At 59.1% G+C, this 115,343-nt stretch carries 107 protein-coding genes and 1 pseudogene (2 of these 108 cut by a window edge); 47 read left to right on the top strand and 61 right to left on the bottom strand.

Going from position 1 to position 115,343, the window contains the following annotated elements; genetic code table 11:
• Positions 1–3,602 carry the 5' portion of a hypothetical protein gene (locus NUH87_RS00795; protein WP_338524269.1) on the bottom strand. Its footprint begins 553 nt before the window's first position, so 3,602 of the gene's 4,155 nt are visible here — the first part of the coding sequence; the start codon lies at positions 3,600–3,602; its stop codon lies beyond the left edge, outside the window.
• A 709-nt stretch (positions 3,603–4,311) separates the two neighbouring features.
• Between NUH87_RS00795 and NUH87_RS00790 the strand changes: the two genes are divergently transcribed.
• From NUH87_RS00790 to NUH87_RS00770, 5 genes are all read left to right on the top strand, one after another.
• Positions 4,312–4,719 (top strand): hypothetical protein, encoded by a 408-nt coding sequence (locus NUH87_RS00790; protein WP_338524268.1) that lies wholly within the window; start codon positions 4,312–4,314, stop codon positions 4,717–4,719.
• 522 nt (positions 4,720–5,241) lie between these two features.
• Complete coding sequence (locus NUH87_RS00785; protein ID WP_338524267.1) at positions 5,242–5,526, top strand: hypothetical protein; 285 nt, start codon at positions 5,242–5,244, stop codon at positions 5,524–5,526.
• A gap of 496 nt (positions 5,527–6,022) precedes the next feature.
• Positions 6,023–6,427, top strand: a complete 405-nt coding sequence (locus tag NUH87_RS00780; RefSeq protein WP_338524266.1) for a hypothetical protein — start codon at positions 6,023–6,025, stop codon at positions 6,425–6,427.
• A gap of 478 nt (positions 6,428–6,905) precedes the next feature.
• The gene (locus NUH87_RS00775) at positions 6,906–7,535 is read left to right on the top strand and encodes a hypothetical protein (protein ID WP_338524265.1); all 630 of its coding nucleotides are present in this window, start codon (positions 6,906–6,908) and stop codon (positions 7,533–7,535) included.
• Between the two features lie 89 nt (positions 7,536–7,624).
• Entirely contained in the window at positions 7,625–7,954 is a 330-nt protein-coding gene (locus NUH87_RS00770; RefSeq protein ID WP_338524264.1) for a hypothetical protein, read from the top strand.
• Positions 7,955–8,098: 144 nt separating this feature from the next.
• On the opposite strand, the gene NUH87_RS00765 is transcribed toward NUH87_RS00770, so the two are convergent.
• Positions 8,099–10,327 carry an RCC1 domain-containing protein gene (locus NUH87_RS00765; RefSeq protein ID WP_338524263.1) on the bottom strand — a complete coding sequence of 743 codons (2,229 nt, stop codon included), beginning with the start codon at positions 10,325–10,327 and terminating at the stop codon, positions 8,099–8,101.
• A gap of 936 nt (positions 10,328–11,263) precedes the next feature.
• On the opposite strand from NUH87_RS00765, the gene NUH87_RS00760 reads away from it, so the two are divergent.
• The 4 genes from NUH87_RS00760 to NUH87_RS00745 all read left to right on the top strand — a co-directional run bounded on the left by NUH87_RS00760 (position 11,264) and on the right by NUH87_RS00745 (position 13,068).
• Positions 11,264–11,611, top strand: coding sequence for a DUF6124 family protein (locus NUH87_RS00760; RefSeq protein WP_338524262.1), 348 nt, complete (start codon positions 11,264–11,266; stop codon positions 11,609–11,611).
• Positions 11,612–11,797: 186 nt separating this feature from the next.
• Positions 11,798–12,004 carry a hypothetical protein gene (locus tag NUH87_RS00755; protein ID WP_338524261.1) on the top strand — a complete coding sequence of 69 codons (207 nt, stop codon included), beginning with the start codon at positions 11,798–11,800 and terminating at the stop codon, positions 12,002–12,004.
• A gap of 121 nt (positions 12,005–12,125) precedes the next feature.
• Positions 12,126–12,311 (top strand): hypothetical protein, encoded by a 186-nt coding sequence (locus tag NUH87_RS00750; protein ID WP_338524260.1) that lies wholly within the window; start codon positions 12,126–12,128, stop codon positions 12,309–12,311.
• A 490-nt stretch (positions 12,312–12,801) separates the two neighbouring features.
• Positions 12,802–13,068 (top strand): hypothetical protein, encoded by a 267-nt coding sequence (locus tag NUH87_RS00745; protein WP_338524259.1) that lies wholly within the window; start codon positions 12,802–12,804, stop codon positions 13,066–13,068.
• A gap of 73 nt (positions 13,069–13,141) precedes the next feature.
• Here NUH87_RS00745 and NUH87_RS00740 read toward each other — a convergent pair whose 3' ends face one another.
• From NUH87_RS00740 to NUH87_RS00725, 4 genes are all read right to left on the bottom strand, one after another.
• Positions 13,142–13,438: a hypothetical protein gene (locus tag NUH87_RS00740; protein ID WP_338524258.1), complete on the bottom strand. Its 297-nt coding sequence runs from the start codon at positions 13,436–13,438 to the stop codon at positions 13,142–13,144.
• A 143-nt stretch (positions 13,439–13,581) separates the two neighbouring features.
• Positions 13,582–13,800 carry a hypothetical protein gene (locus NUH87_RS00735; RefSeq protein ID WP_338524257.1) on the bottom strand — a complete coding sequence of 73 codons (219 nt, stop codon included), beginning with the start codon at positions 13,798–13,800 and terminating at the stop codon, positions 13,582–13,584.
• 7 nt (positions 13,801–13,807) lie between these two features.
• The gene (locus NUH87_RS00730; protein WP_338524256.1) at positions 13,808–14,227 is read right to left on the bottom strand and encodes a DUF6896 domain-containing protein; all 420 of its coding nucleotides are present in this window, start codon (positions 14,225–14,227) and stop codon (positions 13,808–13,810) included.
• A gap of 242 nt (positions 14,228–14,469) precedes the next feature.
• Positions 14,470–14,628: a hypothetical protein gene (locus NUH87_RS00725; protein WP_338524255.1), complete on the bottom strand. Its 159-nt coding sequence runs from the start codon at positions 14,626–14,628 to the stop codon at positions 14,470–14,472.
• Between the two features lie 216 nt (positions 14,629–14,844).
• On the opposite strand from NUH87_RS00725, the gene NUH87_RS00720 reads away from it, so the two are divergent.
• Positions 14,845–18,381, top strand: a complete 3,537-nt coding sequence (locus NUH87_RS00720; RefSeq protein WP_338524254.1) for an NACHT domain-containing protein — start codon at positions 14,845–14,847, stop codon at positions 18,379–18,381.
• Between the two features lie 131 nt (positions 18,382–18,512).
• Here NUH87_RS00720 and umuC read toward each other — a convergent pair whose 3' ends face one another.
• On the bottom strand, positions 18,513–19,793 hold the full coding sequence (gene umuC / locus NUH87_RS00715) for a translesion error-prone DNA polymerase V subunit UmuC (protein WP_338527040.1): 1,281 nt from the start codon (positions 19,791–19,793) through the stop codon (positions 18,513–18,515).
• A complete protein-coding gene (locus NUH87_RS00710) occupies positions 19,789–20,217 on the bottom strand; it encodes a translesion error-prone DNA polymerase V autoproteolytic subunit (protein WP_338524253.1) in 429 nt (142 codons plus the stop codon). The genes umuC and NUH87_RS00710 overlap by 5 nt, the downstream gene beginning before the upstream one ends.
• Positions 20,218–20,320: 103 nt before the next feature.
• Here NUH87_RS00710 and NUH87_RS00705 point away from each other — a divergent pair, with 103 nt between their 5' ends.
• The 3 genes from NUH87_RS00705 (at position 20,321) to NUH87_RS00695 (ending at position 23,031) form a co-directional block, all read left to right on the top strand.
• Entirely contained in the window at positions 20,321–21,013 is a 693-nt protein-coding gene (locus tag NUH87_RS00705; RefSeq protein ID WP_338524252.1) for an SOS response-associated peptidase family protein, read from the top strand.
• Between the two features lie 1,020 nt (positions 21,014–22,033).
• Positions 22,034–22,501 (top strand): hypothetical protein, encoded by a 468-nt coding sequence (locus tag NUH87_RS00700; protein ID WP_338524251.1) that lies wholly within the window; start codon positions 22,034–22,036, stop codon positions 22,499–22,501.
• A 50-nt stretch (positions 22,502–22,551) separates the two neighbouring features.
• The gene (locus NUH87_RS00695; RefSeq protein WP_338524250.1) at positions 22,552–23,031 is read left to right on the top strand and encodes a hypothetical protein; all 480 of its coding nucleotides are present in this window, start codon (positions 22,552–22,554) and stop codon (positions 23,029–23,031) included.
• Positions 23,032–23,143: 112 nt separating this feature from the next.
• Here the strand turns inward: NUH87_RS00695 and NUH87_RS00690 are convergent, their stop codons facing one another.
• From NUH87_RS00690 to NUH87_RS00680, 3 genes are all read right to left on the bottom strand, one after another.
• Positions 23,144–23,629: a hypothetical protein gene (locus NUH87_RS00690; RefSeq protein WP_338524249.1), complete on the bottom strand. Its 486-nt coding sequence runs from the start codon at positions 23,627–23,629 to the stop codon at positions 23,144–23,146.
• Between the two features lie 319 nt (positions 23,630–23,948).
• A complete protein-coding gene (locus NUH87_RS00685) occupies positions 23,949–24,635 on the bottom strand; it encodes a hypothetical protein (RefSeq protein ID WP_338524248.1) in 687 nt (228 codons plus the stop codon).
• Positions 24,636–25,042: 407 nt separating this feature from the next.
• A complete protein-coding gene (locus NUH87_RS00680) occupies positions 25,043–25,399 on the bottom strand; it encodes a hypothetical protein (RefSeq protein WP_338524247.1) in 357 nt (118 codons plus the stop codon).
• Between the two features lie 278 nt (positions 25,400–25,677).
• On the opposite strand from NUH87_RS00680, the gene NUH87_RS00675 reads away from it, so the two are divergent.
• Both NUH87_RS00675 and NUH87_RS00670 read left to right on the top strand, forming a co-directional pair.
• Complete coding sequence (locus tag NUH87_RS00675; protein WP_338524246.1) at positions 25,678–25,974, top strand: DUF3144 domain-containing protein; 297 nt, start codon at positions 25,678–25,680, stop codon at positions 25,972–25,974.
• Between the two features lie 220 nt (positions 25,975–26,194).
• On the top strand, positions 26,195–26,599 hold the full coding sequence (locus NUH87_RS00670) for a DUF3592 domain-containing protein (RefSeq protein WP_338524245.1): 405 nt from the start codon (positions 26,195–26,197) through the stop codon (positions 26,597–26,599).
• 484 nt (positions 26,600–27,083) lie between these two features.
• Here the strand turns inward: NUH87_RS00670 and NUH87_RS00665 are convergent, their stop codons facing one another.
• From NUH87_RS00665 to NUH87_RS00630, 8 genes are all read right to left on the bottom strand, one after another.
• A complete protein-coding gene (locus NUH87_RS00665; RefSeq protein WP_338527038.1) occupies positions 27,084–27,776 on the bottom strand; it encodes a DNA/RNA non-specific endonuclease in 693 nt (230 codons plus the stop codon).
• A 293-nt stretch (positions 27,777–28,069) separates the two neighbouring features.
• Positions 28,070–28,963, bottom strand: coding sequence for a hypothetical protein (locus tag NUH87_RS00660; RefSeq protein WP_338524244.1), 894 nt, complete (start codon positions 28,961–28,963; stop codon positions 28,070–28,072).
• 255 nt (positions 28,964–29,218) lie between these two features.
• Entirely contained in the window at positions 29,219–29,626 is a 408-nt protein-coding gene (locus tag NUH87_RS00655; protein ID WP_338524243.1) for a single-stranded DNA-binding protein, read from the bottom strand.
• A 2-nt stretch (positions 29,627–29,628) separates the two neighbouring features.
• Positions 29,629–30,201 (bottom strand): DUF3158 family protein, encoded by a 573-nt coding sequence (locus NUH87_RS00650; RefSeq protein WP_338524242.1) that lies wholly within the window; start codon positions 30,199–30,201, stop codon positions 29,629–29,631.
• A gap of 4 nt (positions 30,202–30,205) precedes the next feature.
• Entirely contained in the window at positions 30,206–31,018 is an 813-nt protein-coding gene (locus NUH87_RS00645) for a PFL_4669 family integrating conjugative element protein (RefSeq protein ID WP_338524241.1), read from the bottom strand.
• 309 nt (positions 31,019–31,327) lie between these two features.
• Positions 31,328–31,879, bottom strand: a complete 552-nt coding sequence (locus tag NUH87_RS00640; protein WP_338524240.1) for a DUF2857 domain-containing protein — start codon at positions 31,877–31,879, stop codon at positions 31,328–31,330.
• Between the two features lie 25 nt (positions 31,880–31,904).
• Positions 31,905–33,602 carry a ParB family protein gene (locus NUH87_RS00635; protein WP_338524239.1) on the bottom strand — a complete coding sequence of 566 codons (1,698 nt, stop codon included), beginning with the start codon at positions 33,600–33,602 and terminating at the stop codon, positions 31,905–31,907.
• The gene (locus NUH87_RS00630) at positions 33,583–33,837 is read right to left on the bottom strand and encodes a hypothetical protein (protein ID WP_338524238.1); all 255 of its coding nucleotides are present in this window, start codon (positions 33,835–33,837) and stop codon (positions 33,583–33,585) included. Before NUH87_RS00630 ends, NUH87_RS00635 begins: the two co-directional genes overlap by 20 nt.
• A gap of 521 nt (positions 33,838–34,358) precedes the next feature.
• On the opposite strand from NUH87_RS00630, the gene NUH87_RS00625 reads away from it, so the two are divergent.
• Positions 34,359–34,844, top strand: coding sequence for an adenosine-specific kinase (locus tag NUH87_RS00625; RefSeq protein ID WP_338524237.1), 486 nt, complete (start codon positions 34,359–34,361; stop codon positions 34,842–34,844).
• A gap of 37 nt (positions 34,845–34,881) precedes the next feature.
• Positions 34,882–35,913 carry a hypothetical protein gene (locus tag NUH87_RS00620; protein ID WP_338524235.1) on the top strand — a complete coding sequence of 344 codons (1,032 nt, stop codon included), beginning with the start codon at positions 34,882–34,884 and terminating at the stop codon, positions 35,911–35,913.
• 55 nt (positions 35,914–35,968) lie between these two features.
• Here the strand turns inward: NUH87_RS00620 and NUH87_RS00615 are convergent, their stop codons facing one another.
• Together NUH87_RS00615 and NUH87_RS00610 are read right to left on the bottom strand one after the other, a co-directional pair.
• On the bottom strand, positions 35,969–37,153 hold the full coding sequence (locus NUH87_RS00615; protein WP_338524234.1) for a lysozyme inhibitor LprI family protein: 1,185 nt from the start codon (positions 37,151–37,153) through the stop codon (positions 35,969–35,971).
• Between the two features lie 109 nt (positions 37,154–37,262).
• On the bottom strand, positions 37,263–37,712 hold the full coding sequence (locus NUH87_RS00610; protein ID WP_338524233.1) for a GFA family protein: 450 nt from the start codon (positions 37,710–37,712) through the stop codon (positions 37,263–37,265).
• A 195-nt stretch (positions 37,713–37,907) separates the two neighbouring features.
• Here NUH87_RS00610 and NUH87_RS00605 point away from each other — a divergent pair, with 195 nt between their 5' ends.
• The 5 genes from NUH87_RS00605 to NUH87_RS00585 all read left to right on the top strand — a co-directional run bounded on the left by NUH87_RS00605 (position 37,908) and on the right by NUH87_RS00585 (position 43,144).
• Complete coding sequence (locus NUH87_RS00605) at positions 37,908–38,801, top strand: LysR family transcriptional regulator (protein ID WP_338524231.1); 894 nt, start codon at positions 37,908–37,910, stop codon at positions 38,799–38,801.
• A 74-nt stretch (positions 38,802–38,875) separates the two neighbouring features.
• The gene (locus NUH87_RS00600) at positions 38,876–39,616 is read left to right on the top strand and encodes a Mut7-C RNAse domain-containing protein (RefSeq protein ID WP_338524229.1); all 741 of its coding nucleotides are present in this window, start codon (positions 38,876–38,878) and stop codon (positions 39,614–39,616) included.
• A gap of 596 nt (positions 39,617–40,212) precedes the next feature.
• The gene (locus tag NUH87_RS00595; protein ID WP_338527036.1) at positions 40,213–41,199 is read left to right on the top strand and encodes an NAD(P)H-quinone oxidoreductase; all 987 of its coding nucleotides are present in this window, start codon (positions 40,213–40,215) and stop codon (positions 41,197–41,199) included.
• Between the two features lie 100 nt (positions 41,200–41,299).
• On the top strand, positions 41,300–42,364 hold the full coding sequence (locus NUH87_RS00590) for a phosphotransferase family protein (RefSeq protein WP_338524228.1): 1,065 nt from the start codon (positions 41,300–41,302) through the stop codon (positions 42,362–42,364).
• A 27-nt stretch (positions 42,365–42,391) separates the two neighbouring features.
• Positions 42,392–43,144, top strand: coding sequence for an SDR family oxidoreductase (locus tag NUH87_RS00585; RefSeq protein ID WP_338524227.1), 753 nt, complete (start codon positions 42,392–42,394; stop codon positions 43,142–43,144).
• Positions 43,145–43,402: 258 nt separating this feature from the next.
• Here NUH87_RS00585 and NUH87_RS00580 read toward each other — a convergent pair whose 3' ends face one another.
• The 3 genes from NUH87_RS00580 to NUH87_RS00570 all read right to left on the bottom strand — a co-directional run bounded on the left by NUH87_RS00580 (position 43,403) and on the right by NUH87_RS00570 (position 47,245).
• Entirely contained in the window at positions 43,403–44,839 is a 1,437-nt protein-coding gene (locus tag NUH87_RS00580) for a coniferyl aldehyde dehydrogenase (protein WP_338524226.1), read from the bottom strand.
• On the bottom strand, positions 44,836–46,092 hold the full coding sequence (locus NUH87_RS00575) for an NADH:flavin oxidoreductase/NADH oxidase family protein (RefSeq protein ID WP_338524225.1): 1,257 nt from the start codon (positions 46,090–46,092) through the stop codon (positions 44,836–44,838). The genes NUH87_RS00580 and NUH87_RS00575 overlap by 4 nt, the downstream gene beginning before the upstream one ends.
• 73 nt (positions 46,093–46,165) lie before the next feature.
• Positions 46,166–47,245: a saccharopine dehydrogenase family protein gene (locus NUH87_RS00570; RefSeq protein ID WP_338524223.1), complete on the bottom strand. Its 1,080-nt coding sequence runs from the start codon at positions 47,243–47,245 to the stop codon at positions 46,166–46,168.
• Between the two features lie 194 nt (positions 47,246–47,439).
• Here NUH87_RS00570 and NUH87_RS00565 point away from each other — a divergent pair, with 194 nt between their 5' ends.
• A complete protein-coding gene (locus NUH87_RS00565) occupies positions 47,440–48,243 on the top strand; it encodes a type 1 glutamine amidotransferase domain-containing protein (protein ID WP_338524222.1) in 804 nt (267 codons plus the stop codon).
• A gap of 115 nt (positions 48,244–48,358) precedes the next feature.
• Positions 48,359–49,285 (top strand): acetoacetate decarboxylase (ADC), encoded by a 927-nt coding sequence (locus NUH87_RS00560; protein ID WP_338527033.1) that lies wholly within the window; start codon positions 48,359–48,361, stop codon positions 49,283–49,285.
• 15 nt (positions 49,286–49,300) lie between these two features.
• Here the strand turns inward: NUH87_RS00560 and NUH87_RS00555 are convergent, their stop codons facing one another.
• Positions 49,301–49,780 (bottom strand): MerR family transcriptional regulator, encoded by a 480-nt coding sequence (locus tag NUH87_RS00555; protein ID WP_338527031.1) that lies wholly within the window; start codon positions 49,778–49,780, stop codon positions 49,301–49,303.
• Positions 49,781–50,019: 239 nt separating this feature from the next.
• Between NUH87_RS00555 and NUH87_RS00550 the strand changes: the two genes are divergently transcribed.
• Complete coding sequence (locus NUH87_RS00550; protein ID WP_338524220.1) at positions 50,020–50,850, top strand: alpha/beta hydrolase; 831 nt, start codon at positions 50,020–50,022, stop codon at positions 50,848–50,850.
• 170 nt (positions 50,851–51,020) lie between these two features.
• Here the strand turns inward: NUH87_RS00550 and NUH87_RS00545 are convergent, their stop codons facing one another.
• Both NUH87_RS00545 and NUH87_RS00540 read right to left on the bottom strand, forming a co-directional pair.
• A complete protein-coding gene (locus NUH87_RS00545; protein WP_338524218.1) occupies positions 51,021–51,770 on the bottom strand; it encodes a substrate-binding periplasmic protein in 750 nt (249 codons plus the stop codon).
• Between the two features lie 72 nt (positions 51,771–51,842).
• A complete protein-coding gene (locus tag NUH87_RS00540) occupies positions 51,843–52,133 on the bottom strand; it encodes a hypothetical protein (protein WP_040068806.1) in 291 nt (96 codons plus the stop codon).
• Between the two features lie 250 nt (positions 52,134–52,383).
• On the opposite strand from NUH87_RS00540, the gene ahr reads away from it, so the two are divergent.
• Both ahr and NUH87_RS00530 read left to right on the top strand, forming a co-directional pair.
• Positions 52,384–53,415, top strand: coding sequence for an NADPH-dependent aldehyde reductase Ahr (gene ahr, locus NUH87_RS00535; protein ID WP_338524217.1), 1,032 nt, complete (start codon positions 52,384–52,386; stop codon positions 53,413–53,415).
• Between the two features lie 179 nt (positions 53,416–53,594).
• Positions 53,595–54,290, top strand: a complete 696-nt coding sequence (locus NUH87_RS00530; RefSeq protein ID WP_338524215.1) for a tRNA (adenine(22)-N(1))-methyltransferase — start codon at positions 53,595–53,597, stop codon at positions 54,288–54,290.
• A 15-nt stretch (positions 54,291–54,305) separates the two neighbouring features.
• Here the strand turns inward: NUH87_RS00530 and NUH87_RS00525 are convergent, their stop codons facing one another.
• Positions 54,306–54,869, bottom strand: coding sequence for a carboxymuconolactone decarboxylase family protein (locus NUH87_RS00525; RefSeq protein ID WP_338524214.1), 564 nt, complete (start codon positions 54,867–54,869; stop codon positions 54,306–54,308).
• A 12-nt stretch (positions 54,870–54,881) separates the two neighbouring features.
• Positions 54,882–56,210 (bottom strand): aspartate aminotransferase family protein, encoded by a 1,329-nt coding sequence (locus NUH87_RS00520; protein ID WP_338524213.1) that lies wholly within the window; start codon positions 56,208–56,210, stop codon positions 54,882–54,884.
• Between the two features lie 347 nt (positions 56,211–56,557).
• On the opposite strand from NUH87_RS00520, the gene glnH reads away from it, so the two are divergent.
• The 9 genes from glnH (at position 56,558) to NUH87_RS00475 (ending at position 65,083) form a co-directional block, all read left to right on the top strand.
• Positions 56,558–57,301, top strand: a complete 744-nt coding sequence (gene glnH, locus NUH87_RS00515) for a glutamine ABC transporter substrate-binding protein GlnH (RefSeq protein ID WP_338524212.1) — start codon at positions 56,558–56,560, stop codon at positions 57,299–57,301.
• 33 nt (positions 57,302–57,334) lie between these two features.
• Positions 57,335–57,991: a glutamine ABC transporter permease GlnP gene (glnP, locus tag NUH87_RS00510; RefSeq protein WP_338524211.1), complete on the top strand. Its 657-nt coding sequence runs from the start codon at positions 57,335–57,337 to the stop codon at positions 57,989–57,991.
• Positions 57,988–58,710, top strand: coding sequence for a glutamine ABC transporter ATP-binding protein GlnQ (gene glnQ / locus NUH87_RS00505; protein WP_338524209.1), 723 nt, complete (start codon positions 57,988–57,990; stop codon positions 58,708–58,710). The genes glnP and glnQ overlap by 4 nt, the downstream gene beginning before the upstream one ends.
• Before the next feature lie 10 nt (positions 58,711–58,720).
• On the top strand, positions 58,721–59,764 hold the full coding sequence (locus NUH87_RS00500) for a C45 family peptidase (RefSeq protein ID WP_338524208.1): 1,044 nt from the start codon (positions 58,721–58,723) through the stop codon (positions 59,762–59,764).
• Positions 59,765–59,777: 13 nt separating this feature from the next.
• Complete coding sequence (locus NUH87_RS00495; protein ID WP_338524207.1) at positions 59,778–60,683, top strand: MurR/RpiR family transcriptional regulator; 906 nt, start codon at positions 59,778–59,780, stop codon at positions 60,681–60,683.
• A 167-nt stretch (positions 60,684–60,850) separates the two neighbouring features.
• Complete coding sequence (locus NUH87_RS00490; protein ID WP_338524206.1) at positions 60,851–61,066, top strand: 4-oxalocrotonate tautomerase family protein; 216 nt, start codon at positions 60,851–60,853, stop codon at positions 61,064–61,066.
• Positions 61,063–61,707, top strand: a complete 645-nt coding sequence (locus NUH87_RS00485) for a DsbA family oxidoreductase (protein WP_338524205.1) — start codon at positions 61,063–61,065, stop codon at positions 61,705–61,707. The genes NUH87_RS00490 and NUH87_RS00485 overlap by 4 nt, the downstream gene beginning before the upstream one ends.
• A gap of 44 nt (positions 61,708–61,751) precedes the next feature.
• Positions 61,752–62,462, top strand: a complete 711-nt coding sequence (locus NUH87_RS00480; protein ID WP_338524204.1) for an SDR family NAD(P)-dependent oxidoreductase — start codon at positions 61,752–61,754, stop codon at positions 62,460–62,462.
• A gap of 248 nt (positions 62,463–62,710) precedes the next feature.
• Positions 62,711–65,083 carry a bifunctional diguanylate cyclase/phosphodiesterase gene (locus tag NUH87_RS00475; protein ID WP_338524202.1) on the top strand — a complete coding sequence of 791 codons (2,373 nt, stop codon included), beginning with the start codon at positions 62,711–62,713 and terminating at the stop codon, positions 65,081–65,083.
• A gap of 4 nt (positions 65,084–65,087) precedes the next feature.
• Here the strand turns inward: NUH87_RS00475 and NUH87_RS00470 are convergent, their stop codons facing one another.
• From NUH87_RS00470 to NUH87_RS00455, 4 genes are all read right to left on the bottom strand, one after another.
• Positions 65,088–65,525, bottom strand: a complete 438-nt coding sequence (locus NUH87_RS00470; RefSeq protein WP_084615079.1) for a phosphate ABC transporter substrate-binding protein — start codon at positions 65,523–65,525, stop codon at positions 65,088–65,090.
• Positions 65,526–65,536: 11 nt separating this feature from the next.
• On the bottom strand, positions 65,537–66,775 hold the full coding sequence (locus tag NUH87_RS00465; RefSeq protein ID WP_338524200.1) for a hypothetical protein: 1,239 nt from the start codon (positions 66,773–66,775) through the stop codon (positions 65,537–65,539).
• Positions 66,776–66,779: 4 nt separating this feature from the next.
• A complete protein-coding gene (locus NUH87_RS00460) occupies positions 66,780–68,645 on the bottom strand; it encodes an ATP-binding protein (protein ID WP_338524199.1) in 1,866 nt (621 codons plus the stop codon).
• Between the two features lie 240 nt (positions 68,646–68,885).
• A complete protein-coding gene (locus NUH87_RS00455) occupies positions 68,886–69,404 on the bottom strand; it encodes an SgcJ/EcaC family oxidoreductase (protein WP_040068834.1) in 519 nt (172 codons plus the stop codon).
• A 176-nt stretch (positions 69,405–69,580) separates the two neighbouring features.
• Between NUH87_RS00455 and NUH87_RS00450 the strand changes: the two genes are divergently transcribed.
• The 4 genes and pseudogenes from NUH87_RS00450 (at position 69,581) to NUH87_RS00435 (ending at position 74,199) form a co-directional block, all read left to right on the top strand.
• On the top strand, positions 69,581–70,765 hold the full coding sequence (locus NUH87_RS00450; protein ID WP_338524197.1) for a sensor histidine kinase: 1,185 nt from the start codon (positions 69,581–69,583) through the stop codon (positions 70,763–70,765).
• Entirely contained in the window at positions 70,762–71,415 is a 654-nt protein-coding gene (locus NUH87_RS00445; RefSeq protein ID WP_338524196.1) for a response regulator transcription factor, read from the top strand. The genes NUH87_RS00450 and NUH87_RS00445 overlap by 4 nt, the downstream gene beginning before the upstream one ends.
• On the top strand, positions 71,412–73,739 hold the full coding sequence (locus NUH87_RS00440; protein ID WP_338524195.1) for an ATP-binding protein: 2,328 nt from the start codon (positions 71,412–71,414) through the stop codon (positions 73,737–73,739). The genes NUH87_RS00445 and NUH87_RS00440 overlap by 4 nt, the downstream gene beginning before the upstream one ends.
• Positions 73,736–74,199: pseudogene (locus NUH87_RS00435) on the top strand (response regulator). Before NUH87_RS00440 ends, NUH87_RS00435 begins: the two are co-directional and overlap by 4 nt.
• Before the next feature lie 28 nt (positions 74,200–74,227).
• Here the strand turns inward: NUH87_RS00435 and NUH87_RS00430 are convergent.
• The 6 genes from NUH87_RS00430 to NUH87_RS00405 all read right to left on the bottom strand — a co-directional run bounded on the left by NUH87_RS00430 (position 74,228) and on the right by NUH87_RS00405 (position 83,302).
• Entirely contained in the window at positions 74,228–76,636 is a 2,409-nt protein-coding gene (locus NUH87_RS00430; protein WP_338524193.1) for an efflux RND transporter permease subunit, read from the bottom strand.
• A gap of 52 nt (positions 76,637–76,688) precedes the next feature.
• Positions 76,689–77,792 (bottom strand): WD40/YVTN/BNR-like repeat-containing protein, encoded by a 1,104-nt coding sequence (locus NUH87_RS00425; protein ID WP_338524192.1) that lies wholly within the window; start codon positions 77,790–77,792, stop codon positions 76,689–76,691.
• Positions 77,793–77,860: 68 nt separating this feature from the next.
• Positions 77,861–79,222 carry a DUF1329 domain-containing protein gene (locus NUH87_RS00420; RefSeq protein ID WP_338524191.1) on the bottom strand — a complete coding sequence of 454 codons (1,362 nt, stop codon included), beginning with the start codon at positions 79,220–79,222 and terminating at the stop codon, positions 77,861–77,863.
• An 18-nt stretch (positions 79,223–79,240) separates the two neighbouring features.
• Positions 79,241–80,890 carry a DUF1302 domain-containing protein gene (locus NUH87_RS00415; RefSeq protein ID WP_338524190.1) on the bottom strand — a complete coding sequence of 550 codons (1,650 nt, stop codon included), beginning with the start codon at positions 80,888–80,890 and terminating at the stop codon, positions 79,241–79,243.
• Between the two features lie 101 nt (positions 80,891–80,991).
• A complete protein-coding gene (locus NUH87_RS00410; protein WP_338524189.1) occupies positions 80,992–81,759 on the bottom strand; it encodes a coniferyl-alcohol dehydrogenase in 768 nt (255 codons plus the stop codon).
• A gap of 67 nt (positions 81,760–81,826) precedes the next feature.
• Positions 81,827–83,302, bottom strand: a complete 1,476-nt coding sequence (locus tag NUH87_RS00405) for a benzaldehyde dehydrogenase (RefSeq protein WP_338527028.1) — start codon at positions 83,300–83,302, stop codon at positions 81,827–81,829.
• 292 nt (positions 83,303–83,594) lie between these two features.
• On the opposite strand from NUH87_RS00405, the gene NUH87_RS00400 reads away from it, so the two are divergent.
• Both NUH87_RS00400 and NUH87_RS00395 read left to right on the top strand, forming a co-directional pair.
• Complete coding sequence (locus NUH87_RS00400; RefSeq protein WP_338524188.1) at positions 83,595–85,367, top strand: sigma 54-interacting transcriptional regulator; 1,773 nt, start codon at positions 83,595–83,597, stop codon at positions 85,365–85,367.
• A 176-nt stretch (positions 85,368–85,543) separates the two neighbouring features.
• Positions 85,544–86,155 carry a TetR/AcrR family transcriptional regulator gene (locus tag NUH87_RS00395; RefSeq protein ID WP_338524186.1) on the top strand — a complete coding sequence of 204 codons (612 nt, stop codon included), beginning with the start codon at positions 85,544–85,546 and terminating at the stop codon, positions 86,153–86,155.
• Between the two features lie 69 nt (positions 86,156–86,224).
• Here NUH87_RS00395 and NUH87_RS00390 read toward each other — a convergent pair whose 3' ends face one another.
• From NUH87_RS00390 to NUH87_RS00380, 3 genes are all read right to left on the bottom strand, one after another.
• The gene (locus NUH87_RS00390) at positions 86,225–87,328 is read right to left on the bottom strand and encodes a polyamine ABC transporter substrate-binding protein (RefSeq protein WP_338524185.1); all 1,104 of its coding nucleotides are present in this window, start codon (positions 87,326–87,328) and stop codon (positions 86,225–86,227) included.
• Positions 87,329–87,367: 39 nt separating this feature from the next.
• On the bottom strand, positions 87,368–88,705 hold the full coding sequence (locus NUH87_RS00385) for an alginate export family protein (protein WP_338524184.1): 1,338 nt from the start codon (positions 88,703–88,705) through the stop codon (positions 87,368–87,370).
• A 120-nt stretch (positions 88,706–88,825) separates the two neighbouring features.
• Positions 88,826–90,088, bottom strand: coding sequence for a serine hydrolase (locus NUH87_RS00380; protein ID WP_338524183.1), 1,263 nt, complete (start codon positions 90,086–90,088; stop codon positions 88,826–88,828).
• A 243-nt stretch (positions 90,089–90,331) separates the two neighbouring features.
• Between NUH87_RS00380 and NUH87_RS00375 the strand changes: the two genes are divergently transcribed.
• The gene (locus NUH87_RS00375; RefSeq protein ID WP_338524181.1) at positions 90,332–91,378 is read left to right on the top strand and encodes an aromatic ring-hydroxylating dioxygenase subunit alpha; all 1,047 of its coding nucleotides are present in this window, start codon (positions 90,332–90,334) and stop codon (positions 91,376–91,378) included.
• Positions 91,375–92,325 carry a PDR/VanB family oxidoreductase gene (locus NUH87_RS00370; RefSeq protein WP_338524179.1) on the top strand — a complete coding sequence of 317 codons (951 nt, stop codon included), beginning with the start codon at positions 91,375–91,377 and terminating at the stop codon, positions 92,323–92,325. Before NUH87_RS00375 ends, NUH87_RS00370 begins: the two co-directional genes overlap by 4 nt.
• A gap of 3 nt (positions 92,326–92,328) precedes the next feature.
• Here NUH87_RS00370 and NUH87_RS00365 read toward each other — a convergent pair whose 3' ends face one another.
• The 11 genes from NUH87_RS00365 to NUH87_RS00315 form a co-directional block, all read right to left on the bottom strand.
• Positions 92,329–93,159 (bottom strand): phosphodiesterase, encoded by an 831-nt coding sequence (locus NUH87_RS00365; protein WP_338527026.1) that lies wholly within the window; start codon positions 93,157–93,159, stop codon positions 92,329–92,331.
• A 25-nt stretch (positions 93,160–93,184) separates the two neighbouring features.
• Complete coding sequence (locus tag NUH87_RS00360) at positions 93,185–94,216, bottom strand: ABC transporter ATP-binding protein (RefSeq protein WP_338524177.1); 1,032 nt, start codon at positions 94,214–94,216, stop codon at positions 93,185–93,187.
• Complete coding sequence (locus tag NUH87_RS00355) at positions 94,213–95,007, bottom strand: ABC transporter permease (protein ID WP_338524175.1); 795 nt, start codon at positions 95,005–95,007, stop codon at positions 94,213–94,215. Before NUH87_RS00355 ends, NUH87_RS00360 begins: the two co-directional genes overlap by 4 nt.
• The gene (locus tag NUH87_RS00350) at positions 95,004–95,870 is read right to left on the bottom strand and encodes an ABC transporter permease (RefSeq protein WP_338524173.1); all 867 of its coding nucleotides are present in this window, start codon (positions 95,868–95,870) and stop codon (positions 95,004–95,006) included. The genes NUH87_RS00355 and NUH87_RS00350 overlap by 4 nt, the downstream gene beginning before the upstream one ends.
• Before the next feature lie 3 nt (positions 95,871–95,873).
• The gene (locus NUH87_RS00345; RefSeq protein WP_338524171.1) at positions 95,874–96,878 is read right to left on the bottom strand and encodes an ABC transporter substrate-binding protein; all 1,005 of its coding nucleotides are present in this window, start codon (positions 96,876–96,878) and stop codon (positions 95,874–95,876) included.
• Positions 96,862–97,881 carry a LacI family DNA-binding transcriptional regulator gene (locus NUH87_RS00340; RefSeq protein ID WP_338524169.1) on the bottom strand — a complete coding sequence of 340 codons (1,020 nt, stop codon included), beginning with the start codon at positions 97,879–97,881 and terminating at the stop codon, positions 96,862–96,864. The genes NUH87_RS00345 and NUH87_RS00340 overlap by 17 nt, the downstream gene beginning before the upstream one ends.
• 75 nt (positions 97,882–97,956) lie before the next feature.
• Positions 97,957–98,676 carry a GntR family transcriptional regulator gene (locus tag NUH87_RS00335; protein WP_338524167.1) on the bottom strand — a complete coding sequence of 240 codons (720 nt, stop codon included), beginning with the start codon at positions 98,674–98,676 and terminating at the stop codon, positions 97,957–97,959.
• Between the two features lie 67 nt (positions 98,677–98,743).
• The gene (locus tag NUH87_RS00330; protein ID WP_338524166.1) at positions 98,744–100,024 is read right to left on the bottom strand and encodes a thiolase family protein; all 1,281 of its coding nucleotides are present in this window, start codon (positions 100,022–100,024) and stop codon (positions 98,744–98,746) included.
• Entirely contained in the window at positions 100,021–101,904 is a 1,884-nt protein-coding gene (locus tag NUH87_RS00325) for a feruloyl-CoA synthase (protein WP_338524164.1), read from the bottom strand. Before NUH87_RS00325 ends, NUH87_RS00330 begins: the two co-directional genes overlap by 4 nt.
• 13 nt (positions 101,905–101,917) lie before the next feature.
• Positions 101,918–103,366 carry an aldehyde dehydrogenase gene (locus NUH87_RS00320; RefSeq protein ID WP_338524163.1) on the bottom strand — a complete coding sequence of 483 codons (1,449 nt, stop codon included), beginning with the start codon at positions 103,364–103,366 and terminating at the stop codon, positions 101,918–101,920.
• Positions 103,367–103,473: 107 nt separating this feature from the next.
• Positions 103,474–104,304, bottom strand: coding sequence for a p-hydroxycinnamoyl CoA hydratase/lyase (locus NUH87_RS00315; RefSeq protein WP_338524161.1), 831 nt, complete (start codon positions 104,302–104,304; stop codon positions 103,474–103,476).
• A gap of 213 nt (positions 104,305–104,517) precedes the next feature.
• On the opposite strand from NUH87_RS00315, the gene NUH87_RS00310 reads away from it, so the two are divergent.
• Positions 104,518–105,006: a MarR family winged helix-turn-helix transcriptional regulator gene (locus tag NUH87_RS00310; RefSeq protein ID WP_338524159.1), complete on the top strand. Its 489-nt coding sequence runs from the start codon at positions 104,518–104,520 to the stop codon at positions 105,004–105,006.
• 131 nt (positions 105,007–105,137) lie between these two features.
• On the opposite strand, the gene pcaC is transcribed toward NUH87_RS00310, so the two are convergent.
• From pcaC to NUH87_RS00275, 7 genes are all read right to left on the bottom strand, one after another.
• Positions 105,138–105,524 carry a 4-carboxymuconolactone decarboxylase gene (pcaC, locus tag NUH87_RS00305; RefSeq protein ID WP_040068858.1) on the bottom strand — a complete coding sequence of 129 codons (387 nt, stop codon included), beginning with the start codon at positions 105,522–105,524 and terminating at the stop codon, positions 105,138–105,140.
• Between the two features lie 14 nt (positions 105,525–105,538).
• On the bottom strand, positions 105,539–106,900 hold the full coding sequence (locus tag NUH87_RS00300; protein WP_338524158.1) for a 3-carboxy-cis,cis-muconate cycloisomerase: 1,362 nt from the start codon (positions 106,898–106,900) through the stop codon (positions 105,539–105,541).
• 39 nt (positions 106,901–106,939) lie between these two features.
• Positions 106,940–108,271, bottom strand: a complete 1,332-nt coding sequence (locus NUH87_RS00295) for an MFS transporter (protein ID WP_338524157.1) — start codon at positions 108,269–108,271, stop codon at positions 106,940–106,942.
• A gap of 89 nt (positions 108,272–108,360) precedes the next feature.
• Positions 108,361–108,963 carry a protocatechuate 3,4-dioxygenase subunit alpha gene (pcaG, locus tag NUH87_RS00290; RefSeq protein ID WP_338524155.1) on the bottom strand — a complete coding sequence of 201 codons (603 nt, stop codon included), beginning with the start codon at positions 108,961–108,963 and terminating at the stop codon, positions 108,361–108,363.
• A 12-nt stretch (positions 108,964–108,975) separates the two neighbouring features.
• The gene (pcaH, locus tag NUH87_RS00285) at positions 108,976–109,695 is read right to left on the bottom strand and encodes a protocatechuate 3,4-dioxygenase subunit beta (RefSeq protein ID WP_338524154.1); all 720 of its coding nucleotides are present in this window, start codon (positions 109,693–109,695) and stop codon (positions 108,976–108,978) included.
• 118 nt (positions 109,696–109,813) lie between these two features.
• Positions 109,814–110,743 (bottom strand): pca operon transcription factor PcaQ, encoded by a 930-nt coding sequence (gene pcaQ, locus NUH87_RS00280; RefSeq protein ID WP_338524152.1) that lies wholly within the window; start codon positions 110,741–110,743, stop codon positions 109,814–109,816.
• A 32-nt stretch (positions 110,744–110,775) separates the two neighbouring features.
• Positions 110,776–111,645 (bottom strand): helix-turn-helix domain-containing protein, encoded by an 870-nt coding sequence (locus NUH87_RS00275; protein WP_338524151.1) that lies wholly within the window; start codon positions 111,643–111,645, stop codon positions 110,776–110,778.
• 154 nt (positions 111,646–111,799) lie between these two features.
• Between NUH87_RS00275 and pobA the strand changes: the two genes are divergently transcribed.
• A complete protein-coding gene (gene pobA / locus NUH87_RS00270; protein ID WP_338524150.1) occupies positions 111,800–112,984 on the top strand; it encodes a 4-hydroxybenzoate 3-monooxygenase in 1,185 nt (394 codons plus the stop codon).
• 16 nt (positions 112,985–113,000) lie between these two features.
• Here pobA and NUH87_RS00265 read toward each other — a convergent pair whose 3' ends face one another.
• Positions 113,001–114,011, bottom strand: coding sequence for an AraC family transcriptional regulator (locus tag NUH87_RS00265; protein WP_338524149.1), 1,011 nt, complete (start codon positions 114,009–114,011; stop codon positions 113,001–113,003).
• 357 nt (positions 114,012–114,368) lie between these two features.
• Between NUH87_RS00265 and antA the strand changes: the two genes are divergently transcribed.
• Positions 114,369–115,343, top strand: partial view of an anthranilate 1,2-dioxygenase large subunit gene (antA, locus tag NUH87_RS00260; RefSeq protein ID WP_338524148.1) — the 5' portion only. Its footprint extends 429 nt past the window's final position; the window shows 975 of its 1,404 coding nt (coding positions 1–975); it begins with the start codon at positions 114,369–114,371; the stop codon falls past the right edge of the window.

Here is a 115,343-nt window from a genome sequence, read left to right as displayed (position 1 = left end):
TTTTCATCGTAAGGTATGCCGTCATATTGCCAAAAATCACGAGCCTGATCGAGTTCGTCGCCAGTCAATATTTTCTGGGCGACACTCAACTCTTCCATCACCAGAGATTTGAGATCTTCGGCATTGGAGGGAGGCCCGTCTGTCAGCAACTCTCCAAGGCTTTTTGGTGATACGGGGGAAAATTCTTTTTCACTTCTTGCCTGTCTCTGCTCAGCTGCCATGTGGCGTATAAAATTGCTGTAACTGTCATCAGGGCTCGCGATCAGGGCACTGAAAGCTTCGCTGGCATCCGCACTTGTGTCATTTGCTATTCGCTTGATCAGTGCGCATAGGAAGTCGGTCGCGTCATATGGGTTATGACTGCCCCAGCTTGTGCCCTCCAAGACCGCGAACGGCCAGGCTGTACGAAACTGCTCAATCACCCATTTTGCCTGTTCAATGCTCACCGGGATCCTCGATCCTCGATTCTTGATCTCGAAACGGTCTCTCAGGTGCCAGATGAATTCAGGATTATTGATGCCAATTCCTGACAGTGTTGGCTTCACAGTATCGAATCTGGTCAATACATCGACTGCTAGCCAGGTTAGGAGTTGATCCTGGTCACGGAAGGGGGTCTTCTCGCGATGCTCTGCAATCGACACCAGAGAAGTTAGGCTGCCCGCTCGACCTAGGCAGTCAATCAGATCGCTCTCAATGGAATCAGGCATGTTTTTGATGGACATAAGCCAGTGATGCGAGAGTCGGACGCTGGTGGTGTGCCAGTCCCCTTCATTCAGAAAGTTGTGCAACCCAGAAATGTGCTCGACGCCAGCTCTGAGTGACGGCTCAAGCCAGAGTTTTGCGAACGCCTCGCTGCCTCGCTCATCAGGTATCACCGAGTGCATAAGTTTTTCACGCAGAACTGACACCTCATCGCCTAATGACATGATGCTTTCACTAAGACAAAGCAAAAGTCCAACTCTGCGTGTGTCAAAAGCCAAGTCATCTACTGGAAGATTGGAGCGCTGTCTTTCCCGAAGACCCGCCATGATCGAGTAACCAAAAATATGAGGGTCGTCATCGGCAAAACTTTTCGCTACATCTGACGGTGTGGGAAGATCAGGGCGATGGAGTACTGCCTCAAAGCCCACGAGTGCGTCGTCAGCTAACTGATCTCCCAGCCACTCTCTCAACGCGTCCAGTCCTTTCCCGGATTCGAGTGAAAAATATTCGAGCCCCAAATAAATCTTGGCTGGAGTGGTGATTTGGTCGAGGTCTCCGCCACGTAAGGAAGCTTGTTCTTTTGCTAAGTGCTGGCGAACTTGTTCGCGAATTCGGAGTGTTTGCTCTTTTTCAAGCGCCACCGTTCGCTCGTTTTCGAGTTGCCAGCTCTGTTTTACTGGATTTTCGAGTTGATGAATAAACGACTGAAGCTCCTGATCGTCACGTTGGAACCCTAAGCCCGTGGCGCGCAGTGCCGCGCACATCCCCATCTGCAGGAATCCAAGCCTCATAAGATCGCACCAATCCCTACGAAGTGATACGTCTTCGTTATCCCAGTCTTCCATCCGCTCCAACAGCCATAGAATGTCTTCGGACTTTAGCCCTGCCATGCAATTGGCCAGTTCGAATGAGGTCGCCCAGATTGAGTTTTGTGGACGGTCGACATAGAGCACGTGTAACTGAATCGCGCGTCGAAGCGAATTGTTTGAGTCAAGGCGATTTTTGAGAGCTTTTGCGTCCTCTCCCTGCATTCCGTACAGGTGATGCACCGCCCCTAGCCACTTCCACATGAGCGGCAGTGAAGCAGAATCGAGGGCGCTTTCGTCGATTGAGCGTAGAATTAATAGGGCAATGAGCTGGGCCAGATCACTAGATCCTCGGTGGTCCAAGTCTTTTACCATCGCCGCAAAATCGGTGAATAGATGAAGCAAATTATGAACGCGATCTATATGCAACGATTTTCCCAATCGCCGGTAGTGAGGCAGCGAGATTGTTCTACTTGGCGGGCGTTTAGGTACAGAACATCGAGTCAGGCCCATACTAGTTAGAAGGGTGGTAATGAGCACCTCATCTGAAACGTCGCATCCAATCTCTCCCACTATATCGCGCGCAAGACGAGCGCTATCCTCGGTGCATTGGTCAACCAAGTTTACTACTGCCCTCTGCCACCAAGATTTGTCTCTGTGAGGCATTAGTGCGGCTGAGGCTTCGGCACGCTCGCTGTAAAAATGTTTTGTAGAAAAGACAATCGATTCAAGCGTATCTGCAAGGTCACCCGCCATTGGCGTTCCTTTCAAGCCCTCGAGTAGCAGAAAGCGCAGGTGCGTGTTGTTATCGGTAGAAACAATAAAAATTTTAATTTTGCTTTTTAGCTTAGGATTCATCAGGCCCACAGCTACGCGGCTTTCCCAGTCTTGCGCTCGAAAAAAAGGGTCGTCATTCGCTAAGTTTTGTAGTGCGTCGAACATGCATTCTGCTTGTTCGGCTGTAATTCTATTGGCGTCTCCGTAGCGAAGGACACCGAAGGGATCTGCCGTGATTACCGCATTCGCCATCGATGCGCTGTGGAATGCGATCCATGCATGTAGGCCACGTAAGCTAGAGGGGACGCTTCCGCTACCGTTTAGCTGCTTCAACAATCGTCGCTGTGCTCGGCTAGTTTTCGCTTCCTGAGCTAGCCAGCGAGCGCCTAGAAATTCAGCTATTACACGGTGAATCGGTGTAGCCCGGCCAATATCAATGGTCTGAAACAGTTTGGAGGAGAGTATCTCCTTCCCTACTCCAGCTCCAGGTAGAGCAGCTAGGTCGGCTAGGCGAATGTCACCGTCTGCAAGTTGTAGTGGTCCCGCCAGGCTCACTGCATCCGCACCAGAAAGTATCATCCCGGCTGCAATTGCCCCGGCTGCCGAAAGTGCTTGCTCTTCAGTAATAGCGCCAAGACCGAGATCTTGCCTATCTGAGTCGTGCTCAGGCCAAATCAATCTACAAACGCGATCAAATAGAGCTGCACGTGTTTGAGGCAACTCAGTATCCGACTCTGCTACTCGACCTATCAGTCCAAGCGTTAATGGATTCGAATACAGATCGGCGACGCCATTAGCTTCTAGGTGGCGGAGCACGTGCTGAGCATCAACCTTCGTATGACGATGGCACAAAAATGCTTCCGCTTCCTGACGGGAAAGTGCCTCAAGAATTAGCACTTTAGGATCAATGTTATATATCTGGCGCATGTTGCTTTCGTTGCGGGATTGCCATTCCCGGGCTCTACAGGAGAGTATGAAGTCTGGAGATCCAGCGTCCTCAAGCTTTGAGAGAATCAGATCCACCGCGTCCCCTTCGCGACGTGCCATTGCCTCGTCGAGCCCGTCAATCAGCAAAGGCTTACCGTCGACGACGAATGATTGCGGACGGGCGTGATGCATGAAGCGAATCGCAGAAATTGGCTTGATATCTAGTCGACGCCCAACCTCCCGAATTAGCTCGCTCTTGCCCATTCCCGGCTCACCGAGTATGACTTTTGGGCCCTGCATGGCGATTAGCTCTAGCTCATCGATTTTTTGTGCCTGCTCGTCTTCATTCATGACACGAAGATGTCGAGGAAAATAGCTCACGCGTTCCATGCTGCCCAAACTCCCAGCTTTCTGGTGTATTTATCAATAGTGTAAAAAGTCGCCGAGTACGCCAATTGAGCAACACCGCGAATGCCTAGCCTTACCTTTGGCTAGCATTCTGCGTCAGAGGCTCCCAAACAGGCAACGCATGTAAGCGCCTACCTTACACACCTTACGTGGTTACAGCGGCGTCCTTTTGCGGTAGCAGCACTGTAATCTCGCTTTCCGATCTTGCACCGCTGCGCCGTTTCGGCTGCATCGGCGCAACAGGTCAATGAGCAGGCACGGCCTCGCCATTCAGCATGTCTCGGTGGAACGCCGCAACCGCTCGCTTGCGTATGCTTCGCCCCGCAAAGCCCGCCCCATCTGCGAGAAACGTTCCTACTCTGACCGTGGAACCAGATTTGTAGTCCCCTGCCCCGTTCTGTACCTGTGTCAACGACCGGAAATGGCTTGTACCAGTTCGCGTTTTGACAGCCTCCTGCAGCGTTATTCATTGTGTCGGGGCGTACCGCTGACGTTGTCAGTACCATGCCCATGTAGCTTGGATCCGGGAAGCTACGATGCGCCGTTGCGCATGATCCACTCCCCAGGTCGCAACGCTTCCGGTAGCGCGACCGATCGACCTCTGTCGATGGAAGCACTGCTGTTGATCACTGTTTCACCCCATACGGGCCTTGCCCGTAGGGGCCGGCCCTCCCTGAAATCTGGAGGTCTGATGAAAATGGAAATGACCATATACGATGCGTTGCTCGCGACTGAAGTCTCAGAAGAAATCGCTACTGCAATCTTGGACGCACTGGATATAAAAAAGAGTTCGGTCCTTGCTTTCGAGCCTGGCCGAATGTTGGTGACTCGCGGTGTTCGTAAGCTTGAGAAAGAAGTGCAACTGAACACGCTTCCGTACCTGATGCGGCACTGGGTCTGTGACTGGGGCGAGCTGGAAGAGGAAGACAAGCTGGCCAACTTTCAAGCACTACGAAACGGCACTCGATTGTTCTCGACCTACCGCATTGATGCTGGGGACGAGACAAAGCTCTGCATCTGCACTGCGGCGGATAGGAGCTACACCCTCCTGCTACTGCCCATTGAGTACGGAATCGTATTCCCTGCCAAGCCTGACTGAGGTTCATAAACCGTCTACTCACTTCGCAGGTGAGTAGACGACTCCCCCAGCTGCATGTTGTGGAACCGACGTGCTTGGCATCAATGGACGCCCTCGCCGCTTATGCGTGAACGTCAGAACCCAGGGCGAGGAGCTACGCAGCATCCGCGCACTTGCGTATGCCTTGCCCGACACAGACTGACCAGCCAATCAGCAAGGTTCCTACGCCAATCGTGGAGCCAGATTTGTAGTCCTCCTCCCCCGCTCCGCACCTACGCCAACAACCTGAAAAAGCTTGTAGCAGTTGGGTTTTTGACAGCCCCCTGCAGCGTTATTCATTGTGTTGAGGTGTACCGCTGACCCTGTCAGCCACATGCCCATGCAGCCTGGATCCGGGAAGCTACGATGCGCCATTGCGCATTGATCCACTCCCAGGTCGCAACGCTTCCGGTACCGCGAGCGTTCGACCTCTGTCGCTGGAAGCACTGCTGCTCACTGTGTCTCCCCATACGGGCCTTGCCCTTCCCTCAACCTGGAGGTCCGATGAAGCTGGAAACGGCTTTGTACAAAGCGTTGGTCGCGGCCAATGTCTCTGAAGAAAACGCTACCGCCGTCATTGATGCGCTGGAGAAAAAAATGAGTTCAAACCCTGGTCCCGAAGCCAATGCCTCGGGAGGCCAAACCGAACTGCAAGCGGAGATCGCACTGCTTCGCACTGAAATGAGAGCCCTGTTCTACAGGCTTGAACTACGGATCGCCCAGTTGGCAATCGTCATGGGCACCGTCATCATCGTCGCACTTCTGATCGGCTTTAAGTCGCTGCACTAACCCCGTCAGCTTGCCCCTCCCACGTGGGGAATCCTTCCCCGTCGGGCGAAGTGTTCTCCGCGTTCCGTTTCATTGCACATCGCGAGGAACTACGCAGCCACCCTACGCTTGCGCATGCGCCGTTCGGCAAAGCCTGACCCGTCGATTGGCACGGTTCCTACACCGACACTGGAACCCGATTTGTAGTCCCCTTTCCCCGCACTGTAGCTACGCCAACGACCTGAAAAAGCTTGTAGCAGTTGGGGTTTTGACAGCCCCCTGCGGCGTTATTCATTGTATCGGGGCGTACCGCTGACGTTGTCAGCACCATGCCAATGTAGCTTGGATCCGGGAAGCTACGATGCGCCATTGCGCATTGATCCACTCCCAGGTCGCAACGCTTCCGGTAGCGCGACCGATCGACTGCTGTCGATGGAAGCTCTGCTGCTGTTCACAGTTTTCCCCCATACGGGCCTCGCCCGTATGGGCTGGGCCCTCCCTTAATTTTGGAGGTTCCATGAAAGTGGAAATGGCTTTATACAAAGCGTTGGTTGCGTCCAACGTCCCGGAGCAACACGCTACTGCTGTCATTGATGCGATGGAGAAAGAAATGACCTCAGTCCTGGCTACCAAAGCTGATTTGACGGCGCTTCGTACTGAACTGAAGGCCGATTTGTCGGCACTTCGTACTGAGCTGAAAGCAGACATAACGACGGTTCACACAGAACTGAAAGCGGGTATCACGACGCTTCGTGCTGAGCTGAAGAGCGAAATCTCTGAGGTCCGCAACACGCTGACAACTGACGGCGAGAAGCGCCTCAAAGAGCTTGCGAATCTGGAGAACAAACTCACCCTACGTATGATTCTCTTGCTGAGCGCCTTTGGCAGCCTACTGTTTGGTGCCTTGAAGTACCTGAACTAACACCGTCAGTTGTACCCACCCACGCGGGGAATCCTTCCCCGCCGGGCGAAGTGTTCTCCGCGTTCCGCTTCATGAACCAGGAGAGTCACCATGCCCAATATCTACTGCAAAGAGCCTCAACGGCTCACCTACTACCGCGTCAGTGCAGAAGCTGACACGTTGATCGAACACCGGCTCCCTGCGATGTCCGCTGCTGATCGGCCTTCACTTCATGGGCGTGGTGCTTGTCGGCCACGCCCACCCAACACCCTCAGTCATGCCACTGATCTGTCGTCAGGCCGGCAAGACGGATACCCCACTCTGCGGCTCCGGCTACGGCTACGGACAGGCCACACGTGCTCGCGCGGCTGATCGTCGTCACGTGGCTCAATTGATGTTGGGTGCCCTCCGCGGCGCCTGAGCACTGTTTCAACCTCACATCCATCCATAGGGACTCTTGCCCTATGGGGCGAGATCTATCCCGCCCCAGGAGAGCATCATGGAAAAACCTCTGAATGTGTTGCGTCTACCGTTTCCGTTCATTCGGAATCCCTACACCCCCGATTCGTTCCTGCGTCTGGACGCGTTCCAGCGTCAGTTCACGATCAAATGCACCGGCGTGATGAGCTTGCCGGAAGAAGAGCCGCGGTTTGGTTACCACCAGATCTCCTGCGCGTACGAGGTGGGGCATTGCGGCCTGATTGAGGACGCCATTGCGCTCTGTATCTCACGGTTCGACGAACTGCATGCGTATCCGAAACTGAGTGCGGCGGCTTCGTTCGACCCACGCACGGTTGAGGTCTATTACACCCGGTCTGAGGCCCGCACACGAGGTTCTTTGGTCTGTGACAGCAATGACGCCCAACAGGTGCTCTCGGGGGTTATTGGTCCCTCTGAGATCGTTTGGCGGCGTCCTTGTCGTACCGCTGAAGAAGTGTGTGCGCTTGAGGAGCGGATCGAGGCATTGCTCGAACAAGCCAAGGAGCGCATGCGCTCGGACTCTTACGACTCGGCGAGGTTTGCCCGTCAAAAAGCCAGGGAACTGAGAGGCTTTTTGATCTCACCCAGGTGGCGAGCGTTTGCCTTGATGGCGCTCAACAACACAGGCGTCACCTGCTGCACTCACTGATCTTCAAGGCTTGATCAAGCCTCAACAACCGTCACCGGGAAATCACCTCCCGGTCGGGGCAGGTGGTTTCTCTGAACTGGAGAAATCTCATGTCCCCACAACCGAACCAAGATCGCGCCAATGCGATGAAGTACTCACTGTCCGTCACGCCGCTGGCCTGGGACAAAGCGGTGCAGAGCAATCAGCACCGGTGTGGTTCAACCTATGAGAGTCGGCTGCTCGATCTGTTGCACGCCGTGAGCAAAGCACATAGCCGGCAGCCTGATGCTCGTCAGGTTCATTTCGGGCTCTACCAGCGGCTGCATACAGGACGGCGTACGAAACAGTCCTCGCTGGAGCTGACACTCAACCTGGTGGAAACGGAAACAGAAGTGCCGTATCTGCTCCTTTCACTCAAGGACGAACGGGTTGATTCATGACCTGGACTCGCCCCACAGCAGCACCTCACTCAAGCCCGACGCTGTCGGGCTTTTTTATGTTTGCGACAAACGCCCATGACGACGATGAGGTGTTACATATTTTCATGAAACCCAGCCGAAGGAGGTAAAAAAGGGCTCCAGGAATTACTGGGGGTTTGCTGCGATCGTGGCGCTCCGTATCGAGAGCATCGCCTTCTTGCCTTCGGGGCTGAGGAAGGGCGCAACCTTGGCCCATGGAATGGCAATGTCCTCGTCACAGGCTCGGATGACATGCGGGAAATCCGTCGTGAAGATCAGGCCACCGGCATAGGGACGCACTTGGTAAAAACCGGACTTGCGATAGTCGTTCACGCTTTCGGCGCATTCGTCGCCGCCTTTATTACGTGTCGCCGCAGCCAGAATGAGATCGTTGAGTTTGTCAGGGGGCTGGTGCGTGCAATCGAGGTAAGCGCACTTTTCGTCTGTGCCCATCGTGGCGACCCACTGCCAGGGTTGAACCTCTCGGCCGCTTTTCAGATTCCACGTCCGGAAAATAAGGCCGTCAGACCCATGCGCTCCCCCACAGTCGATAGTGTAGCTTTCTTGCAACACGATCCATGCTCCGGCACGCCATTCGATCTTGATCTCATCGCTATACTCACCAGCAAGCTGCGTATGCGATGGGCAGTTGAACGCATCGATCAGTTTTTCAGAGAGCCCTGCACGCATTTTTCGGTTGAAAGCGATCGCGCCATTTGTGCTCTCCATCAGCTCGACACTTGAAATCTTGCCATTCATTACGGAAATCTTGCGTGCATACCCCTTCGGAGAGTCAACCTTGACCGGCAGCTTTGCGATGCGTGGCGCATTGAATACTGTTCGTGCAGGGTTAGCTTCGCTGCTGCCGCAGTCCGCGCCTGGATCGCCGGAAGTTTCGACACGCACCAGACGAATCGGTAGCTTGCGCTGACCGGTGACATCCGACCATTGCCCAGTCAGTGTATTGCCCTCGACTTTATCGAGTGACCACTTGACTGAAAGATCAGTGTCGGCGTCGACATCGTTTTCGGCCCAGATCGCGCCAGCGGAATCCGGCGTCGGTGTTAGGGAAATAGAAATGCCGTGTTTGAGATAGTAGTACGCCGCATCCCCGCCTGGGCGTTGCAGGCATACCATGATCTCTTGGGTGCCGATCGTCCCTTGCCAGACACCCAGCCGCGCCTCCAGCCCTGATAGTCCGAAAGCTGGATTATCCGTGTCGAAGCCAGCATTGGACGGGCATTGCGGCTTATCGTGGACAATCACGCAGGGACGCGAGCACTGCAGCAAGCCATCGACACTTGCGCACGTGCGCGAGCCGGTCGCGGCAAAGCTCACACCATGCTCAATCGCCACAGTCGGCGTCGTCACATCCTTGCCGCCGGAAGCGATGCCGAGCTGCCCGCCGGCGTTTTGCCCCCAGCAAAGGAGCGCACCGCTCATCGTCGCACAAGTTGCGTCGCCTTTCGCGATGACAGAATCAACGCCATCGTGGATGACTTCAACCGGATGCTCGACGCGGCACCTGATACTCATATCGTCGTAGCGTGCACAGCGTTGCTCGCCCCCGTTAGTCATGACACTTTGTTGTGCTGATCGTATAGGCGGCATATCCGGAATGCTTACACCCACTTGGCCGCGGCTGTTGTCGCCCCAGCAGCGCAAGGCGCCGGCCGCTATTGCGCAAACGTGACTAGAGCCCGCCGAGACCGCACTAACGCCACGCTCTATGACTCGTATAGGCGGCAGCGATTGCAAAATGCCTCCCTGCAACGCATAAGAAGGCACTTGCCCCCAACACACAAGCGCACCACTGGCTACCGCACATGCGAAGCCCTCGCCTGCGGCGACCGAGCTGGCCCCGCTGTCGATGATGGTTTCCGGCGCTGGATGCGCATTCAGATATTCGTCTGAGTCGGTTTGGCCGCCCATGCCGATACATTGCACGGAGGAATGGACAATCGCGCAGATACGATCACTCCCCGCAGCAACATCGCTAACCTCTCGATCAATGAGCGTGATTGGCTTGTGTGTGTCTCCGTACCGAGGCGGAATGTCACCCCAACATTGCAATGCGTCGCCCACAATCGCGCAGGTGTAGAAGCTACCGGTGACCACCTTGTGTGCATCACGAGCGATCACTCGCACCGGACGCGGTGAGCCATTGCTGGCAGTGTCATCAATTCCGATCTGACCAAAGTTATTACTTTCGCCGAGACACTCGACGGCCCCACCTGCATTCAGCGAACAGCGGTGATAAGCCCCGAAGTCGAATTGACGTATATCGTCTTGTGCCTGCGCACGCGTGATCGCAAAAGCCAAAAAAATGAACGTGAATAATGCAATCGCGCGCATATGAGCAATCCCTGCAAAAGTGGAAAACGATTGAAAAGCAGGTCCCTTTAACCATGATGGCAAAGTGGTTGCAACCTAGATTCGATGCCTATCAACGTCCCTATCCGACGACGGTTCCTATTCATTGCTCGTCCGGAGCAGTAGGACAAACAAACCGATCAGTTGCATCCCTACCACGACCATTACCACGCTCTTCGCTCCGATGCCGAGGCCTGCCACCCTGTCGATAAAAAGCAGCAAGAGCGCTACGCACACAGGAAGCATGCAAAGGACGTACAACACCCTGATCAGCTTTCGATGACGTCGTACCCATGTAGACGGCCCGTCTTCTTGAGCTACAGAGTCCAGAGGACCCAGGAATTCCAGAAGAACGATGAATAGATCGATCATTATGTGTTCTAGCGCAATGGTTTCGGCAGGAGGTATATGGCTTCAATTGAAACGCGCCTCTGTAACGGCTGCATTTGAATTTTCTGCATCCCCCTCATTACTACCAACGCCCAAATTGACTCGAAAGCAGCCATCCATTAACGGCCCTTTTCAACCAGCAGGATCGAACACAGGGTCAGTGGCGTTCGCGACCTCGCATAGAAGCCGGCAATTTCAGTGGCCAGCGAGAGTTCTCTCTTTCCCTTGAGTGAAATTTCCTAGAAAATCCTGACCGCTTGCGCCTGCCCACGCCGGTGGCTATCTTCGAGCTGTCACTGCGCATCAGTGGCAGGGTTTGGTAGCCCTCGGTGTAACTAGGCGCAAAGCGCCACCTTGAGCAAGGCGCTTTTTTTCGGCCTCAGCTTTATGGTGGTCGTGCGCAGGGCGTCCGCGGACGCGCCGGGTTCCTAGTGCACCGGTCTACCAACCTGCGTACGGCCGCCACCCTTAAATCGTTTGGTAGCGATGGTGACGGCTCCAATACATGCACTTGGAGTACCTCGTACTATGTTCAAGCCTACCCCCAACCCGCCCGCAACCTCCAACGTTGAAAGCATAGACCCTCGTATTGCCGACCGGGCTTTGTCTCACTACAACCTCGGTCCGGACGCTGGTTCGAAACCGGCCCCTGTCACCGTGCTGCATGATCATCTGAATGAACCCAGGTATCACGAGGACGCCCTGGCCAACGTCTACTCGATTCTGCAATCCGCGGCGGCCACGGCCTATGAGCACGCCGACAACCAGACCGGTTCGAACCGCAAGGTCGCGATGGGGGTGGTGCATCTGATTGAGTTGGCACAGCTGAAGATGGACTCGCTGCTGGATGAGCAAGCGGTCAGCATCAGACGCTGACAACGCTCAGTTGATGAACGGGAAACCTAGCTTCCCGTTCATTTGAGGGCGATTGCCTGACACCTGCTCAAACTGAGATAAGCAATCCAAGGTCATGTCCAACTCAGTTGAACCACAACCTCTCGACGTACCGACACACCCATTCTGACGCTGCTAGGCTTACATTTCCCCTGAGGAGATATCGCCATGCCAGCTGACTCTCAACTGCCTGATATTCTCGAAAAGCTCCACGAAAACCAGCTCGCGCTGGCCGACGCCATCGAGTCGATAGGGATGTGGATAGACCAGAGAGGATCCACCGGCGTTTCCAGTCATGTTCTTGGGGCCATCGCCACACTCGACTTGAACGCCGAGTCCGTCAGAAAGGGAATCGAATCACTGAAGAAACCGTAAGATGAAAGCGATCAACGCCAATGACAGGTTCTGATTGGGAAGCGACGGGCAGATCTCGTAAAGGTATGAACACTGAAGTCCGAGCTCGGCATTGGCCTATCCACCTCACGAAAGGGTTCCAATGGTGCTGATCAGTATTGAAGAAGCGGACACAAACGCTGGCTGGCTTGTCGTGATGAACGTTTGGCGCGTCAGATTTCGTAGCTACGCGGAGGCCGACGCCTTTGTGAAAAGGCTGAAAGATCGCATCAACGCACCGCATCCCTTGCCTATCAGCCTCAACAGACCGGTAGCCAAGCCATCTTGAGGAATGATCTCAGCCCCCCAACAAATACGTCATTATTTTGTAACCCATCGACAGCAATACTCACCTTACACATCGAACGTGTGCTCTTTTCCTGCTGCCATCTAAGGCAGCTTTTTTTTGCCTGATCGTTTTGGCAGTCGCTGCGCCAAGTCTACCAATTGAGTGTCGACTTTTTCCAGGGCGGTGGTCGCGGAAGACAGGCAGGCCTGCTCCAGCGGCTGCAGGTCGGTTTCGACCAAAGCCTTTTGACACCACTGATAGTGGTCATCTCTTCAAAATCAACACCTTACCTACAAAACAACACATCCAGGGCTCCTTGCACTGCCTGCAAGGGAGGCTGCCTACTACAACGCGCCTCACACGTAGCCTACAATCAGATTTCAGTTTTATGTCAGCAGGTGACCGGCTCCTTTCGCTCCGAGCCCTGATCAATTTCAAGATCACCTGACCCAAATGGAATCGTGACGTTACTGCCCCCAAGGATGTAGCTATGCATTCAACGCTAGACGTAGTTCGCGCTCAAATGCAGGCGGCTGAGCCGGTCTTGAAGCAGCTCGACGTGGAATTGGAGGCGATATGCTTTGATCCCTCTGTCCCTTCGAGCGTCGACGCAGCCACCGAGAGGGTCGCTGCAATCATCGATACGCTTCTGGTGGGATTTAAGGCCAATCCGATACTCGGTCCGTTGGCCGACCAACTGAGATCTCAATATCTCGACGCGATTCAACACCAGGTTGCTTCAGCTCAAGAAGGGTGAGATGAACGGGAAGCTTGGCTTCCCGTTTTGTTGATCACGCTTCAGGTCTTCGGTTGCTCGCCAACGCTGACTATCAATGCCAATCCTTAAAGCAGTGCATGCACTGTCGAGCTTTCCAGGTTCTCAGCTGTCCGCCGCAGAACGAGCAATGGGCGACTTTCTGCTTGCAGAGCAGAATCATCCGGTGCTGGAAGTACTCCCGAACGATGGCTGGGTCGATACCCTCACGCCTGACTATCTCGTCGAACACAGCCTGTTCGCCCGGCTCATCAAGTGCACCGATAGCCGACAGTGTTTCGACGGTGGGGCAGTAATTGGTGATCGTGTCTCCGCATCGATCACAGATGCGATGACCAAGCTGGCGAGTCATGGTTTCAATCCTTTGAGAATGTGTCGTCATTGCACGGCAGGAGCCTGTTGGTGCGATAGTGTGAGCGGCCCCAGGGCATTTTTTTCGTCCGCCCTCCCCCCTGATGATCACTGACGCGTCGAGCCGGTGGTAGGTATCGAAAGTTACCCGATCCGAAAAACACGGAAAATCACGGCGCCAGCTTTTTCGCCATCAATCTCATACAGTCCCTGGAGAACGGCCTGGTCAGTGAGTCGATGCAGTCGAAAATGGTTATAGAAAGCCTGGCCCAGTCGCTGCTGATCAAACGCCCCTTGCTCCCATAGGTCGAGAAACTCGTCGTATCTGGCGCTCTCGATTTCCATCGGTGGTTTGCTGCTCATGCCTGCCTCAAACCGATCGTGAATAATCTGCGTCTGCAACGTAGTAAAGGATGTACCCCGAGTACACCAGCGAGCCTGCCGCTACCTCTTCTTTGAAACACTCCTTGAGTGCGTCCTCTGTGGCAAAGCCATATTCCGGCAACCTGGAGTTGGAAAAACCGGCGAGCCGCCCCACGTTGTACCCATGGATCTCGCCGTGATCCCCAAAATCAAAATCTACTGCGCCCGTGGGGAAGTGGACCGCGCAGCCGAAGCCATGTTTGAAATAGCGGATGCCACCTTCAAGCTCACCGTGGTCGGGTATGTCAGTTTCAACCCAGTCGGTGCACGTAGAAGGCCGCAGGATCCCAGACCGTTGCATGAGCTCCACAGCCGTTCGGACACTGGCCTGGTAGTCAGAAATCAAACGGGCAAGTTGGTTGTTCATGACGCCTCGGATTGTAGAGAAGCAGGCCGACCTTGCAGGAAGTCGAGCGACTGCATGGAGCAGCGTCGAAGGTTGTTTCACCCAAGGGTAACGCGCAACTGCTTGGTCGTCATGGACAGGACACGGCAGTTACGATCGTGCCTCATCCGCCCTCCTCTTGCTCAGTGTGTGTGAGCGAGGAAAGACCTCACATGAGACCGGCTCTACCGACGCAGGCTATCCGGTGAGCTGAATCACAATCGCTAGATGGATTTGATCGACACCACTTCGAAATACCGGAACCTCTTCTTTTTGGCCTCGCTCTTGGCCTCCTGCTCCACGATGAAGGTGCTCAGGGTATTGGCATCATAGGTCAGCACCTCGACGTCGCCTCCAAACTGTTTGGTAGCGCGCAGAGTCACTTGCAACTTTGGGAGGTGTGCTCGAAATGCAGGTTGGGCCTTGGAGAAAGCATTAGCACTGCATGGAAAGTAACTCCTCGCGAGATGGGTTGCATCAGGCACTTCTTATGCGGTCAAATGCTAATACTAAGCATGGCGGTGGCTGAGAGCCTGACCACTGCAACGCGGCTTTCAACCCTACGGGGCCTTTAACCATTCGAAATGCAGGGACGCACCTTGGCCGAGTCCGGAGGTCCGACAACACAGTCGGGCATTTATTACCAAAACACCATCACCGCGCTCTACCTGGGCTCCCTACTAGACGCTCGTCCGCCAACTAATCGAGGGTCCAGAATCACCTCAGTACGTGTAGAAGCCCCTGAGGATATCGATGATACCGTCGTCCATTATGCAGACGGCTCGACACTTTATATTCAAGCGAAGGAGCAACTCTCTCTTCACGGTGAGGCATGGATTAAGTTCTGGAGCTCAGCCAAACAGCAGTTTGCCAAATGCCGCAGTGACCGAGACCAATTTCTCTTGGTCCTCGGCACCTTGGGCTTGGCACTAGAGAACCTACGAGAAACACTTGAACGCGCTCAGGGAAAGGAAAACTTTCAAGAATGGCAAAATGCTCTGAATCAAGAGCAACTCAAGATTTCCGGCCTAATCGTTAACGCACTCTCTGTCCCTAACGACGAAGCATTCGCCGTGATCAAGCGAACACGTGCTGAAATCATACCACTAGACATAGCTGAGACGACTAGAGCTCGTGATTGGATGCCAAATGCCTCTGAAAAGCCGACGGCACTACTTAGCCGTTTAAGAGACTGCTGTGGCGGGGCAGCTAGAATTCGCCACACTTTCCGAGCAAGCGAGTTGCCAGAAACACTTTTCAGCAAATTTAATTTGCGTATTTTTGGGACTCACAATGATGGACTTGAGAAATATTGCAATACAATAGCCACTCAAGTCGACCACATTGGAGTACCAGGTACTGCTATATCCTTACACCAGGATGATTTATTTTTATGGCCCACGGTCGTACCGCTTGCAGAAGCGGTACATTCAAGCTTCGAGGATGAAGATCCGTGGATCAACCACCATCATACGACCGATGAAATAGATTTATCGGAGTTCCCATCCCAAGAGATGGGGCTTATCATTCTAGAAAGCGGCGCCGGATATGGTAAGTCGACAATTCTCCGAGCTACAGCGCGCCGTCTAGCAACAAAGTCTTCATTTGTCCCTGCACTTATGCATGCCGAGGTCTTGCCAGAGCATCCAACAATCCAAGACTATCTCAATGATACATATAACTCTCGCTATCAAGTCAGCATCGATTGGACGACTCTTTGTGAGCAAGGTCGTGCAGTACTTCTCATCGATGGGGTTGACGAGCTTAATGATGGTGCACGGGCAGCATTAATCAATATGATAGAGCGTGCTGTAGCGCGCTTCCCCGACACACCGATATTGATTGGAGCGCGCGACGCTTCGGTGACCTCATTCCCACCACAATTTAAAATTTTTCGCGTACAACGTCTCGACTATGATCAAATGGTCACGATGTTAGAGACATACCTCCGCGCTCGCGGTGAAATCAATATTCAGAGCAAAATTCAACATGTCCATGCTTACGAAGAGCTGAGCTCACTCTGTCGAATCCCGTTATTTCTTGCGATTTTTGCAAGCACTCTACCCAAGAGCGGAACAGTTCCAACCAGCAGAGCAGAAGTGCTTGAGCTATATATTCAGAATGCACTATCACCCGAAAGACACAAGGGCGTCATAAAGTCGAAAATCAGTAAAACCCAACTACGATGTGGTTCTGAAGCGATTGCATCTCTATCTCTTGAGCGAAACGAAGCTGCTGTTCCTGACTCTTTGATCCGCACATGCCTGAGCAAGAAACTCGGAGACCCTACCGGTGACGACTGCATCGATACATTAGTTCAAAATGGGATACTTGAACGCAGAGGGTCACGGCTTGCTTTTAGTATCCCAACAATCCAAGAATATCTCGCAGGCTGTGTATTGGCTGATACCGGCAGACTCAATGCAGAAGACTGGATCGAAAACGTATACAGGCGCCCATGGGCTCAAGCCATTCAATTTGCCGTGGAAAAAATCGATAATGCAGACACATTACTACGCCGACAAATAGAACACGAAGACGATATATTTCACACATCTCTAAGGTTAGCCGCAAGGTGCGTAACCAACGGTGCTACAGTCAGCAAAGACCTAAAAGACACGATTGCATCAAAGTTGGCTAGCGCCCTCAAAAGCGGAGGTTTTCAAACAAGCACTCAAATTTCAAATTTGATTGCAGATGGCTTCTGCAAGCCAATTCACGACGACATTCGCAATATATTAACCAACAGCAGCAACTTTTTTTTCGGCCGAGCAACTATTCTCGCACGAGCGGCCGACAGCGCGTTAACTCTCAAATGCCTGGAATCAGTTCTCAGCCGACAGGACATTAGAGAGCTCTGGAGCTATGACTGGCACACAGCAATAAAAGCTGTTACAAACGAAGCAATCGAACTCCTGCTTCGGCGTGCGCGACAAGAAGCTGGCAGCACTTTATCTTCATCAGTAATAGCCGAAACTCTTTATCGTCTACGCGAGCAACCCTCAATCGACTGGAAAGTAATTTCCACCGACAAAACCCTTCCTTTAACTGTAAGATGCGCTGCGACATTCTGCACAGCAGAGCACTCAGACAACTCTCAGTCAGAACTGATAGATGCAGCAGTTGACGACTGTTCAAAGCACGAATACATCTGGGAAAGCTTTAGCGAGGCTTATACATCTACAACATGGTGGAAAGATCACTTCAGAACAATTTGCCAACAAAATAAAAAACCTGATCACAACCATGCACTAGAATATCTTAGCAGCGATCGCAACCAACTTGTCACTGATGAGATCATCGACTTACTTTCTGAAGTTTCTCGAGCGCCCTCAACCAACCCAGAGCTTCGACTTAATATCCAAGGCATCCTTGGAGCGATTGGCCTATCTGATTTCGCCCAAATTGCTACAGACGCCCTGACAACAGCTGATATTAGTGAAATCCACACCTGGATTAACAGAACCCCATACTTCCCAAACACAATCATACTACAGGGAATGAAAATAATTTTCAGCCGCCCTTTACCGGTCAGTGCTTTAGTTGAAATTATTAACTCCCTACAATATGAATCAACACTTCAAGCTGAAAAAGCATCCAAAACCCTTAATCTAGCAGGACCATTCAAGCATCGCAAACCCTGCAAAGAAATCACAACACAACTTATCACACACGCAGAATCCTTGATGAGATCTGAAGGCATCTGCAATCAAGACCGTATAAAACTGCTCTTCACATGCTCAAATGCTGGGTCAATACAGGCAGCCCAAAATTTAAAAGCAGCACTAGACACTTATTTAAAAAGCCATGAAAAAATCGAAACCAAGGACTGGAATAACTGGATAGCAAACTTTGCTTTCAACCATTCCATAGAGCTAGAAACAAATACGCTTTGGTTAATTTTAGAAAAAGGCAAAGAGCTCCCAATGTCTACCATTGTAGATAGAATTATCACAAATGATGGCGAAAACGCCTACCAAAAACTTATAGACCATGCTAATTTGCACCCCTTTTCTTCAGCCTGGAGCGGAATATATTCTTACTTCGAAAGAAATGCTGCCCGCAAAGGTTTAATCCTTCGCAATGTGGATGGAAAACTAGAGCTATCAGCTCCAGAAAAATTCTCACACAGATAAAGCCATAATCACAAACTGATAAACTTAATAATACTCAAATAGAAAATCACGACAACTCTAATTAAGAGATGATTTTAGTGATCATTTGACCACTGTGTGCCATCTCTTGTTTTCTCCCGTGAACCCGAAGTTTAGCAACACGACACCTTCCACAACTGATCCAGCCGGGTGGTGAAGCTGCGGCTCATCATCTCCCGGCGCATGCCCCACTCGGGGTTCAGCGGGACGCTGGCTGCACGCAGCGTTCCCCTGCCCCATCGGTTGTTGATCTGGTCCAGGACGGTCATCACCTTCGTGGTGTTAGCGGGTTGAGAGGCGGCGAACAGATCATCGGTGTACTCGCCTCGCTGGCAGAGATTGAGCAGTAGGACCTCGGCCTTGCTGTATCTGAAGCCAGGCCGAAAGAGTTGGTCGAGTGCATCCACTGCCATTTTCGTCAGCAGACGCACGTCGTCCGTGGGGTACGGCAGATCAATCACCACCCCGTTCGCGTACTTGGCCTCCTCCGGGTTGAACATCCCCGTCCGGATGCTGACCCGGATCTTCTTGCACAGGGACTGCTGGGCCCTGAGTTTTTCCGAGGCTCGCATCATGTAAGTGGCCACAGCCTCTTTGATCGGTGGCAATGTCTTCAGCCGCTGGCCGAACATCCGGCTGCAGCAGATCTCCTGCTTGGGTGCGTCGGGTTCGTCCAGCTCTAGGCATGGCGTCCCTGCCAGCTCACGGGCCGTCTTCTCGATCACCACGCTGAAGTTCTTGCGCAGCATCCAAGGATCAGCTTGTGAGAGCTGCCAAGCGGTTCTGATGTCCATCCCGGCCAGGTGCGCCGTCATCTTTCGGCCAATGCCCCACACATCCGATACGTCGCTGGCCTTCAGCAACTTCTCCCGGCGGTTCGGTGCCCGGACATCCAAGACACCACCCAATTGCGCCTGCCACTTCTTCGCGCCATGGTTGGCCAGCTTGCTGAGGGTCTTGGTACCGGCAATGCCCACCCCCACCGGAATACCAGTACTCCTGAGCACCTGGGCGCGTATGCGGCGCCCCAACTGCTCCAGGTTCTCGGTCATGCCAGTGAGTTCAGCAAACGCCTCATCGATGCTGTAGACCTCCAACGCCGGCACCATGGACTCAATCACTGTCATGACCCGCTGGCTCATGTCCCCGTACAGCGCATAGTTCGAAGAGAACGGCACGATGCCGTGCTGGCGGAGCTTGTCCTGGATCTGGAAGTACGGCTCACCCATCTTGATGTGCGGCTTGGCATCCGCAGAGCGGGCAATCACACAGCCGTCGTTGTTGCTCAGCACGACGATGGGCGTATGGGCGAGGTCTGGCCGGAACACTCGCTCGCAGCTTGCATAGAAGCTGTTGCAGTCGATCAGCGCGAAGACCGGCTCAGGGCGTTCAATGACCATGGCTGCGCACACTGAAGGTAATTACCCCCCAGATCGACAGCTCATCGCCTTCCATGACGTAACGGGACGGGTATCTGGGGTTCTCCGACTTCAGGATCACCTCTGGCCCTTGCTTGCACAGCCGCTTGCAGACCGGTTCGTTGTTCAGCAGTGCGACAACGATATGCCCGTGCAACGGCTCGATAGACCGATCCACCACGGCTAAGTCGCCGTCGAAGATTCCAGCGCCTTGCATGCTGTCCCCCTCAATCGACACCAGGTACACATGGGGCGCTCGTATGTTCAAAAGCTCATCCAGTGAGATCTGTTGTTCGATATGGTCAGAGGCCGGCGACGGGAAACCCGCCGGCACTTTGAAGGAACAGAGGGGCAGCTCGGCACCGCCTTCTGCGAGAGGGCCTAAAATGGTAAAGCTCATGACGCACGACTTCCGAAATACCTGTACGAATATACAGTTAACGTTGTAGGAGCCTTGCGGTCAATTCCATTGAGGGGGATGGCGACAAGCGGAGGTGCTCAGCATGTGCGGACGATTTGCGCAGTATCAGGGTATGGCGGATTACCTGCGCGAGCTTGAGGCCGAGCAAGACGTCATCAGCGGCTACGACAATGAGCCCATCGCTCGCTACAACATCGCTCCCACTACCCGGGTGTTGATCCTGCACAGCGTTGATGAAGGTCTGCGGATCGATCCCGTGCACTGGGGCTGGGCGCCCTTCTGGGCCAAAGGCAAACGACCTGATCCGATCAACGCACGGGTCGAAACCGTCACCACCGGGAAATTCTTCAAACAGCTCTGGCCAAGTGGGCGAGCACTGGTCGTGGCCGATGGTTGGTACGAGTGGGTGAAAGATCCCAACGACCCGAAGAAGAAGCAGCCCTATTTCATTCGCCTGAAGAGCCAGGCACCGATGTTCTTCGCGGCACTGGCCCAGGTTCACCCCGGCCTTGAACCCCACGAAGGTGACGGATTCGTGATCATCACCGCCGCCAGCGACCAGGGCATGGTCGACATCCACGACCGGCGACCGCTGGTGCTGGCGCCGGAACACGCCAGGGAATGGATCGCCCCCGAGCTCTCGCCAGCACGGGCAGAGGACATCGCGAAAAACCTGTGCCTGCCCGTCGAAGCCTTCGAGTGGTATCCCGTCGACACCGCAGTCGGAAACGTCAGAAATCAGGGCGGAGATTTGATCTTGCCACTCTCAAAATGAGTGGATAACAGCTTGCAGTCGCTACGATATCCTTTAGATACCTATTTGATATTGCTTCCATACTCTTTCCATACTCTTTCCACACTTCAGCCACACTCTTTACTGTCCCTTTTCTGTCCTCTTGTTGTCCCTTTTTTGTCTCCTGCTGCCATTTTTTCCGTTATGTCTCGGTGTTTACCACGCGCCATAACTCAAGAGATTGCACTCCCTAGAAAATCTTGACTCCCCAGCTCTTATACTTACGTGTAGAGAATCACAAACGCCTGTCCAGCCCTTCTACGAGCAGGTCCTGAGCAAACCCTACTCCAATTAACCGAACAAATTTTTTGGCTAAAATCAGGTTAAAATCTTCTCTCTTGACGAGCACCGTCACATTCAATTAATGTGACCTCGCTCCAACTACTTTCCCTAACGCAGTTCGACAAAATCTGTTTTGCAAGGACTTATGTCGCCTGCAATAAAGTAGGCACGGTAGTTGAAGGGGGCGCTCGAAAGTAAAAAAGGCAAATGAGGTTGCACCCTCATCTGCCCTATACCTGACAGCGCAAAGACGTTAACCCTGGTGACGTTTAGCCCCAGTCCTTTGTGCCGAACATAGCAAACAAACCCTAGCACACAGGACCGGTGACACCAAGACCAGTAACTGTAAAGCCTTGCAAATAGGGGGTGCTATGAGTCCGTTTTGGGAAATGGCGCTGGCGCTGGTTAAGCTCGCGACAGAGACGCTGAAATTCCTCCAGATTCCGGAGGTGCTTCAGATGCTGCAGGCTCTTCTGACCTGACTCTCTGGCAGGGCTCATGCCCTGCCAGCCTTTCAACATGCTCTATGGGGCCGACCATCACGCTACCCTTCTCGAGGAGACGTAATCATCTACAGGCGCCGCTGAATACCGAACGAAGAGCAATGAAGCTCAATGACCGCTATCAGCTCAGGGTGTGCAAGCGGTCAACGATCTATTCACCGAGCGTTCGTTGCACCCGGGCTCGCGAAGCGCTCACCCAATCTAAAGGACTTTGCCCATGCACCACCGCATCCATGCCGCTCGCCATCAGGCAGGCTTCTCTAGCAGCCCCTGCGCCTGGCTGACCATCGACGACGTGGCCATCGAACAATGGTTGGCCACCCATCTCAATGATCCCCAGGTTGCCGCGCTCGGTCTTTCGCTAATTTGGCTGGTGCATGAGGACGAAGACGCTCTCGCGAAACGTCGTTTCATCCCCGGAGAAGATGGCACCTCCACCCTCGTACCGCTGTTGGTGTGCAGCGACGACATGGATTTCGACTGCACCGTGCTGATGGCCGAACAGGTCATTGAAGGCGACACCCTGCACTGGCGCCGTTTCGGCTGGAGCGCTTCCGGCAAGTTGGAAGTGGGCATTTCCACCCGCTGGTTCACAGAAAGCCAGCCGGTGAGCTTTGCGCTGGAAGACTTCCGCGTAGCACTGGAGGGGTTTGACAACTTGCTTAAGGAACAAGCCGGCCAATGATGGAGTGTCAGCGTGGGCCAACAGATGACGCTCGAACCTAAGGTAACGCGATGAAGAGAAAAGCAGCAATGACTGCACTTGCGGCCAGCAACACAGCCGCTCAGCCTGAGCCTGGCTGGAAGTTTGACCCTGATCGTATGACCCGAATACCCGATTGCCAATCGATCATCGAAGTACTTCGCCACATCAAACACGGAGGGCCGGAATGGGCGCATCGTAACGTCACCCTGTGGTTTCCTGGCCCATCAAATGCTTGGGCTCAGGTGTACTCGCTTCAGGACACCAGCTCCCCGTACTTTGACTTCATGTACACCCGCAATGAGTCGCCTCAGGAAGCCTTGTCCACGCTGCTAGGGAAATACCCACAGTGCACCGTTGTCGATTGGTCGCGCGGCCGCTTGGCCTGTATCAGGGCCCTTGGTGTGGATGTTGAGACGCTAGCCGAAATCATCCGAGATGTCGCTGAAACTGCTTGGGATGAGCGCATCACGGTCGTTGATGCTTCGTATGAGGAAATGGGTAGAGCGTGACCCAAGAGCAGACGGTCGACCTTAGCTCCCGAAGCGCGTGCGCACCACTCTGCGTTGACCAGAACCAGGACAGCCAAATAGAAAGAATGAAATGTACAGACCCGGCTGTGGGTCAGTCATCACATCTGAAATTCCCGTGCCCCACACGCTGGATATTGAGCCAGAACGTATCCGCCGGCTCATACTGCGCCAGGCTGATCGCGTGCTCCTGCCCCTTCTCATCCACGTCGATCACTAGGCGATCCCAATCGAACTCTGGACTCATTGAAACGCTGTAGGACGGATGAGGGTCATCGAGGCAGAAATGAATCGAGAACACGTACAGCGGCGAGCCCATCTGGGCATTGCGTTCATAGAGTCGCCACAAATCAGGCATTCGCGGTTTGCAGAGCTGCTCGGCAAAAGCCAACGCCTCAGGTAGATCATCCCAAACGGCCTGAACGATACGTTGGGCAGCGACAAGGCGCTCATGCAGCCGCTCACCTTTGCGGTGCTCAACGTAAATCAGCAACTGCCCGAACTGATACTCGCACTGCCAGATACCGGAGCGACCTTCCCAGTACCCCAGCATGGATTCGGTGAGTAGGTTGATGTCCATATCCGCCGTGGGGCACTCTTGATGAAAGGCTCGTAGCTTATAGCTTCCTGCCTCGAAAATGAACCGCCCAACATGCGACCATTGAGTCGCACTTACCTCTGACCACTGGCAACCCTGGGCAGATTTCGATCAATCGTAACGGGCAGAAACCGGCCACTTGCGGCCAGAGGCTTCGGGTCGCTCCCTGCCAATCAGGGTCATGAAGCATACCGGACTGATTCGATGCAAATGACAGGTGAGGTCGATTGCAAATAGGTGAGCTAGCCTATGCACTTACCCATAAGTGCAGGGATGCAGCCGGCCTCCCTAGCCAGAAGAGTCAATCTGGGACAATGATCTTGGCTAGTTCCTCGTAAAGCTCAGCGAACGCCTCAAAATGACTCAGGCCACGAGCTACGTAGCTAGCTGGAAATGCGCGCTGAATTGGAGCGGTGAGCAGGGTTCCCGGCTGGTAGCCGCTAGTGAGTTGCTTGGTCCCAAGTAACGCGCATGCGGTGGATTTGAAGGACAGTTTGCACTTTTCAGAATTGTGCGCGACTCGATTCCTGATTGCGGAAGCATGCCGAATGAGACCGTCCTTTCCATTCAGCGCGCCGTAGGGGTGGTGAGCGAAAAAGAAGTCAGCCGTACGCCATACCCCCCGCGGCTCGGTGACCTTCAAGTAGTCTCTGCTCCGCTTGTAGTCAGGATCATTCGACAAGATCTCGTAGGCGTGATTCAAGTCTTTCGCGCGCCCATATTTGGGAGTCGGACAATAGCCATTAGCGGCCTCCGCTCCCGTCATGTATCGCACCAGTGAAGCTTCGAGAAATTCTTCCCAGGCAGAAACCATGCCCATGAACGCGAGTTCAATAATCTGGTTTACGTGCTTGGTATGGATCGTGTTGATCGTGTTCTGAGGAGACCACCTCGGCAGCGCCTGGACTGCGTGAGTCATATTCTGGGCCCGAATGATCTCTCCTACGAGAGTTCGCTTGATGTGTGCAACTTTCGACTTTGCCGCCATTCCTTGTCCTCGACAGATATACCAGAACTGGTACAGCACGTAGCACGGGAGGCCCTGGAAAGGCTTCTCGCGCGATGGAACGGGGCAGTATAGGGGAGACAATGCTCAGAAAGCGCTATCGGCCATATACAACGTGGTTGACTGGTGTGGGTGGAGACAGCAGCCGAACGTCAGCTTTGGGTCGATTTCAGTCGGTCGTGACATGCAACAATCAGCCAAAAGCTGCCGGCAGAGCCATTGCCAAGAGAGGCCAAACGACTCAATCAGTCTCTGCGCCCAATGGTGAATGAACGTACCGACCGATGCCTTCGGATTTCTGCCAAGATGGTAGCTCTGAGAACCGTCCAAACAGCTGAGACGTGTGCATGCCATCCCTCCTCCCATCAAATCCCTCAGGTCCAATGGATTCAATCACAGGTGCTTTCCCACCCAGCCTGAAATTGCAGGCAGATGGTCTTTGCCAAATCATGGGCAGTACTGGCTTGGCAACCCATCAGGGTATAGCAGTCAGAGTCGGTGAAGATCACTTGACCATCCCGTACCGAATTCATCACGAGGGCAACGAGCAAGCCTGTGAGTCGTTGACGGGAACGCAGAGCGTCATGTACTCGTGCCTTCTGACACGGCACCACGACGGCCGTGTGCGCCAGCGTCAATTGGAACGTATTCTTCCAGTCTCTGAGCCCTGGGTTGTTCCATTCGTTATCCAGCTCACTGGCGAGTACGTCATCGAGATTCTTAGCACCTGTGAAACCCATCTCCACGCCCTTGCCCCCGCGCTTTACGGCACCTTCATCCGGGACAACCCGACGTATTTTCAGGCAACGCGAGATCGCATGATCAGCTACTGGGATTGCTACTATCGAACGCCGTACAAGCGCAGGTCTGACTATGTCGGGTTCCGACTGTTTGACAGGCTCCGAGAATTTGCAGAATGCTTCTGAACATCTGAGAGCCCCCCACAACCGGCAGCTTCGGTCGACTTCAGCCGGGCGCGACAAGCCGATGTCGGCCCATTACGAAATCAAAAAGGTATTGAGCAATGCCAGAAAACACTGACGAATCGTTCTACGACCGTGCAGACGCGCATATAAATTTATCGAACGAACAGCTTAAGGCGTTCGAAAACCTTGGCAAGGTAAGCGCGTCGATGATGTTTGGGACCACCCGGTTCAATGCTTGGGTAAGCGCTCGCGGCTTCAAATCTGGCGAGGAGATGGCCCAGGCCCGCGAGGCGATGCTGAACTATTTCTGTGAGCAGTACCGGATGATGCTCGAGGATAATCTCGACGACCACATCAACAACTTCACTCAATACATGAGCGCGACAGACGCTTAATTGATCCATTACCTTTAATGCTCGTCCGCTTTGGGTCCAGCTGTGTGAAACGTGGTGGATGCTCAAAGGCATTCAGCAAGGCAGCGAAAACTACGCCTGCGTATGAACCTCGGCGCAGCTTCCTGTGGCCAGCCACATGGCATCTATCACACGGTGGCATCTGGCCGCCAATCAGGAAATAATCGCGCAAACCCGCCGGCTCGCAAGGACTGCTCGCACTATGACTTATGTTCTGTTGTTAAAGGTTCTCGTAGCGGCAGTGGGCACGCTAGTGAGCCTGTGGCGGATGATTCGAATACTGCGCATGACCGAGGGCTCTATCGTCGAAGGCCAGATCACCTACGTTGAAGGAAAGCCGGGGCGCGGTGGCAGTGCCCTTCTGACCTTCAGCTACAGCGCCGAGGGCCAGCGCTTGCACAAAACCTGGGGAGAGACCCTTGATGCTCGTTCGCGACACAAACTGCTAGACGCCGTCGCGCGTTATAACATTGGCGACAGCGTCCCGGTCTGGTACGCAAAGGCCGACCCTGACGTCTGCTGCATTGGCGAGCGCGTGCAACCGCGCGACTTCATCAGGAACAGATTTGCACAGTTGAGTGAGGGCCTGATGCGCCTGTTTCGTTGACCCGGATGGCAGGGTGGCGGCTATAGGTCCACCTGCGATTGTCTAACCTTCTGATCGTCGAGACCGTGAAAGGCTCGCAGGTTATAGATACCTTCCCCCCTTGATAGGTCGTAGCCAAAAACTCATGCCTTCTCACTACTCCATTCAAATCACACCAGCGGGACCATTGCCCGACTTCTACAGCATCGCCGAGCATCTCTGGGGAACAGGCTGCAATATTGACTCTGATGGTGATTGCACTGCTCCAGATGACCGCCAGTGGACAGAACTGACTTTGTCGCTTCGCAGTGCACCAGAAGAACGCCTCGACATTGATCCTCTCTCGATTATGCCCCTTGAGTTGGTAATCCGTTCATCACGAGCGACCCTCTGTCAAAGAGCGGCCGACTTCATCGTATCTGTTTCCGGAGGATCCATCGGCTCGACTGTCAATGTCGAGACCACATGAGTGCGGACACCAGGCTTGTAAACCTGTGCATTGAACCTAGCTGAGGTCACACCCACTCGGCTTCGGCCAAGTGGCCGCCGGCTTTTGCGCCTTCACACTGGCCGACACCGGGATGTTCACGTTCTCAGCCCCGACCTCGGCTTCGAGCTCATTGATGCTTCGAATGTAGGTGTCCAGATTGCCCAGGTTGGCCTGATTAGGAATGTACCAACTGATGGCCTGGGTCTCCCCGGCCGCGTTCGTGGTGATGACGGTTTTCCAGAAATAGTCAGGCGTACGAATGCCATGGGAGGCCACGAAGTAATCGTTCGACGGATCGTTGTACACCACACCACCGTAGACGTGAACCGTCGCCAGATCCCGATAGCACTCGGCAACCTCCTCCGCCTGCTTCCAGATACCGCGGTTGAAGGTGCCCACCTGCGGCACGATGTTGGTCATGTAGTTGGCGCGACGAATGTAGGTCTCGTCGTAATCCATGTGGTTGGAGGTCACGAGGTGGCCCCGGTCCCAACCGCTGACACTGGAGTAAGTCGCCGCACTGGACTGCTGACCACAGCCACTGGGCAGATCCGGGTCCAGGCGAAACGACGAAGGACGCGGCACCGAACCGGTATCGGCGGTCAGCGCATACTGATAGCGCAACGCTGTGTGGTTCGTGCAGTCGTACGTCAGCACAAAGCCACCCTTGTCGAGCGTGACGATGTTCGACACAGCAGCAGCCCGCATGGGGACTGGTGACCTAAGCGTTTCCTGTGTGGGGCTCTGACAGCCCGAGATGACCAGAAAGGTGAAACACAGCGTGCCCAGGAGTTGATTCGTTCGCATGACATGTCCCTATGACTGAACTGAGGATGGCGCGCTGATTGTAAGCCACGACGAGCTCAAGCCTCTTCCCGTGTCTATTGCGTACTGTTTCAGTGCCCCGGCTTGCTCGGCGGCCACCTTGGCAAGGACAGTCTCTCCCACCATGATGCTCCGACACACGCCAGCAAACCTTTAAAGCGAATCCACCAAGACATTCAATCCGGTGCAACATACTCGACAAGCTTCGAGTTATCCTTATACGTATAAACATTATTACCATATTGAGCGCTGTTATTTCTATTGAGTGCATGTGCGTAAGCCTGAGTATCCAACGCCCTGGGATCCTCTTCATAATACTCCCCCTTACCCAACCTCCCTTCCAATGTCCTATCAAATCTCAGGCGACACGATTTCGCGGACTCCTCAAATTTATGCCGCGCAGATGCTATCAACCTAACAGCATACTCTGTACTAAGCGGATCAGTAGCAACATCTCGACTCGCTTTCCCTGGCTTACAATAGATAACCGCACCACCAAAATTTTGCGCTTTGTGGTGACTGTGCTGCCACAAAATAGCCTGAGCTTTTGTATACCAAGGATCAACGACGATTATTTTATTAGAGGCATTCCTCACATCGAAATCGCCAATCGCACAATAAAAATGAACAATGCTTTTAGAGTATATGTAGCTCACCTTCTCAGAGGCGGGGAGATACTCTCGCAGCAATGCATAGGCCAACGATGCATAGTCTTGGCAAACACCTCGCTCCTCTTCGTGTAAAGAAGCCACTACCACCTTTGGCCTATGATTGACTATTTTGTTGGAATACCCACCCCGAATATAGTTATTATCAAATCGAGCCTTATGTTTCTCTTGCAACTCCTGACTGAGCTGCCTTTTCTTATCACCAATCTCGAGAAAGTACTGTTTTGCGATCCCGATTCTCGTATAGGAGTTCAAATCCCCCAACACATCCACATCTAATCTTTCAATCTCCTTGCGCTGATTCAACGGCGTATTGCCCAACACTGCCTTAACCACAGCTATCACAGCGTCTGCAAGTTTGATTTTCTGCAACAACTCCGCATCATCAAGAGTAATTTTCACACCTAACCGCCTGCACAGTTAATGGGAAAAGAAAATATAGACAGCCCCCCAAGAAAATCCAGAGCACATCCTTACGGCCCTGCCCGTGGACGGGGCTACCGCGATTGGATCGATGGGGATGAGTACATTGATGAAGTGCCTGCAGTCCGCCTACCCGGTTGACGTGTCAGTGCACTGATAAGCGATATGGAGTAACTCAAGAGTGACAGCAGTCCCTCCCAGGAACCGCTGCCCTCCAACTCAACGCCCTCCCCTTCATTCCGGCTCATCAGCCTCAGGGACCGGCACAGAGCGCTCCTGTGCCGCCATGACAACGATCTCGACACGATGCGGCAATATCCCCACGCGACTGGCCTGAACCTTCATCGCACGGCATTGGACGCCTTTATCATCCTCCCACTTGTCCATGAGCATTCGCCCTATGACCAGCACCCGCATCCCCTTGCGATAGAGTTCTGAGTATCGCTCAGCGTCCTTGTGCCACACCTCAACACCGGCCCAGTAACCACCTCGATCCTCGTACTCGCCATCGCTTTTCGGAATCGGATTGTCGAAGTACACGTTCAGCCGAAGCAGCCGGTAAGGCTCGTTGTTGCCGTTGGGGATCTCCTTGAACTCAGGCTTCGTACCGATGTTGCCCTCACCCCAAAAATTGCTGGACATGGTCAGTTCTCCTCCGTGTCAGGGCTGATGTGTTGATCCATTCGCTGACGGTAAACCTGGTCGGCCACCTCCACCTTGCAAGCGCACAGGAACGCCTGGCGACTGATGCTGTGGGTCAGGCTGATCTGCATGTTGATCACGATCCGCTGAAGCTCCAGCGCATAGAGATCGGGCACCAGGCTGATGGAGGTACGCTCATCACGAATCAACTCCGCCCACAGATCCACACCCATCTTGCTGCGATCCACCCGGCTCCAACGCAGGAACACCGTGCCCGCTCCAGTGGACTGTCTCGTCAGTCGGATGGGCAACAACGTGAACGGGTAACGCTCCGCCTGGGTCAGTACGCCCTGAATGGCCAACTCGATCAGGCTGCCCGTCAGTTGACTGCACGCATCCCCGAATTCGGCCAGTTCCCCCTTACCCTTAAAAGGCTTTAAAAGCCCTTTAAGGAAGGCTGTGTGTTCCAATGCCTGGAAGGCAGTGTGTTGCAGTGGCTGGAAGGCAGTGTGTTTTTCCCCTGCCCCCGGCTCCATTGGGTGGGGGCCATCCAAAGTGTCTTCTGAAACAGACATGGCATTACCCTCCCAAGCGCTCAGAGTCCATCACTTCGTCTGCCGAACCTACGCTCGAATTCGCCCGACTCTCGCCCGCTGCACCCTCAACCTCGGCCCCGTCCTCAGTCTCTGCTTCAACTACCTCCGGCCGCCCCACATCATTCACACGACGCCGAATGATCGCAGGCGCGAACTCACAACGCCGAGTGCCCTCCAGCACATCCGTCGGCAACTCCCCAAACCGCTCCCGGGCTTCACGCGCCGCGGCATTGTTGGCGATGAAATCCTCACGAGTCGTTCCGGAGAGCCTGGACTGTTGAGCCAAACCGAACAGGCTACGCAACACATTCCTGCCCGCATTGATCCAGACGTCCATATCCCGGCGCCCCATCAGCGCCGTGTGGTGAGCCAACCGCAACCGGCGAACGATATTGTCGTAGTCGATCAGCAGATATACCGCCAAAAAGCCCAACTGGGTGTTGATGTGCAGCGGCAACGTGACAGGGTGAACATTGAAATTTTCACCCACACGGATCGCAGTGGGCAGACACCCCATCCGCTCATCCAGCCGATCTCGAATCAGCGTCAACGCATCTTTCGAATGCTCAAGCTTCTCGTGGATACGGATCATCCAGAGATCGGCGTAAGGGTCATCCTGCTCGGCCCCACGCACGATCTTGTTCACCAAGTTGACGAATCCGTTAAGGCTGATGATGCCGCTCTTCCCTTCGCCAGCGGGTCTGCCTAGCCAGATGAGGGCTGCGTGGTGAGTGTGAAGCGTCAGCTCCATGGAACTGCGCAACGGACCGAAAGTGAGTGGAAATGGATTTGACATGAAAAGCTCCTGATAGATTGAGGTCGAGACATCAGTGTCATCAGGAACAGGCGAGGCGTCAGTCAACAAACAGGTTTGCGCATGATCCGTTTTAGCGGGTGAAAACCGAGAAAAACGCTGACGAAAACAGAAATGGCACAAGCGAGCCACCTACTGAACCGACTGAAAATGCAGTAGCGTCCTGCCAGTATGATTCCAGTGGAATCACCTGGAGAACTCCCCTCACAGTTGCTCAGAGCCCTACTTACCTGTGTGAACGGGGACCTACAGCGGTCCCCGAAGTAAAGCCATAGAGAGATCCGCCGGCGATCACACCAGATCTTGTGCGATCCAATCCTGGATAATGCTCCAGACCATTGCCAGGTTCTGCGTTGGCTCACGCTCTGCCATCAGCATGGCCACCTCCAGAACGGAGCGCATGTCCCGTAGATTAGTGTCCTGCTCCTTCGTGAGCTGGACCCAGTGCCCCCAGAGAATGGCTTCCTGCTCAGGGCCGATTTTCGGCGGGCGCCCCTTACGACTGGGAATCCCCAGAATGTCACGCCGAACAGCGATCTCCTTAGGTGGCAAACCAAAGAGCTCAGTGATCATGATCCCGCTCGCGCCCAAGCTGATTGCGCGCCGGATCAGGTCCTCCTCATTCATATTTCTGGCATGGGCCAACAACCGGTGGACCATGGTGCCATCCACGACAACCTTAAACCAGGGGACCGGTGCGTTCACCAAGGCCCCTATGGTGCGAGGATCAATCAGGGTTTGTAGGTCCTTCTCTTCAAACCCCATGGCCAGACAGCTACGCAGTTGGCCATTTTTGATGTTGTCCAACACTTGAAAGGCGACTGCTAGATTCAAAGGGAGCACATTTACCTCCACCATTCCATGGTTATCAAATGACCTGATTCACAGGTCGATCTTCCTGTCGTTCAATAAGACGCCGAGCCAAACGTATGACCCTGAACAGCTTGATCAGGGCGACATCGCTGAGACGCTCCAGTCTCGATGCTGGCTGATCGTCGAACGGCGAACCGCCCAGTAGTAATTGCCCGAGCTTGACCGCGAATCGGTCGCTGGGCATTTCAAAGGGCAACGCCAGGTTAGCGTTGCCCCTGAGTGGTGCTGGCCCTGAGGCCAGTCCACAACCGTCGCTCAATCCCTCCAAGAGAATGAGGAGAATGTGCGCCTGAGGCGTGAGTCCCTCAGGTGTGACAGTGAGCGAATCAGTGCCCCAGCCCACCTGACGGACACACCGAAAACCGATGCCCTGGTCGCTCGCGCAGAAAAACTCAGGCGTCAGCGCCACCTCATCGGCAATGTCCCGCACCAAACCAAAAATCACTTGGCGCAAACCCTCAGGATCATCGGCAGCACCTTCGAACTCGCCAAGATCCTCCACCCGATTCGGCTCATCCGCTGGCATGGCTACGAATGATTGGGGCATCGACTCGACACCGGGTACCGCATCAACATCATCACTGGCCTGCAGTGGCCCAATCACTTCAGCGAAGGGCATACGTTGCGGTATGGTCGAGCCCATATGGCCCTGGAGGTCTGTTGGCGGCTCATCTGCCGTGAGCGTGAACGGCAGGCCATCAGAGCGCTCCGGCTCGCCCAAACGCACAGGCGGAACCGCCTCGCCATCCAGTACTGGGTTACTCGACGCCGGCACCTCTGACGGCCTGGACGCTTGGTCAGTGGCCGGCCCTATCTGCCCGGCCATCAACGGCAGCGGTAACGATGGAGACCTCAGGGAGAGCCCCAGTGCGCGCTGTTGCGGTACCTGACGTTCGGGTTCGAGGAGGTCCAGTTTCAGGTCGCTGTAATCCTGCCCCAGCCGTTGGCCCATCTTGTACACCAGCTCATCCTGAAAACGCTCGTAACTGAAGCCCCCTTGGTCGAACAGGGCCAGGGTTTCCTGGAACAGGGACACATGACCCATCGCGTCCGCCCTTGCCCCCAAATGCTTGAACCAAACCCTCTCACTCGAACGAAGCAGCGCTATCAGCTTTTCGATCTGTGGCTTACCCAAACCTGCGTACAACGTCTTGGGAATGGCCGGTAGCAAATAGCGCACCGTGTCCTGCATCTTGCTGATGTGGGACTGCGAAACCGGGTAACCATCGGACATGAGGTGCCTTGCCAACTCGCGCTGGGAGAGCTGCGCCTCCAGCTCCTGTTCATAGAGCGCCTTAAGACGCTCCACACCCAACGCTCGCTCGATAAAGGTCAGCCCACCGCGCAGATCGTTCTCCTTCAGGTGCCCTGCCAGCGCAACGACTTCCCCACGGGCCGGCCACGGGCGAAACAAGCACTGAAGACGAAAGAACTGCTCGTCTTGGGTTTCCCGCCAGAGGTCTTTGAGAATCGCCAGTCGCGTATTACCGCCGTTGCGGATGATGAAGTGTGCCTCTCCCGGCCGACGGGTTATGGGCGGTGGCGCGTCCAAACCACTACGGAGGATGGAGGCCCGCATCTTGTCATACCGTGGGTTGCGGTTCACCCGGGGGTCGTATTCATAGGCTCGCAGTTCGTCCAACGTCACAATCATCGGGGTGTCGACAACGGGATCAGGTAATCGCGCCGTCATCGCCCTCTCCTTGCCGCCCCTCCAAGACCAAGAGAGCCTCCACCAAGTCCTCACGGTCGGGTTGAGACTCATAGCAATAGTCCTGGAGCTGAACACGCAGTACCTCAACCCCTGCCCACCCTTCCATGCGGCAAGCCAGCTCGTACAGAAAACCACGGCTGTCCAACACCTCTCTGCTGAGCTTGAACAGCACCGTGCAGGTGTCATCAATCATGTCATCAGGGCTCAAATCCATTTGTGCATTCTCCATGTTGTAGCAATCGCCCCCAGAGCAGGCCGCCAGGTCTACTTCGTCTTGCTGTCGGGCTAACTCGGCAGCCTCACCGAACTTTCCTCCTGCAAGATCTGAATCCGCACACGCAGCCTATCAGCGCACTCCCGCGCCACATCGGATCTATTCCGTGGTGGCGCTTTAAATTTGTAGTTTTTTTCTCTGGGACTTTCTGTCAGGCAAAGCGCTTCCTCAAAGAGAAAAAACAGACGCAAGCCGTGAGACATTCAGTTTGGGTTCCAGGGCAAGGCATTCCTCAAACAGCTGCTGGTCATCGCCTTGCAGCGCCTGCATTGACGCCATTTCAGCTGGAGCGTTTCCGGCAAGCTGGAGGGGTTTGACAACTGGCTGAAGGAACATGCCGACGAATGATGGATGACAGCCTGGGCCAAAGCCGGTCAGTGGCCGGATCAATTGCAAATGAGTAGCTATGCTTGATCTGTTGCCCGTCTCTGGTAGCAACACCGTGAAAGGAGGCGTTTGAGATGCAACTCATCACGTTGAAAATCGATAAGCCGGATGTGACGAACTTCATCTTGGGTCAGACGCACTTCATCAAGTCCGTCGAGGATATCCATGAAGCGCTGGTCAATGCCGTGCCGGGCATCCCGTTTGGCGTGGCCTTTTGTGAAGCCTCCGGCAAATGCCTGGTGCGATGGTCTGGCACCGATACCTCAATGATCGAACTTGCACAGAAGAATGCGAAAGCCATCGGCGCAGGCCATAGCTTCATCATTTTCCTGGGCGAGGGTTTCTATCCGCTGAACGTGTTGAACACCCTCAAAATGGTTCCAGAGGTGTGCCGTATTTTTTGTGCAACAGCCAATCCAACTGAAGTGATTCTCGCCGAGACGGAACAAGGGCGAGCGATCCTGGGCGTAGTGGATGGCTTCTGTGCCCATGACGTTGAAGACGACGCAGACATCCTGTGGCGCAAGAACCTGTTGCGGCAGATCGGTTATAAGCTGTGATAAACCCATTCATCGGACAACCGGACGTCTGATACTTATGCAAAAAACCTTAGTGTTCTGCCTCGCAGCCCTCTCCCCCCTGGCCCACGCCGACTTGGCCGGCGTCTGGAAAGGCACGCTGGGCAAAAGCCCCATCACTGTCTGTTTCAACGCACCGCCTAACCAGGGCGCCAGTTACTACTACCAGCGCTTCCTGACGCCTATTCAACTGACCCAGGACAAGGCTGATGAGCCATGGGTCGAAGAAGGCAAAACCGGTATCTGGCGGTTGGAAGCGCCACAGGGTGATGCGTTGACCGGGGCGTGGAGCAAGAACCAGGACAGCCAGCCAGTCCCCTTGCACCTTGAGCGCATCGGCACCCCATCGAACACCGACGGCTGTGCCAGCGAGACCTATAACGCCCCCATCGAAGCCATACCGCCGGCAGCCAAGATCGAGAAAAAAAGCTTCCAGGACCACCCCTATCAGGTGAAGACCCAAGGTGCGCAAGTCACCTTGAAGCTCGAAGGGGATGGACCGGCAATGGCCAAGGTCAATAAAGACTTGGCGCGCCTGGCGATCAGCCCTGAAGGCCAAAAGGATTTTTACCAGGAGCGGCGCAACGCCCTGGGTAATAACGGCGGGACCTCCACCAGTGAAATCCTTGTCGAGCCCTTGTACTGGTCGTCGCAATGGATCACCGTCAGGTTCTACCGCTGGGCCGCCGGTTACGGCCGTAACGGTATCAGCTGGGGCCTGCACACCTGGAACCTGCAAACCGGTGAAAGCGTTGATCCGTGGTCCTGGCTGGGCGGACGCTACGAGTGGGACAGTCCCTACTCCGGCTCTATCCAATTGCCCGCCAAGTTCAACGCCTGGCTGGCCAAGCAAACTACCGTGGACGAGGGCTGCCCGGCCGTGACCAGCTACACGGAGTTCGACCTGGCCTTCGATACCCAAGGCATGAAACTCTCCACACCCGCCACGGGTGATGGTTGCGACAATGAACTGAGCTTTACCTGGGACCAGTTGCAGCCGGTCCTGACCGCCAAAGGCGAGGCGGCACTCCCCAGTTTGAAAATGCCCTGAATGTCCCCCCACCCGGGAGGCGTCACCCAGTACGGAGGCAGGGGAACAGCGGGGCTTACTCGCCGATGAAATCCAGGCGCTGGCTCATCCATTGCCGAACGATCTCCCGCGCAGCCTGTTGCGCCTCGCCCGCCGATAAACCGCGCTCGTGCTGCAACCAGGTGCTGGTCACCTGTCGGGCGGGCTCGACCGCAGCCAGGGCCTGCTGACGCTGCTTTTTCGGCCAGGACTTGTCGTTGGGCCAATCACGCACGATCTGTTCGGGATCATCCGCCTGTGCGGCCGGCGCCTTGAGAAAGTTTCGGGGAGACGTCGTAGCTCGCAGCGCCATCAAGTGCCAGTCGGCATAGCTGGCAAAGCGGATGGTGCCGGCATTCTCGCTCGCCGCAGACACCACCTCGTCAAAGCTGCTGCTCAGTTGCTTCCAGGGACGTTGTTCAAACAGGTTGCCCTGGGGGCCACAGATTGGCGCAAAGGTGTCACGGGTAGAACCGTAGAGCGAGCCAAAGGCTTCGTAGGCGGCCTCGCCCTGGCGCGAGAAAATAAAGCAGTGGACATAGGCGCGCTGGTCAGCGAATAACGCGTACTCTGCCCGCTCGATCATCATGCGCAGCAACGTCAGTTCAACTCGGTCGCGACTCACCGACTGATCATTCTCCAGGTCGCTGAACACCGAACGCGGAAAGTCGTCGTCAGCCAATACCTTGAGTACCTGTTGACGGTTCTTTTCGGCCTCCTCTTTCGTCACCCCGCTGGCCGGCTCAAAACGGTGCAGATAAACCAGCCAGGCCGCGGCTAACTCACTGCTCGGATAATGCCTCAGCCCTTGTGCCGCCTCGGCCGGGTGGTAGGGAATGCTGGCGATAATCGCGTCCAGGGCCGCCGTGTCCGGCTGGGTCAGCTTGCCCACCGCCACTACCCGCTGGCTCAGCAGCGGCTGCAGGCAAGCCGTCAGTTTGTCCGGCTCAGCGGCGCAGGCGTTGCGAGTTTGCAACCAGGCACGTTGGCCACTGCGCAAGGCATCGCGCTGATCGGGTGCCAGCTTCGCTATTGCCCTGCTGTAGTGTGCACCGAGAGTGCTGTCCAGCTCGCTCAATTCGGGACTGGCACAGATGGCCCGCTCCACTGTTGTCGACGCTTTCTGACAATCGAAGGATGCCGCCAACGCAGGTGTGCCCACGCTCAACAGCAATCCAGCAAGCAACAATAATGAACGCAGGGGCTGTACGGGGCGGGCCATGGGGTTCCTTGGGTGAGTTCCTTTCCAGGTGCGCATTGTGCCAAGACCGCTGATTCCAAGTCTATCGGCCGTTCAGCTCGCTGAAACTCAGCACACCTCTGCGCAACCATCAGCGTTGCGAAAACTGAGCCATTAGCGCGGGATAATCTTGCGGCTCAGGAAAAGCCTCGTAACTGACGAGTGCCCCCGTATTAGCCCACGATAATTTTTCACGGGTCCAGGTTTCCATGAATGGGGCGTAATGCTCCGGGTTGTCCAGCAGGCTGCTGCGCACACCAATGTACGCCTCGTTTCCGGCAGGGCGAGTGAACAGCCAGGTCAGGCAATATGGGCAGAAGAAATGCCGGGTCGTGCCATGCAGGCCGCCGATGACCGGGATGCCCTGTGTGATCACGAAGCCTTCGGCCGGGAAAAGCGCGGTCAGGGAGAATGCGCTCGAGGACATTTTCTGGCAGCCCACGCAGTGGCATGCGCTGGTGATAACAGGTCCGCAATGGGTTTCAAAGGTCATTTGTCCGCAACGGCAGGTACCGGTGACATGGGGTGTCTGGTTGTTCATGGAGACCTCGTTTCAGTGTCGGTCATCGAGCGATAAGATACGGCGCCACAGCGGCATCCACCGGCAAGGCTCATGAGTCAAGTCTCTTGTTGGCGCGACAGGGCACTTGATGGGGGTGTTGATTTCGGTAAAGCATGCGCGAGTGTCGACCTGATTAAAACTGATCAAACCTGCTTATCTGCTCATAGGAAATGTATGAACGCCCCACAGCTCCAATGGGAAACCCAGCGGGTTTTCCTGGCTGTCCTTCGAACCGGTAGTCTTTCTGCTGCCGCGCGCGCGTTGGGCATCGCGCAAGCCACCGCAAGGCGCCGTATAGATGCGCTTGAGCACAGCGTCGGGATGAGCCTGTTTGTCCGCTCCCCGTCGGGATTGATGCCCACCGATACGGCTAGAGAGCTGATCGGCCACGTTGAATCCATGGCCTTGGCCGCCGAGGCGTTCACCCGTGCCGCGTCTGCCGAAGCGAGCGTGCCTGGAGGGACGGTGCGCGTCACCAGCAGCCAGTTGCTTGGCGTTGAGGTGCTTCCTTCGATGTTGCGCGAGATTCGCACGGCCCAGCCACAATTGACCCTTGAGCTCAGCGTCTCGAACCGCCTGGAGGCCCTGGCGTTGCAGGAGTCCGATGTGGCGGTGCGTATTCGTCGTCCTACCGAGGCGGCCGTGGTCACACGCCATGTGGGGGATTTGCACGTAGGCCTGTATGCGACTGCGGAACTGCTTGCGCAGAGCGGCGTACCCCACCGCACAAGCGAATTGAACCACTATCCGCTGATCGGCCCTGATCGCAACCTGGCGGAAGTGGCGTTTCTGGGGCAACAGGGTTTCCTCTGCACGTCGGAACACGCAGTCATTCGCACTGATGACCATCTGGCCCAGTTTGCGGCGCTCAGGGCCGGGTTGGGAATCGGCGTGTGTTCGAGCCAGTTGGCGCGCCGCCATGGGCTGGTGCGGGTGCTGCCGGAACAGGTCGATTTCCGTGTAGATGTCTGGATCGCCATGCACCACGACCTGCGGCGAGTACGACGTATCGCGCTGGTGTTCGATGCGTTGGCGCAATCACTGTCGCGTTTTCTGGCGGATCGCTGATAAAGGTTACTGTTGAGCGGCGACTTTCGGCCGACTAGCCTCGCTCATACTGCAGCCCTGCCATACTGTTCAGCATGACCAGTGCAACCTTCCGCTTCTACGAGGAGCTTAACGATTTCCTGCCGGCCGAACGGCGGCGGCAGCCCTTCACTTGCGAGTGCGCGCGAGGGGCGACGGTCAAGCACATGATCGAAGCCCTCGGGATACCGCACACCGAGGTCGAGTTGGTGCTGCTCAACGGCGAGTCGGTGGGCTTCGAGCGGGTGATCTTCGACAATGACCGGCTGGCGGTGTATCCCAAGTTCGAAGCGCTGGACATCAGCCCACTGCTCAAGGTTCGTGCGCAACCTTTACGGGTGCTGCGCTTCGTCGCTGATGCGCACCTTGGCGGGCTGGCCAGCCTGCTGCGCATGAGCGGCTTCGACACCCTCTACGACAATGGCTTCGAGGATGGCCAGATCGCCGAGATCGCTTCGCAGCAAGGACGCATCGTGCTAACCCGCGACCGCGAACTGCTCAAGCGCAAGATCATCAGCCACGGCTGTTACGTGCATGCCCTGAAACCGTCGCTGCAGCTGCGCGAATTGTACGAGCGCCTCGACCTGGCACGTAGCGCGCAGCCCTTCAGCCTGTGCCTTCATTGCAACCTGCCGCTGCACGAGATCAGCCCGGAACTGGCCCGGCCGCTGGTGCCGCCGCGCGTTAGCGCCCTCTATTCGCACTTCCTGCGCTGCGACACCTGCCAACGGGTTTACTGGGAGGGTTCGCACTGGCGCGGCATGTGTGCACTGCTGGCACCTCTGCTGGACCGATAGCCGAGCGTATCGGGCCGGCTGCGTTGCCAAGGAAAACTGGTTTTTGTATCAGGTCGATAACGGCAAAAAGCGGACGCTTTGGCTCCTGCCTTCTGCTTGAGTCGAAGCTTTCAAGCTCATCCAACCCAGGTGGTAGCCCCTTATCGAGGCAAGCCAAAACGAAACTTTCGGCTCTCACCGGTGCTTGAGAGCGCTAAAAGGTTAAGAGCCCCCCCAACGGTAGAATTTATCATTGACATTAAAGCTAGCTTTAATCTTAGAGTTTGAATCAACGGTCAAGCGACTAAACGGCTCAAGTATGCCGAGCCGCCTCGCAAAAGCCGTCATGGAAGAGCATATGGGGAACTGCCCCCTTGGCTCTTGCCTTCTACGCTCACCAGCGCCACCAGGAGAGATAGTTTCAAGCTGCGCCTGGCCCGCCTTCTATTCTTATGGAAGGTATCGCCCTACATCGCAGCTGCACACAATATCTCGACTCGGCCATGCATTCACTGTCACTAGCTCTTCGGCATTCCTAGGTGCCCCATCAGCTAATTTCCGGTGGTAGCTCCTTCATCGAGGCTCAATACATGAATCTAATCAGCATTCCGCCGCATATGACCGCAATCGAAATCCAGCAACCCGGCGGTCCGGAAGTCCTAGTGCCAACCAAACGATCAACTCCTCAGCCAAACGAACGGGAGGTACTGATCCAGATTCACGCCGCCGGTGTGAACGGCCCAGATGTGCTCCAACGAAAAGGCTTGTATGCCCCACCCCCTGGAGCCTCGGACATTCCAGGTCTTGAAATAGCCGGGGAAGTCGTTGCCACAGGCTCCAATGTGAGTAGCTTTACGATTGGGGACCAAGTAATGGCTCTTGTTCCGGGTGGTGGCTATGCCGAATACGCTGTAGCGGATGAGCGCACTACCCTGCATTTGCCTCAAGGATTGAGCATGGTTGAAGCCGCAGCGTTGCCTGAAACCTTCATGACCGTATGGGCCAACATGTTCCAGCGGGGGCAGTTCAAAGCTGGCGATTCAATACTGATTCATGGAGGCGCATCGGGGATTGGCACCACAGCTACCATGCTCGCCAAAGTCTTCGGGGCTTCAAGGATCTTCACAACGGTGAAGAACCAGGAACAGCAATCCGCCAGTCGATCACTGGGGGCGGACATCGCCATCAACTACACCGAGCAGGACTTCGTAAAAGAAGTAATGCGAGAGACCAACGGGAGTGGTGTCGACGTTGTGGTCGACATCATTGGTGGTGATTATGTGAGTCGCAACTTCCAGGTCGCGGCCATGAACGGTCGCATCGTGCAGATCGGTGTCGTCAAGGGCCCCGCCACCAACGTTGATCTCTTTCCCATGCTGGTCAAGCGGCTGACTCATATTGGCTCAACGCTGCGTTCCCGAACTCACGACGAGAAAAGATCGATTATCACTGAGCTTGAGTCCCAAGTATGGCCGCATCTCCACAAAGGGGAAATCAAACCGCTGATTTTCAAGACCTTCCGCTTGAGAGACGCCCATGCGGCGCATGAGTTAATGGACTCGGGCCGACATATCGGCAAGATCGTGCTCTTAACGCAACCGTGATAACAAGGGGCCGGTCCGCTGCTTGATAGCGCGCATCCGGCCCCTTGTTAATGCGTGACTGGATAGTGCGTGACTGCCTTGCTGCTTCGGGAGAAAGCGAATGAGCGTGATCGATAAAGGCGGCGCCGTTCGGCGTGGCGAAGAATTAGACATTGGCACCGTCGATCGGTGGTTGAAAGGAATGGTGCCGGATCTGAAAGGCACTGCAGAAGTAACCCAGTATTCTGGAGGTGCCTCTAACTGGACTTATCGGCTCTTGTACTCGAACAGCGACTTTATTTTGCGACGTCCGCCCGCCGGCACCAAGGCGGCATCTGCACATGACATGATGCGCGAATACAACATCCAACGACTGCTGAAAGAGGCCTTCCCGGTTGTGCCAACCATGGTTGCCGTCTGTCAGGACTCGTCCGTGCTTGGCTGTGACTTCTACGTAATGGAGCGTCTTGAAGGCATCATTCCGCGGGCCAACCTACCCCGCGAACTCAATCTGGACGCACCGCATGTCCGCAAGCTTTGCCTGAACATGCTCGACACGCTGGTCGCCCTCCATAAGGTTGACTACCAAACAGCGGGGTTGGCGGGTATCGGTAAGGGGGCTGGCTATTGCGTGCGCCAGGTAGAGGGCTGGGATGATCGTTATGAGAAGGCACGTACTTGGAATGTGCCGAGCTATCGAAAAGTACGCCGTTGGCTCAAAGCCAATACTCCGTCCGATAGTCGGACCTGCGTCATCCACAATGACTGGCGGTTTGACAACCTTGTTCTCGCACCGCAAGAGCCATCCCACATCATCGGCGTGTTGGACTGGGAGTTAGCCACGCTGGGTGACCCTCTAATGGATTTGGGTTGCATGCTTGCCTACTGGGTACAAGCGGACGACAACGCACTAATGCGGGCCTCGCGTCGGCAACCCACTCACCTACCTGGCATGCTGACGCGCCGAGAGGTTGTGGACTACTACCTGAAAAGTTCGGGGCTTTCTTGTGAAAACTGGGCCTTCTACGAAGTCTTTGGGCTCTTCCGCCTGGCCTGCATTGCACAGCAGATCTACTACCGCTATCACCATGGACAGACCCGAAACCCCAATTTCAAGAACTACTGGGTACTGGTCAATTATTTTGACTGGCGTTGCCGCAGCATCATTCGCCATGCAGGCTTTTGAGCCTCCACTTTCCAAGAGGTAATGACAATGAATGCCAACGCCAAAAACGTCGTTATAACTGGCGCCAGCTCTGGTCTTGGAGCGGGCATGGCCAGGGGATTTGCCGAGCTCGGGTATAATCTTGCACTGTGTGCGAGACGAAGCGATCGGCTCGAAGCCCTCAAACAGGAGTTGACCTCCCGCTACGGCATCAGGGTCGAGTTACTGTGCTTGGACGTAAATAACCACGCAGAAGTGTTTTGTGTCTTTCGAGAGTTTCAGCGACTCTTTGGTCGAATTGATCGCATCGTTGTGAATGCCGGTGTCGGCGAAGGTCGCCGCATTGGCTCTGGGCATTTCGACATTAATCGTTGTACGGCCGAGACCAACTTCATCGCGGCGCTCGCCCAATGTGAGGCGGCCGTCGAAATTTTTCGAGAACAGAATTCCGGCCACCTGGTCACCATTTCCTCCATGAGTGCGGTTAGAGGCCTCCCCAAGCATCTGACCGCCTATGCCGCCAGTAAGGCTGCTCTTGCTCATCTAACCGAAGGTATTCGTGCGGAGCTGCTTTCAACACCTATTCGAGTCAGCACGATTTTCCCAGGTTATATCCGCACAGAACTCAATGCTGGTGCCAAGAAACTCCCCTTCGAAGTCAGTGAAGAAACTGGATGCCGAGCTTTGGTAGCGGCTATTGAGCGAAAGCCAACGACGGCTTATGTCCCGGCATGGCCTTGGAGGTTCTTTGCGTTTTGTATGCGGGTCTTGCCACTGCGCTGGATCGTGAAGTTCAACTGATGTGTAGCAACCCTCAGTCGGCGACGTCTGCGAAGCCCCATCACGTCCCCTCTTCGCGCGCGGTATAAAAAACTGCATTAGTTGGGACCAAATGCACCGCGTGCACTTGGTCTACCACCTACCCTGACCACGTCACATACATCTCAAGCGTTGCCTTGGCGAGTAGCGAATCGCACCTGAGTATTACGTCGTTCACGCTTACCTTAGCTTTACTGTCGAGGGTGAAGACTAGGGTTTCCTCAGCCACTCGACATGGCGTTATGGCCGCCCCCGAAGCGTGATTGCGATGGCGAATTCAGCCAGCTTGCCGAAAGGTGCTCTGAGCAGGCTAGGTAGGCTCCAGCGACCCTGGACGAATATTCCCTTGGCATGGCTCATGGAGCGAAAACCCTCGATGCCGTGGTAGGCCCCCATACCGCTCAGCCCTACGCCGCCGAATGGTAGATCATCCACGGCAACGTGCAGCAGAGTGTTGTTGATACCGACATTTCCGGATGTGGTGCGCTTGAGCACAGCCTCGCTGTCGGCATCCATATTGCCGAAATAGTAAAGCGCGAGTGGGCGCGGCCTGGCGTTGATGTAGTCGATTACTTCGTCGAGAGAGCGGTAGGTACGAACCGGTAGCAGTGGGCCAAAGATTTCTTCCTGCATGACCAATGCATCGTCTTCGGCTCCCACGATCAACACCGGAGCCAACGTCCGCGGTCGCTCTGCCGCACGCTCTGGGGTCACTCCTACCTCGATCACGTCTGCTCCCTTGGCGCGTGCGTCTTTGATGAGCGTATGCAACCGCGTGTAATGCCTGTCGCTGACAATCGAGGTGTAATCGGGACTGGTTGGGCCTTGCGGATAAGAACGGGTAACAGCGTCGCGGTACTGGGTGATGAACTCGCCCAGGTCGTCTTCATGAACCAGGGCATAATCCGGTGCAACGCAGGTCTGGCCAGCATTGGATAATTTGCCGAAGACGATGCTTTCCAATGCGCTACGCCCTGCATGGCCTGGCGCCACAATCACGGGGCTCTTGCCGCCCAGTTCAAGGGTCAGCGGTACCAGATTGTCACTGGCAGCGCGCATTACCATTCGGCCTACCTGAGTGCTGCCGGTGAACAGCAGGTGATCGAACGGAAGGCTGCTGAAATAAGCACCTGTCTCAGGGCCGCCGAGTACCACTGCGACCTCATCGGCAGAAAAACAGCTCGCCAGCATGCGCTGGATCAGTTCGCTGGTGCGTGGCGTAAGCTCGGAGGGTTTGATCATCACCCGGTTGCCAGCCGCGAGCGCAGTCGCCAATGGGATGAAGGTTAGGGAGAACGGGTAGTTCCAAGGCGCCATGACTCCAATCACGCCCTTGGGCTGATACTCCACATAGGCGCGGCCGGCGCGATGGAACGCCGCGACGTGACGACGTTCGGGTTTCATGAAACGGCGCAGATGTCGCAACAGGTAGTCAATGGACTGCACCACGCCAAGCAGTTCCATGATGTCGGTCTCATGTCTGGAGCGATTGCCGAAATCAGTACTGATCGCATCCTCCACTTCACGCCTGTGAGCGAGAACCACCGCGCGCAATTTGACCAGATTGGCCCTACGCCGCTTGAGGCTGGGTGGCCCGTCGTTGAGAAATGCCCTTCTTTGTTGGTCGAGCGTGTTTGCGGTGTCGATAACTGGGGAGTGCTCTACAGCGATGGTCATCTTGCACCTCTCAGGCCATTGTAATGCGAAGATTTTTCTATCCACCTCCGATATTGACGGGTGCGAAATGCCATGGAGAGCTGTTGCAGGATCAGCGCACGCAACGGTGAAACGCTCGGATCGGGCTTTTTAGCCCGACTGAGTTTGCGCAATTGAAACTTCACTACTGCCATGTTCGCCAACGCCGCGATGGCTTTGTTTTTCCAGGAGATCGGCGGCAATTGCGGGGCATTGTCTTTGCCCAGCAGCCAGTCACGAGGCAAGTGCGGATCGATGGCTAACGCCGTTCCGATGCCCACCATGTCCACACCACTCTGCACTACGCTTTCAGCAACCGGGCGGCGACGTATACCGCCGGTGACCATCACCGGCATTTTGGCGACAGTTTGGATGTCACGGGCGAATTCGACGAAATAGGCTTCGCGAGCCAGGGTGCGGCCATCGCGCGCCTCACCCTGCATGGCGGGTACTTCGTAACTGCCGCCGGATAATTCCACCAGATCCACACCGAGGTCGTTGAGCAGCTCAACCACCTTTTTCGCGTCATCGGCAGTGAACCCTCCGCGCTGAAAATCGGCGGAATTGAGTTTGACCGCTACTGCAAATTCAGCCGAAACCACAGCCCTGACCGCCTTGACGATTTCAAGCAACAGGCGCGCCCGGTTTTCCAGAGAGCCGCCCCACTCGTCCGTTCTTTGATTGGTCAGCGGCGAAAGGAACTGACTTAACAAATAGCCATGTGCGGCGTGGATTTCCACGCCGGTGAATCCGGCTTGTTCGCCCAGGCGTGCGGTGTTCGCAAAGCGCTGAATGACCTCTTCAATCACGTTAGGGGTCATCGCGTGAGGTGTGGCGAAACGCTTGGACATTTTGCCCAGCTCCAGCGCCACGGCTGACGGTGCCCAGGTTTTTTGCCCAAGGTTGGACTGCATCTGCCGACCTGGGTGATTGATCTGCAACCAGAACTGCGCACCGCCGGATCGACCAATACGCGCCCAGCGCTTGAACTTGTTCAGTTGCTGATCGTCCTGCAACACCACGCCACCCGGTCCGGTCATGGCGCGGCCGTCGACCATCACGTTGCCGGTGATGATCAGGCCGGCACCACCGTCGGCCCACGCTTGATAGAGACGCATGAGTTCTTCGGAGGGAGCTTGGTGGGCATCCGCCATGTTCTCTTCCATGGCGGCTTTGGCGATTCGGTTCTTGATGGTCGAACCGTTGGGAAGCATCAGGGTGTTGAACACATTCATGGAGCAGTCCTCAACTGGATATGAGGCCACCTTAAGATTGAAGTAAACTTTAAGGTCAACACCTTTTTCTAGGTCAGTCGATGTTCATCGCGCCAGACCCTGGCAAGTGCGTCACCAGATCGGCGCCCAATAGCTGGGCGGGTGTGTAAGCTCCGCCAGTCGGGCGCATCTGTAGTAGGGAGTCGACCACGGCCAACGCAGCATCGATCGTCAGGCTGTAAACGTTCGCTGTGTGCACGCGTGCGACTTTGCAGTCACCGCGAGCGTTACGGGCCTCACCCCACACATAGGTGCCTTGATCGGCACGCTTTTCCTGATCCGGGCCGACTACTGTCTTGCCGATGCGCGCCTTGAGCAGGCTCTGCACGAAGGACAAACCCAACAGCGGACGAATGAAATTGGCGAATCTGGCGCCGCGAATCATCCCCGCGGAGCCTGGTATAAACACTTCGATATTGGCAATACCGGTGGTATGCCAAGCCGTGGAAACGTCGCCCCAAGGAATGGTCATGGCCAATTTCTCTCCGGCGCCGAAGTCGATACGACGTACCCGATACGCCAGCGGCACCGAGACGATTTTGCCGTCACGACGAACCTTGCCGCCCTGCGCCATGCCTTCAATCGAAGTCTTGGCAGTACCGGGCGAAAAACTCGAGCGTGAATCAAACCCCAGTGCCAGATGCGTGGCATCCGGCAGCGCGTTTTTCAGTGCAGCGGCGACACAGTCAGTCGGAACCACATCGAAACCGACGCCGGGGCAAATGACCACGCCTGCCGCACGCGCACGTTCACTCAAGGACTGGGCGTGTTCGAATACGGCAATTTCGCCGGTGATGTCCAGGTAGTGCGCATTGGCGCGCAAGCAGGCTTCCATCATCGGTGCGGCGGTCGCTGAGAACGGCCCTGCGCAATGCAGAACCAAGCCATGACCTTTGATCTGAGCAAGCAACCGCACTTCATCCTCCAGTCCGAACACTCGGGTTTCAAGGCCCAGTTCCCGGCCCAGGGCTTCGACCTTGTCGCGGTTGCGTCCCGCTAGCACAGGTTTAAGTCCACGCTTTACAGCATCACGAGCGATCAACTCGCCGGTGTAGCCATTGGCGCCATAGATCATCCATTTCAACTGCGTATCCAGGTTGTCTTGCTGACTCATGCATTGCTCCTGACGGTATTGATGACGTGCGTTACTGCCTTGCCCAATCAGTGCCAGACGCTAGCGTTAAAGTCAGGTTGAGGGTCAAGCGGAAGTGAGCAACTACCGGCGGATATTATTTGCTGCAGTGGGGTTGACCTTAAAGTTAAGTTTAAGGTGAGCATGCACTGAACTGCATGATTGATGGAGCCCGGATGATGCTAAAGACCCTTTTTTCTTATGCGTTGGTATTGATAGGTAGTGCTTTCATGACTTTTGCAAATGCTGACACGGCCCCTTCCACGACTGTTGCCAAGGATCGCCAGATACTGGTGATCCTGACCAATCACGCCAGCTATCCCTCACGAACCGATACCACGGGGTTGTGGCTGACCGAGCTGACGCATTTCACCGATGTGGTGGAAGCGGCCGGCTACACGACAGTTTTTGCCAGCCCCAAAGGTGGCGCGGTGCCTCTGGATGAGCGCAGTCTCGGCTGGCTGTATATGGACAAGTCGGCCCGTGAGCATTTGCAGTCCCCTGCCTTTCGCGCTCGCCTGCAAAACACCCTGCCGATCACCGATGTCGATCCGTCCCGGTTCAGCGTCATCTATTTCACCGGGGGCCACGGCGTCATGTGGGACTTCCCCAATAATCCCGACCTACGGCGTGTCGCCGAAACCATCTACAACCAGGGCGGCATCGTTTCAGCCGTCTGCCATGGCGTAGCGGGCCTGCTGGATCTGAAGGATGAACAAGGCCAGTTGATCATCAGGGGCAAGAACATCACCGGATTCTCTGATCGCGAAGAGCTGTTCTCGGGCATGAAAAGCCAGGTGCCCTTCTTCCTTGAGGACAAGCTGGTGAGCCAGGGTGCGCGTTATCGCAAAGGCTGGCTGCCGTTCACTTCATTTGCCATCACCGACGGAAGGCTGGTGACCGGTCAAAACCCTCAATCGCCCAAGGCTGTGGCTGAAGCCGTGATGGCCGTGCTCTCCGCCGGCAACGTAGCTCACTGAACCCTCAAGTAGATCTCACCACCTGGAGAAAGACCGATTGAAACTCGCAAGCGCCGCTTTAACAGGATTGTTGTTCAGCTCTATTGCCAACCATGCGTTGGCGGGGACACCTGAAATGCCCAGCCCGACTGATACAACCACAATCGATATCGCAGAGCACCAAGTGCCCGTCGTCAAGGGCGGCCTGTACGACCGTTTTCGCTCAAACCCTCCCTTGTCGGTGATTGCAGCAGAACTGCCGGGTGCTGATTTGAGCTGGTTCAAGGGATTGGCAAAGCACAAGGTCGACATTGGCTTCGAGTCGTACTCCCCAAACTTTTACTACCAGAACAGTCGTGTAACGGCTGTCTATACGGCCGACCTGGACGCACTCCGGGCACTGATGCCGCCCGAAGTATTGGCAGCCGTGCAGCCCCTGCAAGTCTGGCCAGGCCGCGGCTTGATCGCGTTTACCGCGTACACCTATGAACATTGCGATAACGACGCCTATAACGAAGTTGCCGTATCGATCATCACCAACAAGCCAGGCAAAGCCAATCTGGGGCCCTTCACACTGATTGGTCAGTCGATTTCTGGTGACTTCTGGGGCTATGTGCTTAAGCTGCCGGTCAATACAGAGCTTGCACGGGTACGCGGTGTCGTCGGTTACAACCTGCCGAAATGGCTGACCGGAATTGACCGCAAAGAGGATGCGCAATCGGTGGTCTATGACATCACCGACAGCCAGACTGGAAAGGTCGACGTGTCCTTCAAAGCCAAGAAGCTTAACGACCTCTCTCGCGATGTCGATATCGTCACCAGCAGCTTCACCAACCTCGATCACCAGGGCCAACTGGCCTATGGGTATGCTGTTTCCCGCCAGCTCAGTCACGGCTCCAGCCGGGACGCGGATTCGGCCACCCTCACGCTGGGCGACGGCAGCCTGTCGAACTACCTCCGCGCCCTGAAGCTCGGGAAAATGATGAAGTACGAATACGTGCCTGAATTCCAGAGCGCACTCTATGCGCCCAAACCACTCGCCAGCCTGGTTGGCGAGCGCTGAAACCTTTTACGCCTGTCAGGCCCCGGAAGCCTGGCGGGCGTTTTTTCTCGTGGAAGATGTTGCCGCACGCTTGCCTGAAGCTTGGCCAACCCCATCTTCACGCAGACGATTTATCAGCATTTGCGCATTGTCCGCACACGCCATGCCCTCAGGCTTACCCTCGATGCCCTTGATGACTAGCAGAAGTTGCGCTTTGTTCTGGGCCAGCCGTTGCTGCAGAACTCCAATTTCCTCAACCTTTTGCTTGAGTCCACTGAGCAACTCATCGTGCTGCCAGCCGCTGGCATTCATCGGCATCAATTGCCGGATTTCTTCCAATGAAAAACCCGCCGCCTGCGCTCCGGTGATGAGCTCCAGAACCCACTCGGTATCAGGCGCGTAGTCCCTGTAGCCATTGGCCTTGCGCTCGACGGATTTGATCAGGCCGCTTGCCTCGTAGAACCGGATGCGTGACGGCGCCAATCCGCTGATTTTCGCCAGTTCGCCTATTCTCATAACCCACCCTGAAAAACCTATTGACCTTAAAGTTGACTTTAAACCTAAAGTCATAGGGCGGCCAAGCACCTCAGATGCAACGTGTTGCTCAGCCGTCATGGAACTCATGGGGTAAACGGAAACTAATCCAGCATCACGCCCCCTGAACCGCCCATCGGATGGTCTGCACTTTGTTCATTCAAGGCCATGATCGGAACACGATTCGGTGAAGGCCTTCACTTCATTCAGGAGATACGAACATGGGGTATGTCACTACGCGGGATGGTGTTGAAATCTTTTACAAAGACTGGGGGCCACGCGATGCCCAGGTAATCTTTTTCCACCACGGATGGCCACTTAGCGCGGACGATTGGGACGCGCAAATGCTTTTTTTCCTGGCCAACGGTTTCCGAGTCGTAGCACACGACCGACGTGGTCACGGGCGATCCAGTCAAGTCTGGGATGGACACGACATGGATCACTACGCCGACGACGTCGCGGCCGTGGTTGATCACCTAGGCGTGCAAGGCGCAGTCCATGTCGGGCACTCCACCGGCGGTGGAGAAGTCGTTCATTATATCGCTCGTCATGGCGAAGACCGAGTGTCAAAGGCAGCCATCATCAGCGCCGTGCCACCGCTAATGGTCCAGACCCCGAGCAATCCTGGTGGCCTGCCAAAGTCAGTTTTCGACGACTTGCAAGCACAACTGAAGGCCAACCGCGCTCAGTTCTACTACGACGTTCCAGCAGGACCTTTTTACGGCTATAACCGCCCGGGTTCAAAACCGTCCGAGGGCATCATCTGGAACTGGTGGCGACAAGGCATGATGGGCTGTGCAAAGGCACACTATGACGGGATCGTGGCGTTTTCTCAGACCGACTTCACCGAAGATTTGAAGAGCATCAAGATCCCCGTCCTCGTGATGCATGGTGATGATGACCAGATCGTCCCTTATGAGAATGCCGGGGTTCTGTCAGCCAAACTTCTGCAAAACAGTACGCTGAAAATCTACCCGGGCTTCCCGCACGGAATGCCTACAACCAACGCCGATACGATTAACGCTGATCTGCTAGCGTTCGTACGGAGCTAAAAAATTGGGGCGGGTAAAAATCCCGCCCTTTCCCTTCAAGACAACTAGATCGGAGTTCGGATTCAGCAAAGTGGACTCGAAACTGCGCTAACTGATTGTCTGCTTTTGGTTGTGGATTCAACCGATTGCAGCCCTTGGGAAGTACGGGCGCCGGACAAGCATACGGGTATTCATTGCCCGATGCGTTGACTGTACCGACCCTGGATGCGCGCCAGTTCGCCCGACTGGCGCAGTTGCTCCAGGGCGCCGGCCCAGGCGGCGACCAGTTTGTCGTCACAGTCGCGACTGAAGGCGATGTACAGCGATGAGCGATAGATCTCGACGGGAATCTGCCGCAGCGTGCCGGGGGCGATGTTCAACTGTCGACTGTAGTAGGCCACCCCCGCCGCGGTGTCGCCGATGATGATGTCGGTGCGCCCGGCCAGCAGCAGGCGATAGAGCTGCCGGCTCTCGGTTGCAATTCTTTGGAGGTTGTTGAAGCCCCGCGCCTTCAGAATGTCGGGGATCAGGCCGGCCTGTCTCGTCGTGATCTGTGGGGCGTGCAGTAGCTGCTCCAGGGAATTCACCGGCGGCTGCGCATTGGCTAACTGATAGGGGTAAATGGACTCTTCCACGATCGGCCCGACCCACTTGTATAACGGTTCGCGCTCCGCCGTGCGAAATAGGGAATAAATGATGGTCTTGGGCCGGGTCTTCGATTCGCGGATGCCTCGCATACTGGGCAGCAGCACCACCTCGAAGTTATCCCCGGTCAGCGCCATGATGCCCCGAACGATCTCCGTGGACATGCCGGTGAGCTGATTGCTCTCCAGGTAGTTGTACGGTGCCCATTCTTCAGTAACGACCCGATACTGCTCGGCCCTGACGGGAGAGCCGAGCAATAGACAGAGCAGCGCTACAGTAAGTGTCGAATGCTTCACGTGTCCTGCCTGGTGGGCTGTGGTGATCAAGGGTGGATCTGATTGTGTCGTGAAATCAATCAGAACGGCACGCTATTTGATCTGCACAATGACCGGACCTTCCGTTACGATCGGCGGGTTCGCGCGGATATGCGAGGCATTCTTCTGAATCCAGTCGCGCGCGACTTTCAAGCTCGCATCGCTGCCGGTCTTGTCCGTGCAAACCGTCACCGACGTGCCGCCATCACCCGTATTGAGCAGTGTGTAGCTGACGAGGCCAGGCACTGTCCGCAGGGTCGCTTCGATGTCGGCATTGCGTTCTTCCAAAAACTCGAAAAGCTGCCGTGCTCCAACACCCAGGTAGGTTCTTATCACCGCATACATGGTCGTCTCCTTCGGGAGTACCGTCTTGATGCCAATCCAGATCCTCTGATGGCCGCTATCACTCTGGTTTCACTTCCCCCCGATCTATTGAGCTTAGCCAAACGCCGGCGACAAGCGAAATGCGACGACCACCGGCCACTTTTGGCCGTTTGTTGTCCCCAGGCTATCGGCAAACGATACGCTACACTCCCTTGGCTGCGCCGCGGCACCTGAGGTGCCAGAACCCTGTCTCCTGACCTGGAGGTATCCAATGAGCGATAACACCGAACTCACTTCCTTCACCGGCTGGGCCGCAACGGCGGCCGGCGCTCCGCTGGAGCGCTATAGCTACGATCCCGGCCCTTTGGGTGAAGAGGAAGTGGAAGTCGCCGTGGAGTATTGCGGCGTCTGCCACTCCGACCAGTCGATGATCGATAACGAATGGGGGCTCAGCCATTACCCCTTCATCCCCGGCCACGAGGTGGTCGGCAGCATCGTGCGGATAGGCACACAGGTACGCAATCTCGAAGTCGGACAACGGGTGGGCATTGGTTGGTACAAAGGCAGTTGCATGCATTGCTCCTCGTGTGTCGAAGGCTCCCACCAGCTATGCGGCACCGCCCAACCCACCATAGTCGGCAGCAACGGAGGCTTCGCTGACCGACTGCGCTCGCACTGGGCCTGGGCTCTTCCAATACCGAACAGTCTCGATCCGGCCATGGCCGGCCCCCTGTTCTGCGCCGGCTCGACAGTGTTCAACCCACTGGTGGAGTTCGGCGTAAAACCCACCGACCGGGTCGGTGTGGTGGGAATCGGCGGCCTCGGTCATCTGGCGCTGCGCTTCCTCAACGCCTGGGGCTGCGAAGTCACGGCCTTTACTTCGTCGTTGAGCAAGGAGGACGAAGCCAGGAAACTGGGCGCACACAAGGTAGTCGCCTCTACTGACAGTCACGCCCTCAAGTCCATTGCCGGCACCCTGGATTTTCTCCTGGTCACGGCCAACGCCGACCTCGACTGGTCGGCCATGCTCGGAACGCTGCGCGGCAAGGGCCGTCTGCACCTTGTTGGCGCCGTGCCTGGTGCTATTCCCGTGCACGTGTTCGACCTGCTTCTCCAACAGAAGAGTTTGTCCGCCTCGCCGGTGGGCTCACCCAGCACCACGGCGACCATGCTGGAATTTTGCGCCCGTCATCAGATTCTGCCGCAGGTCGAGCACTTTCCCATGAGCCGGGTCAACGAAGCCGTCGATCGCCTGCGCAGTGGCAAGGCGCGTTACCGCGTCGTGCTGGACGCCAGCAAATGACAGACTGGCGCGCCGGGTAACGCCGCGCGCGCCTTCAACTGCTGCTATTACAGCCCCCTTGGAGACGAATCGAGCCATGACCCTGGTCGCAGGCATTTGAAATGCACGCCGTTGCTCGATAGAGTCGCGCCCCGATCCGGCCAAAGGTGCCGGACGCTCGTGGTGAAAAGGGGCCGCAGTTGAACGAACAGACATTGTCCATGCGCCTGGAACGCGTGGCGGCGCATGTGCCAGCCGGTGCGCGCCTGGCCGATATCGGCTCGGATCACGGCTACCTGCCGGTGGCGTTGATGCACCGTGGCGCCATCGCCGCGGCGGTGGCTGGCGAGGTGGCATTGACGCCATTCCGCTCGGCCGAACGCACCGTGCGCGAGAACGGCCTCGACCAGCGGATCAGCGTGCGCCTGGCCAGCGGCCTGGCGGCGATCGAGCCTGGAGACGGGATCACGGCAATCAGCCTCTGCGGCATGGGTGGCGAGACGATCCGCGACATCCTCGACAGCGGTAAGGCACGTCTGAGCGGCCAGGAGCGCCTGATCCTGCAGCCCAACGGCGGCGAGCAGCCACTGCGCCAATGGCTGATGGAAAATGGCTATCGCATCCTCTGCGAGGAAGTGCTGCGGGAAAACCGCTTCGACTACGAAATCATCATCGCCGAACGCGCCGAGCCGGTGATGTACACCGCCGAGGAGCTGTACTTCGGCCCGCTGCAGATGCAGGCACGCAGCCCGGCGTTCCTGCTCAAGTGGCAGCGCAGGCTGCGCCAGAAACAGCGGACCCTGACCCACTTCGCCCGGGCGCGGCAGGCCGTGCCCGAGGAAAAGGTGCAGGACATCGCCCGGCAAGCCCGGTGGATCACCGAACTGCTGGCCTGAGCCCTTGAGCCAGCGCTACGGTTCGGAGAATGGCAGTGGCGAGTCGGTATCTCGCCGAACCGCAAAGACATTGAGTGTCATCGCCACCAGTGCGTAGTAGCCGAAGACACCGATCAGCTCGACCACCGCAGCTTCACCAAAGGCATCAACGGCTTCGGTGTACAACGTCTCATCAACACGACGATGTTTATAGAGCGCGGTGCCGATGCGATAAACGATCCGTTCGTCGTCGTGCTTGAATTCAGGTACAGCCTGTTTGCGCAGGGCCTTGATGACACTGTCGGAAATACCGGCATCGCGGGCAATGGGCTCGTGGATTTGCCACTCGGCCTGGGACTGCCACCAGGCAGCCGTGACGAGGATCGCAAGCTCAGTCAGGCGCGGATCCAGGCGAGTGCCATAGCGACAGAATGCGCCGAGCCGCTGCGCGCGATTGGCGAGTTCGGGACTGTGGATCCAGGCCAGGAATGGACCGTCGAGATTGCCGCGCGGGCCACTCAGAATGTCCTTGAGAACCTCCCGCTGAGCGTCGTCCATCTGATCTTCGGTCAGAGGGCCAAGGCGTGATTGGATGACCATATCTAAAACTCCTTAAAGCCCTGACAGCGTGCGGTTGATAGCCTTGAGCAACTTGCCTGCGATCTCGTCCAGGTGGCCATCATCGACAATGAATGGCGGCGCCAGAAGGATGTGATCGCCGTACTGCCCATCGACCGTGCCCCCCATCGGGTAGCACATGAGGCCTTCAGCCATGGCGGCTTGCTTGATTTTCGCGTGGAGCTTGAGTGCCGGATCGAAAGGTTGCTTGGTGGCTCGATCTGCCACCAGCTCAATGCCCTGGAACAGACCACGCCCGCGGATATCACCGACGTTCGAGTGCGTTCCCAGCAACTCGACCAGACGATCCTGCAGACCACGGCCCAATACATTGACCCGCGCCAGCAAGCCCTGCCCTTCGATGACTTTCTGCACGGCAAGTGCCGCGGCACACGCCGTGGCGTGACCGATATAGGTGTGTCCGTGCTGGAAAAAGCCCGAGCCCTGGGCAATCGCGTCACGGATTTTCTTGCTCACCAGCGTCGCACCGATGGGTTGGTAACCGGCGCCCAGGCCTTTGGCAATGGTGATCAGATCGGCACTGATACCCTCCTGCTCAGCCGCAAACAAGGTACCGGTACGGCCCATGCCGCACATCACTTCATCAAGGATCAACAGCACACCGTGCCGGTCGCACACCTCGCGAATGGCCTTGAAATAACCGGGTACCGCGGTCACTGCGCCCAGCGTCGCGCCGACCACCGGCTCGGCGACGAAGGCCATGACGTTTTCGGCACCCAACCGCAGAATTTCCGCCTCCAGTTCCGCCGCCAGACGCCGGCCCATGGCTGGCGCGGTTTCGCCGGCAAGTTGTTCACGATAGGCATAACAAGGGCTGACATGGCTGACGCCGATCAGCAGCGGTTCGAACTGCTTGCGCCGCCATTCATTGCCGCCCGTGGCGAGGGCGCCCAGGGTATTGCCGTGATAGCTCTGACGACGCGCGATCAGGTGTTTGCGCTGTGGTTGACCGATTTCGATGAAGTATTGCCGGGCCAGTTTCAGCGCCGCTTCCACGGCCTCCGAACCGCCTGAGACGAAATACACCGATTCGATGCCTTGCGGCGCACGCGCCACCAGAAAATCGGCGAGCTCCTCCATGACATCCGTGGTGAAGAATGACGTATGCGCATAGGCCAACTGTCCGACCTGCTGGCGGATAGCTTCAATCACGTGCGGATCACTGTGACCCAGACACGAAACGGCGGCGCCGCCACTGGCGTCCAGATAACGGCGCCCGTCGCTATCGATCAGGTAGGGGCCATCACCTTTGACGGCCGTCGGGTAACGCTGCGTAAGGCTGCGGTGAAATACGTGGCTCATGATCCCTCCTGATTTTCTGCAAATAATAATTGCACAAAATTCAAATGCAACGCTTATTTGCCAATTTTTTTGCAGCCTTCGGCTAGATCCATGGGGGAAAACGGAGGATTGCCCAATAAACAGGGCATTCTACTGAAAACCGGAAATGCATTTTTTTCTTGCATAACTCAAATATGCAGGTGTATTTTGCACAAAGGCGTCATTTTTCGTGCACCCTCGTTCCTCGTGGGTAGCCGGGTCTCTAATAAAAACAGATGTAGGTACGGGTTTCCCTGTCGCAAAAACTGCCGGTATCCACGCGCTCAGCCTCTGCGGCCTGCGCATCACAGTGAAATGAGGAAAAACCAATGAAAAGACTGCTAAAGGCCTCTCTGGCTGCCCTGCTGCTCACTTGCGCCTCCCATTCCTTCGCCGCCGGCAAAGAGCTGCTGGTCGCGACCGACACCGCCTTCGTGCCGTTCGAGTTCAAGCAGGGAAATGAATACGTCGGCTTCGACATCGACCTGTGGGCGGCAATCGCCAAGGAAATGGGTCTGAGCTATCAACTCAAGCCCATGGATTTCAATGGGATCATTCCTGCCTTGCAAACCCACAACGTCGACGTTGCGCTGGCCGGCATCACCATCAAGGAAGAACGCAAGAAAGCCATCGATTTCTCGGACGGCTACTACAACAGCGGTTTCCTGCTGATGGTCAAAAGCGACAATGACAGCATCAAGGGTGAGGCGGACATTGCGGGCAAAAGCCTCGCGGTCAAGAGCGGCACCTCCGCCGCGGATTATGCAAAAGCCAATCTGAAGGCCCAGGACCTCCGTCAGTTCCCGAACATCGACAACGCCTACCTGGAACTCAGGACCGGTCGTGTGGACGCGGCGATGCACGACACGCCAAACGTCCTGTACTACATCAAGACCGCAGGCGAAGGCCAGGTCAAAGCCGTCGGCCAGCAAATGATGGCCCAGCAGTACGGCATCGCCTTTCCCAAAGGCAGCGAGCTGCGTGAACCGGTGAATGCCGCGCTGAAGAAAATCAGCGAAAACGGCACCTACGCGCAGATCTATCGCAAATGGTTCGGCACCGATCCGCAGTAATCACCCTCGCCTTCAGACAGAGAGTTCTTGACCATGGATTTCCAATGGAGCGCTATCTGGGATGCGCTGCCTGTTCTGCTGGAAGGTGCCAAGCTGACACTGTGGATTTCGGTCCTGGGGTTGTTGGGTGGCGCAGTCATCGGCGTAGTCGCGGGCTTTGCCCGCGCCTACGGCAACTTTATCAGCAGCCGGCTCGCACTGGTTTTCATCGAACTGATTCGTGGCACCCCGATCATGGTGCAGGTCATGTTCATCTACTTCGCCCTGCCCCTGATGATCCCGGTGCGCATCGATCCGTTCAGCGCCGCAGTGGTCACCATCATGTTCAACTCCGGTGCCTATATCGCAGAGATCACCCGTGGCGCAGTGCTTTCGATCAATCGCGGCTTCCGTGAGGCCGGCCTCGCGCTGGGCCTGTCAAAACGCGACACCTTGCGCTACGTCATCGCACCGCTGGCCTTCCGCCGAATGATCCCGGCCCTGGGCAACCAGTGGATCGTCAGCATCAAGGACACCTCGCTGTTTATCGTGATCGGCGTTGCCGAGCTGACTCGCCAAGGCCAGGAAATCATTGCCGGCAACTTCAGGGCCATGGAAATCTGGTCGGCGGTGGCCATCATCTATTTGATCATTACCCTGGTACTGAGCCATGTCCTGCGACGCATGGAATCGAGGTTGAAAATCCTATGATCGAGTTCAAAGGCGTTTCCAAGCACTTTGGTGCCACCCAGGTACTGCATGACATCAACCTGAACATTGCCTGCGGTGAAGTGGTGGTCATCATCGGCCCTTCGGGTTCGGGAAAATCCACCCTGTTGCGCTGTATCAACAAGCTCGAGGACGTCACCTCCGGCCAGCTGACGGTGGACGGCCTGGTGGTCAACGATCCGAAGGTGGATGAACGACTGATTCGCCAGGAAGCGGGCATGGTATTTCAGCAGTTCCATCTTTTTCCGCAGATGACCGCGCTGCAAAATGTCGCATTCGGTCCGATCCGGGTCCGCGGTGCCAGCAAGGCCGAGGCCGAAAGACTCGCCCATGAGTTGCTCACCAAGGTCGGGCTGGCAGATCGCGCCAACCATTTCCCTTCCGAACTGTCCGGAGGTCAGCAGCAACGCGTCGCGATCGCCCGGGCGCTGGCAGTCAAACCGAAAATGATGCTGTTCGACGAGCCGACCTCAGCGCTCGATCCGGAATTGCGCCACGAGGTGCTGACGGTGATGAAAGCCCTGGCCGAAGAAGGCATGACCATGGTGATCGTGACCCATGAAGTGGACTTCGCGCGCAAGGTGGCCACCCGGCTGATCTTCATCGACAAGGGGCGGATTGCAGAGGACGGCCCGCCTGCCGAACTCATCGCCAATCCACCCAGCTCTCGCCTGCGAGAGTTTCTCCAGCACGTATCCTGAAGAGGCCACCATGTCTTTAGCTCGACTGAATCTTGCCGGCAGCAACTACGAAATCGGATACGGACTGGGGGTGTTCGGCAGGACTGCGGTAGAGAATCACCTGCGCCCCCATGCACTTTGGCGCCACCTGGCCGGTCTGGTCGGCACCCCCACTGCGATCCGGATGCGCGGCCTGGTGCAGACAGCGTTCCCGAGCTATTGGCAGGAAATCGAGGGGCTGGCTGCCGGCCTGCAATTACCGGTGGAGGAAGTCTTTCTCTGGAATTGTCGTGGCGATTTCGTCAACCCGTCCAGCGTGGATGGCTGTACCACGGTCTTTTGCCCCACCCCAGGCGGCAGCCTGATCGCTCACAACGAAGACGGCTTGCCACAACTGCAAGGCCATTGCGCAATTCTCAGTACGAGCCCCGACACGGGCCTGGCATTTACAAGCTTCGTGTATCCCGGTTCGATACCGGGCCACACATTCGCAGTGAACGAAAGAGGCCTGGTCGCGACGGTCAACAACATCCGCCCCGCCACTATTCCAGTGGGTATGCCCAGACAGATTCTTGGACGCGCGACACTCGACGCAACCACCCTCGACGAGGCACTGGCGGTGGTATCGCAGCCAGGACGCGCGGGGGCCTTTCATCATACATTCGGGCAGTTGGGCAGTACCCGCCTGGTGAGCGTGGAAGCAACAGCCGAAGGGGTCGCTGTCATCGAGATCGAGCAGCCGGCAGGTCATTCGAACCATCTGATCGGCGAACCACTCAGTCAGGTCCCGCAGCGCATCACAGGCAGCTCATCGGCACGCCAACACCGCGTCGACCAACATTTGAGCCAATCAACCACCGCCCTCTCGCCTGAAAAGGCCTTGGCCATCCTGCGTGATGAGTCGGACAGGGATCTACCGGTCTACCGCTGTGCCGCCGACGATCCTGACGATGAAAATACCTTGGCAACGGCCCTCTTCTCCATAGGGGCAAGCACTGTAGAATGGCGGGTTTACATCCGTCGGGAAACCGACGCCCCGGACATCGAGGGCGTGGTTCCCGCTTTCCACTCGTGAATGGACTTTCTCAATGACCAAGCCCAACGAAGTATTGCCCGATACCGTCACCGGCTTGAAGCAACTGCTGGATGCCATTGAGCGTCGCGAAGTGGACATCGCCTTGGGTAGCAGCTCCCGGCGTGTACTGATGGCACTGATCGAATCACCGCAACGGACGGCGGTCTCCTCCATCAGCGAGTTGGCGCAGCAATTGGCTGTCAATGCCTCCACCCTGTCAAGGCTGGCACAGCGCCTTGGGTATGGCGGCTTCAGCAAGCTGCAGGATGTCTTTCGTCGCGAGATCACGGAAGGCAAGCACTTCTACAGCGACCAGGCTTCGCGCCTGGTCGTGAATACCAGCGACATGGACACCATGAACCAGCTGACCCGACTGGGCCGACAGGAAAGCGCCAATATCGCCAGCATGATCGAGCAGGTCGATCCAACGGTCTTTTTAAAAACGATCGACTTGCTATCGACCGCAAAGAGAGTTCGCGTACACGGCATGCGCCAGTTCAACTCCCTGGCGCTGTTCATGTCCTACGGACTGGGCATGTTGCGGCCCGACGTTGCGGCACTGGACAGCAGTCGACAAGGGGTTGCCGATGCCCTGGCGCAACTGGATGAGGGCGATGTGCTGGTGGTTGCAAGCTGCTTCCCCTATACCCCCAGTGTGATCGCCACTGCCGAAGTGGCCGCCCGACATGGTGTGAAAGTCATTGCCCTGACGGATTCGGCAAGCTCGCCTCTGGCGAAGGCAGCACTCCATAGCTTCTATGTTCCCAATCACAGCCTGTTCTACAGCAACAGCATGTGCGCGTTCATGTTATTGGCCCAAGGACTCCTGAGCGCTGTCGCCAGTCATCTGGGCGAAGATTCGGTCTCGGCCCTGAAATACCGGGAAACCCTTATCAGCGAGCTTAACGCCTCGCTCTGACACCTCCCGTCATGCCCCACCCATGAAGCACAAAACGGCCGACTCAACTCATTACATCACGTCATCAATGATGTTCTCCACCCCATCTTTATCCCTCCATACAGACCTAATACATTGACTCCACTGCCTGCCCATCATGCCGATGGGCAAGCCACTGGAGAGTTGTCATGCCTTTTGTCAGCGTACGCATTACCCGCGATGGCGTTACCTCGGAGCAGAAAGCCCAGGTCATTGCCGAAATCACCGAAACCCTGGAACGGGTCCTCAACAAACGCCCGGACCTGACCCACATCGTGATCGAGGAAGTCGATACCGACAACTGGGGTTACTCCGGCATCACCACGACCCAATACCGCAAGCAGCTGGCGGAAAACCCATCATGAGCGAGCCCGTCAAGCTCGACTTCATCTCCGATGTGGTCTGCCCCTGGTGCGCCCTGGGCGTAACGGCCCTGGAGCAGGCGATCGCCAACCTGGCCGGGGAAGTCTCGGTCCGGTTGACCTTCAAACCCTTCGAACTGAACCCGGACATGCCCGCGCAGGGCGAGAACGCGGTCCAGCACATGATGCGCAAATACGGCCGCAGTGCCGAGGAAGTCGCCACCGGCAAGCAGATGCTGATGACCCGTGGTCAGGCCATTGGCTTTCAGTTCGACCTGGAAAAGCGCAGCCATTTCTACAACACCTTCGATGCCCACCGGCTGTTGCTCTGGGCGTTGCAGGAAGGCCGGCAGATCGAGCTGAAGAATGCCTTGCTGCGCGCCTACTTCAGCGACGGCCAGAACCCGAGCGACCGCGAAACCCTGGTGCGCCTGGCGGCCGAAGCGGGACTGGATGCCGACCGTGCCCGTGAGGTGCTGACGTCTGGCGCGTTTGCCGAGGAGGTTCGTGAACTTGAAGGGTTCTACCGCGAACGTGGGATCAACTCGGTGCCGGCCATGATCCTCAACGACCGCCACCTGGTGTCCGGTTCGCAATCGGTCGAGTACTACGAACAGATGCTGCGGGAAATAGCCGCGGCTTGATTGATCACGCCCTACCCCCCCTTACTTTCCATAGAGGTTTCATCATGAGCAATGCAAAAAAAGTCGTTGTGATCACCGGCGCTTCCCAAGGCATCGGCGCGGCAGTGGTCAAGGCCTTCCGCGACCTCGATTACCGGGTGGTCGCCACCTCCCGCTCGATCCAGGCATCCAGCGACCCGGATATCCTCACCGTCGCCGGCGACATCGCCGACCCGGCCACCGCCGAGCGCGTCATCCGTGAGGGCGTGGCCCGTTTCGGTCGCATCGACAGCCTGATCAACAACGCCGGGATCTTCATCGCCAAGCCCTTCACGGGCTACACCCATGAAGACTACGCCAACGTGCTGTCGGTGAACCTGAATGGCTTCTTCTATATCACCCAGTTGGCGATTACCGAGATGGAGAAACATGGCAAAGGCCATATCGTCAACGTCACCACCAGCCTGGTGGATCATGCGGTTGACGGCGTACCATCGGTGCTGGCATCGCTGACCAAGGGCGGGCTCAATTCGGCGACCAAATCCCTGGCCATCGAGTACGCCAAGCGTGGGATCCGGGTCAATGCGGTCAGCCCGGGGATCATCAAGACGCCGATGCATGCTGAGGAAACCCATGAGGCGCTGGGGCGCTTGCATCCGGTTGGGCGGATGGGGGAAATCAGCGATATTGCCCAGGCCATTGTCTACCTGGAGTCCGCCGGGTTCGTGACCGGTGAGATCCTGCATGTGGACGGCGGGCAGAGTGCCGGGCACTAAAAGTTTCAGCTGGATAGCAACGCCCCGGCCTTCATGGTTCGGGGCGTTTTCGCCTGGGCGATCGACACCCGCGGATCCAACTGCATCCTGGCGTGGGGTGGGTACGGTTTGTGGTCTATAGTTTCCAGCGGATCGGTTGATCCTCTCTTTCGCAGGGACGCCACAAGGAGCGGCAGCCGCTCCTTTGAGCCATCACCCCGGCGGATGCCCGCCAACCTAGAGTATTGCTACAACGCAGGGAGCACAGTATGTCGATCCACGGGGCAAATGGACTGAGATCGGCTCCCGGTATCGCAAAGTCCGTAGACACCACTGCCGAGGCCGCGGGCAGCCTCTTTCGCTATGTGCGCGAGCATATAAAGGAAGCCTACCTCTTATTCCCGCTATCGGCCGTTCTGCTGTTGCTGGCCATCTGGTCGGCCACCCTCTACTTCATCAGACTCGAACAGACTCGGGCTCAACGCAACGCCGCCACGGTCAGCCTGGAGATCGGTGCCACCTACGAAGCACAGATGCTGCGCGCCGTTCGTGAAATCGATCAAACCCTCAAGCTGGTCAAATACGCCTATGAGGCCGAGGGTGAGCGCAATCCCCTCCCCCGGCTCAAGGAACGCGCGTTATTGCCGCCACCGCTGCTGTTTGACGTCAGCGTGGTCAGCCCGGACGGAGGACTGGTGGCAAGCACCCGGGCAAGCGAGACGGGCAATATCACCGACCCGGATGAACTGCAGACGCTGCGACACAACGATACGCTGTCGATCAGTCGTCCCTGGAAAAACCCGCTGACGGGGGAATGGCGATTACGCTTCAGTCGTCGTCTCAATGCCGCGAATGGCACGTTTTCGGGCATCGTCAGGGTCGAGGTCGATGCGGCCTATTTCGTCAGCAGTTACGACGCCTCGAAACTCGGCGACCAGGGTGTACTCGGACTGTTGGGAACCGATGGCCTCTTCCGGGTACGGCGCACCGGGGAGTCGCTGCTGGCCGGCGACTCCGTCGATTACGCGGCACTGGTTCCCGACACCGAGGACACCCAGGCGCTGCTGTTGACCAATACCTGGGATGGCGTGCGCCGCTACACCAGCGCCCGCCAGCTCTATGACTTCCCCCTCGCGGTGATTGTCGGGTTATCCGAAGAGGAACAACTGGCCGCCGTGACCCGGCAAGCGCATACCTACCTGTGGCGGGCCGCAACGGGCAGCCTGCTGCTGGTGCTCCTGGTCGGCCTGCTGAGCCGGATGAGCTGGCAGCTGGCGCAAAGCCGCTTGCAGGCCGCCGAAGCCAAAGTGGCCTATGCCGAGCGCGTCGAGTATCTCGCCTATCACGACGGTCTCACGGCGCTGCCCAATCGAAGCCTGTTCAGCAAGCTGTTGATTCAGAACATCCATGAAGCCAGTCGTTATCACCGGCAACTGGCGGTGCTTTTCCTCGACCTCGACCGCTTCAAACAAATCAACGACACCCTTGGTCACGATGCCGGCGACCTATTGCTGCAAGAGGTCGCGGTCCGTCTCAAGGCGTGCGTGCGGGCCAGTGATACCGTCGCCCGACTGGGCGGCGACGAATTCGTGGTATTGCTGCCGGAGTTGTCCGAGGACACCTATGTGGCAACCACCGCCCAGAAAATCCTTTCCGCGGTGGCCAGGCCGTTCAACCTGCGCGGGAAGGAGTTTCGGGTCACCGCCAGCATCGGTATCAGCATCTTTGCGCAGGATGGCCTGGACGAACAGACACTGAAGAAAAACGCCGATATCGCGATGTACCAGGCCAAGCAGCGCGGTAAAAACAACTTCCAGTTCTACTCCGAGAAACTGAACGCCGAGTCGCTGGAGCGGCAGACGCTGGAAATCGGCTTGCGTCATGCGTTGGAACGCAATGAGTTCCGGCTGCACTATCAGGCCAAGCGGGATATCCGCAGTGGTCAGATCACCGGCATGGAAGCCCTCTTGCGCTGGGAACACCCTGACCTGGGGCTGGTGGCCCCCATGCAATTCATCCCCGTCGCCGAGGAAACCGGCTTGATCGTGCCCATCGGCAAGTGGGTACTCAGGACGGCCTGCCTGCAAAACGTCGCCTGGCAGCAGCAGGGGCTGCCGCATCTGGGTATCGCCGTGAACCTGACGGCCCGTCAGTTTGTCGATGAGCATCTACTGACGGACCTCGCCACGATACTGGCGGACACCGGCATGGATGCCCGTTTGCTGGAACTGGAGATCGCCGAGAGCCTGCTCATGCAAGACGTCAAAAAAGCGCTACAGGTGTTGACCGGGCTGAAAAAACTGAACGTCCGGATCGCCATCGACGATTTCGGTACGGGTTACTCTTCGCTCTCGGCACTCAAGCAGTTCCCGCTCGATGCAATCAAGATCGATCGCTCGTTCATCCGTGATGTCGCCAACGCGACGGAGGATAAGGCCTTGACCGAGGCCATCATTACGATGGGCAGGACCCTCAGCCTGACCGTGGTCGCCCAGGGCGTGGAAACCAAGGAACAAGCCGATTTCCTGCGTGACAACGCCTGTGACGAATTCCAGGGATTTTACTTCAACAAGCCGGTGCCGGCCGATCAGTTCAAGGTATTGCTGCAAGCGCAGACGGCCCGTCCAACCAGGGACAAGTAGGTACTCATTGCGGGTCGGCGGGGACCACCCTGACGCTGCCATCCACTTCTCGCGCCTCGATATAGCCGATGGTATTGGGGTTCTCGGCGATATGTCTTTTGACTTCCGCGCTATTTGAAACCGTTTCCGGAGGCTGGCCCCTACCGGTGAAAATGATCTTCGACCAATGGGCCTTGAGTTGCGCGGCGGATTTGCCGGTGAACTTGGTATAGAACTCATCGCGGGTCACAGAGCCTTCGGGCTGATCGATCGGAACGGCCTGTGCGCCGCTGGGAAAGCGATTGGCCTTGCCCAGGAAAATATCCGCCACCTGATTGCTCGCCAGCGCCTTCACCGGACTGGCAGTGGCGACGACCACCACCACATCAGCCATGACGAGCGTGCTGCCGACGTACAGAACGACCCCTGCCATCGCGCATCCAGTACGTTTGAGAAACCGCATGATCGGCCTCATCAGAAGACAAAATCGACAGCGAGACTAAGCAGGCTGAAGGTGCCGCCCGGCTCGAAGCCCGGCTGAAGGTTGATCAACGGGCCGCTTGCGCTGCTGCCTAAACGAGTGTGGTCATACTGCAGCTTGGCGTCCATATTTTTCGTGAAATCCCAACGTACGCCCACGGACAGGGTTTGCTGGCTGCTGCCCGATGCCAGGATGGTATTGAGTGCGCCGTTGAGGCCTGCCGCCGCCCCCGCCAGGTCTGGCGGTAAAGTCGATGTGGTCAAACCCGCGGAGGAGGTATCGCTGAGCGTCCTGGACCGCGCATACGTGACATAGGGCGTGAACGCATCAATCCTGTAGCCGGCGCTGAGATACCAGGCGCTCTGCGTGCCTATGATCGAATGGCTGTCGAAATACCCCCATTCGCCCATGGCGAACCACTTGCCCGGGTCATAGATAGCCCCCACACCGACGAACTCAAAGCGCTTGCCCTTGCTGTCGTAGCGATCCGCGATGGCATTGCCCTCGTCGCCGAACGCTCTGAAGCTGTCGAAGAGTGGGTTGAAGGACTCTACGGTCAAGCGGGTCTGCTGGTAGGTGACGCGGGTGGTCAGGGCGCCGTATTCGGTCAGGTTGGATACGCCCCACGAGTCCCTGGCCAGAGATTTCCCTGTGTTATGGGGCAGCCGCGGCTCGCTCTGACCGTAATTGCCCTGCACGGTGTTGGTGAGATCGCCAAAGTGCAACCGGTAGCTGAGGTCCATGCCATCGGTGCTGGTGATGGGCACCATGCTATAGACCTCCCCCGGCGGACGCACCCATGGCAGGGTGTAACCCACCTTGCGGCTATCGGAAAACAGGAAGGCCGGCTGCACCGTACGCCCGACACGCATACTGAAATCGGGCGTGAACTGATACTTGAAGTTCGCCCATTCGAGGCCGGGACGGTAGCTGTCGTCATAACGCTGCTCGGAGATGACCTGCACCACGGCCGAGAGCTGCGAGGTAAAGTTGGCCGTTAGCTGTGCACCGACCAGACTGTCGACATCGGCATCCCAGTTGCGGGTGTGACCGGCACCGTTGGGTTTGTAGATGCTGGAGGTGAAGTCGGCATTTTTCTCGCTGGAATGAACGATACCCACGGTGCCGAAACTGCTCAGTGAAAACATCGGCGGGGTGGAATCGTCGGCGTCGACGGCGCCGACATACAAGGTCATCACCGCCAGCGCCAGCCTATTGAGTCTTGGCGTCATAGGATCAACAGTCCTTGATGGGCAGTTCCAGGGTGAAGATCGCACCCTGTCCCGGCCCGTCGCTTTGGGCCTTCAACGCACCGCCCATCTCCATGGCAGCCAGGACGCAACTGTGCAAACCGAAGCCATGGCCATCCTTGCGCGTGGTGAAACCATGGGCAAAGATTCGCGTCAGGTTCTCCGCGGCAATACCCTCGCCATTGTCGATCACCCTGATCACCAAGGTATGCTCCGGCATCATCTCGGTATGCAGTGTGATCAGCGGCTGGCGATCCGGCTTGTTGTCCATCGCACTGCCGGCATTTTTAATCAGGTTGACCAGGATCATCAGCACGCGGTGCTTGTCCAGTTGCAACAAGGGCGTGTCGGCAAACTCTTTCACCACGGTGATCTGACGGGCCGCGATGATGCTGGCGTTCATACGCACCGCATCCTCTATCAACTGCTGGACCTGCACGGCCTCGCAGAGACTGGAGGCGCCTGAATAAGACTGCTGCGCCGCGACGATTTCCTTGATGTGATCGACGCTTTTGGTCAATTGCTCGAGTTCGTCGGCCATGCTCTTCTGTTCGACCGCCAAAGCGTCCACCAACTGACTCAGATAGGCCGGCAGCAGCTTGCCTTTCTCGTCAACGGAGATGAAGTGGCCCAGGTCCGCGGCATGCTGGTTCATCAGCTGCACCGCCTTACCGAGTCCCAGGGCCTTGCTGTTGCGCAGTTTGCGGGTAATGACTTCGGCGGAGACATTTACGCTATTGAGGACGTTGCCCACGTTATGCAGCACGTTGGTCGCGATTTCAGCCATGCCGGCCTGACGGGCGATCGCGACCAGCTGGGCCTGGGCTTCGGCGGTACGCAAGCGACTTTGCGCCAGTTGCCAGCTCATCCGGCTCAGCAGGCCGACCAGCAACACCAGCAGCAGGCTACCCCCCGCGGCCCGCCACAGGTAGGTGTGCGCTTGCCGGGTCACGGCGGCCAGTTGCTCTTCTTCCGATAACCCGACAATCACCGCCAGGGGCAGGTCATAGAGCTGACGGGCACTGGTGTAGCGGCGCACGCCGTCCCAGCCATTGGCCGAGAGCAGCGCCCGGGTGTCCTCGGTGTCGGGAACCAGGGCCGCGTAGTCGACGGAATCGCCGGCCAGCACCGACTCCCCGGTGCGCCGTACCCGGAAGATGCCATCGGTTCCCAGGAGTGCGAGTACGCCCTGATCACCGAGTTTCGAGGCGTCATAACTGCTGACGAAATAGGCGGCATCGACCTCGACCCGGGCGATGCCCGAAAACGTGCCATTCGCCGCATTGAGGCGACGACTGAAACGCAATCGCCACTCCCCTGTCAGCGGATTTTTCCAGGGCCGACTGATCGACAGCGTATCGTCGTGCCGCAGCGTCTGCAGTTCATCCGAGTCAGAGGCGTTTCCCGTCGCCCGGATGCCCGCCACGAGTCCGCCCTCCGGGTTGACCACACTCACGTCAAACAGCAGGGCCGGCGGCAACAAGGCCCGTTCCTTGAGCCGGGGGAGCGGATTGGGCTCACCCTCGGCCTCATAGGTGTATTTGACGAGCTTGAGGGTTTGATCGATTTCGTGAACGGCGCGCAGCATTTGCGCTTCATAGGTGGCGCCGATCTCCAGGCTGGCCATGGCGGCACTGTGCTGGGCACGGGCCAGTTCGCTGTTGATGAGGTACAGCGTCGTCGTCCAGATGACCAGCAGCAGGAGCGCGGCCAACAAGGGAAACAGGATGTAGGCTTCCTTGACCTGCTCCAGTCCATGCCGAAAGAGACCGCTCGTGGCCTTGGAAAGGGCCTCCGCGGACTTTGCGATAGCCGGGGCCGACCTCAGTCCATCTGGCCGTTGGATCGACATCGTGTGCTCCCTGCGTTGTACCAACACTCTAGGCTAGCGGGCATCCGCCGGATGTCATGACCCAAGGAGACGACTGGTTCTCCTTGTAGCGTCCGTGCGAAAGAGATAATCAACAGGTCCGCTAAGGAATATAGATCACAAACGGTAGGAGCGAGCCACCATGTCGAACCCGCCAGAAAGCCCCGCTCAAGCGGGGCTCTGGCCAAATGATCGGCAGAATGGGTCAGAAACCGGCCAGGGTCATTTCCCCGCGTGCTTGGCCTGCGTCTCCGGCATCGCCGAAGAGTGGTGGTTGAGGATCTTCCACTGCCCCTCGACCTGTTCGTAGACGAAGGTGTAGCGCGCCTGCACCTGGCGGGTCTTGCCGTTCGCTTCGGTCAGGGTGAAGGTGTAGACGCCGCTGTCCATGGCAACGTTGCTGCCCAGTTGGTGGATATCGCGGTAGTTGATCTGGCCCACCGGCTTGAGCGCCAGGAAGTGTTCGAAGTAGTCCTTGATCTCCGCCGGTGTGGTGCGCACCTTGTTGGACACCGTTGGTTGCAGCACCGCGTCCGGGGCATACAGGTCGACCACGGCCTGGGCATTCCCCGTCTGCAACGCCGTGTTCCAACGGTCGAACAGCCCGGCAATTTCACGATCCTTCACATTCTCCGGCTGTGCGGCCACGCCGGTGTAGACATACGGCTCCGTCTCTGCCGCCTGCACAAACGGGGCACTCAGGGCAACAAACAGGACGATGGCCAAGGTCTTCAGTTTCATCACAACGCTCCAGTGGTGTTCGATAAGCCCACTTTGCCGATCAGGAAGCCGTCCGCCATCGGCCAACCGGAGCCATCGGCCTATGCCATTCGGCAGATAGCCCCTGCCCCGTTTACAAGGTTTAATGACGCCCTCGCCCGCACGGGCGCGCCACTCGTAAGCGCCGGAGCCGTAGCATGCAGAACCCGCCCCATGACCCCGGCAGTGCCCTGGCCATTCGGACCCAGTATCGACAATCGCAAGGTCGCGCAGCGCGCCTGCGGCTGTTGGTGGATACCGGGCAGGAGCTGACCCAGCTGCCCCCTGCTGCCATGCGCCAGCGCGTGCTGGCCCGGGCCTGCGCCTTCCTGGCGATGGACCATGGGATCCTGCTGGAACGGGACGCCGATGCACAGGTCAGGACCACCGCCAGCCAGGGCAGCCATGAACGCCTGAGCAGCCTGGACTGCCGCGTGGACACCTCGATGCACACACCGTGCTGGCATGAACAGCCGGGAGCGCTCCTGTCCAATGTGCTGCGGGTGCCGTTGCGCGGCGGTGATGGCGATACCTTTGGCACCTTGGTGCTGGCCAACAGCGTCGGCATCAGCGCGCCGGACAACGAAGACATCGAATCCCTGCAACTGCTCGCCACCCTGCTGGCCGCGCACCTGGAAAACGACCGCCTGCTGACCGCGCTGATCGCGCGGGATCGCACCCTGTCAGACCTGGTCAATCGGTTGTTCAGGGCACAGGAAGATGAACGCAAACGCATGGCCTATGACCTGCACGACGGCCTGGCCCAGACCCTCGCCGGACTGCATCAGCGCCTGCAGGGTTTTGCCGGGCGCTGCCCGCCACTGCCCGATGCGCTGGACGCGGACTTGCAGGCCATCCTGACCCTGGCCCAGCACTGCGTGGGTGAAGGCCGGCAATTGATCGGCGGCCTGCGCCCGACCGTACTCGACGATTTCGGCTTGCTGACGGCGCTCGACAAGGAAGCCGATCGCCTGCGGGAGGCCGGGATCGTCGTGCACTGGACGACGCGTTGCGAAACCCGCTTGCCCCACTCGGTGGAGATCGCCTTGTTCCGGATTGCCCAGGAAGGGATCAACAACATTCTCAAGCATGCCCAGGCCAGCCAGGTCCGGCTGGCACTGGCGCTGCACGAAGGCCAGGCCTCGCTGCGGGTGGACGATAACGGCAAAGGTTTTGCCATGGGGCAACCGCTCGACACCGGCGACAGCCGGCACCTGGGCCTGGCGGCGATGCAAGAGCGCGCCAGCCTGCTGGGCGGACGGCTCACTTGCGTCAGCCGCGCAGGATGCGGAACGCAACTGCATGTCAGCGTACCTTTCGACCTCGAGGAAACCACTCAATGACTCAAGCCCTGCGCCTGGTTCTGGCCGACGACCATGAGGTCACCCGCACCGGCTTCGTCTCGTTGCTGGCCGGCCATCCGCAGTTCGACGTGGTCGGCCAGGCCTGCAATGGTCAGGAAGCCGTGGAGCTGTGTGAACAGCTGCTGCCCGACATCGTCATTCTCGACATTCGCATGCCGGTGCTTAACGGCTTGGGCGCGGCACGACTGCTTCAGCAGCGCCTGCCCGCCTTGAAAGTGGTGATCTTCACCATGGACGACAGCCCGGATCACCTGGAGGCGGCGATGAATGCCGGCGCCGTGGGCTATCTGCTCAAGGATGCCAGCCGCGCAGAAGTGATCGACGCCCTGCAACGCGTCGCCGCAGGCGAGGAAGCCCTCAATAACGCCGTCAGTACCCGCTTGCTACGGCGCATGACCGAACGCAATGCCAACGGTGCAACCCCCTGCACAAACCTGACCGCCCGCGAATGCCAGGTGCTCGGGCTGGTGGCCAACGGCATGAGTAACCGTGAAATCGGCGAGGCACTGGGCATTACCACCGGCACGGCCAAGGCCCATGTCGAACGGGTCATCGGCAAACTCGGTGCGGCCGATCGAACCCAGGCCGCGGTCCGGGGCATTGCACTGGGCCTGGTGACGCAACCATGAAGGTGTTCTACGCCAAACGCTGGGCCGACCTGCCACTACGGGGCAAGGCCCTGGTGGTGATTTCCCTGCCCCTGGTGATCCTGTTGCTGTCGCTGGTGCTGATCTACATCACCGAACGCCAGACCGCACACGCCGAAGAAGACGTGCGCCGGGTATTGCGGGTGCAAGGTGATATCCAGACCGTACACACCTTGCTCGCCGAGGCCGCCGCCAGCGTGCGCGGCTATCTGCTGACCCACCGCGAGGATTTCCTGCCGGGCTATCTGAAGGCCAAGCCGCTGATCGAATCGGCCCTGCGCCGGCTGGACGGCAACGTGCGCGATGAACGGGTGCGCGAGCAACTGAAAGCCATTACGCCGCTGATCAACAGCAAAATCGGTGGTCTGGAGGAAATGCTCGCTGACCGTGAGGCGAGTCCCGAGTCGATCACCAGCATCCTGATCAACAACAAATACATCCTCGACGAATTGCGCGAGCACATCGGCAGCATCCTGACCCTTGAGGACACGCTGCTGGCCGAACGCACCGCCGCCGCTGCCGCAACCCGCCAGCGCCTGCTGCTTTCGACCCTGCTGGCCGCCCTCTGCGGGCTGTTCGGCGCCGTCGTTGCGGTACTGCTCCTGTCCAAAGGGATCGTCGCCCGGGTACAGCACGTACAGGGCAACGCCCAACGCCTGGCCCTCGGCCAGCCGTTACTGCCGCAGCCGCCGGAGAACGACGAGATCGGCCAGTTGGGCAGCCGCCTGGTGGAGGCCGGGCTGCTGCTGGCCGAACGCGAGCGGGCGCTGCGCGACAATGAAGAGCGTTTGCGGCTGATCATCGACGGGGTGAAGGACTATGGGATCTTCGCCCTCGATACCCGGGGCTTCGTCACCAGCTGGAACGCCGGCGCCGAGCGGATCAAGGGTTACACGGAACAGGAAATCATCGGCCAGCACTTCTCGCTGTTCTACCTGCCGCAGGAGTGCCCGCAGCATCCCGAACTGGCACTGCGCGAGGCCACTCGCGACGGTCACTACATGGAGGAGGCCTGGCGCAGGCGCAAGGATGGCAGCCGCTTCTGGGCCAGCGTGGTGATCACCGCGCAATACGACAGCAGCGGTGCCTTGCGCGGCTTCTCCAAAATCACCCGGGACATTACCGATCGCCGTGCGGCCGAGATGGCGCTGAGCACCGCTCGCGAGGAGGCGGAGCGTGCCAGCCGGGCGAAAAGCGAGTTCCTGTCGCGCATGAGCCACGAACTGCGCACACCACTCAACTCGATCCTGGGCTTTGCACAACTGCTGGAGATGGACTCGACCCAAGGGCAAAAGGCGCAGATCGGGCATATCCTGCGGGCCGGCAAGCACCTGCTGACCCTGATCAACGAAGTGCTGGACATCGCCAGGATCGAATCCGGGCACCTGCCGCTGAACATCGAGTCCGTGCCCTTGGCGATCGCCCTGCAGGAAGCCCTGACACTGGTCTCGCCGATGGCCGCCGACGCCGGCATCCGCCTGTTGCCGTTGCCGACGCTGACCGCCGACAGCGGCATCGTCGCCGATCGACAACGCCTGACCCAGGTGCTGTTGAACCTGCTGTCCAACGCCATCAAGTACAACCGGCCCCAGGGTCAGGTCAGCATCGACGTCAAGGTGGAGCAACAGCGCATCGCCGTGTCGGTCAGCGATACCGGCAAGGGCATTGCCGCCGATCGCCTCGATCAACTGTTCAAGCCGTTCGAGCGCCTGGAAATCGACCCGAACGTGGAAGGCAGCGGCCTTGGCCTGGCGCTGAGCAAGAACCTGCTGGAAATGATGCAAGGCAGTTTGACCGTGCAAAGCCAGGCCGGCGTCGGCTCCAGATTCACCCTGGAACTGCCTTTTGTCCGCTTGCAGGAAAGCGTCGAACCGAGCGCCCCGCCCGTCGACAACCACCCGGGAATCCCCGCCCTCGCCGGCCCGGACTTCCGTGGCCTGGTCTTGTACATCGAGGACAATCTCTCCAGCCTGGCGCTGATCGAAACACTGCTGCAACGGCGCCCCGGGATCAAACTGCTGTCCAGCATGCAAGGGCAACTGGGGCTCGACCTCGCCGCGCAACACGCGCCGCAACTGATTCTGCTGGACGTCTCCTTGCCGGATATCGACGGATTGAATGTCCTGCAGCGCTTGCGCCAGTCATCGATCACCCGAAGCACCCCGGTGCTGATGATCACTGCCGACGCCAGCGAGCCCACTCGCCTGGCCCTGTGCGAAGCGGGCGCCACGGCGGTGCTGAGCAAACCGATTCATATTCCCTCATTCCTCGCCCACCTCGACCAGCACCTTCCGGAGCGCGCGTGAACACCGACCTACGCATTCTGATCATCGATGACCAACGCCCCAATCTCGATCTGATGGAGCAACTGCTGGTGCGCGAGGGGCTGACCAACGTGCTGAGCAGCACCCAGCCGCTGCGCACCCTGGACCTGTTCAACAGCTTCGAGCCGGACTTGGTGATTCTCGACCTGCACATGCCCGAGTTCGACGGGTTCGCCATCCTTGAACAGCTCAACCGCCGCATCCCGGGCGGCGAATACCTGCCGATCCTCGTGCTCACCGCCGATGCCACCCGCGACACCCGCCTGCGGGCGCTGTCGCTGGGGCCAAGGACTTCATCAGCAAACCACTGGATGCGCTGGAAACCATGCTGCGGGTGTGGAACCTGCTGGAAACCCGCGCGCTCTACAAAACCCTGCGCACATTGGTGCCGGCAAATCAGATAGATCTGCTGCACCAGTGTGGAAGCACACTCAGGGTTTGATGTTTTTCAGCTTGTTAAGCAGCTCCAGTCACTGCACCAGCAGACTCGCCTCGGGCTTTTTCGCGAAGACCTTGCGCGGCAGCAACAGCCAAGCCAACGCCGGCAGCAGGATCAGGGCACCGAGCATGTTCACCAGGAACATGAAGGCCAGCAGGATGCCCATGTCGGCCTGGAACTTGATCGGCGAGAAAGCCCAGGTCGACACCGCCACCGCCAGGGTCATACCCGTCAGCAACACCACCTTGCCGGTGAACAGCAGCGCCTGGTAATAGGCCTGGGCCAGGCTGTCACCGGCGCGCATCCGCGCCAGGATCACGCTCAGGACATAGAGCGCATAGTCGATGCCGATGCCCACGCCGAGGGCGATCACCGGCAGTGTCGCGACTTTCACCCCCATTCCCAGGGCGACCATCAGCGCCTCGCAAAGGATCGAGGTGAGCATCAGCGGCAGCATCGCGCAAAGGGTCGCACGCCAACTGCGAAAGGTCAGCAGGCATAACAGGCTGACCGCGCCATACACCCAGAACAGCATCTCATGCATGGATTTCTTCACCACGATATTGGTCGCGGCTTCGATCCCGGCGCTGCCAGCGGCCAGCATGAACTTGACCTCCGGCACCGGATGCGTGGCAATGAATGTCTCGCTGGCCGCCACCACCCGACTCAGGGTGTCGGCCTTGTGATCGGCCAGGTAAACGTACAGCGACAGCATCGAGCAGCCCTGATTGAACAGTTCCCGCGGTGCCCGGGTCTGTACCGCCCCCAGCGCGCCGTCATTGGGGATCAGGTCATACCATTTGAAATTGCCTTCGTTGTAGCCGACCGTGGCGATCTTGCTCAGCGCCGCCATCGAGGTGGTCGACTCCACCCCTGGAAGTTGTTCCAACCGCCAGGCCAGTTCATCCACCGCGGAGAGGCTAGCGTAGCGGGTGCACTGATCCTCCGGCGTCTTGATCATGACCACGAAGATATCCGAGCTGGCCGCATAGTTGCCGGTCATGAACTGCGCATCGCGGTTGTAGCGTGAGTCAACCCGCAACTCCGGGGCGCCGGGATCGAGATCGCCGATCTTCAGCTGCAGGCTCACGGCAAAACCGAACGCCGCCAGCAGCAGGCCGCCCAGCATGGCGCCAATGGCCCAGCGCCGCCCGGTGAACCGGTCGAGAAAGCGCCACAACGGATGCTTGATCCGTGCCTGTAGCGCAGCGGTTTCCGAACTCAGGCTGCGTTGCGCCGCTGCCGGGCTGACGCCGATATAGCTGAGCAGGATCGGCAGCAGGATCAGGTTGGTGAAGATCAGCACGGCCACGCCGAGGCTGGCAGTGATCGCCAGGTCCTGGATCACCCGGATATTGATCAGTAGCAACACCGCGAAGCCCACCGCATCACAGAGCAACGCGGTCATGCCGGCGGCGAACAGCCGGCGGAAGGTATAACGCGCGGCCACCACCCGGTGGGTACCGCGACCGACATCCTGCATGATGCCGTTCATCTTCTGCGCGCCATGGCTCATGCCGATGGCGAACACCAGAAACGGCACCAGCGCCGAGTACGGGTCCAACTCATAACCGAGGATGGCGAGCAGACCCAGCTGCCAGAGCACCGCCACCAGCGAACACGTCACCACCACCAGGGTGCTGCGCGCGCAACGGGTGTAGCCGTAGAGCACCACCACGGTCACCAGCACCGCCACCACGAAGAACAGCAGTACCTGGGTCAAGCCCTCGATCAGATCGCCGGCGATCTTGGTGAACCCGGTGATATGAATCCGCAGGTCAGCGGTCTGGTACTGGTCGCGCAGGGCTTCCAGTTGTCGGGAAAACTCGCCGTAGTCCAGGGCCTTGCCGGTCTGCGGATTGATGTCGAGCAAGGGCACGAAGATCACGCTGGACTTGAAGTTGCCAGCGACCAACTGACCGACCTCACCGGAGCGGGCGACGTTGGTTCGCACCTGCTCGATACTCGCGGCAGAACCGTCATAGTCGTCGGGGATCACGGTACCGCCATCCAGGCCCTCCTCTGTCACCGCGGTCCAGCGCGTGGTCGGGGTCCATAGCGACTTCATGTAGGGCCGGTCGACGCCCGGCAGCAAATAGAGTTCGTCGTTGAGTTTGGCCAGCGTGTCGAGGTAGTCGCGGGTAAAGATGCTGCCCTGCCTGACCTCCACGGCAATGCGCAACGAATTGCCCAGGCCGCTCAGCTCACTGCGGTTTTCCAGGAAGTTGGCGACATAGGGGTGCCCGGTCGGAATGGTTTTCTCATAGCTGGCGTTGATGCCGATGCGTGTCGCCTGCCAACCGAGCAGCAGGGTCACCAGCAGGCACAGCAGGATCACCCACGGGCGGTGGTTGAAGATCGCCCGCTCGGCGAAATTGCCCGAAGCCTGGTCGAAGTGCTCCAGGCGGCCGATCACGGTTTGAGTTTTGTCGTCTTTCAAGTCTGACTCCTGTTGCACGGGCCATGGCCCGATAGCGCTACACCGTGAAGTTTCAAGGTTTGCCGGAGGCCGGTGAGTCCGGGTCAACGGCCACGCCACTCAAGCCGACACGGGCCAGGCTGCCGTCGGCCGCCTGTTGCACGGCCGCGACCGTCGCGCCGTTGCGGCTCTGGCGTTTATCGAAGCTGCGCCCCTGGTCATGGCTGAGCAGGAGCTCACCGCCCTGGCTGGCCAACAGCAGGCTGCCGTCCTGCAGCTCGATGGCGCTCGCCAGCGTTGCCTCGACACCGGTGTCCAGGCGCCGCCAACTGTCGCCACGGTCATCGGACCACCAGGCGTTGCCGCGCAAACCATAGGCAATCAGAGCCCCCTCACGGGTACCGAGCAGTCCGAAAAAACTGCCTTCATAGGGTGATTTCAAGACCTGGAACGAATCCCCGGCATCCCTCGAACGCAACAGCAGCCCGCGCTCCCCCACCAGCAACAGATCACTGCCCAAGGCACGGATACCGTAGAGGTTCAGGCCCTGGGGATTGTTCACATGCCGCATCCAGGGCTGCCAGCTGCGCCCACCGTCTTCGGTGCGATAGATCTGGTTGTAGGCACCGACGATGTAGCCGTGCAGTCGATCCCTGAAGTACAGGTCGAGAAACGGCTTGTCCGGTCCGTCAGCCAATAAATGCCGGGCCTGCTCCAGGTTGCCGGCACCACCCGGTTGCTCGGCATCGCGCTGCGCAGCCTGCACCGCCAACGCGGCGGCACGCTCGCCGTCGAGCTGTTTGTGCCAGGTTTCACCGCCATCCTCGCTGTGCAATACCACCCCCAGATGACCGACAGCCCAACCCTGCTCGGCATCGACGAACTGCACCGCCGTCAGGCTGACACTGACCGGCACGCTGGCCTGGCGCCAGGTTTTCCCCGAGTCGTCCGAGAGCAGTACGCTGCCGCGCTCACCGACCGCCACCAAACGCTCCCCGGCCCGGGCCAAACCGAGCAATACCCCGCGCTGGGCCTTGGCGGTCGGCAATGCCGGCTGCTGAAGGACCGCGAACGTCGCGGCCTGGGCAGCCACGGACGTGCTCGCCAACAGATGCAACGCCAGGGCGCAGGGGCCCCATCGCCGGCCGAAACGCGCAAAGAGTGTTTCAACGTTCATGTCTTTATCCCGCTTGGAAAGTCACCGGCGACCGCGACGAGCTGCTCGCCCGCGCGGCCACCCAGGGTTCAACGCATGTTTTCGTTGGCCATGGCATCCGGCGTGAAGAAGGACGCCGAAGGTTTCGCGACTTTCTGGTACTGGACCGCCAGGTCATTGCTCGAGGAGTTGAGGAAGTAGGCGCCGGTGTCGAGGTTGTAGCTGCCCCACATGACCTGTGCGGTGAGCGCCGGCAGGTCCGGCGCCAGCAGCGTCAGCGAATACATCTGGCGCCCCAGCTTGCCCTGGGCGTCATAACCGTCGGCCATCAGGATCTGCCAGGAGTCCTCGTCGATGTAGTAGGTCCGACGCGGCACCACATGGCGCTTGCCGGACTTGAGCGTGGCCTCGACCACCCAGACCCGATGTTTCTCCCAACGCACAAGGTCAGGGTTGAGGAAGTTCGGTTTGAGCAGTTCGTCGCTCTTGGCCAGGCCGGCGCGGTTATTGTTGTAAGCCACGATCAGCTCTTTCTTGCCCATCAGCTTGAGGTCGTAGCGGTCGGTCGGCCCGAAGAGCATGAAGGCTTCGTCGAACAGACCGACACCGGAGGTGACGAAGTCCGGGGTGTCATAGGCAATATTCGGCGCCCGACGCACCCGGCGCTGACCGACAAGATACTGCCAGGCCGCACGATTGGCCGGGTCCAGGTCCCAATGGGTCATCAGGCCTTCGCCGGCCTTGGACGACGGCAGCTCGGTGAACAGTTTGCCCATCAGGTATTTTCCGGAGAAGTTTTCCGGCCCGCCGTTTTCGATGTAGTAAGGAAACTGGTAGGTGTACAGCGCCCGGGTGGCCTGGACTTTCTTGCCACCCGAGGTCATCAGCCAGGTGTCGAACGGCGAACTGATGGTGTCGCCGCCCTGCCAGGACAACCGGTAGTTCCACAGGACCTGCGCGCCGTTGTCCGGAATCGGAAACGGGATACCCCCATAGGCACCGGTCACTTTTTCGCTCTCGACATCCAGCGCGGCGCGGCCGGCATTCTTCGCAGTGTTGTCATAGACCCATTGCGGGGCGGCTGCCGAGCGGTGAGTCGGGTACACGTCCAGGCGATAGTCCGGGTATTTCTTCAACAGGATCTTGGTGCCTTCGGCCAGTTCGCCGGCGTACTGCTGCATGTTCGCGGCCTTGATCGAGTACAGCGGTTTCTCGCCGGCGAAGGGATCAGGACGTTTGTCACCCGGCTTGTAGCCTGGCGCGACCTTGGTGTAGCCGCCCTCCCAGGCTGGGATGCTGCCATCGGCGTTGCCGGCACGCTGGCCACCGAGCGGCGTCAGTTCGGACTTCAAGCGTGCAGCCTGTTCAGGCGATACCGCCGCCTGCGCCAGGCCCACACCGGCAAGGGCCAGGCCAAGGACACAGGTGTTGAAAAAAGTAATGTTGCGCATGGCGAATCCACCTTGTTATTAGAATGAAGTTTTCACATAGAGCGAGACGAAGTCGCGGTCGGCCAGCGATTGCCCGTAGCTGAAATTGCCGTCCTCGCGCAGCCCGGCTTTCGGCGCGCCGAAGAAGTTCACGTAGTTCAGGCCGACATCCCAGCGCTGCAGATAAGTCGCCTTGAGCCCGACACTCCAGTCACCGGAGTGGGTATTGCCAAAGCCCGATTTGTTGACCGCCGATGAGCGCCCGTCGAGCACCACACCCATGCCAATCGGCACGGTCAGGTCGATCCCGTCGACAATCTGGAAATACGCCGGCTCCACCAGCACCCGTAGCGCCGTGGCATCGCGGGTGGTGTTGGAATCCAGGGCCTTGGCGTTCTCGCTGATGCTCAGGGTGCGGTTCCAGGCCAGTTCGGCCAGGGCCGAACCGCCATCCCAGAAGGCCGTCGGCGACAACAGATAGATCGCCGACAGGTTGGCGTGGGCGGTCTTGCCCCGGGCAAACAGCGAATGGTCGTCGCCGTCGGCCAGCATGCCCGGGGTCACCACTTGCAGATTGCTCACCAGCGGCGCATTCCAGCGCACCGAGGTTTCACCGGCGAAGTTGAAGGGGCCATGGGCAGTGGAGAAGCTGATGCCGGCCGTGCGGATATCTTCGGCATAGACCTGGCGGTAAGCGCCCAGGATCGGCAACCCTGTTGCCGCCGCGGCCGGGCCGTCGAGGTAGGCGTACAAGCCGATCGGGGTTTTGTCGTGATACTGCGCGGCATAGAAACCCAGTTCCAGCTCGGTCCCGCTCGGTTTGAAGCGGATCTGCATGCCGCCCTGCCCCGAATTCCTCGGTTTCAGATCGCCGGCATTCACCGTGTCGTTGCCGAACACCTCACGCAACGGACCGCTGCCATAGCCGATGGCATCGACATCGCTCAGGTAGCTGCCGGCACCGGGCAGGTTGGAGCGCTCCCACTCGAACTGGTAGTAGGCACCCACCGACAACTGCGGGTTGATCTGCAACTGCCCGGAGATCTGGTTGACCGGACGCAGGATCTCCTTGAACTGGGTCCCCGGCACGCTGAGCAACTTGATCACATCGGTCGGGCCCTGGGCATTGGCGATGCCGTTGCCGCCGTAGAACAGGCTTTCGCCGTAGACCAGGCTGTGCCGACCCAGGCGCACCACTCCCTGGGAGTCGTCGCCGAGGTCACCGCGCAGGAACACGAAGGCGTCGAGGATTTCGGCGTCGCGGCCATTGAGCTTGCGGGTCTCACTGAGGAAATGCGGTTGCTCGCGGCTGTCGGTGCTCTTGTTGTAGACATCGTCGTACCAGGCCGCGCCGCTGACCCGCAGCCCGTAGTTTTGCCGACTGAGGTCCATTTCGGAAAACAGATCCAGGCGGTTGGAAACCAGGCCACGATCGAAGTTTTTATCGCCCTGGCTCTGGATCGAGGGATACAGGCCATTGGCGGTCGGCGCATGGGTCAGGCGACTGTCCTGCCCTTGCAGACGCCAGGCCTGGCTGTACTTGATGGTGTTGTCCCAGCGCAGTTTCCAGTCGGAGTCACCGAGGTCCATTTGCATGGCCTCGGCCCTTTCGACCATCGCCCCCGCGCTGCATAACGCCAGAAACAGGGCGCACTGCCTGAAACGAAAGCCACCTATAACGTTGTCCATGGACGCTCCTCATTATTTTTATTTTTGGCATGGCTTTGCACGCATGGCGCCAGCCAACACGCTCGGGTAGCGGCTTGCGCCGCTGTCTACGGGTTTGCGTTTCAGATGTAGGTGGAGGCCAATCCGCCATCGACCGCCAGGTTGACGCCGTTGATCCAGCGCGACTCGTCAGCGCACAGGAAGGCAATCACCGCCGCCACCTCATCGGCATAACCGGGACGTTTCATGCGATGGGCATCGGCCTGGGTCCGGGCCTCGCCGAGCATGCTCACGAAGTCGCCGAGGATGGGGGTGAACACCGGGCCCGGCGCCACACTGTTCATGCGCACCGAATGCTCGAGGAACCAGGGCTGGGCCTGCAGATAGTTCCAGACGATCAAGGCCTCCTTGAAATACTGGTAGCAGGTCTCGTCCGGTACCGGGTGCCCGGCCAGCCAGGCTTGCGCGTCGGCGAAGGTGTCGATGCGCGCCAGTTCCTTGTGCAGCTCCAGGCGCAGCGGCCACTCCGCGCCGAGGATCGAGGCGATATTGACGATGCTGCCGCCGGCCGCGATGCGCGGCAGCAGCGCGCGGCTCAGGTGACGCAAGCCGAGGTAGTTGACCCGCGCCAGCAGTTGCGGGTTCGCGGTGCCCGGAACCCCGGCGATATTGCACAGGCTATCGATCCGTGCGGGGAGTTGCGGCAATAGCCGGTCGATGCTCTCGGCGCTGCCCAGATCGCCCTGGACAAAGCCGTCGAGGGTCATGTGCGGGGCCTGCAGATCTACGCCGATCACCTGGGCACCGTGGCTGCGCAGCAGGCTTGCCGTGGCGGCGCCGATACCCGAGGAGACCCCGGTCACCAGCACAATCTTGTTGTCGAGCTTCATGTTGTGTCCTCTTATTGTTTTTGTGGGCTCACCCGGTTGGCCGATCGCCCTCTTCAGCCGGTCTTCCTCAGAACGGGTAGCGCGGTGCGGTGTCCTTGACCGTCACCCATTGCCATTGGGTGTATTCGTCCCAGTCGGCCGGGCCGCCAACGCTGCCGGCATTTCCCGAACTGCCACGCCCGCCGAATGGATTGATGCATTCGTCGGCCACCGTCTGATCATTGATATGCAGCAGGCCGCAATTGAGTCGCTCGCCCATCGCCATCGCGCGTCCGAGCGAAGGCGAGATGATCGCCGCCGACAAGCCGTACTCGGTGCGATTGGCCAGTTCGATGGCCTCCTCGTCACTGGCAAAACTCACCACCGTGGCCACCGGGCCGAAGATCTCCTCGTCGAACGCGCGCATGCCCGGACGTACGCCGGAAAGCACCGTGGCTGGGTAGAAGAGCTGGTCAAACTGGCCGCCCGCTTCCAGGGTTGCCCCGGTACTCAGACTGTCCGTGACGATTTCATGCACGCGTTGCAACTGGTGCTTGTTGATCAGCGGTCCCAACACCGCCTCGCCGCGAGCAGCGTTGCCGACCGTGATCGCCCGGGCTTTCTCGGCCAGTCGGCGGACCAGTTCCTGAGCGATCGATTCATGGGCCAGGATGCGTCCGGTGGCCATGCAGATCTGCCCCTGATGCAACCAGGCGCCCCAGGCGGCATTGCTTGCCGCCAGGTCGAGATCGGCGTCTTCGAGCACGATCAGCGAGTTCTTGCCGCCCAACTCCAGGGCCACTTTCTTCAGATGACGACCCGCCAGCTCCGCAACCTTGCGTCCCGCGGCGGTGGAACCGGTGAACGCGATCATCCGTACATGCGGGTCGCGGCACAGCGCCTCACCGGCCGGCGCGGCACCCGGCAACACCTGCAACAGGCCCTTGGGCAGACCGGCGGCCTCGAACAGCCGGGCAATGATGAAGCCGCCACTGACCGGGGTCTGCGGATCGGGTTTGAGCACCACGGCATTGCCGGCCGCCAGCGCCGGCGCCACCGAACGCAGCGAGAGCACCAGGGGGAAGTTGAACGGCGAGATCACCCCGACCACGCCGTGGGGCAAGCGACGGGCATAGGACAAGCGGCCCGCCTCGCTGGGCAGGACCAGACCATGGGGCTGCGAAAGCAGACCGGCGGCCTGATGCAGCAAGACGATCGCCTCCCGCACCTCATGCTCGCCCTTGAACAGGCTGCCGCCGCTTTCCCGGGCGATGTACAGCGCCAGCTCGGCGAAGTGTTGCTGGGCCAGCGCTGCCGCCTTGCGGAAGATCTGCGCACGCTCCCGTGGCCCCAATGCCGCCCAGGCCGGCTGAACGCGGGCAGCGGTCAGGCTGGCAAAGGCAATGTCCGCCGCATCGGCCAGTCCGGTGACCGTCAGCACCTCACCGGTGGCCGGCTCACGGACGCTATTGCTGCCGCCCAACGGGCGTATCCAGTCGCCAGTGAAAATGCGTTCACACCACAACGCGTCCTGCAGGAAATCAGAGGGTTCACTTACCGCCATTTCGGCCTCCCGGCTCTTGTGTTTGTCATCGCCCGACACCGCCTTGCTCAAGCGCTGAAGTCGTCTGCGTGGTGAAAGCACTAGAGCAAGGGGCATGCCGATTTCCGCCATCCCGCCGTTCTTTGGGCGGCGAAGGCTCTGGCCTGAGGGTTCGAGAGGAGGAGCCGTGGATTGAGCCGCAGACCCGATACGCGCCCGACACCGCAGCACTTGTCCAAATGATAAAGTTATGTTTAATAACTATTTCCGCAGTTGATCATTTCGATCAGTCAACTCGCCCAGGGGCATAACAATGAACAATCCCCATTCGCTGTTCCCGGATCTCGCGGTGCTGGAAGAGGATTTCTCGCCAAGGGGTGACAGCAGCCAACTGGCCGAGGGCAACTCACCGACCCTGGCCGAGCTGACCGAATGCCTGTTCTTCTCACCGGTCGACGGCCGCATCTGGCTCAACGACCAGCGCATGCTGCTCCTGCACAGTTCATCCTTCGGCGCGCTGCGCCGGGAGATCATCGATCGCCAGGGGCTGGAGCAAACCCGTGGCCTGTTTACCCGTACCGGCTACCTGTCCGGCGCACGGGATGCCCGACTGATCCGTGAGCGCTGGCCGGACGCCGATGCCGCGGCGATTTTCTCCGCCGGCACGCGCCTGCACACCCTCGAAGGCATGACCAAGGTCGAACCCCTGCACTTCAAGTTCGATGCCGACTCCGGCTTCTACGAAGGGGAATTCCTCTGGCATCACTCCTGCGAAGCCGACGAACATATCGCCGCCTACGGGATCGGCCAGGACCCGGTGTGCTGGACCGAACTGGGCTATGCCATCGGTTACGTCAGTGGGCTGTTCGGCCGCCTGGTGATCTTCCGTGAAACCGAGTGCCGGGGCATGGGCCACGCGACCTGCCGGGTGGTCGGCAAGACCGCCGAGCAATGGGGCGATGTCGAACAGGACCTGAGTTATCTCACGGCCTCCCCCTCCAGCAGCTCCACCCAGCAAACCCCGACCCCGGCAACCGCGCCCCAGGACGACAGCGAAATAGCCGGCGGGCCGAAGCCCATCGGTGCCAGCGCCGCCTTCAATGCCGCTACCCTCGCCTTGCAACGCGTGGCGCCAACGCCTGCAACGGTGCTGTTCAGCGGCGAGTCAGGCGTCGGCAAGGAGCTGTTTGCCCGCCAGTTGCATCAGTACAGCCCACGCCACCGGGCGCCTTTCGTGGCCCTGAACTGCGCCGCGATTCCGGACAATCTGATCGAGGCGGAGCTGTTCGGCGTCGAACGCGGTGCCTATACCGGCGCGACCCATTCACGTCCCGGACGCTTCGAACGGGCCCACGGCGGCACCCTGTTTCTCGATGAAATCGCCAGCCTCAGCCTGCCCGGACAAGGCAAGCTGTTGCGTGCCTTGCAGGAGCGAGAGATCGAACGCGTCGGTGGCGGGCAGGCGATCAAGGTCGATGTGCGGGTGGTGGCGGCCACCAACGTCGACCTGCGCCAGGCGGTAGCGGCTGGAGACTTTCGCGAGGACCTGTTCTACCGCCTGAACGTCTTCCCCATCGCCTTGCCGCCGCTGCGCGAGCGACGCGACGACATCCCGCTGCTGGTCAATGCGTTCCTGCGGCGCTTCTGCCAGGACTACGCGCGCAAGCCCGCCGGGCTGACCATGCGCGCGCTCAAGGCGCTGCTGCGCTACGACTTCCCCGGCAACGTGCGGGAACTGCAGAACCTGGTGGAGCGCGGCCTGATCGCCAGCGAAGAAGGTCAGGCCATCGACCTGATCCACTTGTTTCGCAACGAACCCATCCCCCAGGAGCTGTACTCCCTGGACGACAACGGCAGCCTGGCGGCCATCGACCAGAGCCCTGCCGGCACACAGCCGCGCCCGGCCCTGCTGGAAACCCTGACCCGGCTGGAGCAGGGTTTCTCCATCGAAGGGCTGGAGTCACGCCTGCTCGACGAAGCGCTGCAACAGAGCGCAGGGAATCTGGCGGCAGCGGCACGCCTGCTGGGATTGAGTCGTGCGCAATTTGCCTACCGTCTGAAAAAGTACCACCAGACCTTGGCCTGATTCAGGCGCGTCAAGCCACGCGTTGCGGCAGAACAGGCCGCAGCCGGCAAGCTGAAAGCCCCGCGCGGGCCTTTGGCGTTTGCACCGATAATTTTTACTTAATAAAGTATTTTTGCGACAAAGATATTCGATTATTCTGGCGGCTTTCGTCCCCGCCCAATTCAGAAGGATCGCCCATGAGTGGACTGCGTGAACGCCAGAAAGCCCAACGCCGCCAGGCCATCAGCCAGGCCGCGGTGGAGCTGTTCGAGCGCCAGGGTTTCCAGAACACCACCATCGAGCAGATCGCCAACCAGGCCGGGGTCTCGGCGCCCACGGTGTTCAAGTACTTCGGCAACAAGCAGGAAATCATCCTGGAAATCCTCCACGAGGCCGACCAGCGTGCACTCAAGGACACCCGCAGCCAGATCCCCGAGATGGAGGACCCGGTCGACATGCTGTGCTACCTGGAGCAGCTGTTGACGCGCTACGCCCTGGAGGTCATGCATCCCAGCCTCTGGCGTGAACTGCTGCCGCTGATCCTGTTTGGCGGCGACAACGAACTGCCCGAAGGCTACCGCGCCATGAACGATGCGCTGCGCGCGGAAATCAGCGGTCTGCTCAAGGACCTGCAACAGGCCGGCAAGCTGCGCGCCGACCTCAACGTCGAGCTCGCCGCGTTCCTGCTCAATGACTATGCGCACCTGCAACTGCTGCGACTGGTCAATCAGGAGCAACCGGACCTGGAGTCGCACTCCAGCCAGGTACGGCGCATCACCGCCCTGCTCTTCCAGGGTATGCATGCCTGAGCCGAGACCCGGCAACAGGAGCCTGCGACGCGCCTGGTGAACCCGGCGCGAGAGCGCCGGGCACGCCTATCAGCGGTTGGTCTTGATGCTGGTCCACGCGCGCGTGCGGATCCGCTCCATGGCGGCCGGCATGGGTTGCAGGGCGAACAGCGTTTTGCGCGCTTCATCCGGCACATACATATTGGGGTTGTTGCGGATGGCGTCATCCACCAGCGCGGTGGCGTCCTTGTTCGGGTTGGGGTAACCGATCTTGTTGCTGATCCGCGCGATCACATCCGGTCGCAGGATGTAGTTGATGAACTCATGGGCCTCCTTGGCATGCGGCGCGTTGGCTGGCACCACCATGACATCCGACCACATCGGCGCGCCCTCTTTGGGCAAGGCCATCTCCACCTTGACCCCCTTGCCGGCAGCATCGGCCAGTTGCTTGGCCAGCGCCACACCACCCGACCAGCCCACCGCGACGCAGATATCACCGTTGGCCAGGTCCATGCCGTAGCGCGACGAGTTGAAGTAGGAGACGTAAGGGCGAATTTTCATCATCGCCGCCTGCGCCTGCGGGTAATCCTCGCGCTTCTGGCTGTTGGGGTCGAGGCCCTGGTAGTGCAAGGCGATGGGGATGATCTCGTTGGCCGCGTCGAGGAAACCGACACCACAACCGGCGAGCTTGGCGAGATTCTCTTTCTTGAAGATCATGTCCCAGGTATTCATCTGCACATCGCTGCCGAGGATCTGCCGAACCTTGTCGACGTTATAGCCGATCAACGTGGTCCCCCACAGATAAGGCGCCGCGTAGCGATTGCCCGTGTCACCCACGGCCTCCAGGGACTTCATGAACTGCGGGTCCAGGTGCTGCCAGTTCGGCAGTTGGCTGCGATCGAGGGGCAGGATGGCACCGGCGGCGATCAGATGGCTCAGGTTCGAGCTGCTGGGATAGACCACGTCATACCCTGAATTGCCGGTGAGCAGCTTGGACTCCAGGGTCTCGACATTGTCGAACACGTCGTAGATCGGACGGATGCCGGTTTCCTCCTGGAAGCTCTTGAGGATCTCCGGCGGCAGGTACTCGATCCAGTTGTAGATTCGCACCGTGCGTTCTTCAGCCAGGCAGAACCCACTGGCCAGCAACGAAATGGCGGCACCCAGCAATGCATTACGCAAAAACATAGTCATGATGAAACACTCCAGCGCGGCCGCAAAGGCTCGCGGCACTTAGTAGCGGTAGGTGAAATACAGTTCCAGCGCACTGAAATTCCGATCATTGCCGAACACTTGCCTGGCGGCCGCCAGCGGCTTGACCCAGTTATAGGACACCGAGGTGGACAGCGACTTCGAAGCGGCCCAATCCAGGAACACCACGCTTTCGTCGGCAAAACGCCGATCATCGACCGCCGCGCCCATGTAGTTTTTTGCATCCAGCCAGAACTGGTAGTGAATCGCACCGAGGGTCAGGGTTTCGTTGAGGTGGGTCTTGAGCGAGAACTGCTGGACGTTTTCGTTGCTGTTGAACAGCAGGTAGTTGCCGACCACGTCGCCGATCAGCCAGGTGCTCCAGTCGACGAAGCCCTTGCTCAACGGATCCCAGGCTTTCTGCCGGTTATCGCTCAGGTTGTCGTCGCCGGAAAAGCTCGCATAGCGATAGCCCACGACCGGGGTCAACGGCAAGGTGTTGAAGGCGTAATCCGCCTGGGCATACCAGGCATTGGCATCGTAATCCACGCCTTCGCCACTCCCCCGCTCCAGGGCGTATTCGCCATTCAGGGTCAGGTTCGGTACCCCCGGCACCTTGGCGTTGAGCGCCCTGACGTTGTACACCAGCATCCCGTCACGCCGTCGAGGAAGCGTGCTGCCCTTGGGCCCCAGGGCGCTGACCTTCATCGCCATGGCCCCCAACGTCACCTGATCGTCGAGGTTGTAATCCAGGTTGGCGCCCGTCATGCGGAAATTACCCAGGTCGTCATCGGTGCGCAATGTGAAGGCCTGGGCCTTCAGCGCAGCATGCTCCCAGGCCAGGATCGCCGAATCCCTGAAGGCCGTCCTCGGGGCAAGCCAGTAGGCGCCGTCCTTCTTCTGGTCTAGGTTGCCGTCCATGACGATGAAGCCGGTGCCGATCATGTAGTTCTGGCGACCGGCCGTAAAGGTCCACTCCCCGCGCCGAAAACCGCCATAGAGTTCTTCCGTGGCCACCTTGCCGTCGGAACGGCGGGTGAAACCACCGGCGTCGCCATCGCCGAGGGTCTTCGCCGCCACCAGCGAACCACCGGCCAGCAGGCTGAAATCCGGCTGCAGCGCATATTCAAGCTTCACCCCGGGCTTTACGTAGAACTCCTGCCAGTCAATCCGGGTGCCGCCGTTCTTGCCGCTGCGCATATCCACCCGGCCACTGCCGAAGTTGACGTTGCGGGTGAACAGCGTGGCCCCGCCGGCGGTGAGATTGACCTCACCCTTGAGGTCGCCGTCCTCGAAGGTGTAACCCGCCAGCGCGGTCTGGGCAGCCAGGGGTAACCCGACCGCCAACAGCGTGCGCGTGAAACGCATCATGGGAAACATAGTGAAGCTCCTGTGTGATTTATTGTTGTTACAGGGCAGAGAGAGGCGGCGCAGTACGCCGCCAAGACCCGTTGGGGCCGGGTGAATCGACAGGCAAGGTTTGTTGTTCTAAGGGGCCGTTCAACGGCCCAGGTGGGATGCGATGGCGCGCAGCATGCGCACGCTATCGGCATCGAAGGGGGTGACCGCTTCGGGCAGTGATGACTGCTTGACGATCACCACGCCGGACGGCTTGTCGACGAACAGGTATTGGCCATGAATGCCACCGGCCATGATCGCCTGGCTGTAGTCGTTGAAGACGTACCACTGGCTGCGGTAGGACGCCCCGGGTGTCCATTGGGAGAACTCGGGGTTCGCGGCGTAGATCGCGGGATCGGAACCGGCGACGATCCGTGCGATCGTCTCCTTCGACAGCAACTGCCGGCCATCCTGGCAGCCGTCGTTGGCCAACAGGCGACCGAAACGTGCCATGTCCCGCAGCGTGGCGCTGAAACCGGCACCGGCCACGCTGCGCCCCCAGGGATCGGCCATGAAATAGCCGTCGCGCTCACAACCCAGCTGGCTCCAGATCTCCTGCAGCAACTGGTCGCAGGACTTGCCGCACGCGCGCTCCATGACCCAGGCCAGGGCTTCGGTGGTCGCCGTCACGTAATGGAAAAAGCCGCCGTGGATACCGCTCTTTCTGAGTGACGGCAGGTACTGGTACAGCGACTCGAACTGCGCGTATTGCGGCGGTGCCGGCTGGAAGCCGCAGGCGTAGCCGTACTGCGAACTCTCGGAGTTGGGGTCGTCATAGACCTCGCTGTAGTCGATGCCCACGGCCATGTCGAACAGCTGCCGCACCGTGGCATCGGCAAATGCGCTGCCCGCCATCTCCGGCACGTAATGCACCGCCGGCAAGGCCGGGTCGAGGATGCCCTCGGAAACCAGTTGCTCCCCCAGGGTGCCGATCAGCGACTTGGTGACCGAGAACATGATGTGCCGATCCCGGCGCTGCTGGCCGTTGAAGTAACGCTCGAACAGCACGGTGTCGCCTTGCATGACCAGGAAAGCGTCGGTGTGACTGGCCACCAGGTGATCGATGACGCTGACGCCCAGGCCGCATTCGCTGTCGAAGTGCAGCTCATCCAACGCCAGCGGCGCCTCCTTCAACACACTGCTTGTACCGGCACCGGCCTGCACGTCGATGGAGGGACGCAGGCGCGCCAGGTGACGGAAGCCCCACCGGCTGAACGGCGGCCGCATCCAGTTGGACCAGGTGACGCGGCGCTCCGGTGCGACCGGAAAGCCCTGCATGAGCAACGGCGCGACGCGCTCATCGGCTGAAGACCCGTTGGCCTCGACATAGAGACGGGCCAGCAAAGGCAGATTGTTCTGATTCATCGGGTTTCCCCTGGAAATGACTCTGCGTGAGAGCAGATGCAGGGAAATAATTAACCAAGACTATTTATTTAGTCAATAAAATATTTTTACGATAAAACAAACCTCGCCATACCGCGCTAGCCAGGGATTCAGAAAACGATTCAATGGATCCATTAAATCGTACAAACGAATTTTTCGTTTGACTTATCCACTTAAAATAAACCTAATGGATCCACTAAATACAAAAAGCCTGGGAGAATCACCATGCATCTCAAGAACACCTGGTACGTCGCCTGTACGCCCGATGAACTCGCCAAGGCCCCCCTGGGCCGTCAGATCTGCGGTGAAAAGATGGTTTTTTATCGCGGGCAAGAAGGCAAGGTGTCGGCCGTCGAGGACTTCTGCCCCCATCGCGGCGCACCGCTGTCCCTGGGATACGTCGAAAACGGCAACCTGGTGTGCGGCTACCACGGCCTGGTCATGGGCTGCGACGGAAAAACGCTGGAGATGCCGGGGCAACGGGTACGCGGCTTCCCGTGCAACAAGACCTACGCGGCGGTCGAGCGCTACGGCTTTATCTGGGTCTGGCCGGGCGAACAGGACAAGGCGGACCCGACACTGATCCACCATCTGGAATGGGCCGTAAGCGATGAATGGGCATACGGTGGCGGTCTGTTCCACATCGACTGCGACTACCGCCTGATGATCGACAACCTGATGGACCTGACCCACGAAACCTACGTGCACGCGTCCAGCATCGGCCAGAAAGAAATCGATGAGGTCGCCCCGATCACCACGGTCGAAGGCGACCAGGTGATCACCGCCCGCCATATGGAAAACATCATGGCGCCGCCCTTCTGGCGCATGGCCCTGCGTGGCAACAACCTGGCCGACGACGTGCCGGTGGATCGCTGGCAGATCTGCCGCTTCAGCCCCCCCAGTCATGTGCTGATCGAAGTCGGCGTGGCCCATGCCGGCAAAGGCGGCTATCACGCCGATCCGCAGTTCAAGGCATCGAGCATCGTCGTCGACTTCATCACCCCGGAATCCGAGACCTCGATCTGGTACTTCTGGGGCATGGCGCGCAACTTCAACCCGCAGGACGAAGCCCTTACCGCGAGCATCCGGGAGGGTCAGGGAAAGATTTTCAGCGAGGACCTGGAGATGCTCGAACGCCAGCAACAGAACCTGCTCGATCATCCCCTGCGCAACCTGCTCAAGCTCAATATCGACGCCGGCGGCGTGCAGTCGCGCCGCGTCCTGGAGCGCCTGATCGCCCAGGAGCGCGCCCAGCAGGAGTCACTGGCATGATCGAAGTGCGGGTGGTATCGCGCCACAACGAAGCCCAGGACATCTGCAGCTACGAGTTGGCCAGTGTCGATGAGCAACCCCTGCCGGCCTTCAGCGCCGGCGCCCATATCGATGTGCACCTGCCCGGTGGTTTGATCCGGCAATATTCCCTGTGCAACCACCCCGAAGAACGTCATCGCTACCTGATCGGCGTGCTCAAGGACCCGACCTCCCGGGGCGGCTCACTGGCCATGCACGAGCAGATCCACCCCGGCATGCGCCTGCCGATCAGTGAACCGCGCAATCTGTTTCCATTGGCCCCTGAGGCCAGGCGCAGCCTGCTTTTCGCCGGTGGTATCGGCATCACCCCGATCCTCTGCATGGCCGAACGCCTGGCACACAGCGGTGCGGATTTCGAACTGCATTACTGCGCCCGTTCACGGGAGCGCGCGGCCTTTGTCGAACGCCTGCGACACTCGCCGTTTGCCCACCGGGTATTCCTGCATTTCGATCAGGAACCCGAGACGGCGCTGGATGCGGCCAAGGTCCTGGCCACACCTGAACACGACGTCCATGTCTATGTGTGTGGCCCCGGCGGCTTTATGCAGCACGTGCTGGAGACGGCCCAGGCCGCCGGCTGGCAGGAGTCGTGCCTGCATCGCGAGTACTTCGCCGCCGCCCCCGTCGACACCCGCGCCGATGGCAGCTTCTCGATCAAGATTGCCAGCAGCGGCCAGTCCTTCGAGGTACCGGCCGACAAGAGCGTGGTACAGGTGCTGCAAGACCAGGGCATCGAGATCGCCATTTCCTGCGAACAGGGCATTTGCGGCACCTGCCTGACTCGGGTCCTGGAGGGGGTGCCAGAGCACCGCGACCTGTTCCTCACCGAGGATGAACAAGCCGCCAACGACCAGTTCACCCCTTGCTGCTCGCGCTCGAAAACGCCAGTGCTGGTGCTTGACCTCTAGTGATCAGTCAATCAATCCCTGTGCGTCATAAAACGGATACGGCCCGGGATATTCGCCAAACACCGCGTTATGGCTCACCAGCGCCTGTTCATGCCAGTGATGCAGCAGATACCCCGGCGGTTCCAGATTGAAATGCGCCGGGGCGGTTGGCTGCAGATCCAGCACGATCTGATGTGAGGTACCGGGGCACACACAAATCAGGCTGGCGCCGAAACGCCGCTGCATCGGCCGATGCAAGTGCCCGCACAACAAGCGCTCCACCTGCCGGTGACGGCCGATGAGCCGTTCCAGTGCCGCCGCGTTGATGAACGGCTCGCGGTCCATATGACCGATGCCGCTGGTAAAGGGCGGATGATGCAGAATCAAGAGCGTCGGGGCATCGGGACGACGGGCCAGTTGTTCATCGAGCCAGCGCAACTGACTGTCCAGCAACCGACCGCCATGGGCACCGGGGATGGTCGTATCCAGGCCGATCAGGCGCAGCGGATGCTCCTCGACCACCCAATCCAATGGTTCAACGGCCGACCTCGGCAAGTAGGTGTGATCGGCAAATGCCGCCAACAAATGTTCTCGATTGTCGTGGTTACCGGGCACCAGGTAGCAAGGCATGTGCAGGCGTGCCAGTTCGGGGTGCAGCACGGCATACTCATCAGGACGACCGAAGTCGACCAGGTCACCACTGACCAGCACGATGTCAGGGCGCGGCTGAAGTGCATTCAGATGATCGACCGCACGCCGCAATGCACCCAGAGTATCGACGACGCCATAACTCAGTCGTTGAGCGGCTTTGAGATGCAGATCACTGATCTGCGCAATGAGAAATGAACGATTCAAAATAAGCTCTCTGGAAATCAGGACATCAGGATTGCAGGGTGAACAGCACCTGTGGCTCGACGGCCAAGGCAATCGGCGCGCCTGCGGCATGGATGACGCCATCGGTGCTGTCCACCAACAATGGCTGGGCGGCGCCGACATCCACCAGGAGGCGGCTTTGCGCCCCCTGGAAAAACTGACCGACAAGACGTCCGTGTAGATGCCCCTGGTGCTCCATCACCCGCAGATGCTCGGGGCGGCAATACACGGTGGAGGGCAGACTGGCGCCGTTCCATGGCAGTTCGCCGCCGCTGACTTTCAAACCCGCGGTCGTGCGCTCGATCACCGAAAAGGCATTGAGGTTGCCGACAAAACTGGCGACGAAAGCATTGGCCGGCTGCTGATAGATTTCCCGCGGGCTGGCCAATTGCGCGACGCGGCCCTGCTCCATCACCAGGATGCGATTCCCCAGCGCCATGGCTTCTCCCTGGTCGTGGGTGACGAACACGGCGGTGATTCCCAGGCTGCGCAACAGCTGATCCAACTCGCTGCGCAAGCGTTCGCGCAACTGCGCATCCAGCGCCGCCAAGGGTTCGTCGAGCAGCAACACCCGAGGCCGGGGGGCCAAGGCGCGGGCCAGGGCGACCCGTTGGCGCTGACCGCCGGACAACTCGTGAATGCTGCGTTTGCCATGGTCATGCAGGCCGACCAGCTCCAGCAGCTCCGCACAACGCTTGTTGCGTTCGACAGGCGACATGCCGCGAATCTTCAGGCCGTAAACGATGTTGCCGGCCACATCCAGGTTCGGAAACAGGGCGTAGTTCTGGAACACCATGCCCACATTGCGACGCTCGATGGGCAGGTGCGTGACCTCGTTGTCGCCAAAAAATATCTGCCCCGCATCCGGACGCTCCAGACCGGCGATCAGGCGCAAGGTCGTGGTTTTGCCGCAGCCGGACGGGCCGAGAACCGCCAGGGTCTCCCCCGCCGCTATGGTCAGGTCCAGGTCATGCACGGCGACTGTGCCGTCAGCGAACGCCTTGTGGCATCCCTGCAGGCGAATGGTGGTCCCGGTCATCGATGTTCTCCACGGGAAAGACGGGCGCTGATGGCCTGCAACGCAATCAGCAGCGGTACGATCATCATCAGGAAAATGAGGGTGTAGGCGCTGGCGACTTCCAGCCTGGCCGAGGCATAGCTGTCGGCCAGCCCCACCGGCAAGGTCTTGGTCATCGGGGTGTGGAGCATCCAGGTCAGGTTGAACTCACCCAACGACAGGGTGACGACCATCAACACGCCAGCGAGGATCCCCGCTCGGCAGTTGGGTAGCACCACACTGAAGAAACGCCGGATCGGCCCGGCGCCAAGGCTGGCCGCCGCCTCTTCCAGGACCGGCAGCTGCTGGCGTTGCATCACCGCCATCACCGGGCGCACCAGAAACGGCAGGGTGAACAGCACATGGCCGACCAGAATGAACACCCAGCTGCCGCGAAACTCGCCAAACTGGCCATAGGTCAACAACAATGCCAGGGCGCTGGCCAGACCGGGCATGGCGACCGGCAGCACCATCAGTTCCTCGAATGCGCGGCTGAAACGATTGTTCATCCGTACCAACGCATAAGCCGCCGGCACGCCCAGCACACAGACACATAGCGCACAGGCCAGCGCCAGTTGCAGGGAGAGCCAGACGGTCGGAGAGTAGGCCTGCCAGACTTGCCCCAACCAATCGAACGTCAGGCCGCTGGACAGCCCCTGGAAATAATTACGGGTCAGCCCGGCCAGTAGCGACATCAGCACGGGCACCAGCATGAAGGCGCAAACCAGCAGGGTAAAAGCCAGTTGCCCGATAAACAGTGCCGAGCGCTTCACAGGACAGCCCCCGATTCCTTGACCAGCCGACGGACCAGCAACAGCACAGCCCAGGTCACCGCGCCCAGCACCACCGACAACGCGGCGGCCAGCGCGAAATTGGCGTAGTTGGTGAACACGTTATAAATCGCTACCGGGGTCACGTTCAGCCGTGTGCCCAGGGTGAAGGCCGTGCCAAAGGCGCCCATGGACGTCGCAAAGCAGATCGCCCCGCAGGAAACCAGCGCAGGCGCCAAACCGGGTACGATGACATCGCAGACCACTCGCCAATGACCCGCCCCCAGTGAATGGGCGGCTTCTTCCAGGCTGCGATCCAGGCTTTCACAGGCCGCCATCACCGTGAGAATCACCCGCGGAATCGAGAAGTACAGGTAGCCGATGAACAATCCCACCAGCGAGTAGGCAAAAATCCAGCGCTCCCCCGCCAGCTCAAGGCCAAGGGTCGCGAACAACCCTTGGCGGCCGGCCAGCAGGATCACCAGGAAGCCGACCACCACGCCGGGAAACGCCAGTGGGAAGGTCAACAAGGCGACCAGTGCCGAACGGCCGAAGAAGCGCTGGCGCGCGAGAAACACCCCGCTGAAGCCGCCCACCAACAGCGCCGCGAGGGTCACCGCCAGGGCCAGCATGCAGGTCTGCGCCAGGCTCCCCAGGTATTGTGCGCTGCTCAGCACCTGCCAATAGCCACTGTCACTGCCATCGCGACCTTGCCCACCCAGCACAATCAGGTGCGCCAGTGGCAATAACCAGAACGCTGACAGCACGGTGGCTGCCGGCGCCAGCGCCCAGGCAGCGGTCGGCCGCAAGCGCGGCACGAGGGTCCAACCCGAGCGGCCTTCCTGAGCCTTTACCTGCGAAGCCATCACTTACTTGACCTCGCTCAGATAACGCGCGGAGAAGGCTTCCTGCACCGCCGCCATGTGTTCGTAATTGACCACGCCGGCCCGGGCATAGTCGCTGTCCGGCAGGAACTGCGCGGCAACGTCCGCAGGCATTTTCGTAGCCCGTACCGGCCGCAGGTACGCCTTGGCCCACAATGCCTGGCCTTGATCGGACAGGACGAAATCCAACACCTTCTCGGCGTTGTCCCGATGCGGGGCGTTGCCGACCAGGCTCATCACGTAAGGCACGCTGATGCTGCCTTCCTTGGGAATCACAAACGCGACGTTTGCATGGTCCTTGTACCGCGCCCGATAGGCGTTGAAGTCGTAATCGACCAGAATCGGCAACTCACCGGACAACACCCGGGCGTAGGCTGTCTGCTTGGGTACGATGGGTGCGTTTTTGGCCAGTTTCTGGAAGTAGTCGATGGCTGGAGCGAAGTTATCCAGGCTACCGCCCATGGCCTGGTTGATGGCCACCGCCGTGACGTAACCGACAAAAGCGCTGGAGGGATCAAGGTAGCCCACCATGCCTTTATATTCCGGCTTGAGCAGGTCGTTCCAGCTTTGTGGCACGGGCAAGCCGCCCAGCGCATCGACGTTGACCATTATGCCCAACGTGCCGGAATGAATCGCAAACCAGTGCCCCTCCGGGTCTTTCAGGCCCGCCGGAATCTGCTCCCACCCCTTGGGTTTATAGGTGCCAACCACGCCGGCCTTTTGCGCCTGCAAGCCGAAGGTGACGCCGTAATACACCACGTCAGCCACCGGTGCGGCTTGTTCGGCGACCAACTGCGCCAGTGACTGGCCGGAGTTCTTGTTGTCCTGCGGGACCTGCACGCCAGTCGTATCGGCAATCGCCTTGAGTTGCGTGCCCCAGTCCGCCCACTCCGGCGGGCAGTTGTAGCAAATGGCCGTTTCCACGGCTTGCGCCAGGTTGACCACGCCGCATAGCAGCAACGCTGTCAGGGTTTTACTGATGCGGATCATCAAATGTCTCCTCGTAGGGTCGAGTACTTTCGCCTGGCCGGATATGGCAAGGCAGGCAATGGGAAGCCGGTGCGGCACCGGCGATCTGCGCCAGCAATTGATCGATCACGGTATTAGCCAGCGTCGCGATGGGTTGAACGACGCTGCACAGCGTCGGGTGTATCTGGGTGCCGAGGGCGATGCCGTCAAAGCCAATGACCGAGAGCTGCCGGGGTACGCTCCAGCCGTTGCGCCGCAGTTGCGCAATCAGGCTGATCGCCAGTAAATCGTTGGAACAGACCAGCGCACTGAGCGCCTGCGGGCCGTGCAGCAACGGTTCGAGAGCGGCGAAATCAGCCTGGGTGTGGGCGGGCATTTCGATCACCGGCAGGCTGTCGAGGCCGGCCTCGCGCATCGCCTCGCAATAACCGGCGTAACGCAGGCGAGCGCGATCGGACTGCAAGGCGGGACCTGCGACCATGCCGATCCGCCGATGCCCTGCGTCCAGCAGATAACGGGTGGCAAGCGCCATGCCCGCGCGGTTATCCACGGACACGGTGCTGTAGTCGGGATTACCGAGCTGGTGATAGGCCAGGACAAAAGGCGTGTCTTCACCGGCAAGGTTCTGCAGCACCCGGCTCCGATCAGCATCCGTCACCGTCAGGACCAGGCCATCGACGCGCTGACGCAACAGCTCCTCGACCACCGCGCTTTCGCGCTCGCTGCTGTAGTCGGTGGTTACCAGCAAGAGGTTGTAACCGCGTAAGCGTGCGGCGCGTTCCATCGCCTGGAATTGCTCGGCGAACACCGGGTTGAGCAGATTGGGAACCACGACACCAATCAGGTTGGTGGTTTGCAGACGCAGTTGGCGACCGAGACGATTGGGCCGAAAACCCAGTTGCCGCGCCGCGGCGAACACTTGTTCTCGAGTGGCCGGACGCACCACATCAGGGGAGGCAAAGACTCGCGCCGCGGTCGCCCGCGAAACCCCTGCCAGTCGTGCAACCTCTTTCAAATCAGCCATTTTTGCTCGCTTGAGATCGATCTCATTGGAGAGATCCTACTCAGGGAACATGGCGTTCCCGCGATCAAACGATGACTATTCGATGTCAGATCGAAGAATAACCTTCATCCGCTCGTCGGCCGCCGCCGCGCCGAAGATCTCGGCATAGCGCAAGGTGGCATTGGCGTGTTCGCGCATGATGGCCTCGGCACGCGCGCCCTGGCGGTTGACCAGGGCATCGAACACCGAGTGGTGCTGCATGTGGGCGTAGTTGAAGCGCCGATACTCGCGGACCATGTCGTTACGGTCCACCGCCAGGGCGGTTACCGAGGCGAAAGGCAAATGGTCGTTGCGCGCCAGGGCATCGGCGATGGCCGGGTTATGGCTGCCTTCGACGATCACCTCGTGAAAACGCATGTTGAGGTCGTGATAGACCTCAAGGTCCTCGATGGTCACGTAGCCCTTGTCGAACAGCTGGTCACCTTGCGACAGGCACTGCTCAAGGGTCGCCCGGGCTTCGTCCGACAGCCCTCGCTCGGCGGTCTGACGCGCGGCCAGACCTTCAAGCACGCCACGCACTTCCACCGCGCCGGCAATGTCATCGGGGTTGACGGAGCGCACCTGGAACCCCCGCCCGCCAAAACGCACCAGCAGGCCTTCCTGCTCCAGCGTGCGGAACGCCATGCGCACCGGCATCCGCGAGACGCCGAAAAGCTCCGCCGTGGGGTTTTCCATCAGCCGTTCGCCAGCCGCCAATTCGCCGGAGGCGATCATCTTGCGCAGCGCAACCAGCACCGTTTGACCGGGCTTACTCATCCAGGCAACTTCCAGAAAGGGTGGTCGCCATAGTAACGCAAGGCTCGGGCTGACTGCAGGGTCCTGTTTACGGATCGGGCGGCGCACTCACACCCGCAAAGGCAGCGGCGCCTTGATACCCGGGGTTTTCGATCAACAGTGCCATGCCCTGCCCGCCGCCGACACAGGCCGCCGCGATGCCATAACGCAGATTGCCCTCGCGCAACTGCCTGGCCAGGGTCAGCACCAGGCGCAAGCCGCTGGCAGCCAGGGGATGCCCCAGGGCGATCGAGCCGCCACGCCGGTTGAGCCGGTCGCCATCCAAGCCGAGCGCCTGCGCCACGGACAACACCTGGGCGGCCTGCGCTTCGTTGATTTCCAGCAAGCCGATATCGGCCAGGGCCAAGCCGCTGCGCTGCAACAGCAACTCGATGGCCGGTGCCGGCCCGATGCCCATGTATTCCGGTGCCACGCCCACCACGGCACTGGCCAGCAGATGGGCCAGCACCGGACGACAGGCTGCGGACGCCCGCCCTACCAGCGCGGCCGCTGCGCCATCGACCACCGCGCAACTGTTGCCGGCCGTTTGCACACCGCCGTCATGCACCGAGCGCAAGCGGCCCAAGGCCCTCAGATCGGTAGGCCGCGGGTGACTGTCATGCACCACCCTGTCCACGCCCCGTGGCAACTGGATACCGCGCGGTTGATAGCCGGCCAGTTCAAAGCGCTCATTGCCCAGGGCCACCAGCTCCGGTTCAAACCAGCCGTCGGTCTGAGCCCGCAGCGCCAGTTGATGACTCTCCAGCGCATAACGATCCACCACCTCGCGACTCAAGCCATAGCGCTGCGCCAGGTTATCGGCCGTGGCGAGCATGTCCAACCCGGGCGCCGGGTCGTAGAGCGCTTCCCAGAGAAAGTCCTTGAATTCCACTGGTGCACCGAGCCGGAAGCCGTCACGGTGGGTGTAGGCGGCAATCGGATTGCGCGACATGGATTCGGCCGCCACGCACAGGGCCAACTGCACACCGTCGTCCAACTGCCTGGCGGCCTGCCGCAAGAGCTCCAAGCCAGTGGCGCAGATGCGCTGCACCCCCAGCGCCGGGATCCCTTGCGGCACGCCACTGTAAAGGCCGATATGACGGGGCAGCAGGTAGGCATCGAAACTGGCCTGGGCCATGGAGCCGGCCAGCACGCTGTCCACCGAGGAGGGATCGATAGCGTTGCGGGCCAGCACCTCGCGCCCGACCTTGATCCCCAGGTCGATCGGCGAGACCTGGGCCAAGGCCCCGCCGAGATCAACCCAGGGCGTGCGCAGGGCGTCGAAAACCGCCACATCGCGAAAGCTCGAATACTGCCCCACGCTGTTCACGATTGAGACCCGGCACGCAGGATGGACGGCTCTTCGCCCCGATACAGCGCCTCGACCTTGTCGGCGCGCCACTGCAACACCGCGCGCTGGTTGATCGAACCCTTGTCGGTGATTTCGCCACGATCGATGGAGGCCGGTTCGTCGAGTAGCGCGAGCCACTCCAGGCGGCTGGCATTGCCGGTGGCGCCGCGGTTGAGCCGTTGCAGCCAGTCGCTGAACCACTGGCGCACCGGCGCGCTGGCCAGGACCTCGGCATCGCTGGCGCCCGCACTCAAACCGGACAGCCGTCGGCATTCGTACAACCGGGGAAAGACCAGCACGCCCAGGCACTCGCGGTCCGGGGCGGCCACCACCAGGTCCTGGACATAGGGCGACCCTTCGAGCACCGCACGATTGCGCAACGGGCCGACACTGACAAAAACACCAGAACTCAGCTTGAAGTCCTCGGCAATGCGCCCGTCGAACATCAGCCCCAGTTGCGGGTCACGGGCGTCGGCGAGTTTCAAGGCGTCTCCGGAACAGTAGAAGCCCTGCTCGTCGAAGACTTCGGCGGTCTGCTGCGGTGCGCGCCAGTAACCCGGCATGATGTGCGGCCCACGAAAACGCCCCTCCAGCTTGCCATCCACCGGTACCAGCCGCACTTCGCAACCGGGGGCCGGCAGGCCGATATAGCCGGCCATGGACAATGGCCCTGTGGTGAAGGTGCAGGACGGCGCCGCCTCGGTCATGCCGAGCCCGGCCATCATGCGAATGCGTTCGCCACAATGCGCTTCGGCGACCCGGTCCAGGCGATCCCAGACCCGCTGGGACAAGCCGGCGGCGGCGAAAAAGAACAGCTTCATGCGGGAGAAGAAACGTTCGCGCAATTCAGCGTCCTGCTCCAGGGCGCTGACCAGTTCCTCCCAGCCCTTGGGCACGGTCAGGTAGGCGGTGGGCGAGACGTCCTTGAGGTTGCGCAGTGTTTCGGCAAACCCCTGGACGGTGGGCTTGCCGTCGTCCAGGTAAAAGGTGCCGCCGTTGTACAACACGATGCCCACGTTGTGGCTACCGCCGAAGGTGTGATTCCACGGCAGCCAGTCCACCAGCACCGGGGGCTCTTCACCAAATACCGGGAAGGTCTGCAACAGCATCTGCTGGTTGGCGCAGAGCATGCGCTGGGTGGTGACCACCGCCTTGGGCAGCTTGGTGGAACCGGAGGTAAACAGGAACTTGGCGATGCTGTCGGGGCCGGTGGCGGCAAACGCCGCTTCGGCCTCGGCCCCGCCGGGCTGTTGCAACAGGTTGGCAAAGCGAGTCTGCGGGCGCCCCGGCATGTCGCCACGCACGCTGATCAGTGGTGTCTCGACCGGCAGCACGGCATCGATCGCCCGCTGGAAAGCGGCGACCTCACTGACGAACACCAGCCCCGGCTGCAACAGATTGCAGACATGCCGCAACTTGGCGAAATCCTGGGACAACAACGAATAGGCCGGTGAGACCGGACAATAGGGAATACCGGCGTACATGGCGCCCAGGGCGATCTGCAAGTGCTCGATGTCGTTGCCCGAGAGGATCGCCAGCGGGCGCTCGGCCGACAGACCATAACTCAGCAGGCCCTGGGCAATGGCGCGGACGCTGGCCAGCATCTCGGCGTAACTCACCCGCCGCCAGTCACCGCCGTCCTGGCGAGCCGCGATAAAGGTCTGCTGCGGGCGTACCTCGGCCCAATGCACCAGACGATCGAGCAAACGCCTGGGCAACTCGGCCAAGGGTTCGAGGGAGCGCATGGACAGGATGCCCTGCTCTTCGCTGACCTCGACCGCGGGATGGCCGATGGAGACTTGGCGATAACGTGGCGCACAGGCCTCGGTCTGGGGTGGCGATCTGAATTCGGTACTCATGTGCTTGCCCTCCTCAGATCGGATAGTGTCGAGGTCCATTCTGCAAAGTCACCCAGCGCAACTGGGTGAAATGCTCGATGGACGCCTTGCCGCCAAAACTGCCATAGCCGCTGGACTTGACCCCGCCGAAGGGCATCTGCGCCTCGTCGTGAACGGTCGGGCCGTTGATATGGCAAATACCCGACTCGACCCGTTGGGCCAGGGCCAGGGCGCGACCGGTGTCACGGCTGAAGATCGCCGCCGACAGGCCGAACTCGGAATCGTTGGCCAGGCGCAGCAGGGCTTCATCGCCCTCGCCGCGCAGCACCACGGCCACGGGGCCAAAGGACTCCTCGCGGTACAGGCGCATGGCATCGGTGACGCCATCGAGCAGGGTCGGCTGCAAAATGCTGCCCTCCAGCTGACCGCCCGCCACCAGGATTGCCCCCTTGTCGAGGGCATCGTCGATCAAGCCCTTGATGCGCTCGCCGGCACTGGCGTCCACCAGGGAGCCGAGTACCGAATCCTCAGCGTCGGGGTGGCCTGCCGGCAAGCGGGTGATCTTCGCCGCCAGCCGGGCGACAAAGGCATCGGCGACCTTGGCATCGACGATCAGCCGCTCGGTGGACATGCAGATCTGCCCCTGGTTGAAGAAGGCGCCGAAGGCCGCGGCCTCCACCGCCGCGTCCAGGTCGGCATCTTCCAGCACCAGGAACGGCGCCTTGCCGCCCAGCTCCAGCAATGCCGGCTTGAGATGACGCGCCGACAGCTCGCCGACGATGCGCCCGACATGGGTCGAACCGGTGAAATTGACTCGCCGTACCGCCGGGTTGGCGATCAGCCGCTCGACGATGGCCGCGGCATCCTGCGGCGCGTTGCTGATGACGTTGACCACGCCATCACCCAGGCCTGCGTCCTGCAATACCTGGCCGATCAACCGGTGCACCGCCGGGCTCAGTTCCGACGCCTTGAGCACCACGGTGTTGCCGCAGGCCAGGGGCATGGCGATGGCGCGGGTGGCGAGGATCACCGGAGCGTTCCAGGGCGCGATGCCCAGCACCACGCCGCAGGGTTGGCGCAGGGCCATGGCAAAGCTGCCGGGTACATCGGAAGGGATGACTTCGCCGTTGATCTGGGTGGTCATCGATGCGGCTTCACGCAGCATATTGGCCGCCAGGTGCACATTGAAGCCGTACCAGTTGGCCATGGCGCCAGTCTCGCCGGCCGCCGCGATGAATTCCGCGCTGCGGGCCTGCAACTGCTCCGCCGCGCGCAGCAGCCGGGTGCGGCGTTCATTGGGGGCCAGGGCCGCCCAGGTCGGGAAGGCCGTTTTGGCCGCGGCCACGGCGGCGTCGGCATCTTCCAGGGTGGCGGCGGCAACCCGCGACACGACTTCACCGGTCACCGGATGACGGCGTTCGAAGGTTCGACCGTCTCGGGCGGGGCACGACTGGCCGCCAATCAGCAGGGGCACGTCCAGCATGGTGATTCCTCTTTATTGTCTTTATCGGGAATACGTTCAAACGGTATGACGGCAGGACCATCACGCGGCGACGCACAGCCGGATGCGCCCGCTGTGCGCCGCGGGTTTCAGCGTTTGTAGGCCTGCAAGCCAGGCTTGATGCTCTTGTCGTCGAGAAATTGCTTCATACCCTGCTCGCGGCCACCTTCAGTGTCCAGCAGGCGCGACTGGTCGAGCTTGGCGTACAGGTAATCCTCGTTCTGCTCCCAGGTCAGTTCGCGGCAGCGCTTGAAACCGTGCTTGGCGGCCCGCAGTACCACCGGGTTCTTCTCCAGCAGGTTGCGCGCCAGCGCCACGGTGACTTCACGCAGTTGCGCCAGGGGCACACTTTCGTTGACCAGCCCCATTTCGGCGGCTTTCTGGCCGCCAAAGGTCTTGCCGGTCATGATGTAGTACAGCGACTGGCGATGCCCCACGGTATCGGCCATGGCCTTGCTCACCAGGTTGCCCGGTGGGATGCCCCAGTTGATTTCCGAGAGGCCGAAGGTCGCTTCGTCGGCGCAGATCGCCAGGTCGCACGCCACCAACGGGCTGAAGCCGCCACCGAAACACCAGCCATTGACCATCGCGATGGTCGGCTTGGCGTACATGCGCAGCAGCTTCCATTGCCACTGGGAGGCTTCGCGGCGGATTTTTTCCTGGAGGATCTCCGGGCCGGCATCCACTTCGCGGAAGTATTCCTTGAGATCCATGCCCGCGGTCCAGGCTTCACCGGCACCGGTCAGCACCAGCACCCCGGCGGCAGGGTCCTGCTCCAGGGTTTCCAGCACATCGATCATTTCCCGGTTCAGGGTCGGGCTCATAGCATTGCGTTTTTCCGGGCGATTGAGAATCACCCAGGCAATGCCTTCCTCGATTTCGACCTTGACGGTTGTCCAGCGACCTTCGTAGTTGCTCATGACGATTGCTCTCTTGTTCTTGGCTTGACGATGAGCAAAAACTAAACCTCAAAATTAGTTATGTCAATTAACCATTAACAAAATTAACTTGATTCCTTTCGTCCACGAAGTGGTTTTGGTACCAATAGATCCGCAAGAGATCATGGCTATCCCCGTTCAACCACGGCAAACTAGATAGTCTTCTTAACCGACAGCCCGAGGATCCACCCTGCAATGGCCAAGTCTTCCAAGATTGCCGCCGCCTCCGAGCCCCCTGCCGACAACGCCGCAACCCGAGCGCCGCTGGACTCTTCCCTGGACGACCTGATCGGTTACGCCATGCGCCGGGCACAGTTGAAGCTGTTCCAGAACCTGATCGAGCGGCTCTCGGCCCATGACTTGCGGCCGGCGCAGTTCTCGGCCCTGGCAATCATCGAGCAAAGCCCGGGACTGATGCAGGCCGACCTGGCCAAGGCGCTGGCCATCGAACCGCCCCAGGTGGTGCCGCTGCTGAACAAACTGGAAAGCCGCGCGCTGGCGGTGCGGGTGCGCTGCAAGCCGGACAAGCGCTCCTACGGGATTTTTCTCAGCAAGACCGGCGAGACCCTGCTCAAGGAGCTGAAACAGATCGCGGCCGAGAGCGACCGGGATGCCACGTCCGCCCTCGACAGCCAGGAACGCGAAGAACTGCTCAGGCTACTGAAGAAGGTCTATCAGCAGTAACCGCCGACGCCGGTACATCCCCGTGGGATGTCCGGCTCAAGCGCCCAGAAAATGGCGTGCGGATTCGACGCCACGGGTCTACGGGGTTGACGCAGGCAGGCCTTCACAAGTGGCATGCGCGGTGGTGATCCTCACGACTGCGCATCCATTTCCTCCCAGACCGCCTCGGCCAGATGGAAGGTGGCATTGGCCGCGGGAATGCCGCAATAGATCGCGCTCTGCATCAACACCTCCTTGATCTCGTCGCGGGTCACGCCGTTGTTTTTCGCGGCGCGCAGGTGCAGGCGCAATTCCCCTTCGCGGTTCATGCCGATCAACATGGCGATGGTAATCAGGCTGCGGGTATGGCGTGGCAAGCCGGGACGGGTCCAGATGTCACCCCAGGCATGCCGGGTGATCATCTCCTGGAACTCGCCATTGAACGGGGTCAGATTTTCGAGGCTGCGATCCACGTGGGCATCGCCGAGCACTTCGCGGCGCACTTTCATACCCGCTTCGTAACGTTGTTGTTCGTCCATTTCCGGATCCTTTTCTAAGGTTTCAAGGCGTGATGTTCGGCCACCGCGCGCTGCACCCAGCGCTGCGACTGTCCCAGGTAATGGGCCGGGTCCAGCAGGCGGTCCAGCTCCTCGGCGGACAGTTGCGCGGTCACTTGCGCTTCGGCACCGAGCACCTGACGCAGGTGCGCGCCCTGCTCCACCGCACGGCGGCAGCATTGTTCGACCAGATGGTGCGCCGCATCACGGCCGATACGCTGGGACAAGGCGATGCTCACGGCTTCCGCCAGCACCAGCCCCTTGGTCAACTCCAGGTTGTGCAGCATGCGCCCGGTGTCGACTTGCAACCCGGGCACCACCTGCAACGCCTGTTGCAGCGCGCCGGACACCAGGCAGCAGAGCTCCGGCAGGGTTTCCCATTCGGCATGCCACAGGCCGAGGCTGCGCTCATGCTCTTGCACCATGGCGCTGAACATCGTCGCCACCAGCCCCGGCGCCCGGGTCGCCGCGCCGATCATGACCGCCGCGCCGACCGGATTGCGCTTGTGCGGCATGGTCGAGGAACCGCCCTTGCCGGGTGCGGCGGGCTCGAACACCTCACCGGCCTCGGTCTGCATCAGCAAACTGAGATCGCGGCCCACCTTGCCCAGGCTGCCGGCGATCATGCCCAGCAGGCTGGCGAACTCCACCAGGCGATCACGCTGGGTGTGCCAAGGCTGGTCGGGCAGGTTCAGGTTCAATTCAGCGGCCAAGGCTTCGGCCACCGCAAAAGCCGGCTCGCCCAAGGCGGCCAGGCTGCCGGACGCCCCGCCGAATTGCAGGCACAACAAACGCGGCCTGATTTCAGCCAGGCGCTGGCGATGACGGGTGACAGCGCCCAGCCAACCGGCGACTTTCATGCCCAGGGTGACGGGTGTCGCCTGTTGCAGCCAGGTGCGCCCGGCCAGCGGCGTGCTCGCATGGCGCGTGGCCTGCTCGGCCAGCGCATCGGCCAGTCGCGCCAGATCCCGCTCCAGCAGGTCGACGGCCGAGCGCAGTTGCAGCACCAGGCCGCTGTCCATCACGTCCTGGCTGGTGGCACCCATGTGCACGTAGCGCTCGGCGGTCGGGTTGGCCACGGCAATCTGCTTGCCCAACGCCTTGACCAGCGGGATCGCCGAATTACCGGCATTGCCGATGGCGACGGCCAGTTCGTCGACATCGAACAGCTCTGCGCGACAGGCCGCTTCGATATCGCCGACCACCTCCCCGGGAATCAGCCCGGTGCTGGCTTCGGCGCGCGCCAGGGCGGCTTCGAAATCGAGCATGCCCTGCAAACGGCCCTGATCGGAAAAAATTGCCCGCATCGCCGGCTGTGTGAAATAGGCATCGAAAAGTTGATTCGTCGGTCTGTTCAAACCACAGCTCCAGGATTCGAAAAAATCAGTGAGGGGCTCTCAGGTGGCGTCTGCATGGCTGACCAGCCCCTTGATCACCACCGCGAGGGTCGCCAACGCCGCCGGAACCACCAGGGCGGTCAGCACCTGTTCGAAGTTCCAGCCCAGCCCCAACAGCGTCGCTCCAGCCCAGGCCCCCAGGATCGCGCCGAAACGGCCAATGCCGAGCATCCACGACACGCCGGTGGCGCGGCCCTGGGTGGGGTAAAAACGCGCGGCCAGCGATGGCATCGCCGACTGCGCGCCGTTGATGCACATGCCCGCCAACAGCACCAGGGTGGCCAGTACGCCGACATGGCCCAGGCTCTGCCCGACCAGCCAGGCGAATACGCCCGCCAACAGGTAGGCGCTGCCGATGACCTTGTGCGGATTGAACCTGTCCATCGCCCAGCCCACCCCCACCGCGCTGAGCACGCCGCCGAACTGAAACAGCGCGCCGATGAAGGCCGATTGCTCCAGGCTAGCGCCGCTGTCACGCATCAGGGTCGGCAACCAGCTGGTCAGCAGGTAAACGATCACCAGGCCCATGAAGTAGGTCAGCCACAGCAACAAGGTACCGGCGCTATAGGTACCGGAGAAAATCACCTTCAGCACATTGCGGCTCTGCACCACCTTCTGTTCCGGCACGCTGAAGCCCGTGGCCGCCGCGACCTCCAGCGGCGCAATCGGTGCCAGCAACTGGCGAATCCGCTCCACGCCCCGATGGCGTACCACCAGAAAGCGCGCCGACTCCGGCAGCCGGAACAACAGCACCACGGCCAGCGCCAGGGGCAGGATCCCGCCGAGCATCAGCAGGCTGTGCCAACCCAGTACGGGTATCATCTTCGCCGAGACGAAGCCGCCGCAGGCCATGCCCAGGTTGAAGCCGCAGAACATGCTGGTCACCAGCAGCGACTTGAGCCGCTCCGGGGTGTATTCGGACAACAGCGTGGTGGCGTTGGGCATCGCCGCCCCCAGCCCCAGTCCGGTCAGCAAACGCAGGGCCAGCAGTTGGTCGATGTTGCTGCTGTAGGCCGACAGCAGACTGAACACGCCGAACAGGAACACCGCAACCACCAGCACCCCTTTGCGCCCGAATCGGTCGGCCAGGGGGCCGGATCCCAGCGCCCCGAAGACCATGCCGATCAGCGCGGCGCTCATCACCGGCCCCAGGCTCGCGCGATCGATGCCCCAGTCCTGGCTCAAGGCCGGGGCGATGAAGCCCATGGCCGCCGTGTCCAGGCCGTCGAGAAACACGATCAGAAAACACAGCAGCACCACCCGCCATTGATAGCCTGACAGGGGCTTGGCGTTGATCAACGCCTGAACATCCAGCGTGCCGACCACGGGCACGGGGCTAGTAACGACATGGGAATTTCCTTCTTATTTTTATAGGGTCGCTTGCCTTGGCAAACGCCATGAACCGCACGCACGCCACACCGTCAGAAGTCGAAGAACACCGTTTCCGCTTCGCCTTGAACCCGGATGTCAAAACGATAGGCCAGCTTGCCGTCCACCGTGCAACGCCTGGCAATCAGGGTCTCGCGGCGCTGCGGCTGCTCGATCAGATTGAGTACCGGATCGAGCGCATTGGCCTCGGCCTCGTCGTCGAAGTACAGGCGGGTCTGCAAGTGAATGTTGATGCCCCGGGCAAACAGCGACACATTGATGTGCGCCGCCATGGGCACACCGGCGGCGTTATTCAGCGTGCCGGGCTTGATGGTTTTCAGCGTCCACTCGCCGACATCCGTGGTCGCGGTACGGCCAAAGCTGTTGAAGGGCTTGTCCAGATCGTAGTCGCTGTCGTAGACGCCTTCGTGGTTGGCCTGCCAGAACTCCAGGAACGAATCGCGAATCAGGTGGCCATTGCCGTCGTAGACATGGCCCATCAGCAGGATATGTTCGCCCGGCGCACCGGGCTTGGCCATCTCGTTCCAGATTTCCTGCTCGCGGGGCGGGTTGCCCGCCGCCTCCAGCGCCAGGCCGATATGCACGTAGGGACCGGCGGTCTGCGAAGGGGTTTCAGGCAGAAGTTGAACGGGCATGCGCGTGCCTCCTCAGCGATTTTCGAAGTGGGTCTTGCGCTGGCCGCGCAGGACGATATCAAAGCGATAAGCCAGGCAATCCATGGGATTGGCCATGCTCATGTCGAGCCTGGCGATCAGGCTCTGCACCGCTTCCGGATCGGCGATCGACTTGACGATCGGGCACATCGGGATGAGCGGGTCGCCTTCGAAATACAGCTGGGTGATCAATCGCGTGGCAATCGACGGGCCGCTGATGGAGAAATGGATATGCGCAGGACGCCAGTCGTTGGGACCGTTGCGCCACGGGTACGGGCCGGGTTTGACGGTGCGGAAACTGTAGTTGCCGTCGCGGTCGGTCAAGGCACGGCCGACACCGCCGAAATTCGGGTCGATGGGTGCCAGGTAGCTGTCTTTCTTGTGCCGATAACGTCCACCGGCGTTGGCTTGCCACATCTCCACCAGCGTATAGGGGATCGGCTTGCCGTACTGGTCGCAGACCCGACCGGCAACGATGATCCGCTCGCCGATGGGCAGGCCGCCGCGATTGAAGTTCAACAGCAGATCGTTATCGTGCTGGCCCATCTTCAGGTGGGAGAAGTCCGGGCCGCTGGTTTCCGACAAGGACTGGGGAATGCTCACCAGGGCCTGGCGCGGGGAACGCAGGATCGAGGTCTTGTAGTCGGGCGTCAGGGCTTTGGGGTGCCAATTACGGTCACGAATGGCGAAGCGGCTGTTGTCCGCATCAGACATGTCGGTCTCCTTGTTGTTAGGGGGTAAAGGCTGCGTGGAGGGCAGCCCGTGGCCCCAGTCTCCCCTGATAGAGCCTCCTCCAAAACTGAAAAAACCGACCCTATCCATATCCAGATGGTTATGGATAACGACCTTCGCGATAGTCCTGCCCCACCTCGCGCAGCACCTCCACACACCATTGCGCCGCCAGTGGCATCGGCAGCGCCGGATTGCTGCACAGTCCCACCGAACCACCCGGTTCGCGAATGCCCAACTCCAGCTCCACCAGCTCACCTCGACTCAGGTCCTGCCTGACCGCGTCGAAAGGCGCGACCCAGATCGCCTGGCTGCATTGCACGTAACGCCGGCTCAGGGTCAAGGACAGGGTCTCCAGGCGCTGGCGCGGCGGGCTGATGCCGTGCTGCACGAACAGGCTGTCGGCGAATTGGCGAATCGTCGTCCCCGCCAGCGGCAACACCAGCGGGTAGTCTTCGAGGTTCTTATGGGCCTGTGGGTCGGTCAACAAAGGATGGCCGCTGCGCACCACCAGGGTCATGGATTCGCTGTACAGGTGCTCGAAGGCGAGCCCGAGGATCTGCGGGCTGTCGGTCATGCGCCCGACCACCAGATCCAGCTCCCCCACCCGCAGCCGGGACAGCAGGTAGGCGCTCGGCCCGGTCACCACGCTGACCACCAGCGCGGGATGCCGGGCATGCAACCGGCAGACGACTTCGGGCACCAGCAGGCTTTCCACGGTCGACAGAACCCCGAGCCTCGCGGTGATCGGCTCGTGCTCGCCGGAGCGCAGGCTGTTGACCCCTTCGCGCAGCGCCTGGACGCTGGGACCGGCGTAACGCAGAAAGGCCACCCCGGCCTCGGTCAGCGCCGCACCGCTTTTACTGCGCACGAAGAGGATGGCGGCCAGCAGGGTTTCCAGCTCCTTGAGGGTCTTGGACAGAGCCGGCTGGCTGATCGCCAGTTTGTCCGCGGCACGCGCCAGGCTGCCCTGACGCGCCACTTCGAGAAAACACACCAGATGGCGGAATTTGATTCGGGTATCGATATTCACCGCGGTTCACTGCCTTCGAGGTCTGGCATCCGCTAACGCTGGATACGGAATTGTTTCGGCGACTGCCCCGTGCCGCGCTTGAAAAAGCGCGAGAAGTAGGCCGGTTCGGAAAAGCCCAGGCGGTCGGACACCTGGTTGATGGTCATGGCGGTGTAGACCAGGTCGCGCTTGGCTTCCAGCAGCAGCCGCTGGTTGATCATCTGCAGCGCCGATTGCCCGCAGAGTCGCCGGCACAGGGCATTGAGGTGAGCGGTACTGATCCCCAACGTCGCCGCATAGTGCTCGATGGGCAGATGCTCGCGAAAGTGCCGCTCCAAAGTCCGGGTGAACACCTGCAGATGCTCGCGACCTCGTTCGAGCGGCAGTGCGTCCGGCGACGCCCGCTCCAGGCTACGGCGACTGAGCCAGATGGTCAGAACCGTGATCAAGGATTGCAGCATCGGATCACGGCCGGGTCGGTGCTGGCTGTATTCCTCGGTGATGGCGGAAAACAGCGTGTCCAGATACTGCTGCGCGGAACCGATCGGGTAACAGGCCGCCGTGGTCAACACCGGACTGTTGAGCGAGGCGCCGAGCTGTTCGGCCAAGGGCTGCGCGAGGCTGAGCACGTGGCCTTGAATGTCCTCGGAGAACTTGAAGGTGTGCACGCTCAGCGCAGGCACGACTTGCAGCGAGGCGCAATCGATGGGGTGGATCTCGTCTTCGACTTTCAGTGTCGCCTGCCCCGCCTGCACGTAGAGAAGCTGCACCAGATCGCTGTGCCGATGGGGTTTTATTTCCCAGCCGTGCAGTTGGCTGCGCTCGGGGATCGACTCGCAATGAATCAGATCGGGGGTCGGCCAGGCACCGGTCTCGCCGTAGAGCTTGAACACCGGAACAGGCACCGCGAATGATTTCGACATCTCCCTCCCCCTTGCGACGACCCACGAAAAGTCCATGGAATGCGTCGGATATTGCCTTCATATCCGCCTTTTAGCCACTAAAAATACAGGAGACAAAAACAACAGTGCCCGGCAAGGCTCCAGGCCTTCAGTGGCACCAGACAGGACTCCCCCTATGAAAACCCAAGTCGCGATCATCGGCTGCGGCCCCTCCGGCCTTCTGCTCGGTCAACTGCTGCAGCGTGCCGGCATCGACAACGTTATCGTCGAACGCAAGAATCCCGAGTACATCCTCTCCCGGATTCGTGCCGGTGTGCTGGAACAAGGCATGGTCGATCTGTTGCGCGAAGCGGGGGTCAGCGAGCGCATGGACGCCCACGGCCTGGTGCACGACGGCTTCGAACTGGCCTTCGACGGACGCTGTGAACGCATCGATCTCAAGGCACTGACCGGCGGCAGGACGGTCATGGTCTACGGCCAGACCGAAGTCACCCGTGACTTGATGGAGGCCCGTGCCGCCGCGGGTGCAGTGACGCTTTATGACGCCGAGAACGTGCAGCCCCACGGCATTAAGAGCGACAGTCCTTACCTGACCTTCGAGCGCAACGGCGAGACCGTTCGCCTGGACTGCGACTACATTGCCGGCTGCGACGGCTTCCACGGCGTCTCTCGACAATCGATACCGCAAGAGACGCTGAAGATTTTCGAGCGGGTCTATCCCTTTGGCTGGTTGGGTATCCTGGCCGAGACCCCACCCGTCAGCCACGAACTGATCTACTCCAACCATGAGCGTGGCTTTGCCTTGTGCAGCATGCGCTCGCCGACGCGCACCCGTTATTACGTGCAAGTGGGTGCCGAGGAACAGGTCGAGGACTGGTCGGACGAACGTTTCTGGGAAGAGCTCAAACGCCGTCTGCCGACCACTGTCGCCGAGCAACTGGTCACCGGCCCCTCGATTGAAAAGAGCATCGCGCCCTTGCGCAGCTTCGTCGTCGAGCCCATGCAATATGGCCGCCTGTTCCTGCTCGGCGATGCCGCCCATATCGTCCCGCCCACCGGCGCCAAGGGCCTGAACCTGGCGGCGAGCGATGTCAGCACGCTGTATCGCATCCTGCTCAAGGTGTATGGCGAAGGTCGCACCGATCTGCTGGAGAAGTACTCGTCAATCTGCCTGCGGCGGGTCTGGAAAGCCGAACGTTTCTCCTGGTGGATGACCTCGATCCTGCATCGTTTTCCCGAGACCGACGCCTTCAGCCAGCGTCTGCAGAAGACCGAACTCGATTACTTCACCGACTCGGCGGCCGGACGCAAGACGATTGCGGAGAATTACGTCGGGCTGCCCTATGAAGCCATCGAGTGATGAGATTTGATTAGGCTCATGAGAGTCTGTCACGCCGGGCCTCGACTCGTTGCAGGGTCATGCTCGGCGTCTCATCGAACAACTTGCGGTATTCGCAGGAAAAGCGTCCCAGATGACTGAAGCCCCAGCCCATCGCGATCACCGAGATATTGCGTACCGAGCGGTCCTCGAGGATTTCCTGACGTACGCCCATCAAGCGATATTTCTTCAAGTAGGCCATGGGCGACATTTCGAAGTATCGCTTGAAGTCTTCGAACAACTTGAAACGCGACACCCCGGCGGCGGCCTCGATATCGTCAAGGCTCAGCGCATCACGGGCATGGGCATGGATGAAGTCCTTGGCACGGACCAGGTAGTGCGGCAGCTTCACACCAAGACGCTCGCGTAACTCGGTGGAATAGTTGTGCGGCTGGGACAGGATCAGGCCCTTGAGCAAGGCGCTCTCCAAATCACGATTGAAGAGCAGCTGGCCGTAAAGTTCGCTGCGCTCCATCTCTTCGATGAAGTGCTTGACCGTGCGCCACCAGGAGGCAACAGACCCGCTCACCGCATCCATTTCGGGCTCGAAACACAGGGGCGCACCCAATGGATGCTGCAACAGGTCTTCCAGGGTCTTGCGCATTGCACTGCGGGTGATGACCACCTGCAGCTTGCGACAATCGCCGGTGATGCTCAATTGCTGGCTCTGGTTAGGCGAAACGATAACGCCATGGTCACGATCGGAGCGTAACAGCACACCGCCCCTGCTCAGTTCCTGCTCGCCACTCAACGGCAGGCTCAGGCTGTAGCTGTTGAAGCTGTCGAGGTCCGTGACCCCCACCGTGACATCGGTGCCGTACTCGATGATGCCCAGGGTGGTCGACATCGATTTGAGCACGTTGCCGCTGTGGTGGAATTGAATGCTGTGGGGTTTGCTCGCATGGAGCAGATGGGGACCGCAGATCGTGGACATCCATGAATGCGCGCCGGCCAGATCGAAGTGATCGGCATGGATGTCGCGAAAATGATAGTTGGGCTTGCTACTCATCGGCGCTACTCAACAAGGCTATTTTCGATACGCGCTCTGTCGGCGCGCTGGCTTGTCCGGACGCAAGCTCTGTGCCATCACCGAGTCAAGACAAGCACTCGATGATGTTCCGGATAGTCTTCGACCATCTTACACAACGCGCTGCCTGCGGAGGCTGCCCAGCGAACCGGCGGCTTTGTTTCGTGCATTTACTGTGCGATTACCGGTCACAAAAATGACTCGGACAGTTGAACGCCGCGCAGCGTACACGCACACAAAATTTCCGGATGACCTTCGCCAACTATGTGGATAGACCCAAAGCGCCAGGCCCTCCTCTAATGCAGGTACCGATTCGCCCGATGAAACAGGTACCGACTCATGCATTATTCGAAAAGCGTCGCCCAATGGCAGGCCTTCATCCAGGGTTGCCTGGACTTCCGTCCGGTCGAGGGCATCTACCGTATCGCCCGTGACATGTTCACCGAACCCGAATTGTTCGATCTCGAGATGGAACTGATCTTCGAGAAGAACTGGATCTACGCCTGTCACGAAAGCGAGATCGCCCACAAGCACGACTTCATGACGATGCGTGCCGGTCGCCAGCCACTGATCATCACCCGCGACGGCGAAGGCCGGCTCAACGCCCTGATCAACGCCTGCCAACACCGCGGCACGACCCTGACCCGCGTGGGCAAGGGCAACCAATCGACCTTCACCTGCCCCTTCCACGCCTGGTGCTACAAAAGCGATGGGCGCCTGGTCAAGGTCAAGGCGCCGGGTGAATACCCCGAGGGTTTCGACAAGGCGACCCGCGGCCTGAAAAAAGCCCGTATCGAAAGCTACAAGGGCTTTGTCTTCGTCAGCCTCGATGTCGAGGCCAGCGACAGCCTGGAAGACTACCTGGGCGACGCCAAGGTGTTCTTCGACATGATGGTGGCGCAATCGGCCACCGGCGAGCTGGAAGTGCTGCCCGGCAAGTCTTCCTATACCTATGACGGCAACTGGAAGCTGCAGAACGAAAACGGCCTGGACGGTTATCACGTCAGTACCGTGCACTACAACTACGTCGCCACGGTGCAGCATCGCCAGCAGGTCAACGCCGAGAAAGGCAGCGCCAGCGGCGATACCCTGGACTACAGCAAGCTGGGCGCCGGCGATGCCGAAACCGACGACGGCTGGTTCTCCTTCCACAACGGTCACAGTGTGCTGTTCAGCGATATGCCGAACCCGGCGGTACGCCCCGGTTACGCCAGCATCATGCCGCGCCTGGTCGAGGAATATGGCCAGGACAAGGCCGAGTGGATGATGCATCGCCTGCGCAACCTGAACGTCTACCCCAGCATGTTTTTCCTC

The sequence above is a fragment of the Pseudomonas batumici genome (genome assembly GCF_036585405.1).
GTDB classification, from domain to species: Bacteria; Pseudomonadota; Gammaproteobacteria; order Pseudomonadales; family Pseudomonadaceae; genus Aquipseudomonas; species Aquipseudomonas batumici.
Note: the sequence above shows the minus strand (reverse complement) of the source record. Positions and strands in the feature narration are given on the sequence as shown.

Bases quoted from the DNA above. Each gene is read 5' to 3' on its own strand.
- NUH87_RS00620 (WP_338524235.1), top strand. From the start codon at position 34,882: ATGCAAAAAACCTTAGTGTTCTGCCTCGCAGCCCTCTCCCCCCTGGCC.
- NUH87_RS00410 (WP_338524189.1), bottom strand. From the start codon at position 81,759: ATGAAGCTCGACAACAAGATTGTGCTGGTGACCGGGGTCTCCTCGGGT.
- NUH87_RS00345 (WP_338524171.1), bottom strand. From the start codon at position 96,878: ATGATCCGCATCAGTAAAACCCTGACAGCGTTGCTGCTATGCGGCGTG.
- NUH87_RS00605 (WP_338524231.1), top strand. From the start codon at position 37,908: ATGAACGCCCCACAGCTCCAATGGGAAACCCAGCGGGTTTTCCTGGCT.
- NUH87_RS00370 (WP_338524179.1), top strand. From the start codon at position 91,375: ATGATCGAAGTGCGGGTGGTATCGCGCCACAACGAAGCCCAGGACATC.
- NUH87_RS00360 (WP_338524177.1), bottom strand. From the start codon at position 94,216: ATGACCGGGACCACCATTCGCCTGCAGGGATGCCACAAGGCGTTCGCT.
- pcaH (WP_338524154.1), bottom strand. From the start codon at position 109,695: ATGTCTGATGCGGACAACAGCCGCTTCGCCATTCGTGACCGTAATTGG.
- NUH87_RS00480 (WP_338524204.1), top strand. From the start codon at position 61,752: ATGAGCAATGCAAAAAAAGTCGTTGTGATCACCGGCGCTTCCCAAGGC.
- NUH87_RS00590 (WP_338524228.1), top strand. From the start codon at position 41,300: ATGAGCGTGATCGATAAAGGCGGCGCCGTTCGGCGTGGCGAAGAATTA.
- NUH87_RS00405 (WP_338527028.1), bottom strand. From the start codon at position 83,302: ATGGCGGTAAGTGAACCCTCTGATTTCCTGCAGGACGCGTTGTGGTGT.
- NUH87_RS00315 (WP_338524161.1), bottom strand. From the start codon at position 104,304: ATGAGCAACTACGAAGGTCGCTGGACAACCGTCAAGGTCGAAATCGAG.
- NUH87_RS00265 (WP_338524149.1), bottom strand. From the start codon at position 114,011: ATGAGTAGCAAGCCCAACTATCATTTTCGCGACATCCATGCCGATCAC.
- NUH87_RS00420 (WP_338524191.1), bottom strand. From the start codon at position 79,222: ATGCGCAACATTACTTTTTTCAACACCTGTGTCCTTGGCCTGGCCCTT.
- NUH87_RS00630 (WP_338524238.1), bottom strand. From the start codon at position 33,837: ATGGATTTGAGCCCTGATGACATGATTGATGACACCTGCACGGTGCTG.
- NUH87_RS00580 (WP_338524226.1), bottom strand. From the start codon at position 44,839: ATGACCATCGCTGTAGAGCACTCCCCAGTTATCGACACCGCAAACACG.
- NUH87_RS00495 (WP_338524207.1), top strand. From the start codon at position 59,778: ATGACCAAGCCCAACGAAGTATTGCCCGATACCGTCACCGGCTTGAAG.
- glnH (WP_338524212.1), top strand. From the start codon at position 56,558: ATGAAAAGACTGCTAAAGGCCTCTCTGGCTGCCCTGCTGCTCACTTGC.
- NUH87_RS00625 (WP_338524237.1), top strand. From the start codon at position 34,359: ATGCAACTCATCACGTTGAAAATCGATAAGCCGGATGTGACGAACTTC.
- NUH87_RS00415 (WP_338524190.1), bottom strand. From the start codon at position 80,890: ATGGACAACGTTATAGGTGGCTTTCGTTTCAGGCAGTGCGCCCTGTTT.
- NUH87_RS00665 (WP_338527038.1), bottom strand. From the start codon at position 27,776: ATGCGGGCTGCTGCTGTGTCGAACATCGTCACGCTCGACAAGGGTGGC.
- pobA (WP_338524150.1), top strand. From the start codon at position 111,800: ATGAAAACCCAAGTCGCGATCATCGGCTGCGGCCCCTCCGGCCTTCTG.
- NUH87_RS00350 (WP_338524173.1), bottom strand. From the start codon at position 95,870: ATGGCTTCGCAGGTAAAGGCTCAGGAAGGCCGCTCGGGTTGGACCCTC.
- NUH87_RS00600 (WP_338524229.1), top strand. From the start codon at position 38,876: ATGACCAGTGCAACCTTCCGCTTCTACGAGGAGCTTAACGATTTCCTG.
- NUH87_RS00790 (WP_338524268.1), top strand. From the start codon at position 4,312: ATGAAAATGGAAATGACCATATACGATGCGTTGCTCGCGACTGAAGTC.
- NUH87_RS00310 (WP_338524159.1), top strand. From the start codon at position 104,518: ATGGCCAAGTCTTCCAAGATTGCCGCCGCCTCCGAGCCCCCTGCCGAC.
- NUH87_RS00500 (WP_338524208.1), top strand. From the start codon at position 58,721: ATGTCTTTAGCTCGACTGAATCTTGCCGGCAGCAACTACGAAATCGGA.
- NUH87_RS00695 (WP_338524250.1), top strand. From the start codon at position 22,552: ATGAAGAGAAAAGCAGCAATGACTGCACTTGCGGCCAGCAACACAGCC.
- NUH87_RS00385 (WP_338524184.1), bottom strand. From the start codon at position 88,705: ATGTTTCCCATGATGCGTTTCACGCGCACGCTGTTGGCGGTCGGGTTA.
- NUH87_RS00540 (WP_040068806.1), bottom strand. From the start codon at position 52,133: ATGTATGCGGTGATAAGAACCTACCTGGGTGTTGGAGCACGGCAGCTT.
- NUH87_RS00525 (WP_338524214.1), bottom strand. From the start codon at position 54,869: ATGGTCATCCAATCACGCCTTGGCCCTCTGACCGAAGATCAGATGGAC.
- NUH87_RS00780 (WP_338524266.1), top strand. From the start codon at position 6,023: ATGAAAGTGGAAATGGCTTTATACAAAGCGTTGGTTGCGTCCAACGTC.
- NUH87_RS00395 (WP_338524186.1), top strand. From the start codon at position 85,544: ATGAGTGGACTGCGTGAACGCCAGAAAGCCCAACGCCGCCAGGCCATC.
- NUH87_RS00615 (WP_338524234.1), bottom strand. From the start codon at position 37,153: ATGGCCCGCCCCGTACAGCCCCTGCGTTCATTATTGTTGCTTGCTGGA.
- NUH87_RS00475 (WP_338524202.1), top strand. From the start codon at position 62,711: ATGTCGATCCACGGGGCAAATGGACTGAGATCGGCTCCCGGTATCGCA.
- NUH87_RS00650 (WP_338524242.1), bottom strand. From the start codon at position 30,201: ATGTCTGTTTCAGAAGACACTTTGGATGGCCCCCACCCAATGGAGCCG.
- NUH87_RS00645 (WP_338524241.1), bottom strand. From the start codon at position 31,018: ATGTCAAATCCATTTCCACTCACTTTCGGTCCGTTGCGCAGTTCCATG.
- NUH87_RS00520 (WP_338524213.1), bottom strand. From the start codon at position 56,210: ATGAGCCACGTATTTCACCGCAGCCTTACGCAGCGTTACCCGACGGCC.
- NUH87_RS00275 (WP_338524151.1), bottom strand. From the start codon at position 111,645: ATGTCGAAATCATTCGCGGTGCCTGTTCCGGTGTTCAAGCTCTACGGC.
- NUH87_RS00485 (WP_338524205.1), top strand. From the start codon at position 61,063: ATGAGCGAGCCCGTCAAGCTCGACTTCATCTCCGATGTGGTCTGCCCC.
- NUH87_RS00560 (WP_338527033.1), top strand. From the start codon at position 48,359: ATGCCCAGCCCGACTGATACAACCACAATCGATATCGCAGAGCACCAA.
- NUH87_RS00635 (WP_338524239.1), bottom strand. From the start codon at position 33,602: ATGACGGCGCGATTACCTGATCCCGTTGTCGACACCCCGATGATTGTG.
- glnP (WP_338524211.1), top strand. From the start codon at position 57,335: ATGGATTTCCAATGGAGCGCTATCTGGGATGCGCTGCCTGTTCTGCTG.
- NUH87_RS00655 (WP_338524243.1), bottom strand. From the start codon at position 29,626: ATGTCCAGCAATTTTTGGGGTGAGGGCAACATCGGTACGAAGCCTGAG.
- NUH87_RS00440 (WP_338524195.1), top strand. From the start codon at position 71,412: ATGAAGGTGTTCTACGCCAAACGCTGGGCCGACCTGCCACTACGGGGC.
- NUH87_RS00685 (WP_338524248.1), bottom strand. From the start codon at position 24,635: ATGGCGGCAAAGTCGAAAGTTGCACACATCAAGCGAACTCTCGTAGGA.
- NUH87_RS00470 (WP_084615079.1), bottom strand. From the start codon at position 65,525: ATGCGGTTTCTCAAACGTACTGGATGCGCGATGGCAGGGGTCGTTCTG.
- NUH87_RS00570 (WP_338524223.1), bottom strand. From the start codon at position 47,245: ATGAGTCAGCAAGACAACCTGGATACGCAGTTGAAATGGATGATCTAT.
- NUH87_RS00610 (WP_338524233.1), bottom strand. From the start codon at position 37,712: ATGAACAACCAGACACCCCATGTCACCGGTACCTGCCGTTGCGGACAA.
- NUH87_RS00450 (WP_338524197.1), top strand. From the start codon at position 69,581: ATGCAGAACCCGCCCCATGACCCCGGCAGTGCCCTGGCCATTCGGACC.
- NUH87_RS00335 (WP_338524167.1), bottom strand. From the start codon at position 98,676: ATGAGTAAGCCCGGTCAAACGGTGCTGGTTGCGCTGCGCAAGATGATC.
- pcaC (WP_040068858.1), bottom strand. From the start codon at position 105,524: ATGGACGAACAACAACGTTACGAAGCGGGTATGAAAGTGCGCCGCGAA.
- NUH87_RS00390 (WP_338524185.1), bottom strand. From the start codon at position 87,328: ATGACTATGTTTTTGCGTAATGCATTGCTGGGTGCCGCCATTTCGTTG.
- NUH87_RS00460 (WP_338524199.1), bottom strand. From the start codon at position 68,645: ATGTCGATCCAACGGCCAGATGGACTGAGGTCGGCCCCGGCTATCGCA.
- NUH87_RS00325 (WP_338524164.1), bottom strand. From the start codon at position 101,904: ATGAGTACCGAATTCAGATCGCCACCCCAGACCGAGGCCTGTGCGCCA.
- NUH87_RS00785 (WP_338524267.1), top strand. From the start codon at position 5,242: ATGAAGCTGGAAACGGCTTTGTACAAAGCGTTGGTCGCGGCCAATGTC.
- NUH87_RS00585 (WP_338524227.1), top strand. From the start codon at position 42,392: ATGAATGCCAACGCCAAAAACGTCGTTATAACTGGCGCCAGCTCTGGT.
- NUH87_RS00555 (WP_338527031.1), bottom strand. From the start codon at position 49,780: ATGAGAATAGGCGAACTGGCGAAAATCAGCGGATTGGCGCCGTCACGC.
- NUH87_RS00705 (WP_338524252.1), top strand. From the start codon at position 20,321: ATGTGCGGACGATTTGCGCAGTATCAGGGTATGGCGGATTACCTGCGC.
- NUH87_RS00320 (WP_338524163.1), bottom strand. From the start codon at position 103,366: ATGCTGGACGTGCCCCTGCTGATTGGCGGCCAGTCGTGCCCCGCCCGA.
- NUH87_RS00675 (WP_338524246.1), top strand. From the start codon at position 25,678: ATGCCAGAAAACACTGACGAATCGTTCTACGACCGTGCAGACGCGCAT.
- NUH87_RS00760 (WP_338524262.1), top strand. From the start codon at position 11,264: ATGTTCAAGCCTACCCCCAACCCGCCCGCAACCTCCAACGTTGAAAGC.
- NUH87_RS00775 (WP_338524265.1), top strand. From the start codon at position 6,906: ATGGAAAAACCTCTGAATGTGTTGCGTCTACCGTTTCCGTTCATTCGG.
- NUH87_RS00690 (WP_338524249.1), bottom strand. From the start codon at position 23,629: ATGGACATCAACCTACTCACCGAATCCATGCTGGGGTACTGGGAAGGT.
- NUH87_RS00455 (WP_040068834.1), bottom strand. From the start codon at position 69,404: ATGAAACTGAAGACCTTGGCCATCGTCCTGTTTGTTGCCCTGAGTGCC.
- NUH87_RS00770 (WP_338524264.1), top strand. From the start codon at position 7,625: ATGTCCCCACAACCGAACCAAGATCGCGCCAATGCGATGAAGTACTCA.
- NUH87_RS00340 (WP_338524169.1), bottom strand. From the start codon at position 97,881: ATGGCTGATTTGAAAGAGGTTGCACGACTGGCAGGGGTTTCGCGGGCG.
- NUH87_RS00745 (WP_338524259.1), top strand. From the start codon at position 12,802: ATGCATTCAACGCTAGACGTAGTTCGCGCTCAAATGCAGGCGGCTGAG.
- NUH87_RS00380 (WP_338524183.1), bottom strand. From the start codon at position 90,088: ATGAATCAGAACAATCTGCCTTTGCTGGCCCGTCTCTATGTCGAGGCC.
- NUH87_RS00595 (WP_338527036.1), top strand. From the start codon at position 40,213: ATGACCGCAATCGAAATCCAGCAACCCGGCGGTCCGGAAGTCCTAGTG.
- NUH87_RS00700 (WP_338524251.1), top strand. From the start codon at position 22,034: ATGCACCACCGCATCCATGCCGCTCGCCATCAGGCAGGCTTCTCTAGC.
- NUH87_RS00375 (WP_338524181.1), top strand. From the start codon at position 90,332: ATGCATCTCAAGAACACCTGGTACGTCGCCTGTACGCCCGATGAACTC.
- NUH87_RS00565 (WP_338524222.1), top strand. From the start codon at position 47,440: ATGATGCTAAAGACCCTTTTTTCTTATGCGTTGGTATTGATAGGTAGT.
- NUH87_RS00750 (WP_338524260.1), top strand. From the start codon at position 12,126: ATGGTGCTGATCAGTATTGAAGAAGCGGACACAAACGCTGGCTGGCTT.
- NUH87_RS00550 (WP_338524220.1), top strand. From the start codon at position 50,020: ATGGGGTATGTCACTACGCGGGATGGTGTTGAAATCTTTTACAAAGAC.
- ahr (WP_338524217.1), top strand. From the start codon at position 52,384: ATGAGCGATAACACCGAACTCACTTCCTTCACCGGCTGGGCCGCAACG.
- NUH87_RS00755 (WP_338524261.1), top strand. From the start codon at position 11,798: ATGCCAGCTGACTCTCAACTGCCTGATATTCTCGAAAAGCTCCACGAA.
- NUH87_RS00400 (WP_338524188.1), top strand. From the start codon at position 83,595: ATGAACAATCCCCATTCGCTGTTCCCGGATCTCGCGGTGCTGGAAGAG.
- glnQ (WP_338524209.1), top strand. From the start codon at position 57,988: ATGATCGAGTTCAAAGGCGTTTCCAAGCACTTTGGTGCCACCCAGGTA.
- NUH87_RS00735 (WP_338524257.1), bottom strand. From the start codon at position 13,800: ATGAGCAGCAAACCACCGATGGAAATCGAGAGCGCCAGATACGACGAG.
- NUH87_RS00730 (WP_338524256.1), bottom strand. From the start codon at position 14,227: ATGAACAACCAACTTGCCCGTTTGATTTCTGACTACCAGGCCAGTGTC.
- pcaG (WP_338524155.1), bottom strand. From the start codon at position 108,963: ATGCCCGTTCAACTTCTGCCTGAAACCCCTTCGCAGACCGCCGGTCCC.
- NUH87_RS00490 (WP_338524206.1), top strand. From the start codon at position 60,851: ATGCCTTTTGTCAGCGTACGCATTACCCGCGATGGCGTTACCTCGGAG.
- NUH87_RS00740 (WP_338524258.1), bottom strand. From the start codon at position 13,438: ATGACTCGCCAGCTTGGTCATCGCATCTGTGATCGATGCGGAGACACG.
- NUH87_RS00465 (WP_338524200.1), bottom strand. From the start codon at position 66,775: ATGACGCCAAGACTCAATAGGCTGGCGCTGGCGGTGATGACCTTGTAT.
- NUH87_RS00670 (WP_338524245.1), top strand. From the start codon at position 26,195: ATGACTTATGTTCTGTTGTTAAAGGTTCTCGTAGCGGCAGTGGGCACG.
- NUH87_RS00710 (WP_338524253.1), bottom strand. From the start codon at position 20,217: ATGAGCTTTACCATTTTAGGCCCTCTCGCAGAAGGCGGTGCCGAGCTG.
- NUH87_RS00575 (WP_338524225.1), bottom strand. From the start codon at position 46,092: ATGAATGTGTTCAACACCCTGATGCTTCCCAACGGTTCGACCATCAAG.
- NUH87_RS00765 (WP_338524263.1), bottom strand. From the start codon at position 10,327: ATGCGCGCGATTGCATTATTCACGTTCATTTTTTTGGCTTTTGCGATC.
- NUH87_RS00425 (WP_338524192.1), bottom strand. From the start codon at position 77,792: ATGAACGTTGAAACACTCTTTGCGCGTTTCGGCCGGCGATGGGGCCCC.
- NUH87_RS00445 (WP_338524196.1), top strand. From the start codon at position 70,762: ATGACTCAAGCCCTGCGCCTGGTTCTGGCCGACGACCATGAGGTCACC.